This is a genomic window from Ancylobacter dichloromethanicus (assembly GCF_018390645.1).
In the GTDB taxonomy this organism is placed as follows: Bacteria; Pseudomonadota; Alphaproteobacteria; order Rhizobiales; family Xanthobacteraceae; genus Ancylobacter; species Ancylobacter dichloromethanicus.
Genome location: NZ_JAHBGC010000004.1, coordinates 185552 through 298758, shown reverse-complemented (window position 1 = coordinate 298758; position 113207 = coordinate 185552). Strand labels below are relative to the sequence as shown.

Genomic DNA, 113207 nt, shown 5'->3' with positions numbered 1-113207 from the left:
TCACCTCGGTCGCCACCGTGATGACCGTCTATGCGACGCTGCCCTTCATCACCGCCGCCTTGGGCTTCCTGCTGCTGGCGGAGCCGCTGAGCCGGCGCTTCGGCGCGGCGGCCGCGCTGGCGATGCTCGGCATCCTCATCACCTCCGGCGCCGCGATGTCGATGAGCGACGCCGCCGGCATCGCCGTCTCGCTGGTGATGACGCTGAGCTGGGCCGGGCTGCTGGTGCAGGCGAAGAAGCATCCCGCGCTCGACCTGACGCTGATCAGCCTGCTGTCGGCGCTTGGCGCGGCGTTCATCACCCTGCCGCTGCAGCCCGCCGGCCTGCCCGCGCTGAACGCGCTGTGGGTCTGCGCCCTGCTGGGGGTGCTGACCTCCGGCCTCGCCGATGTGCTCACCCTGATGGGCGGGCGCCACATCCGCTCGGGCGAGACCGGCCTGCTGATGTTGCTCGACGTGGTGCTGTCGCCGCTCTGGGTGTGGGTGGCCTTCGACGAGCGGGTCGGCCCCGCCACCCTGTTCGGCGGCGCGCTGGTGGTCATCGCCGTCGCCGGCTATCTCTTCGCCGACATCACGCCGCGCCGGGCGGTGCGCTGCCCGGCGCCGTGAACGCCGGGCAGATTGTTCACAGCATTTCCAGCGCGCGCTTGCGCGCGGGCGGCGGGAAGGCGGCGTCGAGCGCGGCGAAGTCGTCGGCATCGAGGACGATGTCGCGCGCGCCGGCGTTCTCGCGCATGTGCTCGGGGCGCGAGGCCTTGGGGATGACGATGTTGCCGGGCATGCGCAGCGCCCAGGCCAGCGCGATCTGATAGGGCCGCGCCGCGTGCTTGGCGGCGATGTCGGCGAGAACGCCGGTGCTCTTCAGCCGGCCGCGCTCGATCGGGCTGTAGGCCATGAGCGGGATCTCATGTTCCTGCAGCCACGGCAGCAGGTCCCATTCCGGCCCGCGCCGCGTGAGGTTGTAGAGCACCTGATTGGTGGCACAGCCGTCGCCGCCGGGGGTCTCGTACAGCTCGTTCATGTCGTCGGTGTCGAAATTCGACACGCCCCAGTCGCGGATCTTGCCCTGGGTCTTCAGGTGCTCGAAGCCGATGATGGTTTCCGCCAGCGGCACGCTGCCGCGCCAGTGCAGCAGATAGAGGTCGAGATGGTCGGTCTTCAGCCGCCTGAGGCTGCGCTCGCAGGCCGAGACCACGCCGGCGCGGCTGGCATTGTGCGGGTAGACCTTGGAGACCAGGAACACCTTGTCGCGCAGCCCGGCCAGCGCCTCGCCGAGGAAGCGCTCGCAGGCGCCCTCGCCATACATTTCCGCCGTGTCGACCAGCCTGAGGCCGAGTTCGACGCCGAGGCGCACCGATTCGGTCTCGGCCTGCCGCGCCTCCGGGCGCTCGCCCATCATCCAGGTGCCGATGCCGAGGGCGGGAACCTTGTGACCGCCGGGTATAACCACCTTGCCGCTCATCGCGCGCCTCCATTGATCCTTCGCCGGAGTGCCACTCCCGCGTGGCCGACGCAAGCGGCGACGCGGCGTCCATGCTATTCTTCGCGCCAGAACGCGCCGCCACCGCCCGGAACCCGATGCCGCCCACGCCGCCCCAACAGACCGTGACCGCCCCGGGTTCCCACATGCCGGAGCCGGCGCTGGCCATCGGCCTGTCGGCGGTCATCGTCGCGGTCACCGGCGACGATCCCAAGGTGCTGACGCTGCGCCATGGCGATGGCCGCGATTCGCTGCCCTCCGGCCCGCTGGAGCGCGGCCACCGCACGCTGGAAGTGGGCCTGCGGAGCTGGGTGGAGCGGCAGACGCTGCAGGAACTCGGCTATGTCGAGCAGCTCTACACCTTCGGCGACCGCGACCGCGGCGAGGACGGCACCCGCGCCCTCTCTCTGGCCTATCTCGCCCTGGTGCGCGAGGCCCGGCCGGCCGGCGACGCCGATGCCGCCTGGCAGAGCTGGTACCGCTACTTCCCCTGGGAGGACTGGCGCGAGGGGCGCCCCTGCGTGCTCGACAGCCTGGAACCCGGGCTGCGCGCCTGGGCGGCGGGCGCCGCCCATGGGCGCATCAGCGACATGCGGGCCGAGCGCATCGCCCTGTGCTTCGGCGGCGCCGGCGGCGGCGGCGAGTCCGGCTGGAACGAGGCGGGATGGAACGAAGAGCGGGTGCTGGAGCGCTACGAACTGCTCTATGAGGCCGGGCTGGTGGGCGAGGCGCTGCGCGAGCGCGGCTCGGACCGCGTCGCGCTCGTGCCCTCGGGCACCGAGATGCGCGAGGACCATCGCCGCATGCTGGCGCTCGCCATCGCCCGGCTGCGCGGCAAGATCAAATACCGCCCCGTGGTGTTCGAGCTGATGCCGCCCTCCTTCTCGCTCGGCCAGTTGCAGCAGGCAGTGGAGGCGCTCTCCGGCTCGCGGCTGCACAAGCAGAATTTCCGCCGGCTGGTGGAGCAGCAGCGCCTGGTCGAGGAAACCGGCGAGACCACCAGCGAGACCGGCGGCCGGCCCGCCCGGCTGGTGCGCTTCCGCCGCGAGGTGCTGCTGGAGCGCCCCGCCCCCGGCGTGCGGCTGACCGGCGGCTTCGGGCGGCGGTGAGGGCTATTCCCGCCCGTCGATCCATTTCGACATGACCACGCGCGGGGCGACCTCGAAGCCGAGCCTCTCATAGAAGGCGACGACGGCGGTGTTGGTTTCGCGCACCAATAGCTGCACCTTCGGCACGTCGCGCGCCTTGAGCCAGGTCTCCGCCGCGCTTACGATCTCCACGCCGACGCCCTGGCGCTGGAGCGTCGGGTCGACGGCGACATAGTAGATCCAGCCCCGGTGCCCATCATGGCCGACCATCGCGGAGGCGCAGACGCGGCCGCCCTCAACGCGGGCCACCAGCACGTCCGAATTCGCGCCACCGCACGCGAAGCGGAAATCCGTCGCCGGGTCGTTATAGGGAACCGTGAGCCCGCACGCCTGCCAGAGAGCGACCACCGCGCGCTCATCCGACGCGCGGGCGGGTCCGATATCGAGCGTCATGCATCACCTCACCGATGCGAAAGCCTTATCGCCCGATTTGTGACGAACTGTTGACACCGACTTATACTCAGTCCTAGCATAACGACCAATCGCCGGGCCGAGATGCCCGGTATTCTTTGGCCTGAGTTATACTCATAACGAGCATAATGGAGGATGCGATGCTGGACGCCCATCTAGCCGACCGCTTCGCCGCCCGCGCCGAACGCAGCAACGACGCCTTCGCGCCGCTCGCGCCGCCCGCCGCGCCGGCCATCGCCCCCGCGCTGCCGCATCTGTATGCCCGCGTGGCCAAGCACATCACCCCGGCGGAATGGCCGCTGATCGCCCGCGAGGTCGAGGCGATCGAGACGCTGAAGCGCGAACGCAACGCCGTGGTGCTCGGCCACAACTACCAGGCGCCGGAAATCTTCAACACGGTGGCCGACATCGTCGGGGATTCGCTCGCCCTCGCCCGCGAGGCGGTGACGGTGGATGCCGATGTCATCGTCATGGCCGGCGTCCATTTCATGGCCGAGACCGCCAAGCTGCTGAACCCTTCCAAGACCGTGCTGATGCCGGACATGGGCGCGGGCTGCTCGCTCGCCGACAGCATCACCGCCGCCGATATCCGCCTACTCAAGCAGCGCTACCCCGGCGTGCCCGTGGTCACCTATGTCAACACCTCGGCCGAGGTGAAGGCCGAGAGCGATTATTGCTGCACCTCCGGCAATGCGGTGAAGGTGGTGCGGGCGGTGGCGAAGGAATGGGGGGTGACCCGCATCCTCATGCTGCCCGACGAGTTTCTCGCGCAGAATGTGCAGAAGCAGGTGCCCGAGCTGGAGCTGATCGCCTGGAAGGGCCATTGCGAGGTGCATGAGCGCTTCACCCCGCAGGATATTCGCGACCTGCGCGAGAACCATCCCGGCGTGGTGGTGCTGGCGCATCCCGAATGCCCGCCCGAGGTGGTGGCGGAGGCCGATTACGCCGGCTCCACCGCCGGCATGGCCGACTATGTGCGCGACGAGAAGCCGGCGCGGGTGGTGCTGATCACCGAATGCTCGATGGCCGACAATGTGGCGGTGAACCACCCTGACATCGAGTTCGTGCGCCCGTGCAACCTCTGCCCGCATATGCGCCGCATCACCCTGCCGAACATCCGCCGGGCGCTGGAGACGATGACCACGCAGGTGGAGATCGACCCCGCCACCGCCGGCCGGGCGCGCCTCGCCGTCGAGCGCATGCTCGCGATCCGCTGAACGCGCACTGCAAGGGTCACCCTCGTGAACCATTCGCCTGAGACCGTCGTCGTGGTCGGCGGCGGGGTCGCCGGCCTCGCCACCGCGCTGCGGCTGGCCCCGCTCCCGGTGACGCTGGTGGTCGCCGCGCCGCTGGGCGTCGAAGCCGCCACCGGCTGGGCGCAGGGCGGCATCGCCGCCGCGCTCGGTGCCGACGACCGGCCGGACCTGCACGCCATCGACACGCTGACCGCCGGCGCCGGGCTCTCGCAGCCCTTGGTGGCGCGACGGGTGGCGGGGGCGGCGCCGGCCGCGATCGACTGGCTGGTCGGGCTCGGCACCCCTTTCGATCGCAACCCCAATGGCAGCCTCGCTTTGGGGCTGGAGGCGGCGCATGCGCGCCGGCGCATCGTCCATGCCGCCGGCGACGGCACCGGCCGGGTGGTGCTGGAGACGCTGACGCAGGCGGTGCGTGCCTGCCCCGCGATCCATGTAATGGAAGGCTGGCGGGCGGGCGAATTGCTGGCCGATGCGCACGGCCGCACCGCCGGCGTCGCCGTGCGCGACCGTGAGGGACGGGCGGTAACACTGGCCGCCCGCGCCGTGGTGGTCGCCACCGGCGGGCTCGGCGGGCTCTATGGCGCCACCACCAACCCGCTCGGCGCCGTCGGCTCCGGCCTTGCCCTCGCCGCGCGGGCGGGGGCGGTGCTGCGCGACCTGGAGTTCGTGCAGTTCCACCCCACCGCCATGGCGGTGGGCGGAGACCCCGAACGGGCCGCCTCTGGCGGCCCTGCGCCAATGCCGCTTGCCACCGAGGCGCTGCGCGGGGAAGGCGCCCGGCTGTTCAATGCCCGCGGCGAGCGCTTCATGGAGGACGTGCCGGGCCGCGAACTGGCGCCGCGCGACGTGGTCGCCCGCGCCATCTTCGCCGAGATCGCCGCCGGCCAGGATGTGGTGCTGGACGCGCGGATGAAGGATATCGAGACGCGCTTTCCCGGCGTCGTCGCGCTGTGCCGCGCCAACGGGCTGGACCCGGCGCGCGCGCCGATCCCGGTGCGGCCGGCGGCGCATTACCATATGGGTGGCATCAAAGTGGATGGCGCCGGGCGCTCCAGCGTGCCGGGGCTGTGGGCCTGCGGCGAGGTCGCCTCCACCGGGCTGCACGGCGCCAACCGGCTCGCCAGCAATTCGCTGCTGGAAGCGCTGGCCTATGCCGAATGGATTGCGGCCGACATTGCCGGCGAGGAGGCATCGCCGGGCGTGGCGCGCGCACCCTCACCCCCACGCCCGCGTTCGCCCGCCCGCGCGGAAATCCGCGCGCTGATGGACCGGCAGGTCGGCGTGGTGCGCGAGGCGGAAGGGCTGGAGGCCGCCGCGAAACGCCTCGGCGCGCTCGCCGACCGCGACGGCGACGATCTCTCGCTGGTGGCGCTTGCGATCACGGAAGCGGCGCTGCGGCGCGGTGAGAGCCGGGGCGGGCATTTCCGTGCCGACCATCCCGTGCCGGCGGCAATCGCCCGCCATTCCGAGACAAGGCTCGCCGACCCGCAGGCCGCCCAGGCGGTCGAGACCCGGCAGGTGGCGTGAAGACGACACACTTCCCCTCATCGCCCGAGCCACGTCATCCTGAGGCGCCCGGCAGCGCCGGGCCTCGAAGGATGGCACGCAGGAACCACCATCCTGTGGATCACCATCCTTCGAGGCTCGCTCCGCTCGCACCTCAGGATGACGCCGCCCCCAACCGAATGAGTTGACCATGACCCTCCCCCCCCTCCCCCGCCTGCTGGTCGAGCCGGTGATCCGCGCCGCGCTGCTGGAGGATCTCGGCCGCGCCGGCGACGTGACGACCGATTCCTGCATCCCCGCCGAGGCCCGCTTCGAGGCGGTGATCGCCTCGCGCCAGCACGGCGTGATCGCCGGCATCGACGCGGCGGTGATCGCCTTTGAGCTTATAGATCAAGGTCTTGAGGTCAGCATCGAGCGCGGCGATGGGAGCGCGGTGGCGCCCGGCGACGTGGCGCTGCGGCTTTCCGGCTCGGCCCGCGCCATCCTCACCGCCGAGCGGGTGGCGCTGAACGTCGCCTGCCGCATGTCCGGCATCGCCACTGCCACGTCCGGGCTGGTCGCCATCGCCCGCGAGCACGGCAAGGCGCGGATCGTGTGTACCCGCAAGACCACGCCGGGCCTGCGGGCACTGGAGAAGCACGCGGTGCGCGCCGGCGGCGGCTCCAACCACCGCTTCGGGCTCGACGACGCGGTGCTGATCAAGGACAACCACATCGCGGTGGCGGGGGGCGTGGTGGCGGCGATCCGTGCCGCGAAAACCCATGCCGGCCATATGGTCAAGATCGAGGTCGAGGTCGACACGCTGGCCCAGCTCGACGCCGCGATGGCGGAAGGGGTCGACGCCGTGCTGCTGGACAACATGACGCCGGCGATGCTGGCGGAAGCGGTGGCGCTGGTCGGCGGGCGGGCGCTCACGGAAGCCTCCGGCCGGGTCTCGCGCGAGACGGTGGGCCCGATCGCCGCCAGCGGGGTGGACCTGATCTCGGTCGGCTGGATCACCCATTCCGCGCCGATCCTCGACCTCGGGCTCGACGCGGCGGGGGCGTAGACCGCCACGCCGCCAACTGCCGGCGCTGCTGCCTCATCAAGCTGCTGATGCCAACTGCACGGCGCAGCGACCGGCGGCGGGCCGCCGCCCCCTCCCCCTCCCAAGGTCGCAGGCTCAACACCGCGCGAGCGGGCCTGGCTGCCCTTGAATGAGGCATGCTTTTGTGCGATGCATATAGCCGTCTGCTAATGGTCATGCGGGAGAGATCGACAGTCCTCCCGGACAGGTGTCGGCGCCGACGGAGCAACCCCCCAGGAAACTCTCAGGCACCACGGACCGCATGATCAGGACAATCTGGAGAGAGGCGTCGCGCCGGTCGTTTCCGGGGTAGGACGTCCACCGAAGGGGAAGCCCGGGATGGTTTGACGGCGCCGCCGTCTGTCTCGGGGCGAGCTCTCAGGTACCGCGACAGATTGGGGACAGTCGGCCGGACGCCAAGCGGGGCACCGCGCGTCAGGGCCATGTCGTCCTCAAGCGCGGGAGCCTCCCATGCGCCACATCGCCGTCATCGGCGCCGGTATCACCGGTGTTACCACCGCCTATGCCCTCAGCCAGAAGGGCTATGACGTCACCGTCATCGACCGCCAGCGCTACGCCGCGATGGAAACCTCCTTCGCCAATGGCGGGCAGCTTTCCGCCTCCAATGCCGAGGTGTGGAACTCCTGGGCGACCGTGCTCAAGGGCATCAAGTGGATGTTCACGCCGGACGCCCCGCTGCTGATGAACCCCAAGCCGTCCTGGCACAAATATTCGTGGATGGCCGAGTTCCTCGCCAACATCCCGAACTACGAGGCCAACACGGTCGAGACCACCCGTCTCGCCATCCAGGCCCGCAACCACATGTTCGAGATCGCCCGGCGCGAGGGCATCGACTTCAACCACGAGACCCGCGGCATCCTGCACGTCTACCGCGACAAGAAGGCCCAGGACGACGCGCGCAAGGTCTCCGGCCTTTATGCGCGCGGCGGGCTGGAGCGCCGCGAGGTGACCCCGGAGGAAATCCGGGCCATCGAGCCGGCCCTACGCGGGTCGTTCTATGGCGGCTTCTTCACCCCCTCCGATTCCACCGGCGACATCCACAAGTTCACTTATGGGCTGGCGGAAGTGTGCCGCCGCCACTGCGTGCGCTTCGTCAACGAGGCGAGCGTGGAGCGGGTGACCCATACCGGCACCGGCGAAGGCGGCACCGGGGTCGAGGTGAGCTTCACCGTCGCCCCCGACGCCGAGGACGCGCGCCCGCGCGCCGAGACGCTTTCCTTCGATGGCGCGGTGATCTGCGCCGGCATCGGCTCGCGCGCCATTGCCGCCGGCCTCGGCGACCGGGTGAACATCTACCCCGTCAAGGGCTACTCGATCACGGTGATGCTCGACGACGAGGAAAGCCAGAACGCGGCGCCGTGGGTGAGCCTGCTCGACGACAAGACCAAGATCGTCACCTCGCGCCTCGGCAAGGACCGCTTCCGCGTCGCCGGCACCGCCGAGTTCAACGGTGAGAACCGCGACATCCGCGCCGACCGCATCCGCCCGCTGGTTGACTGGACCCGCAAGCTGTTCCCCGGCGTGAACACCGCGCGGGTGGTGCCGTGGGCGGGCCTGCGGCCGATGATGCCCGACATGATGCCGCGCGTCGCCGCCGGCAGGCGGCCGGGCGTGTTCTACAACACCGGCCACGGGCATCTGGGCTGGACGCTTTCCTGCGCCACCGCCGAGATCATCGCCGCCAAGGTGGCGGACGCGATGCCGGTGGAGGCCCCCGCCCCGCTGCTGCGCATGGCGGCGGAGTGAGGCCCGCGCCGGGCCCTTGAACCCCGCCCCGGGCCGGCGTGCCGATCCGGGTCTTTCGGGAGCCGGCCGCTTCCGGCCCCCGCCCCGCCTCCGGACGAACGCCGGAGGCGGGGTTTTTTTAGTGCGACCGTTCAGAACACCAGCGAGCGGTGAAGCTGCATGCCGGCCCAGGCGCCATCGGCGACGGCGAGGGTGACCGAATGCGGCGCGCGGGCGGCGTCGCCGCAGGCATAGGCGCCGGGAACGCTGGTTTCCTTCATCTCGTCGGTGTGGACCTGCGTGCCGAAGGGGGATTCGGCCAGCGCGCAGCCAAGGTCCTGCGCGACCGGCGACGCCGGCCGGTTGCGCGGGGCCGTGAACAGGCCGGCGAAGTCGAGCCGGCGGCCATCGGCCAGCACCACCCGCGCCCGCCCCTCCAGCCGCGCCACCGGCGTTTCCTCCAGCGCGATGGCGTGGGCCGCGAGTTCGGCCCGGGTCGCACCGTCCGGCACGAAGGCGCCGTTGGCGAACAGGGTGACGGCGCCCCACTCATGCGCCATCCGCGCCTGATGCACCGACATCGGCCCGGTGGCGAGCACGCCGATGCGCCCGCGCTCCAGTTCGTAGCCATCGCAATAGGGGCAGTGGAACACGCTGCGCCCCCAGCGCTCGGCCAGCCCGGCGATGGCGGGGAGTTCGTCGCTGACGCCGAGCGCGAACAGCAGCCGACGGCCGTGATGGACACCGGACGCCGTGGCGACGGAGAACGCGTCCTTCGCGCCGGCCGCGCCCTGCGCCGTGCCCTCGACCCATTGCAGCGTCGGATAGGCCTCAAGCTGGCGGCGGGCGGTGCGGGCGATCTCGCCCGGGTCGACCCCGTCCTGCCCCAGAAAGCCGTGCGCCGCATGGGAAAAGCGGTTGCGGCGCTGCCCGGCATCGATGACCAGCACCCGGCGCCGGGCGCGCAGAAGCTGGAGCGCGGCGGCCATGCCGGCATAGCTGCCGCCGACGACGATGACATCGTGCATGTCAGGCATTCCTTTCCCGCCAGGCGGCGTGCCGGCGGCTGAAATCGGCGGCGAGGTCCGCCAGGGTGATCTGGCCGAAACGTGCGAGAAGCAGCGCCTCGGCCTCGGCGAAGGCGCCGTCGAGCGCGGCATTGACCGATTGCTCGACGAGGCAGGCCGGGGTCTCGTGCCGGTTGCCGACAGCGAAGATCGCCGGTTCGCCCAGCGTCTCATGCAACTGGCGCAGGGTGACTTTCGCGAGATCGGCGCTGATCCGCCATCCGCCCTGCGGGCCGCTGGCCGAGCGCACCAGCCCGGCCGCGCGCAGCATGCCCATGGTGCGCCGCATCACCACCGGATGGGTGCGCATGCAGGCGGCGAGTTCCCCGGAGGTCATCGGCCCCTCGCGCTCCGCCATGTGCAGCAGGGCGTGGAGGACGGAGGAGAGACGGCTGTCGCGCTTCATGTAACTTCATTTATTACGAATTGAGTGCAACGGCAAGGCCGCGACGCTGCGGGGATGGCGCGGACCCGTCCCCCTGGGCCCCGGATCGGCGCCGCACGGGCGCGGCTGGTCCGGGGAACGGGGTGGCGGTGCGGCTGGGCAGTGGCCGGGTCCCCGGGGTCAAGCCCGGGGTGAGGGCGCCGCTACAGCTTCACCGCCCTGAGCCGCAGCGCGTTGCTAATGACGCTGACCGAGGACAGCGCCATGGCCAGCGCCGCCACCATGGGCGAGAGCAGCAGGCCGAACACGGGGTAGAGCACGCCGGCCGCGATCGGCACCCCGGCGCCGTTGTACAGGAAGGCGAAGAACAGGTTCTGGCGGATGTTGCGCATGGTCGCCTGCGACAGATGGCGGGCGTGGACGATGCCGGAGAGATCGCCGCGCAGCAGCGTCAGCCCGGCGCTCTCGATGGCGACATCGGTGCCCGAGCCCATGGCGATGCCGACATCGGCGACGGCGAGCGCGGGCGCGTCGTTCACCCCGTCGCCGGCCATGGCGACGATGCGGCCTTCCGCCTTCAGCTTCTCGACCACCGCCGCCTTGTCCTGCGGCGCGACTTCCGCCTCGATTTCGGTGATGCCGAGCCGGCGGGCGACCGCCTCCGCCGTCACCCGGTTGTCGCCGGTGAGCATGACGACGCGGATGCCTTCCCGGGCAAGGTCCTTGAGCGCCTGCGGCGTGGTCTCCTTCACCGGATCTGAGATGGCGAGGGCGGCGACCGCCTTGCCGTTGACCGCGAGCAGAACGGCGCTGGCGCCCTCGCGGCGCAAATCGTCCGCGCGGGGCTGGAGCGAGGCGGTATCGACGCCCAGTTCCTTAAGGAACGCGGCGCTGCCGATGGCGACGCGCTTGCCCTCGACCAGCCCGTAGGCGCCCTTGCCGGCCGGGGAATCGAAGCCGCGCACCTTGGGAATGTCGAGCCCGCGCGCTTCCGCCGCCGTGACGATGGCGTGCGCCAGCGGGTGCTCGGACGGGCGCTCGACGGCGGCGGCCAGACGCAGCGCCTGCGCCTCCTCGACCCCCTCCATGGTGACGATGGCGGTGACGCCGGGCTTGCCTTCGGTGAGCGTGCCGGTCTTGTCGAGGACGATTGTATCGACCCGCTCCATCCGCTCCAGCGCCTCGGCGTTCTTCACCAGCACGCCCATCTGCGCCCCGCGCCCGACGCCGACCATGATCGACATCGGCGTGGCGAGGCCGAGCGCGCAGGGGCAGGCGATGATGAGCACCGCCACCGCCGCGATCAGCGCGTGGGAGAGCCGCGGCTCCGGCCCGAACAGCGCCCAGGCGGCGAAGGCGAGCCCCGCGCAGGCCACCACGAGCGGCACGAACCAGCCGGCCACCTGGTCGGCCAGGCGCTGGATCGGTGCGCGCGAGCGCTGCGCCTGCGCCACCATCTGCACGATGCGCGCCAGCATGGTGTCACGCCCGACCCTGGCGGCCGAGATGACGAGGCCGCCGGAACGGTTGAGCGTGCCGCCGATCACCGTATCGCCCTCGCTCTTGGTCACGGGCATGGACTCGCCGGTGACCAGCGATTCGTCGAGCGCCGAGCGGCCCTCCACCACCGTGCCGTCGACCGGCACCTTCTCGCCCGGGCGCACCCGCAGCCTGTCGCCGACCACCACCTGGTCGAGCGGCACCTCCGCCTCGCTGCCGTCCTCGTCGAGGCGGCGCGCGGTCTTCGGCGCAAGGTCGAGCAGCGCGCGGATGGCGCCCGAGGTCCGTTCGCGGGCGCGCAGTTCCAGCACCTGGCCGAGCAGCACCAGCACGGTGATGACGGCGGCGGATTCGAAATAGACCGGCACCGCCCCATCCGCCCCGCGGAAGGCCGGCGGGAACAGGCCGGGCGCCAGCACGGCGACGAGGCTGTAGAGAAAGGCGACGCCGGTGCCGATGGCGATCAGCGTGAACATGTTGAGGTTGCGCGTCACCAGCGACTGTCCGCCGCGCACGAAGAACGGCCATCCCGCCCACAGCACCACCGGGGTGGCGAGCGCGAGCTGCACCCAGTTCGACACGTGCGGCGGCACCAGATGGTGCAGCGCCGGCACCAGATGCGCGCCCATCTCCAGCGCGAACACCGGCACGGTGAGCGCGAGGCCGATCCAGAACCGGCGGGTCATGTCGATGAGTTCGTGGTTCGGCCCGTCGTCGAGGCTGACCAGCATCGGCTCCAGCGCCATGCCGCAGATCGGGCAGGTGCCGGGGCCGACCTGCACGATCTCGGGATGCATCGGGCAGGTATATTCCGTGCCCTCCGGCACCGGCTCGGCGGGGGCGGTATCGCCGAGATATTTCGGCGGGTCGGCGACGAATTTGGCACGGCAGCCCGCCGAGCAGAAATAATAGGTGATGCCGCCGTGGTCGGCCTTCAGCGTCGCGGTGTGCGGGTCGACATCCATGCCGCAGACCGGGTCCTTCGCCATGTGGGCGGCGTGCGCGTGCGCGTGCGGATGTCCGGGATCGTGCGGATGGGCGGGCGCGGGGGCGGCGTCATGATGATGACCGCCGCAGCAGGAGGCGCCCTTGCCGGGCGCGTGGGCCGGATGCCCCTGCCCCGCGTGGTGGTGATCCTCATTCGCCATGACGTCCTCCTTATACCCCCATGAGGTATCAGACACTTGCGATATATACCCCGTGTGGGTATATGGCAAGCATGCAGAACCCCACACGCACCTCCTGCCTGAAACGCCTGAGCCGCATCGAGGGTCAGGTGCGCGGGCTTTCACGAATGGTCGAGGACGACCGCTACTGCATCGACATCGTCACCCAGGTGGCGGCGGTGCGGGCGGCGCTGAAGAAGGTGGAGGAGGAAGTGCTGCGCGACCACCTCGCCCATTGCGTCGCCCATGCCATGGCGTCCGGCGACGCCGACGACCAACGCGCCAAGGTGTCGGAGCTGATCGAGGTGCTGGGCAAGCTGAGGTGAGGGATGGCCGTCGCGGGGACTTCGCCAGGGGTCTTGCGCTGGATCCCGGATCGCCTTCCGCCGACGCTGCGGGCGTCCGGGACACGGAGCGCCGAGAGGTCGTCTGACCCGCGCCGCGCGTCGATCAGGTTATTGGGCTTGCGCGGGACATCACGGACAGGAGGTTACGCCCGCCGCCACGGGAGCCTCGCCAGCCATGGCGAGGGTGGATACGGGAGCGGCGGCGCCGGGCGCAGCCGGGGCGACCTCAGGGCCGGCGGCGGCGAGGCGCGGGCAGGTCGCGGTGAGGCCGAGCGAGGCGACATAGCTGTCGCGGATGGTGGTGCGGGCGAAGCGGGCATTGTCGATGTACCGGCGCAGCGTCGCCGCCACGGCTTCGCGCGAAGGCTTTTCCATCGTGTCCCACTGGCTCTTCGGCACGCTGCCGAACAGGGCGATGGCGTCCCAGCCTTCCGGCCTGGTGATGGAGGCGACGGTGGAGGGCGTGTCGAGGTTCTTGTAGGTCCAGAAGCTCCAGCCGAGGCCGAAGCGCTCGTTCAGCGTGCGGAACTTCTCGTTCCAGTCGTCGTTCAGCTCGCCGGTCTCACCGATGAAGATCGGCACCTGCCAGCGATTGCCGAAATTGACGTATTTCTGGATCGAGCTGCGCTGCGGGCCGGCCCAGAACATATGGTAGGTGTAGCCGAGATTGTCGGCGAAGGGCGGGCCGAACACGTCGAAATTGGTGCTCCACTGCGCGCCCGCCAGCATGATCGGGTGGTTGGGATCGACTTCGCGGATCGCCTCCACCAGCTCGCGATAGAACGGCTCCAGCCGCGAATTGAGGAAATCCGTGTCGTGATAGGGGGTGATCGGCTCGTTGAGCAGGTCATAGCCCAGCACCGCCGTCTCGTTCCTGTAGCGCGCGGCGATGGCGCGCCACATCGTGATGGTGCGGCGCCTGTATTCCGGGACGTAGAAGGTGAGCGGGTAGCCCACCCCGTCATCATGGTTCACCCCGGTCTGCCCGCCGGGGGCGGCGTGGATGTCGAGGATCAGCTTGATGTCGTGCGCCCTCGCCCAGCCCACCAGCCGGTCGATCCGCGCCCAGCCCTCGCCGTCGGGGTCGACGCGGTCCGGGTTCGCCGGGTCGAGGAAGAACTTCCAGTGCAGCGGCACCCGCACGGTGGTGAAGCCGGAGGCGGCGAGGAAGGCGACGTCCTCTTCCTGGATATAGGCCTCGCGAAAATCGCGCCAGAAGCGGGCCGCCTCCTCCGGGCCGGCGAGATATTCGATCACGTCCTCGATATCCTGCGGCGAGCGCTGGACCGTGAACTTGAACATATAGCCTTCCGGCAGCAGCCAGTTGCCGAAGCTCATGCCCTTGATGTGGAAGGTCGAGCCATCAGGATTGACGAAGCGCGTGCCTTCCGCCCGGATGAAGCCGGACGCGGCGGCGGCCGTCGCGGCCACGGCCGGCGCGGCGGGCGGCTCGGTCAGCGCGACGGCGGGGGCGGCGGTGAAGCACAGCGCGGCGGCGAGGGGAATGAAGCGGATCATGGGCGGCAACCTAGTGAACCGGCAACCTAGTCAAGCCGGCGCGTGGCGGCAATGCGGAAGGGCGCCGGCGCGTCGCAGGCTCTGCCCGCCCGGCGCGACCGGATCAACCGCGCCGGTTGGTTCTCCGCCACGGTGACAGCGCGCGCGCGGCAGGCTAAGCGTGAGGCTCCCGCCTCCCGCCCCGGCAGACCCTTCCCCCATGTCCTATCTCGTCTACGCCGCCATCCTCCTCGTCGTCGTGGCCCTGTTCGCGCTGGTGACGGCGCGCGGGAGGGTGCACCCGTTCCTCGCGCTGGTGCTGGCCGCCTTCGCCTTCAACCAGGGCGTCGGCTGGTCGCTGAGCTTCGTGGTCAAGTCGTTCTCGGTCGGCTTCGGCCAGACGCTGGCGGCGCTGGGCGTCATCATGGTGGCGGGGGCGCTGCTGGCGGAGATCGCCGACGGCACCGGCGCCACCGCGCGGCTGCAGCAATGGGCGCGCGGCTGGCGCACCCGCTCGGGCCCGCTGGCGCTCGCCGGGCTGATCGGCGGCATGGCCTCCACCCCGGCGGCGGCGTTCGCGGTGCTGGACCCGCTGCGGCGCGGCATCGGCGGCGACAGCCCGCGCTCGGCGCTGACGCTGGGCCTCGCCCTCTCGGCCGGCCATGGCCTGCTGATCCCCGCCCCCACCGTGCTGGCGAGCCTGACGATCTTGCGCGCCGACTGGGGGCTGGCGGTGGCGGTCGGCCTGCCGCTGGCGCTCATCGCCGCCGCTTTCGGCGCGCTGTGGGCGAAGGGCGGTGCCAGCGGGGCGCCGAACCCGCTCGACACCGCCGCCGGTATCGGCGGCACCACGATGCACGCGCCCCGGCGCGGGGCGCTGGCGCTGCTCGCCGTCAGCCTCGTTCTGGTGGCGATGCTGATCGTGCAGGCGCTGGGCGACATCGCCTCCGAGCCGTTCGGCGGCGGCAATGACCGGCATTTCATCCTCGCCATCGGCAGCCCGGCGCTGCTGCTGGTGACGGGCGTCGGCCTGCTGCTGCTGCTGAGCTGGAGCTGGGAGAAGGGCGGGCTCTCCGAGGCCGGCTGGGCCGGGCGGGCGGTGGCGAAGGTGGCGCCGCTGCTGCTCATCCTCGGCGCCGCCGGCGGCCTCGCCAAGGTGGCGCAGGATGTCGGCATGGCGGAGATGACGGCGGAATATCTCATCCCCCTCGCCCCGGCGTCGGGCGCGCTGGTGCTGGTGCTGCCCTTCGCGCTGGCCGCCGTGATCAAGACGCTGCAAGGCTCCTCGCTGGTCGCCGCCATCACCAGCGCCGGCATGATGATGGAGCTCGCCGCGCCGCTCGGCCTTGGCGACCCGATGGGGCGCGTTCTTGCCGCGCTGGCGGTGAGCGCAGGCGCCATGACCGTGCCGCAGATCAATGACGGACTGTTCTGGCTGGTGGCGCGGGCCGGGCGCTTCACCCCGCCGGCGGCGCTGGCGCGATTCTCGGGCGGCGCGCTGTTGCAGGGAGGGGTGATCCTCGCCGGCCTGGTGGGCATCCGCCTCGTCACCGCCTGAGGATTCGTCTGTTCGAGGAACCGCCCGTTCGAGGAATCCGCGCCGATGCTGCGACGCCGTGACCTGCTGCTCTCCGCCCTCGCCGCCGCCAGCCTGCCGGCGCTGCCGCCTGCCGCCCGCGCGCAGACGCCCGCCACGCCGCTGCCGCCCGCCGGCACGCCGCGCCTGCCGCCGGATTTCCTGTGGGGCGCCTCCACCTCGGCCTACCAGATAGAGGGCGCGGTGAAGGAGGGCGGGCGCAAACCCTCGATCTGGGACGTGTTCTCCCACACGCCCGGCCGCATCGCCGACGGCACCAATGGCGACATCGCCTGCGACCACTACAACCGCTACGCCGACGACGTGGCGCTGATGGCCGGGCTCGGCCTGCAGGCCTACCGCTTCTCCATCGCCTGGCCGCGGGTGATGCCGGAGGGCACCGGGCCGGTGAACGCGGCGGGGCTCGATTTCTACGACCGGCTGGTCGACAGCCTGCTGGCGCGCGGCATCCAGCCCATGGCCTGCCTCTACCACTGGGACCTGCCGCAGGCGCTGCAGGCACGCGGCGGCTGGCACAACCGCGACATGGCCCAATGGTTCGCCGACTATGCGAGCGCCACGGTGGGCCGGCTCGGCGACCGGGTGAAGCCGTGGGCGATGCTCAACGAGCCGTCGGTGCATGCCATTTTCGGCCACGGTTTCGGCAATCACGCGCCGGGGCAGACCGGCTGGGACAGCTATGTGAAGGCGCAGCACCACCAGAACCTGGCGCAGGGCACCGGCATGGCGGCGGTGCGGGGGCTGCACCCGGACCTCAAGCTCGGCACCGTGCTGTCGCTGCAGCCGATCCACCCGGCCTCGCAAGACCCGGCGGACATCGCGGCGGCCGCGCGCTTCGACGCCTGCTGGAACACGATCAATCTCGACCCGCTGTTCCATGGCCGCTACCCCGCTCTGTTCGCCGACGACTTCGCGCCGCTGGTGCGGCCGGGCGACCTGGAGACGATCCGCGCCCCGCTCGACTTCCTCGGCGTGAACTATTACGGGCCGTCCTATATCAGGCACGACGCCAACGCCTTTCTCGGGCAGGCGGGCTGGGGCGCGCTGCCGGCGGATACGCCGCAGACGCTGCTCGGCTGGCCGATCAGCGCGCAGGGCATGGTGGATGTGCTGGCGCGGCTGCGCGACGACTACGGCAACCCGCCGGTGTTCATCACCGAGAACGGCGCCTGCTACGAGGACCCCGCCCCGGTGGACGGCGTGGTCAAGGACCCCGCGCGCACCGAATATCTCCGCGCCCATCTGGTGGCGGCGGGCGAGGCGATCGCCCAGGGCTGCGCGCTGAAGGGCTATTTCGTCTGGTCGCTGCTGGACAATTTCGAATGGGCGGAGGGCGAGCGCCGCCGCTTCGGCGTGGTGCGGGTCGATTTCGAAACCCAGCGGCGCACGCCCAAGCAATCCGGGCTCTACCTCGCGCGGCTGATCGAGGCGCACCGCGCCGGCGCGGCGCCCTGAGGTAGCGCTTCAAGGGGTGACATGCGCCGGACACATATGTCGGTCATTTGACGGCAGGTGCCCAAGGCGCCTTTCTATGTGATACCTAACGTCATTCGCGGCCTGACGGCCGGCGCACGAGACAGAGCAGAGACGCATGCAGACAGACGATCCCGCCGTCGCCGAAATCGTCGACTTCATCTCCGGCGAAGTCGGGGTCGATTCGAGCCTGCTCACCCCCGAGACCCCGGTGTCGGAACTCGGCATCTCCTCGCTCGACCTGATCGAGACGATCTTCAAGCTGGAGAGCCGCTTCGGCATCGAGATTCCCAATGACGGCCCGCTGAGCGGCACCGACGTCACCGTCGGCACGCTGGTGGACCATGTCGCCGAGCTGCTGGCGGCGCAGAAGGCCAAGACCGCCTGATGCCGGACAGACCGACGCAAGCCCGCCCGCGCGTCGCCGTCACCGGGCTTGGCTCGCTCTCGGCGCTGGGCAACGACGTGGCCGCCCATCTCAAAGGCCTGCGCGCCGGCACGGTGGGCATCGGCGAGACGCGCGGCGTCGACGTCTCCTCGATGAAGACCAAGATCTCCGCCGAGGTGCGGGATTTCGTGCCGGAAGCGCATTTCGAACCGCGCCAGCTCGGCCTGCTCGACCGCACCGCGCAATTCGCCGTGGTCGCCGCCCGGCAGGCGTTGGCCGATGCCGGCCCGGTGCTGGAAGGCGCGGCGCGCCACCGCGTCGGCGCCATCTTCGCCGCCTCGGTCGGCTCGCACGCGGTCGACGACAGCTACCGCAAGCTCTATGCCGAGGGGGCGCCGCGCCCGCACCCCTTCACCGTGCCGCGCGCCATGCCGAGCGGGCAGGTGAGCCACATCACCATGGATCTCGGCATTCACGGCCCCGCCTTTGCCATCGCCTCGGCCTGCTCCTCGGCGGCGCACGCCATCGGCACCGCCTTCCACATGGTGCGTTCCGGCATGCTGGACGTCGCCATCTCGGGCGGGGCGGAATCGCAGCTCACCTATGGCATGCTGAAGAGCTGGGAGGCGCTGCGGGTGCTCTCCCCGGATGGCTGCCGCCCGTTCTCCAGGGACCGCGCCGGCCTCGTCATCGGCGAGGGCGCCGGCGCCGTGGTGCTGGAGAACATGGACCGGGCGCTGGCCCGCGGCGCCACCATCCATGCCGAGCTGGTCGGCTTCGGCATGAGCGCCGACGGCATGGACATCACCGCCCCCGACATGGCGAGCGCGGCGGCGGCGATGCGTTTCGCGCTGGAGGATGCGGGGCTGGCGCCCGAGCAGGTCGACTATGTGAGCGCCCATGGCACCGCCACCACGCTGAACGACCGGACCGAGGCCGGCGCGCTGCGGCTGGTGTTCGGCGATCACCTCGCCCGGCTGCCGGTGTCCTCGTCGAAATCGCAATATGGCCACACCATGAACGCCTCCGGCGCGCTGGATTTCGTGACCACGGTGCTCGCCCTGCGCGAGGGTTTCCTGCCGCCGACCATGGGCTTTCGCGAGTTCGACCCCGATTGCGACCTCGACTGCGTGCCCAACGGCGCGCGGGACGCGGCGATCGAGGCGGCGATCTCATCAAGCTTCGCTTTTGGCGGGCTGAACGCGGTGCTGGCGGTCAAGCGCTACGGCTGAGCGGGCGGCATCCTTCGAGGCCCGGCTGACGCCGGGCACCTCAGGATGACGGCGCATGCCGACCTCCCATCGTCATGCCGAGGTGCCCGGGCAACGCTCGGGCCTCGAAGCACGCACAGCCTCACCCCTCCACGGTGAATTCCCCCGCCAGCGTCTCCCCCACCAGCGCGGCGAGCGTGCCCCGCTGGGCCGCCAGCCGCTGCCGGCAGAAGGCGGCGACCTCGCGCGGCAGGCGGCCGAGCTCCTGCCGGCGGGCGATCAGGGTGAGGTGACGGGTCAGCCCCGGCCCGGGCAGCGGGTGGCAGGCGAGGCCGTGGAGCGACACGCCGGCCTCCAGCAGGCAGAGCGGCGTGGTGACGGCGAAGCCCGCCCCTTCCGCCACCGCGGCGGTGACGCCATAGGGCGTGTCGAACTCCAGCGGGCGCGGCAAATCGAGCCGCAGCCGCCGCAGATGCCGCTCCACCTCGATGCCGGTCTTGGAGCGGGCGGAGAAGCGCACCAGCGGCGCCGCGCCGGCCAGCGCCTCCAGCGCGCCCGTGCTGGCGGGCGGCTCCAGCGCCGAAGGCAGCAGCAATACATAGGGCTCGGAGAGCAGCGGCCAGCGCTCCAGCCCCTCGATCTCGTCGAGATCGTCGGCGCCGACCAGCAGATCGAGCTGGCGGGTGAGCAGCGCCCCGGCATGCGAGGCGGTGAGGCCCGACTGCAGCGAGACCTGCTCGGCCTTCTCCCCCAGCGCCCGCGCCAGCGGCGCCATCAGCACGCGCGAGAGCGAATCCACCAGTCCGGCGCGCAGCAGCGGCAGCCTCGCATGCTCGGCCTCGCGCAGCAGCGGCGCGATCTGCCGGGCTTCGGAGAGCAGCGCGCTGGCCCGCTGGCGCAGCGCCCCGCCGGCGGCGGTGAGGCCGAGCGGGCGGGCGCCGCGGTCGAACAGGGTGATGCCGATGCGGCGCTCCAGATCGGCCACCGCCTGCGAGATCGCCGGCTGGGTCAGCCCGAGCCGCCGCGCCGCCTGCGCCATGGTGCCGGCGTCGCAGACGGCGAGGAAGATTTCCAGCGCGCGCAGGTCGAAGGGGAGCGTGTCGGGTGGGGACATGGTTGCTGTCTCTTTTCATCCCGCCCGCCGTCATCCCGGCCGGAGCGTAGCGCGGAGCCGGGATCGCTCCGACAAGGTGGACGCTCCCGGATCGACCTGCGGCCGTCCGGGATAACGATGGGAGGCGGTACGGGATGCTGCCCTGCGCTCGTCATCCCGAGGTGCCCGGCGGTAGCCGGGCCTCAAGGGATGTTCGGGGTGCGCCCGCAAGCCCATCCTTCGAGGCTCGTTTCACTCGCACCTCAGGATGACGGCGTCCTCGCGGTCCCGCCTATAATCAAAACTTATATTATCACGGCAACGAGGTTGATCTATAGCTTTTTGCCGTGTCCGGCAGCGAGCCTCCCGAGCGAGCCCCATGCGTTATTCCTTCCTCAGCCTTCTCGCCAACGGCCTCTCCGGCCAGTCGCGCTGGACCCCGGCCTGGCGCGACGCGGCGCCCAAGCCCGCCTATGACGTGATCGTCGTCGGCGGTGGCGGGCATGGGCTGGCGACCGCCTATTACCTCGCCAAGGTGCACGGCATCCGCAATGTCGCGGTGCTGGAGAAGGGCGTCATCGGCTCCGGCAATGCCGGGCGCAACACCACCATCATCCGCTCCAACTACGTGCTGCCCGGCAACGAGCCGTTCTACGAATGGTCGATGAAGCTGTGGGAAGGGCTGGAGCAGGAGCTGAACTACAACGCGATGGTGAGCCAGCGCGGCATTCTCAACCTGTTCCACTCTGACGCCCAGCGCGACGCCTATGCAAGGCGCGGCAACGCCATGCGGCTGGCCGGCGCGGATTCGCAGCTGCTGGACAGGAAGCAGGTGCGGGCGATGTACCCGTTCCTCGACTTCGACAATGCGCGCTTCCCCATCCAGGGCGGGCTGCTGCAGGCCCGCGGCGGCACCGCCCGGCATGACGCCGTGGTGTGGGGTTATGCGCGGGGCGCGGACAGGCTCGGCGTCGACATCGTGCAGAACTGCGAGGTGACGGGGTTTTTGCGCGAGGGCGACGCCATCGTCGGGGTCGAGACCACGCGCGGGGCGATCCGTGCCGGGAAAGTCGCGGTGGCGGTGGCGGGCAGTTCCTCGCGCGTCGCCGGCATGGCCGGGCTGCGGCTGCCGATCGAGAGCCATGTGCTGCAGGCCTTCGTCTCCGAAGGGCTGAAGCCGCTGGTCGACGGCGTCATCACCTTCGGCGCCGGGCATTTCTACATCAGCCAGTCCGACAAGGGCGGGCTGGTCTTCGGCGGCGATGTCGACGGCTATAATTCCTACGCCCAGCGCGGCAACCTGCCGATCATCGAGGATGTGTGCGAGAGCGGCATGGCGCTGATGCCGCGCATCGGCCGGCTGCGGCTGCTGCGCCACTGGGGCGGCATCATGGACATGTCGATGGACGGCTCGCCGATCATCGACCGCACGCCGGTGCCGGGGTTCTATCTCAATGCCGGCTGGTGCTATGGCGGCTTCAAGGCGACCCCGGCCTCGGGCTGGTGCTTCGCCCATCTGATCGCCCGCGACGCCCCGCACGAGGTCGCCGGGGCGTTCCGGCTCGACCGCTTCCGCACCGGCCATCTCATCGACGAAAAGGGAGTCGGCGCCCAGCCGAACCTGCACTGATGCGTATTCCCTGCCCCTATTGCGGCGAACGCGACGCCCATGAATTCGCCATTCTCGGCGACGCGACGCTGACCCGGCCGGACCCGGCGGCGCCGGACGCCGAGACGCGCTTCCACGACTATGTCTATCTGCGCGACAACCCGGCCGGGGCGCATGAGGAGTGGTGGTACCACGCCAATGGCTGCCGGCAGTGGCTGCGCGTCAAGCGCGACACCCGCACCCATGCGATCTCCGGCGCCGTCGCCGCCCGCGCGGACGCCACTTCCCCGCGAGACGCGGCATGAGCGCGCCCAACCGCAACCGGCTGGCGAGCGGCGGCCTGATCGACCGCTCGAAGCCGCTCGCCTTCTCCTTCGACGGCACCGATTATCACGGCTATCAAGGCGACACGCTGGCCTCGGCGCTGCTGGCCAATGGTGTGCGGCTGGTCGGCCGCTCGTTCAAATATCACCGCCCGCGCGGCATCTTCTCGGCCGGCGCGGAGGAGCCGAACGCGCTGGTCGAGCTGCGCGCCGGCGCGCGGCGCGAGCCCAACACCCGCGCCACCGTCACTGAGCTGTTTGACGGGCTGGAAGCGACCAGCCAGAACCGCTGGCCCTCGCTCGCCCTCGACGCGCTGAGCGTGAACCGCTTCCTGTCGCCGTTTCTGGGCGCCGGCTTCTACTACAAGACCTTCATGTGGCCGGCGAGCTTCTGGGAGAAGCTGTACGAGCCGGTGATCCGCCGCGCCGCCGGCCTCGGCCGCGCCGCCGTGGAGGAAGACCCCGACCATTACGAGAAGGCCACCACCTTCTGCGACGTGCTGGTGATCGGCGCCGGCCCGGCCGGGCTGATGGCGGCGCTGGCAGCCGGGCGCAGCGGCGCGCGAGTGATCCTCGCCGACGAGGACTTTTTGCCCGGTGGCGGGCTCAATGCCGAGGCCGGCGACGTGGACCGCCAGCCCGCGCCCGCCTATGCCGCGCAGGTGACGGCGGAACTCGCCAGCCTGCCCAATGTACGGGTGATGAGCCGCACCAGCGTGTTCGGCGCCTATGACAGCGGCACCTATGGCGCGCTGGAGCGGGTGAGCGACCACCTCGCCGTGCCCGCCCCATTCCAGCCGCGCCAGCGGCTCTGGCGCATCGTCGCGCGGCGCGCCGTGCTGGCGGCGGGCGCCACCGAGCGGCCGATCGTGTTCGGCGGCAACGACCGGCCGGGGGTGATGCTGGCCGGCGCGGTCGGCACCTATGTGCAGCGCCACGCCGCGCTGCCGGGGCAGGCCATGGCGCTGTTCGCCAATAATGACGGCGCCTGGCGCGGCATGCTGGCGGCAAGCGTGGCGGGCGCCCATGTCGAGACCATCGTCGATGTGCGCACCGACGTGGCGCCAGCGCTGGTCGCGGCGGCGCAGGCAAGGGGCATCCGCGTGCTCACCGGCGCGCAGGTGATCGCTACCCATGGCAAGACGCTGCGCCGCATCGAAGTGGCCACCGCAACGGGGCGCGAGCGGATCGCCGCCGACACGCTGGCGGTTTCCGGCGGCTGGTCGCCCTCGGTGCATCTCACCTGTCACCATGGCGGCAAGCCGGCGTGGAACGAGACCCTGGCCGCCTTCGTGCCGGGCACCTGCCCGCCGGGGCTGACCGTGGCGGGCGCCGCCAAGGGGCTCTTCGGCCTCGGCGCCTGCCTGCGCGACGGCGCGGCGATCGGGGCCGAGGCGGCGCAGGCGCTCGGCTTCGCCGTGCCCGCGCCCGACCTGCCCGACATGGCCGACGAGGCGTTCGCGCTCACGCCGTTCTGGCATGTGGCGGGCTCGAAAGGCGCCTCCTTCGTCGATCTGCAGAACGACGTCACCGCCAAGGATGTCGGCATCGCCCATAAGGAGGGCTTCCGCTCGGTGGAGCTGCTCAAGCGCTACACCACGCTCGGCATGGCGACCGACCAGGGCCGCACCTCCAACGTCACCGGCCTCGCCATCATGGCGAGCCTGACCGGCGCCTCGATCCCGGAGACGGGCACCACCATCTTCCGCCCGCCCTACACGCCGGTCTCGCTCGGCGCGCTGGCCGGCCACCATCGAGGCAAGGATTTCCGCCCGGTGCGCCTGACCCCGACCCATGAATGGGCGCGCGCGCAGGGCGCGGTGTTCGTCGAGACCGGGGCCTGGCTGCGGGCGCAGTATTTCCCCCGCCCGGGCGAAAAGGACTGGCTGGAGACGGTGTCGCGCGAGGTCACCGCGGTGCGCTCCTCGGTCGGGCTGATCGACGTCTCGACCTTCGGCAAGATCGACCTGCAGGGAAGCGATGTCGGCGCCTTCCTCGACCGCGTCTACATCAACGGCTTCGCCGCCCTCGCCGTCGGCAAGGCGCGCTACGGCGTGATGCTGCGCGAAGACGGGCTGGTGATGGATGACGGCACCACGGCGCGCCTCGCCCCCGAGCACTATGTGATGACCACCACCACGGCGAATGCCGCCAAGGTCTACCAGCACCTCGAATTCTGCCTGCAGGCGCTGTGGCCGGAGCTGGACGTGTCGCTCGCCTCGGTCTCCGAGCAATGGGCCCAGATCGCCCTTGCCGGCCCGCGCGCCCGCGACGTGCTGGCGCGTGTGGCCGATGGCGACGTCTCCAACGCGGCGCTGCCCTTCATGGGCGCGATCGAGGGCAGCGTCATGGGCGGGGTGAAGGCGCGGCTGTTCCGGCTCTCCTTCTCCGGCGAACTCGGCTTCGAGATCGCGGTGCCGGCCCGCCATGGCGCGGCGCTGGCGCAGGCGCTGATGCAGGCGGGCGCGGAATTCGGCATCACCCCCTACGGCACCGAGGCGCTGGGGGTGATGCGGATCGAGAAGGGGCACGTCTCGGGCAACGAATTGTCCGGCCAGACCACGGCGGGCGATCTCGGCTTCGGCCGCATGGCCTCGACCAAGAAGGACTATATCGGCCGCACCCTGGCCGCCCGGCCGGGCCTGACCGATCCCGACCGGCCGAGCTTCGTCGGCTTCAAGCCGGTGGACCGCGCGCGGCGGCTGCGGGCGGGGGCGCATTTCCTCAAGCTCGGCGCGCCGCCCGACATGGCCAATGACCAGGGCTACATGACCTCGGTCGCCTATTCCCCGCATCTGGGCCACTGGATCGGCCTCGGCCTCATCAAACGCGGCCCGGAGCGGCTCGGCGAGCATGTGCGCGCCTATGACCCGGTGCGCGGCGAGGAAATCGAGGTAGAAATCTGCGCGCCCGGCTTCATCGACCCGGAAGGAGTGCGTCTGCGTGGCTGACCATCCCTCTCACGACCCGCTTGCCGGCGTCCCCTTCGACCGCGTGCCGCCGGCCGGGGCCTATGGCGTCACCGGCGAACCCGGCATCGTCGCCTCCACCGCCGACGAGCCGTTCATCGCGCTGGTGATCGCCCGCAATGGCCATGCGGCAAGCGTCGCCGGGCGGCTGTCGCGCGCCTTCGGCAGCGAGGTCGCCGACCGGCCACGCGCGGCGATCACGGCCGCCAGCACGGTGATCGGCACGGCGCCGGGCCGCTTCCTGGTGCTGTCGAAGACCGAGACCGACCTTCCCGGCACGCTGCGCGCGCTGCTGGGGGCCGAGGCGGCGATCACCGAGCAGGGCGACGCCTATGTCGCCTTCGATCTCGCGGGCGACAAGGTGCCGGAACTGCTCGCCAAGGGCGCGCTGATCGACCTCGACCCGCGCGTGTTCCGGCCCGGCGATGCCGCCACCACCGTGCTCGCCCATGTCGGCGTGACGCTGTGGCGGGCGAGCGAGACCTCGTGGCGCGTGCTGGTGGCGCGCAGCCTGGAGGCCAGCTTCACGCGCTTTCTCATCGCCAGCGGCGCCGAATTCGGCCTGCGGCTGGACGGCCGGGCGCCGGGACGAGGTTGACGGCGGCGCGCCGCGCGCTTCCCCCCTCCCCTCATCTCCCGTAAAACCCGCCCGGCGCCCCTGTGCGGCGATCCGGACCCGCGACGAGACAGACCATGACCGACCGACCCGATGCCTGCGTCCTCACCCTCTCCTGCCCCGACCGGCCGGGCATCGTCGCCGCGGTGGCGACCTTCCTGTTCGAACAGGGCGGCAACATTCTGGAAGCGCAGCAGTTCGACGACACCGAAAGCGGGCGCTTCTTCATGCGGGTGATGTTCGACCGCGCCGCCGGCGCGGGCGCGCTGGAGGCGCTGAAGGCCGACTTCGAGGACGTGGCGGCGCAGTTCGCGCTCGACTGGCGCATCCGCCCGCGCAACCGCAAGCCCAGGGTGATGCTGCTGGTCTCCAAATTCGACCATTGCCTCGCCGATCTGCTCTATCGCTGGCGGATCGACGAGATTCCGATGGAGATCGTCGCCATCGCCGCCAACTACCCGCGCGAGACCTATGCCCATCTCGATTTCGCGGACATCCCGTTCCACTATCTGCCCGTCACCAAGGCGACAAAGATGGAGCAGGAGGCCCAGCTGTGGGAGCTGTTCCAGTCGAGCGGCGCGGAGGTGGCGGTGCTGGCGCGCTACATGCAGGTGCTCTCCGACGGGCTCTCGGCCAAGCTGTCCGGCCGCTGCATCAACATCCACCACTCCTTCCTGCCCGGCTTCAAGGGCGCCAGGCCCTATCACCAGGCGCATGCGCGCGGGGTGAAGCTGATCGGCGCCACCGCCCATTACGTCACCTCCGACCTCGACGAGGGCCCGATCATCGAGCAGGACGTGGAGCGCATCAGCCATCAGGATTCGGCCGAGGACCTGGTGCGCAAGGGCCGCGACATCGAGCGCCGCGTGCTCGCCCGCGCGCTGGCCTGGCACCTCGACGACCGCGTGCTGGTGAACGGGCACAAGACCGTCGTGTTCCGCGACTGAGAGCGGCGTGCGTGCTTCAAGACGCGGGGCACTGCCCCGCTCCTCAGCATGACGATCGCGGGTGACGGCGTCGCCATCATCCTGAGGCGCGAGCGAAGCGAGCCTCGAAGGACGCAGGACAGAGCCATTCAATCGCGCAGGAGACTCCCATGGTCGAAACCCGCCTGATCGACGGCAAGGCCTTTGCGCAGACGATGCGCGCCCGCCTGAAGGGCGAGGTGGCCGTGTTCACCGCCGAGACCGGGGTGACACCGGGCCTCGCTGTGGTGCTGGTGGGCGAGGACCCCGCCAGCGCGGTCTATGTGCGCAACAAGGGCCGCCAGACGGTGGAGGCCGGCATGGCCTCGTTCGAGCACAGGCTGCCGGCGAACACCGCGCAGGAAGACGTGCTGGCGCTGGTGAAGGCGCTGAACGCCGATGACGACGTGCACGGCATCCTCGTGCAGCTTCCCCTGCCCTCGCACATCGACACCCAGGCCGTGCTCGCCACCATCGACCCGGCCAAGGATGTCGACGGCTTCCATGTGGTGAACGCCGGCCGGCTCGCGGTGGGGCTGGACGCGCTGGTGCCCTGCACCCCGCTCGGCTGCGTGATGCTGCTCAAAGACACGCTGGGCTCGCTGGCCGGGCTGGAGGCGGTGGTGGTCGGGCGCTCCAACATCGTCGGCAAGCCGCTGGCGCAGCTGCTGCTGCGCGAGGACTGCACCGTCACCATCGCCCATTCGCGCACCCGCGACCTGCCCGGCGTGTGCCGGCGCGCCGATATCCTGATCGGCGCGGTGGGCCGGCCGGAGATGATCCGCGGCGACTGGATCAAGCCCGGCGCCACGGTGATCGATGTCGGCATCAACCGGGTGACCGGCGCGGACGGGAAGAACCGGCTGGTCGGCGACGTGGCGTTCGAGGAGGCGCAGGGCATCGCCGGCGCCATCACCCCGGTGCCGGGCGGCGTCGGCCCGATGACCATCGCCTGCCTGCTGGCGAACACGCTGACGGCGGCGCGGTGGCGGGTGGGGTGACGGTGAGCGAATCCGTTTGGGAAAGGCGCAGGTCAGCACTATATTTGCCCCATGAGCACGAACCGTCGCCTCCGATCTGAGACTGAAACGACGTTCACCGCTCCGCGTGAGAGCGGCAGTCAGGCTGCGCGCGTTCAGGCGGCGCTTGATGCGGGTGGACTTAAGGTGACGGCGGACGAGACGGGTGCATTCGATGCCCGCGCCTTTGCCGAAGCTGTCATGTCGCGGTGGCCCAAGGTGATGCAGAAGCTGGGCGAGTGAGCGAGCCGCGCTGGATTTCGGCGGATTTCGTTATCGAGCTTAATCGCCGATTGGTAGAGATATCCGGCGAGCCCTTTCTGTTGCGCGACGAGGGCCTTTTGGAATCCGCGCTCGCGGTACCACAGAACAGATGGCACTATGATCAGGTGCAGGACTTGCCTCTGCTGGGTCTTGGGCTTGCCATCGCCATTGGCAAAAACCATCCGTTCGGGCAGGGCAACAAGCGAACGGCATGGGCGGCGATGCTTGCCTTTTTTGCCGTCAACCGCCTTGCGCTGCTTGATGAGGACGCCGTCGCCCATGCCGACATGTTCATTGCCGTCGTCACAGGCGAACTGCCCGCCGAGAACTTACTCGCCGCAATGACCATCCGGGAAGAGTAATCCTCACACCCGCGTCATGCGGTTCCAGGCGTCGAGGCCGGCGATCTTGTAGGCTTCGGCCAGGGTGGGGTAGTTGAACGTGTTCTCGATGAAATAGTCGATCGTGCCCTTCAGGTTCAGCACCGCCTGGCCGATATGGATCAGCTCGGTGGCGCCCTCGCCGACGATGTGGACACCCAGCAGCCGGCGGGTCTTCACCGAGAAGATCATCTTCATCATCCCGTTGTTCAGCCCCATGATGTGGCCGCGCGATGTCTCGCGGAAGCGGGCGATGCCGCATTCATAGGGAATCTCGCGCTTGCGCACCTCCTCCTCGCTCATGCCCACGGTGGACATTTCCGGCACCGAATAGATGCCGTAGGGGAAGAATTCGGGCGGCGGCGGCGGCTCCAGCCCGAAGGCGTGGCAGGCGGCGACGCGGCCCTGTTCCATCGAGGTGGAGGCGAGGCTGGGGAAGCCGATGACGTCGCCCGCGGCGTAGATATGCGGCACGGCGGTCTGCAGCGTCTTCGGCTCCACGGCGATGCGGCCGCGATGATCGACCTTGAGCCCGGCGGCGTCGAGGTTCAGCCGGTCGGTCGCGCCCACCCGCCCGGCGGCGAACAGCAGCATGTCCGCCTGCACGGTGCGCCCGTCCGCCAGCTTGCACACCGGGCGCTCGCGCTCGTCGAGGGCGATCGAGGTGACGGCGGCGCCCAGCCGCAGGCCGACATTGCGGTCGCGCAGTTCGTGGGTGAATTCCTCGATCAGTTCCTTGTCGATGAAGTCGAGAAAGGTGGAGCGCGGCTCGATCAGCGTCACCGCGACGTCCAGCGCGCTGAAGATCGAGGCATATTCGACGCCGATGACGCCGGCGCCGATGACCGCGAGGCTGCGCGGCAGCTTCGGCAGGTCGACGATCTCGTCGCTGTCGAACACGCTCATGCCGTTGAATGGCACGTAGTCGGGTCGGAACGGGCGGGTGCCGACGGCGATCAGCATATGGGCGCCGGTGACGGTGTCGACCTCGCCGCCCTCGCCGGTGATCTCGATGGTGTGCGGGTCGAGAAAGCGGGCCTCGCCGCGCGCCGTCTTCACGCCGTTGCGGGCGAACTGGTGCTCCAGCACATCGACCTCGTGGTCGAGCGTCTTGTGCAGGCGCGCCATCAGATCGCCGGCGTCGATATCCTGCTTGACCCGGTAGGAGCGGCCGTAGAAGCCGCGCTCGCGCCAGCCGGAGAGGTTGAGCACGGTCTCGCGCAGGGTTTTCGAGGGGATGGTGCCGGTATGCACCGAGACGCCGCCGACCCGGCGCCCCTTTTCCACCACCAGCACCGACTTGCCGATCTTGGCGGACTGCACGGCGGCGCGGCGGCCGGAGGGGCCGCTGCCGATGACAATCATGTCGAAATCATACATTGAGACGCGGGACCGCTTTGCTGGCAGCATGAGACTGGCGTTCATCGATGCACGATGAATGCCAAGCTTCCATGACAGAGGCGCCGGCGCGGAACGGCCGGTCGGGAAGGAAACGAAGGGGACATGGATTGGTGAACGGTGGACGGCGCAAGGCGGGCGGGGCGGCGGAAGAGCCGGCCGACGATCTGACCACCGGCTCGGGCGCGCCGCTGGTGCGCGAGCGCACGCTGGAACAGGCGCTCGGCCACCATGTGCGCGCCATCCGCCACGATCTCGACCTCACCGTCTCCGATCTCGCCAGCGCCGCCGGCATTTCGGTCGGCATGCTGTCGAAGATCGAGAACGGGCTGATCTCGCCCTCGCTGAGCACGCTGCAGGCGATCGCCGGCGTGCTCAACGTGCCGATCTCCACCCTGTTCACCACCTTCGAGGAGAAGCGCGACTGCTCCTATGTGCCGGCCGGCGGCGGGGTGCGGATCGAGCGGCGCGGCACCAAGGTGGGGCACCTCTACGAGCTGCTCGGCCATGCGGTGGGCGGCGAGGTGGCGGTCGAGCCCTATCTGATCACGCTCAGCGAGGAGGCCGTGCCCTATACCGGCTTCCGCCATGCCGGGGTGGAGTTCATCCACATGCTCGCCGGCGAGGTGGTGTACCGCCATGGCGAGCGCACCTATCACCTGCGGCCGGGCGATTCGCTGCTGTTCGACAGCGCCGCCACCCACGGGCCGGAGGAATTGCTGGTGCGGCCGATGCGCTATCTCTCGATCATCATCTATCCGCGCGAGCCGGGGTGACGGGCTAGTTTCCTATCAGGAAAATTATATTCCCTCATATTGACGCCCGCGCGGGCGGCTCCTAAAAGGTTGGGCAAGGTCCATCGTCTGTCCTACCCCTCGCCTGCAGGAGTGTTTCCGCCATGTGCGGCATTGTCGGCCTGTTCCTGAAGCAGCCGAAGCTGGAGCCGGAACTCGGCGCCCTGCTTTCGCAGATGCTCGACATCATGTGCGATCGCGGGCCGGATTCGGCCGGCTTCGCCGTCTATGGCGCCGGGTCGCCGGGCTTCGTGAAGCTCACTTTGCGCGGCCCGGCCGGCACCGATTTCGCCGCGCTGGGCGCCGCGATCGGCCACCCCGTCACTGCGCGCGACACCCATGGCGTGCTGAGCGTGCCGGCCGCCGAGGAAGCGGCGGTGCGCGCGGCGCTGGCCCGGCTGGCGCCCGAGGTGCGGGTCGTCGGCGCCGGCGCCCGCATGGAACTCTACAAGGAGGTCGGCCTGCCCGCCGATGTCGCCCGGCGCTTCCATCTGGAGGCGATGAGCGGCACCCACGCCATCGGCCACACCCGCATGGCGACCGAGAGCGCCGTGACCACGGACGGCGCCCATCCCTTCTCCACCGGGCCGGACCAGTGCCTGGTGCATAACGGCTCGCTCTCCAACCATGCCGGCGTGCGCCGCCTGCTCGCCCGCGAGGGGCTGGAGGTGACGAGCGAGAACGACAGCGAGGTGGCCGCCGCCTACCTCACCTACCGCATGCGCGGCGGCGACACGCTGGGCCAGGCGCTGGAGCATTCGCTGGGCGACCTCGACGGCTTCTACACCTTCGTCGTCGGCACCGAGAGCGGCTTCGGCGTGCTGCGCGACCCGATCGCCTGCAAGCCCGCCGTCATGGCCGAGACCGACGACTATGTCGCCTTCGCCTCCGAATACCGGGCGCTGGCCGGGCTGCCGGGCATCGAGACCGCGCGGGTGTTCGAGCCGGAGCCGGCCAAGGTTTACTTCTGGGATCGCGCCGCATGAACCTGTCGCTGAAATCCGCCGGCTCGACCGGCGAGGAAACCTTCGTCGATCTCGCGCACACCCCGCTGCGCGAGCTGAACGGCGCGCTGCACAAGCTCGCGGCCGACACCAACCGGACGCTGTGGAAGATCGCCAACCCGGCCGGCCGCCACGCCATCGCGGCGGGGCTCGACGTGCCGGTCACCATCGAGATTGACGGGCCGGTCGGCTATTACTGCGCCGGCATGAACAAGCAGGCGCGAATCATCGTCCACGGCAATGCCGGGGTCGGCGTCGCCGAGAACATGATGAGCGGCCTTGTTGAAGTGAAGGGCGATGCCAGCCAGGCCGCCGGCGCCACCGCCCATGGCGGGCTGCTGGTCATCGACGGCAACGCCTCGGCCCGCTGCGGCATCTCGATGAAGGGCATCGACATCGTGGTGAAGGGCGGGGTCGGCCATATGAGCGCGTTCATGGCGCAGGCCGGCACCCTCACCGTGCTGGGCGATGCCGGCGAGGCGCTGGGCGACAGCCTGTACGAGGCGAAGCTGTTCGTGCGCGGCTCGGTCGCCTCGCTCGGCGCCGACTGCGTCGAGAAGGAGATGCGCGAGGAACACAAGGCGCTTCTGGCCGCGAAGCTGGAGGCCGCCGGCCTGCTCGGCGAGGTCGATATCTCCGAGTTCCGCCGCTACGGTTCGGCCCGCACGCTCTACCATTTCCACGTCGACAACGTGTCGAGCTATTGAGGGCGCGATGACCGACCACAGCAACACCCCGCGCGCGACGCCGCAGACCCTGCCCCGCGCCTCCGCCACCTTTGACGACTACACGCTCTCGGAAATCCGCCGCGCGGCGGCGACCGGCATCTACGACATCCGCGGCGGCGGCGCCAAGCGGCGGGTGCCGCATTTCGACGATTTGCTGTTCCTCGGCGCCTCGATGTCGCGCTACCCGCTGGAGGGCTATCGCGAGAAGTGCTCGACCGAGGTCGTGCTCGGCACCCGCTTCGCGAAGAAGCCGATCGAGCTGAAAATCCCGATCACCATCGCCGGCATGAGCTTCGGCTCGCTCTCGGCCAATGCCAAGGAAGCGCTGGGGCGCGGCGCCTCGGCCATGGGCACCTCGACCACGACAGGCGATGGCGGCATGACCAATGAGGAGCGCGGGCACTCGACCCAGCTCGTCTACCAGTACCTGCCCTCGCGCTACGGCATGAACCCGGACGACCTCAAGCGCGCCGACGCCATCGAGGTGGTGGTCGGACAGGGCGCCAAGCCGGGCGGCGGCGGCATGCTGCTCGGCCAGAAGATCACCGAGCGGGTGGCGGGCATGCGCACCCTGCCCGTCGGCATCGACCAGCGCTCGGCCTGCCGCCATCCGGACTGGACCGGGCCGGACGACCTCGAGATCAAGATCGAGGAACTGCGCGAGATCACCGACTGGGAGAAGCCGATCTATGTGAAGGTCGGCGCCGCCCGCCCCTATTACGACACGGCCCTCGCCGTGAAGTCGGGCGCCGATGTGGTGGTGGTCGACGGCATGCAGGGCGGCACCGCCGCGACGCAGGAAATCTTCATCGAGCATGTCGGCATCCCCACGCTCGCCGCCGTGCGGCAGGCGGTGAAGGCGCTGCAGGACCTCGGCATGCACCGCAAGGTGCAGCTCGTGGTCTCCGGCGGCATCCGCAACGGCGCCGACGTGGCCAAGGCGCTGGCGCTCGGCGCCGACGCGGTGGCGATCGGCACGGCGGCGCTGGTGGCGCTGGGCGACAACGACCCCCATTATGCCGCCGAATACGAGGCGCTCGGCTCCCGCGCCGGTGCCTATGACGACTGGCACGAGGGCCGCGACCCCGCCGGCATCACCACCCAGGACCCGGCGCTGATGGCCCGGCTCGACCCCATCGCCGCCGGGAGGCGGCTTGCCAACTACCTCGCCGTGCTGACGCTGGAGTGCCAGACCATCGCGCGGGCCTGCGGCAAGAGCCATGTGCACAATCTGGAGCCGGAAGATCTCGTCGCGCTGACCATCGAGGCCGCCGCCATGGCCAATGTGCCGCTGGCGGGAACGGACTGGATACCCGGGCGGAACGGGGGATTCTGAACGGCCTTGCCGACATCCTTCGAGGCTCGCTGCGCTCGCACCTCAGGATGACGTGGTTCTTCGACGCGACATCATCCTGAAGTGCCGCCGAAGGCGGCCTCGAAGGATGATCGCCGGCAGGCCCGGCGCGACATTTGCAGACGACAACGAGCCCCAACGGGCCGGGGAACAGCACGGAACCGGATTGCACCATGGCCAATGATCTCGCCCACGCCGACCTTCAACACGCGGCGAACGAACTCGGCATCAAGTATTTCCTGATCTCGTATGTGGACCTGTTCGGGGCGCTGCGGGCGAAGCTGGTGCCGGCCACCGCCATACGCGGCATGCAGAAGGCCGGCGCGGGCTTCGCCGGCTTCGCCACCTGGCTCGACATGAGCCCGGCCGATGCCGACCTGTTCGCGGTGCCGGACGCCGACAGCCTGATCCAGCTTCCCTGGAAGCCGGAAGTCGGCTGGCTCGCCTCCGACCTGGTGATGAACGACGAACTGGTGGCGCAGGCGCCGCGCAACGTGCTGAAATCCACCATGCTGGGCGCCGACAGCATCGGCTACCTCATGAAGACCGGCGTCGAGTGCGAGTTCTTCCTCACCACCCCCGACGGCTCGAAGATCTCCGACGGCGCCGACAACGCCACCAAGCCCTGCTACGACCAGTCCGCCCTGATGCGCCGCTACGACGTGATCCGGGAAATCTGCGATTGCATGCTCACGCTGGGCTGGGGCCCCTACCAGAACGACCATGAGGACGCCAACGGCCAGTTCGAGATGAACTGGGACTTCGCCGACGCGCTGATCACCGCCGACCGGCATGTGTTCTTCAAGTTCATGGCCCGTTCCATCGCCGAGAAGCACGGGCTGCGCGCCACCTTCATGCCCAAGCCGTTCATCGACCTCACCGGCTCGGGCTGCCACATGCACACCTCGCTGTGGGGGCCGGACGGCGCCAACCTGTTCGAGGACGAGGATGGCGAGCTGGGTCTGTCCGATCTCGGCTACCACTTCATCGGCGGGCTGATCCATTCGGCCGACGCGCTGTGCGCCTTCACCAACCCGACGGTGAACTCCTACAAGCGCATCAACGCCCCGCGCACCGTCTCCGGCGCCACCTGGGCGCCCAACACCGTGACCTATACCGGCAATAACCGCACCCACATGATCCGCATCCCCGATGCGGGGCGGCTGGAGCTGCGCCTGCCGGACGGCGCCGCCAACCCCTATCTCGCCCCCGCCGCCATGCTCGCCGCCGGCCTCGACGGCATCCAGAACCAGCGCGACCCGGGCAAGCGGCTCGACATCAACATGTACACCGACGGCCACAAGGTGCGCGGCGCCAAGAAGCTGCCGCTGAACCTGCTCGACGCCATCCGCGCGCTGGAGAAGAACAGCGTGCTGCGCAACGCGCTCGGCGCGCCGCTGGTGGAGGGCTACACCAGGCTGAAGACCGAGGAATGGAACGCCTATTCGCGCCACCTCACCCAATGGGAGCGCGACAACACGCTGGATATCTGAGGCGAGCTGGGTGCTTCGAGGCCGCCCGCCGGGCGGCACCTCAGCATGACGGACGTTGCGCCGGCAGGCCTGCGTCCGTCATACCGAGGCGCCCGGCGAAGTCGGGCCTCGAACGACGCAGGCGGGCAAGACCTGCCACGTCCTCGTCCTGCCACGTCCTCGTCCTGCCGTTCCCTCACTCGCGCACCGAAAACGGCACCACGTCGCGGCGGTCGGGGTCGACGACGATGGCGCGGTCGAGCGGGGGGAAGGCGCGCTCGGGGCAGGCGGCGCGCGGGCAGATGCGGCAATTGACGCCGAGCGGCGCCACGGCGGCCGCCTTCAGGTCCAGCCCGTCGGCATGGACCAGTTCGCCGGCATAAGAAATCTCGCAGCCAATGCCGAGCGCGAAACGCCGCTCGCGCTGGCCGTGGCGGTGGGCGGGCTTCGAGGTGCCGCGCGCCAGGCACAGATAGCGCGCCCCGTCCGGCATCTCGCCGACCTGCACCAGCAGGCGGGCGGGCTGCTCGAACGCCTCGTGCACGTTCCACACCGGGCAGGCGCCGCCATAGCGGGCGAACTGGAAGCGGGTGGCGCTGTGGCGCTTGATGACGTTGCCGGCGCGGTCGACTTTCAGGAAATAGAACGGCACCCCCTTCTCGCCGGGCCGCTGCAGGGTGGAGAGCCGGTGGCACACCTGCTCCAGGCTCGCCCCGGTCATCGCCGCCAGCCGGTCGAGGTCGTGCCTTGTCTCGCGCGCCAGCCCGGCGAAGCGGCGATAGGGCAGGACCAGCGCGCCGGCATAATAGTTCTGCAGCGACAGCCGGCACACCTCGCGGGCGACGGTGCTGCGGAAGCCGGCCTCGGCGACGTGGCGGTCGATCAGCTCGCTCTGCTCGAAGCGGGCGATGAGCGCGGCGAGGCGGAAGGCGCGGCTGGCGGGATCGAGCGTGCGCGCCAGCGCCGCCACCCGGCGGTGGCGGTCATAGGCCAGCAGCGGCGCGTCGAGGCCGGAGGAAGCTGCCATATCCGCCGGCGCCATCTCCACCGCGATGTCGTGGCGCTGGCGCAGATGGCCCACCAGCACCGCCACGCCATCGTCGCGGCCGAACAGGTCGAGCGCGGCGTTGCGCTCCTCGCCGGCGCGGTCGAGCCCGTCGACATAATTGTCGATGTAGTGGAAATGGTCGCGCACCTCCTCATAGGGCGCGAGGTGGCGCGCCTCGTCGGGGGCGGCGCCATCCACCTCGCGCGCCACCGAGACCACCGCGTCGTCCTGCGCGGCACGGCGCTCCTCCAGCCGGCGCAGGGCGCCGTGCAGACGCAGGAAGGCGTGGGCGAAGGCGGGGGCGTGGGTGGTGGCGTTCTTCAGGTCCTGCAGGCTCGGCTCGATGCCGCGAAACACCGGATCGGCCAGCGCCTCGCGCAGATCGGCGACGATGCGATCGAGGTCGTCGGCGCCGAAGCGGGTGATGTCGAGGTCGAAGACGCGGCTGATGGCGAGCAGCACGGCGGCGGTGACCGGGCGCTGGTTGCTCTCGATCTGGTTGATGTAGCTCGGCGACAGCGACAGCCGCCGGGCGAAGTCCATCTGCGTCAGCCCCAGCCGCTCGCGCACATGGCGCACCGCGTGGCCGGCGAAGACTTTCTTGGACATGGTGCGGTCTCCAGAAGCAGCAGACTCGGCGCCTTTCCTCTCCCGTCTGGGAGAGATGGCCCGCGAAGCGGATCGGTGAGGGGCGGCGACGCTGGACGCCCCCTCACCCCAACCCTCTCCCCGCCGGGGAGAGGGGGCAGCGCCTGCCAAGTCGATCTTGTGAAAATTTTACAACTTCACGATCCGCATTTTCACAGCTTATGTTTTGTCCGGCAAGCGCCTAGAAGGGTCTGAACGGCCCGCGTGCCGACGTCCGGAGGGAGCGCCATGAAGCCCATTCTCGACGAACTCGAACAGCGCCGCGCCGGGGCACGCGCCGGCGGCGGCGGGGCGCGCGTCGCGGCCCAGCACAGGCGCGGCAAGCTGACCGCGCGCGAGCGGCTCGACCTGCTGCTCGACATCGGCTCGTTCGAGGAGTTCGACACCTTCGTGCAGCACCGCTGCGCCGATTTCGGCATGGACAAGGCCGAGAAGATCCCCGGCGACGGCGTCGTCACCGGCTGGGGCACGGTGAACGGGCGCAAGGTGTTCGTGTTCGCCAAGGACTTCACCGTGTTCGGCGGCTCGCTCTCGGAAGCGCACGCCGCCAAGATCACCAAGATCCAGGACATGGCGCTGAAGACGCGGGCGCCGATCATCGGCCTGTTCGACGCCGGCGGGGCGCGCATCCAGGAAGGGGTGGCGGCGCTGGGCGGCTATGGCGAGGTGTTCCGCCGCAACGTGCTGGCCTCCGGCGTGATCCCGCAGATCTCGGTCATCATGGGCCCCTGCGCCGGCGGCGACGTCTATTCCCCCGCCATGACCGACTTCATCTTCATGGTGCGCGACAGTTCCTACATGTTCGTCACCGGGCCGGAAGTGGTGAAGACCGTCACCAATGAGAGCGTGACCGCCGAGGAACTGGGCGGCGCCAAGGTGCACACGACGAAGTCCTCGGTGGCCGACGGGTCGTATGAGAACGATGTCGAGTGCCTGTTGCAGATGCGCCGGCTGATCGACTTCCTGCCCGCCTGCAACACTTCCGGCGTGCCGGTGTGGCCGAGCTTCGACGATGGCGAGCGGCTCGACCCCTCGCTCGACACGCTGGTGCCGGACAACCCGAACAAGCCCTACGACATGAAGGAACTGATCGCGAAGGTCGCCGACGAGGGCGACTTCTTCGAGATCCAGCAAGGCTTCGCCAAGAACATCCTCACCGGCTTCGGCCGGATCGAGGGGCGCACGGTGGGCTTTGTCGCCAACCAGCCGATGGTGCTGGCCGGGGTGCTGGATGCCGACGCCTCGCGCAAGGCGGCGCGTTTCGTGCGCTTCTGCGACGCCTTCGAGATTCCGATCGTCACCTTCGTCGACGTGCCGGGATTTTTGCCGGGCACGGCGCAGGAATATGGCGGGCTGATCAAGCACGGCGCCAAGCTGCTGTTCGCCTATTCGCAGGCGACCGTGCCGCTGGTGACGCTGATCACCCGCAAGGCCTTTGGCGGCGCCTATGACGTGATGGCCTCCAAGCACATCGGCGGCGACGTGAACTATGCCTGGCCGACGGCGCAGATCGCCGTGATGGGTGCCAAGGGGGCGGTGGAGATCATCTTCCGCGCCGATATCGACGACCCCGAGAAGATCGCGGCGCGGACCAAGGAATATGAAGAGCGGTTCCTCTCGCCCTTCGTCGCGGCCGAGCGCGGCTATATCGACGAGGTGATCGCCCCGCGCGCGACCCGCAAGCGCATCGCGCGGGCGCTGGCGATGCTGGCCTCGAAGAAGGTCGAGGCGCCGGCGAAGAAGCACGATAATTTGCCGTTGTAGGCGCTTCCCGCCGGAGCGCCGTCATCCCGAGGTGCGAGCGCAAGCGAGCCTCGAAGGATGCCGAACGGAGCACGAGACGACCATCCTTCGAGGCCCGGCTGCGCCGGGCACCTCAGGATGACGACAGCAGAGAATCGAACGGTCAGGAACGCCCATGTTCTCCAAGATCCTCATCGCCAACCGTGGCGAGATCGCCTGCCGGGTCATCAGGACCGCCCGGCGCATGGGCATTGCCACCGTCGCGGTCTATTCCGACGCCGACAGGGACGCGCTGCATGTGGAGATGGCGGATGAAGCCGTGCATATCGGCCCCGCCCCCGCCGCGCAGTCCTATCTCGATGCGGAGAAGATCATCGCGGCGGCCAAGCAGACCGGCGCGCAGGCGGTGCATCCCGGCTATGGCTTCCTCTCCGAGCGGGCGAGCTTCGCCACCGCGCTGAAGGCGGCCGGCCTCGTCTTCATCGGCCCCAATCCGGGGGCGATCGAGGCGATGGGCGACAAGATCGAATCCAAGAAGGCGGCGGCGGCGGCGAATGTCTCCACCGTGCCGGGCCACCTCGGCGTGATCGAGGATGCCGGCCACGCCGCCCGCATCGCCGACGAGATCGGCTATCCCGTGATGATCAAGGCCAGTGCCGGCGGCGGCGGCAAGGGCATGCGCATCGCCCATTCCCGCGACGAAGTGCAGGAAGGGTTCGACCGCGCCCGCTCGGAAGCCAAGTCCTCCTTCGGCGACGACCGTGTGTTCGTCGAGAAGTTCATCGTCGAGCCGCGCCATATCGAGATCCAGGTGCTGGGCGACAAGCACGGCAACGTCATCCATCTCGGCGAGCGCGAATGCTCGATCCAGCGCCGCAACCAGAAGGTGGTGGAGGAAGCCCCCTCGCCGCTGCTGGACGAAGAGACGCGGGCCCTTATGGGCGCGCAGGCCGTGGCGCTGGCCAGGGCCGTGAACTACGACAGCGCCGGCACGGTGGAATTCGTCGCCGGGCAGGACAAGTCGTTCTATTTCCTGGAGATGAACACCCGGCTGCAGGTGGAGCATCCGGTCACCGAACTCGTCACCGGCATCGACCTGGTCGAGCAGATGATCCGCGTCGCGGCGGGCGAGCCCCTCGCCCTCACGCAGGCGGATGTGACGCTGAACGGCTGGGCGGTGGAGAGCCGCGTCTATGCCGAGGACCCTTATCGCGGCTTCCTGCCCTCCATCGGCCGGCTCACCCGCTACAAGCCCCCGGCGGAAGGGGTGAGCGAGGGCGTCACCGTGCGCAACGACACCGGCGTGCAGGAGGGCGGGGAAATCTCGCTGTTCTACGACCCGATGATCGCCAAGCTGATCACCCACGCGCCGACGCGGGAAGCGGCGATCGAGGCGCAGGCGGACGCGCTCGACGCCTTCGCCATTGACGGCATCCAGCACAACATCCCGTTCCTCTCGGCGCTGATGACGCATGAGCGCTGGCGGGCGGGCAGGCTTTCCACCGGCTTCATCGCCGAGGAATATCCCGACGGCTTCCATGCCACCGCGCCGAGCGCGGCGCTGGCGCGCACGCTGGCGGGCGTGGCGGCGGTGATCGACAATGTCGGCAATGCGAGGAAGCGCCGGATTTCCGGCCAGCTCGCCGGCCGCCCGGTGGTGTTCGAGCATCAGCGAGTGGTGCGGCTCGGCGATCTCACGCTCGCCTGCGAGGTCGACCGCGCGGCGGGCGGCTTCATCGTCAGCTTCCTCGACGCCGAGGGCCGTCCGCTCTCCACCCACGAACTGCGCTCGGGCTGGCACCCGGGCGAACCGGTATGGAGCGGCGTGTTCGACGAGGAGGCGCTTGCCGTGCAGGTGCGCCCGCGCCTCAATGGCGTGGCGCTGGCGCATCGCGGCATCGCGGTCGAGGCGCTGGTCTACACCAGGCGCGAGGCCGAGCTTGCCGCGCTGATGCCGGTGAAGCAACAGGCCGGCAGCTTCAAGCACCTGCTCTGCCCGATGCCGGGCCTCGTCGTCTCCATCGCGGTCAGCGAGGGGCAGGAGGTGAAGGCCGGCGAGACGCTTGCCGTGGTCGAGGCGATGAAGATGGAGAACGTGCTGCGCGCCGAGCGCGACGCCACCATCGCGCGGGTGCACGCCAGGGCCGGCGACAGCCTCGCCGTCGACGCCGTGATCCTCGACTTCGCCTGAGGAGCGCACCATGCACCCGCCGCTCGATCTCGACCTCGCCGGCTTCCCGCCCGCCACCCGCGCGGACTGGCTGGCGCTGGTCGAGGGCGTGCTGAAGGGCGCGCCCTATGACCGGCGCATGGTGACGCGCACGGCCGACGGCTATGGCCTCGACGCGCTGCCGGAACGCCGTCCCAATGCGGCGCCGATCGCCGGGCGGCCGGCCGGGGCGCCGTGGAAGGTGATCGCCCGCATCGACCATGACGCCCCCGCCACCGCCAATGCGCAGATGCTGGAAGACCTCACCGGCGGGGCCGACGGCGTCTCGCTGGTGTTCGCCTCCGCGCCCTCGGCCGGCGGCTTCGGCCTGCCGGCGCGGCATGAGGAACTGGTGGCGACGCTGGACGGGCTGATGGCCGACATGGCGACGCTGCGGGTCGAGGTCGGCGGCTTCCAGGGCCGCGACATCGCTCTCGCCCTCGCCCGGTTGTTCGAGAAGGCCGACCCCGCCGAGCTCGACCTGCGTTTCGGGCTCGATCCCATCGGCGATTTCGCCGCGCTGGGCGCCGCGCCGATCGAATGGGAGGCGCTTTCCGCCCGGCTCGGCCAGACGGTGACGGCGCTTTACAGGCGCGGGCTGAACGCGCCGATGGTGCGGGCGGACGGGCGGCTGCACCATGGCGCCGGCGCCACTGACGCGCAGGAACTCGCCGCCGTGCTGGCCACCGCCCTCGCCTATCTCAAGGCGCTGGAGGCGGCCGGCCTGCCGCTGGACGAGGCGGCACGGCTGATCGAGGTGACGCTGACCGCCGATGTCGACCAGTTCGGCACCCAGGCCAAGCCGCGCGCCTTCCGCCTGCTGTGGCAGACGGTACTGGAGGGCTGCGGCCTCGCGTCCTCGCCGGTCGCGCTTCACATGGAAACCGCGTGGCGCTCCCTGACCCGGCACGACGCCCATGTGAACCTGCTGCGCGGCACCCTCGCCGCCTTCGCCGCCGGGGTCGGCGGGGCGGACAGCGTGAGCGTGCTGCCGTTCACCCAGGCGCTCGGCCTGGCCGACGCGGAGGCGCGGCGGCTCGCCCGCAACACCCAGATCATTCTGATCGAGGAATCCAACCTCCACCGCGTCGCCGACCCCGGCGCGGGGGCCGGCGCCATCGAGGAGCGCACCGAGAAGCTGGCGGCCACCGCCTGGGAGCTGTTCCGCCAGATCGAGCGCGAGGGCGGCATGGTGGAGGCGCTGGCCTCCGGCGCCTGGCAGGCGCGGTTGAAGGCGGCGCGCATGACGCGGGCGAAGGACGTCGCCACCCGCCGGCAACCGCTGACGGGCACCTCGGAATTCCCGCTGCTGGGCGAGACGGCGCCATCCGTGCTCGCCCCCGCCCGCCGCCGCGCCGCGCCCACCCCTGCCGAGGGCGCGCTGCTGTGCGAGCCGCTGGTCGGCGAACGCCTCGCCGAACCGTTCGAGCGGTTGCGCGAGGCGGCGGCGGCCGCGCGGCCTTGCGTGTTTCTGGCCAATCTCGGCACGCCGGCCGACTTCACCCCCCGTGCCAGCTTCACCCGCGCCGCCTTCGAGGCCGGCGGCATCACCGCGCCGGGAAATGACGGCTTCACCGACATGGCGGCGCTGGCCGACGCCTTCCGGGCCTCGGGCGCGCGGATCGCCTGCCTGTGCGGGTCCGACGCGGCCTATGCCGCCGCCGCCGTGGAGACGGCGAGCGCGCTGAAGGCGGCGGGGGCGGTGGGCGTGTATCTCGCCGGCACGCCGGGCGAGGACGCGCCGGCCCATCGCGCGGCGGGAATCGACGGCTATCTCACCGCCGGCATGGATCTGGTCGCCTTTCTCGACGACGCGCAGGCCCGCCTCGGCATTGCCCGGAGAGTGGAACCATGAGGGTCGCCATCCGTTTCCCCAAGGGCGGCTTTCATGCCGCCGGAAACTTAGGGACAGGCCATGAAGACGCTGACTCACGGGTGGACGTTTGCCACCTGCGGCGCGGCGCTTTGGGGGGCGCTGCTGATACCGCCGGCAACGGCACAGGAACTGACCGAACTGAGCCTGCACGACGGCATCTGGGAAGTGGCGACCGAACCGCTCTCGGGACCGTGCGACAAGCGGCTGGAGTTCAAGCTGTCGGTCGAGGAAGGCCGGATCAGCTATGCCGGCATGTGGTCGGTCGAAGCGAGCGGCTCGGTGAGCCCGCTCGGGCGGATCGACATTCGCGTGGTGCGCGGCGACGAGACGGTTTCCGCCCGGGGCGTGGTGCGCGGCGATGTGGCGATCGGCAAATGGGAATCGCCGGTGAAGAACTGTTCGGGCTCGTTCGTGGCGCGCAAGGCCTAGCCCAGGCCCGCACGTGGGAGGGTGCGCGATGAGCCGCATCCCCGACTTCGCGGCGAGGGACTGGCGGGCGCCGCAGCCTGCCGCGCCGCGCGCCGGTGCCGGCGATTGGACGACGCCGGAAGGCATCGCGGTGAAGCCGCTCTACGGCCCGGCCGACCTCGCCGGGCTGTCGGTCGTCGACAGCTATCCCGGCATCGCGCCGTTCCTGCGCGGGCCCTACCCCACCATGTATGCCACCCAGCCCTGGACCATCCGGCAATATGCCGGCTTCTCCACGGCGGAGGATTCCAACGCCTTCTACCGCCGCAACCTCGCGGGCGGGCAGAAGGGGCTGTCCGTCGCCTTCGATCTCGCCACCCATCGCGGCTATGACAGCGACCATCCGCGCGTCGCCGGCGATGTCGGCATGGCCGGGGTGGCGATCGATTCGATCTACGACATGCGTACCCTGTTCTCAGGGATCCCGCTCGACCAGATGAGCGTGTCGATGACCATGAACGGGGCGGTGCTGCCGATCCTCGCGCTGTTCGTCGTCGCGGCGGAGGAGCAGGGGGTGGGCCCGGCCCAGCTTTCCGGCACCATCCAGAACGACATCCTCAAGGAGTTCATGGTCCGCAACACCTATATCTACCCGCCCACGCCCTCGATGCGGATCATCTCCGACATCTTCGCCTTTACCGCCAGGGAGATGCCGCGCTTCAACTCGATCTCGATCTCCGGCTACCATATGCAGGAAGCCGGGGCGACGCAGGACCTGGAGCTGGCCTACACGCTGGCCGACGGTGTCGACTATGTGCGCGCCGGCGTGGCGGCGGGGCTGCCGGTCGACACCTTCGCGCCGCGGCTGTCGTTCTTCTGGGCGATCGGCATGAACTTCTTCATGGAAGTCGCCAAGCTGCGCGCCGCACGGGTGATCTGGGCGAAGCTGATGCAGGACCTGGGCGCGCGGAACCCGAAGTCGCTGCCGCTGCGCACCCATTGCCAGACCTCGGGCTGGAGCCTGACGGCGCAGGACGTGTTCAACAATGTGATGCGCACCATGGTGGAGGCGATGGCGGCGACGCAGGGCCACACCCAGTCGCTGCACACCAACGCGCTGGACGAGGCGCTGGCGCTGCCGACCGACTTCTCCGCCCGCATCGCCCGCAACACCCAGCTCCTGCTGCAGCAGGAGAGCGGCACCACCCGCGCCATCGACCCGTGGGGTGGCTCGTTCTACGTCGAGCGGCTGACCGCCGACCTCGCCGCCAAGGCGCTCTCCCATATCGCCGAGGTGGAGGAACTGGGCGGCATGGCCAAGGCGATCGAGGCCGGCATTCCCAAGCTGCGCATCGAGGAAGCCGCCGCCACCACGCAGGCGCGGATCGATTCCGGGGCGCAGACCGTGGTCGGCGTCAACAAGTACCGGCCCGAGCGCGAGACGCCGATCGACGTACTGCGGGTCGACAATTCGGCCGTGCGCGCCGCCCAACTCGCCAAGCTGGCGCGGCTGAAGGCCGAGCGCGACACGCCGGCGGTGGCCGGCGCGCTGGCGGCGCTGGAGAATGGGGCGCGCGGCAATGGCAACCTGCTGGCGCTGGCCATCGACGCGGCCCGCGCCAAGGCCACGGTGGGCGAGATTTCCGACGCGCTGGAGCGCGTCTTCGGTCGGCACCGGGCGGAAATCCGCGCGGTGTCGGGGGTCTACCGGCGGGAGGCGGGAGCGATGGCCGACAAGGTGGCGCAGGTGCGGACGCGGGTCGAGGCGTTCGAGCAGGAAGAGGGCCGGCGCCCGCGCCTCTTGGTCGCCAAGGTCGGGCAGGACGGGCACGACCGGGGGCAGAAAGTGATCGCCTCCGCCTTCGCCGATCTCGGCTTCGACGTCGATATCGGCCCGCTCTTCGCGACGCCGGAGGAAGCCGCCCGGCAGGCGGTGGAGAACGACGTGCACGTCATCGGCATCTCCTCGCTCGCCGCCGGGCACCTGACGCTGGTGCCGCAGGTGAAGATGGCGCTGGCGGCGCAGGGCCGGCCCGACATCATGGTGGTGGTCGGCGGCGTGGTGCCGCCGCAGGATTACGACGCGGTGCGCGCGGCAGGCGCCGACGCCATCTACCCCCCCGGCACGGTGATCGCCGAAGCCGCCGGGGCGCTGGTCGACACCCTCGCCGAACGGCTCGGCCATGCCAGGCACGCGGCGGAGTAGGCGGCCGGCGCCTCGTCGCCGTCCGGTCCCTCACACCCGTCGGGCGGTCAGGCCAGGGCCTGAAGGCTGTTCTGCAGCGCCGCGCGGGAGATGTTGCGGGTGATGAAGACGATGCGCGTGGTGTGGTCCGCGCTCGGCCAGGCCTGAAGCCGTACCGCCGGGTGCACGATGTTCTGCACCGCGTGCACCACCATCGGGCCGGGCACGCCGCGCACATTGACGATGCCCTTCATGCGCAGCAGGTCCTTGCCGCGCAGCGACAGCACCGCGTTCAGCCAGCGGTTGAGCGCCTCGCGCTCGATGGGCTGGTCCAGCGTCACCGCGAAGGATTTGATCGCCTCGTCATGGTGGCTGTGACCATCACCATCATGATGGTGATGGTGATGGTGATGGTGATGGTCGTGATCGTGGCCGTGGGGATGGTCGAAGGCCTCCGGCTTCAGCCATTGCGCCAGCCCCTCGCCGCTCGCCGTCGGGGTTTGCGGCGCGCGCTCGAACAGTTGCTCCGGCGAAAGCCGGCCGTCTACGGCAGGAACGACCTCGGCGCCGGGGTTGATGCGGGCGAGCCGCGCGCGCAGTGCCGCGACGGTGTCGTTGTCGGCAAGATCGGTCTTGGTGAGGATGACGACGTCGGCCATGGCCACCTGCCGCGCCGCCTCCTCGAACTGGTCGAGCTGGCCGGCGGCGTTCACCGCGTCGACCGTGGTCACCACCGCGCGCAGCCGGAACTGCGAGGAGACGAGTTCCTCGGTGGTGAACATCCCCACGATGGAGGTGGGGTCGGCGAGGCCGGTGGTCTCGATGGCGATGCGCGAGAAGGGCGGGATCTCGCCGCGCGTCTGCTTGGCCTTGAGGTCGGCCAGCGTGTCCACCAGATCGCCGCGCACCGTGCAGCAGATGCAGCCGCTCTGCAGCACCACCGCGTTCTCGATGGCGCTTTCGACCAGCAGGTGGTCGATCGCGACATCGCCGAACTCGTTGATGATCACCGCGGTATCGGCCATGCCGGGATCGCGCAGCAGATGATTGAGCAGCGTGGTCTTGCCGCTGCCGAGGAAGCCGGTGATGAGCGTGACCGGAAGTGCCGACATGACCGCCTCGCTCAGATGTCGAGTTCCAGGATGTAGAGCCCGCCGGAATGCCGGTCGACGGTGTAGACGATGGCGTTCTCGTCGACATAGACGTCGTTGATCTGTGCCGCCGGCACCCGGGAATGGGCCGGCGCCGGCGGCACGAAGGCGGCGACCTCGTTGGGCCGGAGCGGGTCGGAGGTGTCGTAGACCCGCAGCCCGCCATTGAACAGGGTGGCGAAGATCAGCGTGTCGGACTGGAAGGCGGTGTCGCGCGGCGGGTTTTCATGGACGTTGTGGGCGCCGTAGCGCCCGCCCTTGCGGCCATATTCCTCCACCGGAGGCATCGGCAGCACGCTCAGCGGGACCAGATTGTCCTCCTTGCGGGCGTCGATGATCCAGTTGAGCTTGGGCCAGTCGAGCCCGTCATCGTAAACGCACTCATGGGTCGCGATGATCAGCTCGCGGCTGAACAGCGGCATCATGGTGTGGGTGAAGCCGGGAAAGGGCGGGTTCGGGTTGAACCGCGAGATCACCTTGGGGCGCGCCTTGTCGGCGATGTCGAGGATGTAGCCGCCGCCGTCGATGTAGCCGACATAGCAGCGGTCGGGACGCTGCGGGTAGGCATTGGTGTTGTGGCAGCGAAAGCCGGTGTCCAGCTTCAGCCGCTCGGGCGGCGGGGCCTCGTCACCCTCGGCGGTGCCGGGCATCCACCAGCGACCGACCTCGACCGGCCGGGTCGGGTCGCGCACGTCGATGATGCGGTAGGCTTGGTCGTCGAGCTGGTTGCGCGGGGTGAAATCGGCGGCGCCGGCGGCACAATGGATATATTCGCCATCCACGAACCAGACCTGATGGACACCGCGCGAGTGCGGGCCGGAACAGTCGAAAAAGCTGACCGGGCGCGGGCTCTCCGGCACGGAGACGTCGAACAGCTCGATGCCGGCGGGGGTCATGCCCGGCTCGACGGTCTGGTAGGCGACGGCCATGAGGTTGCCGTGAACCTCCAGCGAGTTGGAGCGCACGCGATTGTGCGGCAGGTCGGTCTGCACGACGACGCGCGGCTTGCGCGGATCGGTGACGTCGACGCCGGTGAAGTTCTTCGGCGGCCCCTCATGCGCCAGCCACAGAATGCGGCGGCCATCGGGGGCGGCCTGTAGCGAATTGCCTTCGCCGATGGCGCCATAGCCGGCGAGAAGGTCATGGCCGATGAGGCGCATTCCGCGAATCAGATCAGGCGTCACGTCGGCTCTCCCACACTTTTTGATTGTTCGTCGGCCGCTGCGCACGCAGCGTGCCCGCCTGTTCGACAGGAACCGACCGGTCCCTCAAGCGGATTATTGTCGTTAATCTGGAGAATGTTCGAACATCGCCGCCAAGTCAATTGCGACTGGCTGGAACAGGCCGGCTGAAACGGGGGAACCGAAACAGGGAGCCGAAACAGGGAACCGAAACAGGGAACCGAAACAGGGAACCGAAACAGGCTTGGCAGCGGCAGGCTACGCGCCGGCGGCCTGCGCGCCGGTGGCGATGCGGCGGGCAATGGCCTGGTAGTTCTTCGCCACCACCTCGACGCTGCCCTGGAAGTGGCGGGCCAGGATGTCGGTGGCGAGGTCGGCGTCGCGCGCGATGGCGGCTTCCGCCACCTTGCGGTGCTGCTCGCGCACCCGCTTCAACAGATCCGCCGACCCGCCGACCTCGACGATGACGGCCCGGCGGTAGCGCTGGAAATGGTCGGACAGCGCACCGCAGAAATGCAGCAGCCACGGCGAATTGCAGCTCGATATCAGGCTGAAATGAAAGCGGTCGTGGCGGCGCTCCCACTCGTCGATGGAGTCGCGGTCGGAAGCGGAATTCGGCACCGGGCCACGTTCGAGCCGGTGCAGGGCTGCGAGGATCTCGCCCTCCCACTCATCGTCGCCGAGCGCGATCGACTGGCGCAGCGCCTTGCAGCTGAGTTCGGTGCGCAGCGCGCACAGATCGTGCAGATCCTCCAGCGAGAGCGGCGCGACGGTGTAGCCGCGATGGCCTTCGAAATGCACCAGATGCTCGGAGACCAGCCGCGACAGCGCCTCGCGCAGCGGGCCGATGCCGACCCCGTAATGGGCGCTGAGCTGACGAAAGCGCAGCCGCTCGCCGGGCTGGAGATGGCCGGCGATCAGGTCGCGGCGCAGATGGGAATATACCTCGACGCCAAGCGTGTTGGCGTCCTCTCGTGCCGGAGCGGCCGGACGAAGCTGGATCGACACTGAATGCTCCCGACATGGCTTTATTCGCCGGCATCATGCCCCGTGGCGCGTGTTCGATCAATTGTCCGATATTCGAAACTCGCCGCCGGCGCTCGCGCCTCCCGCCGGCTGTTCGCTGGCGATGCGCTCCATCACGCTGGAGACGCCATCGAGGAAGGTGTCGATGGCATTGCGCAGCATGGTCTCGCGGTCGACCTGCATCTCCAGCCCGTACACGATCTGGCGCACGCCGTAGTAGAAGATACCGCCCTGGAGGGTCCAGAACAGTTCCACCTCTTCCGGTCGGAGCGGGTCGCTGTCGGGACGCCCGAAAGCCTTGCGGGTCGCCCGCGCGATCGGCTTCAGGATCTCGGTCTCGACGGTCGTGGTGTAGAGCCGGGTGATGTCGACGCCGCGCAGGCCGGAGAACAGATAGATGCGCAGCCATTCCGGGGTGAAGATCGTGCGGGTGTAGTCGTCATAGAAGGACAGGATGCGCTGGCGGATCGGCACCGCCTCGTCGAGCAGCCCCTCGCGCCATTCCGGCTTCCAGCGATTGACGTAGATCTCGCGATACACGGCCGCGATCAGATCGTCCTTGCTGGGGAAATAGCGGTAGAGCAGCGGCTGGGTGACGCCGAGGCGTTGCGCCAGCTCGCGGGTGCCGGCCCCAAAGCCGACCTCGGAGAACAGGCTGACCGCCTTGCGAACGAATTCACGGTGACGTTCCTCCGGCTTGATCCGGGACCGGCGCTGCTTCGGAGGGGCTTCGGTGGTGTCGATGTCGTGCGTGAGGGCCATCGGGCTTTCTGTTCAGACGATCGGATTGTCGCTCTCCAGCCCCAGGGCCACGCGCCCGAAGGCGGCGTTGGCCATGTCGGCACTGAAGGCGATATGGGCATTTATAGCATGGGCGTCGCGAAAACGACGCTGCTGGGAACTGGCGAGATACAGCGCCTGCGCGCCGCTGGCGGCGTTGATGTCGTCGACCGCCGCGGTGGTGAGCCCGGTGGAATAGGCGAGATCGCGGCGATAGGCCTGTTTGGTGACGATATCGGGCACGATGCCGCGTTCGGCGTCCCGGCTTGCCTCTTCGCAGATGCCGATCATCACCCGCCGCGCATGGGAAAGCCTGGACGCCGCCAGGCCGATGCGTATCTGCGTGCTCTGCAAATCCGCCAGCCGGGCGCCGGTGTAGCTGGCGGCCCGGGTCCCGGCGCTTTCGACATAGGCGTTCAGCGCGCCCTCGCCATTGCCGAGGCCGATGCCCGAGAGGATGGCGGGAAACAGCGCGAACACCGGAATGCGGTAGAGCGGCGCGGGATGGCGCTCGCTGCCCGGTGTCGCCGTGCCCTTGAGGTCGGCGGCGGAGACCGTCATCTCCTCCGGCACGAACAGTTCGTTGCAGACCACGTCCTTCGAGCCGGTGCCCTTGAGCCCGGTGACGTGCCAGGTGTCGAGAATCTCATAGTCGCGGCGATGGACCAGGAAGATGCGGTGATCCGGGGCCTCGCCGTCCTCGCGCACCACACCGGCCAGCATGTTCCAGTCGCACACATCGACGCCGGAGGAGAACGGCCATCTGCCGGAGATGACATAGCCGCCCGGCACCTTGCCGACCTTGGCGGCCGGAAACACGAAGGACGAGGCGATCAGCGCGTCCGGGTTCTCGCCCCAGACGCGGTCCTGCGCCTGCGGGGGAAACATCGCCAGCATCCAGTGATGGCTGGCGAGGTTGGTGAGGTTCCAGCCGGTGGAGGCGCAGCCGGCGGCGACCGCCGCGCCGATGGTGATCAGGCAGCCGTAATCCAGCTCCGAGCCGCCGACCGCGCGCGGTTGCAGCATGCGGTAGAGCCCGGCCGCGTGGAGGTCGCGCTCGTTCTCCGGCGCCAGCCGGCGAAGCTCTTCCGTGCGCGGCGCGCGTTCGGCGAAGGTGGCGGCGAGATCGACGGCGGCGGCCAGCAATTCGTCGTGCCGGCGGGCCTTGTCGGAACAGGACCGGGTGATGTTGGCGGCGAGGAGGTCGGCGGCGAGGAGGTCGGGCATGGCGTGCTCCCTTGGTGGTTCACGCCCGGCCGCGTTTGCGGCCGAGATAGAGCGTGGCGTCGAGGTTCTCGCCGACCTGCTCGAAACGGTCGGCAAGGCGCTTCAGCTCGGGCAGGCGCGCGGTGTCGAGCGTCGCCACTTCCGGCCAGTCGACCTCGACGAGGTTGCCGCCGGGGTCGCGCAGATAGAGCTGCACGGTGCCGTCGGGCATCTCGTTGACGCCGTTGCCGAAAGTCTTGTGGTCGATGAGGTCGCGCTCCTTCGCGCGCTCATACACCGCCATGAAGTCGTCGACGTCGAGGGCGAAGTGCTGGTAGGCCGGTATCGCGTCCGGCAGCGCGAAGATGTGCACCTGCTGGTCGCCGCAGCGCAGATACTGGGTGCGGAAGCCGAAATTGTAGGTCGGGATGATCTCCATGCCGAACATCTCGACATAGAAGCGAACCGATGCGTCGACATCGCTGGCGCCGATCGACAGATGGTTGAGGCCGGTGGCTTTCATTGGCGTCGCTCCTTTTTAATTATCGAACGATAATTATTCTTGTTGACGGCACCTGGCAAGCCGGCGGCGGCGGCCGCGCCGCTCTTGACAGGATGACCGCTTAAGTTTTCACTCGATAAATAATAGAGCGCTGCGCCACATTCAACAGCGCTCGACAAGGCCGATCCGGAAGCGAGGGCGCCCGATCCTCGCAGCGGTCGCGCCGGGAGGAGATGTGATGGCCCGTCACTTGAAGACGGCACGCTCGGCCAGCGAGCGCGCCAGCGACGACGCGAAGGTTCGCGCCACTGTCGAGCAGATCCTGCAGGAGATCGAGGCCGATGGCGATGCCGCCGTCCGCCGCTATTCCGAGCGCTTCGATACCTGGTCGCCGGAGTGCTTCCGGCTCTCCGAACAGGACATCGAGGCGGCGCTCTCCAAGGTGTCGAAGGCCGATCTCGACGACATCCGGTTCGCCCAGGCGCAGGTGCGCAATTTCGCGGAAAAGCAGCGCGCCTGCCTGGTCGACCTCGAGGTCGAGACGCTTCCGGGCGTGGTTCTGGGCCACAGGAACGTGCCGGTCGACCGCGTCGGCTGCTATGTGCCCGGCGGCAAATATCCCATGGTCGCCTCCGCGCATATGAGCGTGGTGACCGCCAAGGTCGCCGGCGTGCGCAGCGTGGTGGCGGCGGCACCTCCCTTCCGGAACGGCCCGCACCCGGCCATCGTGGCCGCGATGCATCTGGCCGGCGCCGACGAGATACTGGTGCTGGGCGGCGTGCAGGCGGTGGCGGCGATGGCGCTGGGGACCGAGACCATCGCCCCTGTCGACATGCTGGTCGGGCCGGGCAACGCCTTCGTGGCGGAAGCCAAGCGCCAGCTCTACGGCCGGGTCGGCATCGACCTGTTCGCCGGCCCCACCGAGACGCTGGTGATCGCCGATGACAGCGTCGACGCCGAGATCTGCGCGACCGACCTGCTGGGTCAGGCCGAGCACGGCCCGACCTCGCCGGCCGTGCTGCTGACGACCTCGGAGAAGCTGGCCCGCGCCACCCTGGCGGAGATCGACCGCCTGCTGACGATCCTGCCGACTGCCGAGATCGCCCGCGCCGCGTGGCGTGATTTCGGCGAGGTGATCGTCTGCGACGGCCTGGAGGAGATGGTGCGCGAGGCCGACCGCATCGCCTCCGAGCATGTGCAGGTGATGACCGCGGACCCGGACTATTTCCTCGCCAATATGCGCAATTACGGCGCGCTGTTCCTGGGGCCGCGCACCAATGTGGCCTATGGCGACAAGGTGATCGGCACCAACCACACGCTGCCGACCCGGAAAGCGGCGCGCTATACGGGCGGGCTGTGGGTCGGCAAGTTCATCAAGACCTGCACCTACCAGAAGGTCACCAGCGACGCGGCGAGCGCGATGATGGGCGAATACTGCTCGCGGCTCTGCGTGCTGGAAGGTTTTCTCGGCCATGCCGAGCAGGCCAATGTGCGGGTGCGCCGCTATGGCGGGCGCAATGTCGCCTACGCCACCGCGGCCGCCAAGGTCGGCTGACGCCAAACTCGGCGGACGCTAGGCCGGCGTCGTCCGCGGTGGCCTCGCGCGTGCCTTCGGCCCGCCTCCGGTGGGAGCGTGCTTCCGCCGGATGTGAGGCCGCTTTGATTGAGTGGAAGACAGTCCCGATGATAGGATGACGAAAATAAAACGCAGGGAGAACGCCAATGTCTGCGGAGAAAGTCGTCGCTACGTTCAAATGCTACCTGAGGAAATGCGCCATTATCCTTGGATCTGGGTACATTATACATAATACCGAATGCGATCCGCAGAAATGACCAGCGCGCCTCGCGCGCGACACGGGCCTGCATGAGGATCGGCGAAGCCGTCTGCTTCGTCGTATCTCCCCTTTCGTTGAGTGGAAACCGGAAATGGCTGTACTGAGCGACCGCGCGCCCTATCAGGCGTTCGTGGATCGACCCCGGCTGCATCTGCCGAACGAGGCGCGGGTTGCGGTGTGGGTCATCGTCAATGTCGAGGAATGGTCGATCGAGCGCACCCTGCCGCGCACGGTGCTGCCGGCGCCGATGGGCCAGCCGCTGATGCCCGACCTGCCGAACTGGGCGTGGCACGAATATGGCATGCGGGTGGGCTTCTGGCGCCTGCTGGCGGCGCTGGAAAAGCGTGGAATCCGTGCGACCTTCGCGGTCAACGGCAATGTCTGCCATTCCTATGAGCGGGTGGCGCGCGGCGCCCGCGACGCCGGCTGGGAGTTCATGGGCCATGGCTTCACCCAGCGGCCGATGCATCATCTGGAAGACCAGCGGAAGGCGATCGCCGACACGGTGGAGGCGATCCGCGCCTATACCGGCAAGCCGCCGGCGGGCTGGGAAAGCCCGGGCCTGACCGAGAACGAGGACACGCTCGACCTGCTGGCGCAGGCCGGCATCGGCTATGTCGCGAACTGGGTGATCGACGACCTGCCGCTGGAGCTTTCCACCCGGCACGGCCCCATCCTCTCGGTGCCCTACTCGGTGGAGACCAACGACATCGTGGTCCACGCGGTGCAGCATCTGCCGTCCGATGCCTTCATGCGCCGCTGCATCGACCAGTTCGACCGCCTGTGGCTGGAGGGCGAACAGAACGCCCGGGTGATGGCGATCAGCACCCACCCCTACCTCACCGGCGTGCCACACCGCATCGGCTATTTCGAGCAACTGCTCGACCATGTGCTGGCGCGCGCGCAGACCGCGATCATGACCGGCGAGGAGATCGCCGCCTGGTACCGCACCGCCGCCTGACATCCGGGCGACGGTTCAGAGCGCTCCGCCGGAGGTGCCGGGCGCGCAGGGCAGCGTCTCGCCTTCCCAGAAGGCGCTCAGCTCGGGCCCGAGAAGCCGGTGGAACAGGCCGAACTGCGGGTCCGCGAGGTCCGCCGGGCCGTAGGTCACAACCGCGATGGCGGCGGCTGCAAGGCGCTCCTTGCGCCGCCGGGTGGCGGCCGGCGGCAGTGTCGACTGCGCCGGCAGCACCGCGCGCATCGCGTCGCCCAGCCAGAACGCGAAATCGACCTGGACCAGATCGTCCGCCGCCCCGCCCCGCGCCCCCGGCGTCGGCTCCGGGGCGTACAGGAAGGCGCGCGGCAGCGGCACCGGGGCGGAATAGAGGAAGTCCTCGGCCCGAAACAACCCGTCGAACGGCGCCAGCCGCGCCTCCAGCTGGCCGCGATGGGTCGCGATCCGGTGGGCCAGGAAGTCGAAATAGCGCTGGACGAAACGCGCGCCCATCAGGTTCCACTGGCCGCTCAGCCGGGCAAGATGCGCGGCCAGCCGCCCGGCCAGCGGGGCCTCGGCCTCGAAGGCGCCGGCGGCGGGCAGATCGAGCCCGCAATTGTTCAGCCGCAGCGGGCCGCCCGACCGATCGACGAGGGCGAACGGAAAGTCCGCCGCGATCTCGACGCCGTCCTCGTTCCAGCGGGAAAGCGTGATGCGGTCCGGCGACCAGTTGTCGACGCCATAGGGGATCAGCGTCGCAGGCACGTTTCTGCGCATGTCCTCACTCTCAGCGGCGGGTCTCGGGATGCCAGATGAGCAGGCGGGCGCGCAGATATTCAAGGCTTTTGACGACGACGAAGCCGAGAATGATCACCTCGACGATGCCGGCGAACACCCCGACCGAATCGGCGAAGCGTCCGGCGGTGATCATCGCGCCGCCGATGCCGCGCCCGCCCATCAGCATCTCGGTGACCACGGTGGTGATCATGCCGACGGGCAGCGCCACCTGCAGCCCGGTGAGAATCTGCGGCAGCGCCATCGGCAGGTGCACCTCCCACAGGATCTCGTGTTCCCTGGCGCCGAACGAGCGTGCCGACCAGATCGGCCATTTGTCCAGCGCCGTGGTGCCGGCATAGGTCGCCGCCACGATGGGGAAGAAGCAGGAGAACGCCACCATGATGATCTTCGAGGTGTCGTAGATATCGAACCACAGGATGAAGATCGGCAGGAAGGCGATCTTCGGCATCGGGAAGCCGACCGAAATCAGCGGGTCGAAGAACCAGCGCACCGCCTTCGAGCGCGACATCACAATGCCGAGCGGGATGCCGATGAGCGCGGCGATGAGGAAGCCGCTGAGGGCGCGATAGAGCGTCAGCCCCAGATCGACCAGCACGACGCCCGACAGGAGGTCGGTCCACAACCGCACCAGAACGGTGCTGAGCGGCGGCAGAAGGAACGGGTTGAGCGCGCCGAAGCGGGCCCCGAACTCCCAGAACGCCGCCAGCGCGACGATCACCGACACCTGCACCAGCGTGTCCACCGTGCGGGGGGCGATGTGACGGCGCGGTGCCGGCGCGGGAGCAGCGCCCTTGGTGGCGGGTCCGACATGGGACATGGTCATCACGCCTCCCTCCAGCGCAGCAGCCGACGCACCAGCGCCGCATAGAGGCGGTCGGCGGCGAAGCCGATGGCGGCAACGAAGAAGATGGCGGCGAACATGGCGGGATACAGCCCGCCATCGCCGAGCGAGGAGATCATGTAGCCGACGCCGTCGGTGGCGATGACGAATTCCGACGAGACCATCAGGATGAACGAGAAGGCCAGCGCGGTGCGGCAGCCATTGAGGATGTCCGGCATCGCCGCCGGCAGCACCACCTCGCGCATCACCTGCGCCCGCGAAGCGCCCAGGCTCGCGGCCGACCACAGCAGGAAGGGGTTCACGCCCTTGGCGCCATTATAGGTACCGACGACGACGGGGAGCAGGCAGCCGAGGAAGATCAGCAGGATCTTGGAACTGTCGCCGAGGCCGAGCCAGATCATCACCACCGGGATCAGCGCCGATTTCGGCATCGGGTAGAACAGTTGCACGATCGGGTTGACGATCAGGCGCACGGGACGGAACGAGGCCATCAGCAGGCCGGCGCCGATGCCGATCACCACGGCAAGGCCCAGCCCGGTCGCCGCGCGGCTGATCGAGCGGGCGGAGTTGTAGAGCAGGTCGCCACTGAGCAGCATGGTGGTGAAGGCGCTGAAGATGTCGGCCAGGTCGGGCAGCATCTGCCGCGAGATCAGCCCGGTGCGCCCGAGCAGGTCCCAGACGATGAACAGCACCGCTACCGGCGCATAGCGCAGCAGCGTGCCGGCGAGATGGTAGAGGCGCGGGGAGCCGGCGGACGGCATCGGCGCGGGAGCGGTTGCCGCCATCAGTGCGCCCCCCGCGTCGCGGCGATGGCCTGTTCGCGCACCAGCCGCCATATCTGCTCGCTGAGCTGGATGAACTGGCTGTCCTCCAGGATTTCCTCGCCGCGATCCTTGGGCAGGTCAACGTCGATGATGTGCTCGATGCGGCCGGGACGGGCGCTCATGATCGAGATCCGGTCGGCGAGGAACACCGCCTCCTGCACGTCATGGGTGACGAACACCACGGTCTTGCGGCTGCGCCGCCAGATCGCCCGCAACTCTTCCTGCATCACCCGCCGCGTCTGCGCGTCGAGCGCGCCGAACGGCTCGTCCATCAGCAGGATGCGCGGATCGACCGCCAGCGTGCGGGCGATGGCGGCGCGCTGCTGCATGCCGCCGGAAAGCTGCGAGGGATAGGAATCCTCGAAGCCGGTGAGATGCACCAGATCGATGTATTCCTGCGCCCGGCGGGCCCGCTCGTCGGCGGCGAAACCCGCCTTCTTGAGCCCGTACAGCACGTTGTCGCGCACCGTCTTCCACGGGAACAGGGCGAAGTTCTGGAACACGATGCTGCGGTCCGGCCCCGGCCCGGTCACCACCCCCTTGGGGGTGACGATCTGCCCGCTTTGCACCGGGATGAAGCCGCCGAGCAGATAGAGCAGCGTGCTCTTGCCGCAGCCGGATGGCCCGAGCAGGCAGTGGAACTCGCAATCGCCGATGTCGAGGCTGATGCGGTCCAGCGCCAGGACCCCATGCCCCGCCGGGCCGTAGCTGTGCGAGACATTCCGGATGGCGATGCCGGTCGCGGCATCCTCCATCCTCTGCGCGCTCGCGGCCCTCATTGCGCGCCGGCCTCGATGCGGCGCTTGGCCTCCTCGACGAAGCTCAGATCGACGTAGTTGGGATCGACGGTGATGCCGGTGGGCGACAGGCCCAGTTCCACCGCGATGTCGATGCTTTCCTGGATCGCCTTGACGTTGGGGATCATGAACGGGTCGCGGAAATAGTCTTCCTTGGTGAAGAGGTGGGTCAGCGTGTCGGGCGATTGCTGCATGAAGTCGGCGATGATCTTCACCGCCTCGGTGCGGTTCTTCGGGTCGGTGAACCAGCGCACCGCCCGCACATGATCCTCGAAGAAGTCCATCAGCGCGGTGCGGTTGGCCTCGAGGAACTTGCCATTGGCGGTGAGGAAGACCAGTTGCGAGGGGCCCATCGCGTCCTTGGAGGTGAACAGCACCTTGTACTTGCCGCTGGCGATCAACTGTTTCGACATCGGCTGGAGCACGGTGCCGAGGTCGAGCTTGCCCTCGTCGATCATCGGCGGGATGTTCGGGAAGGCGACTTCCACCATGGTGAAGTCGCGCTTGTCCCTCATGCCCTTGGCGCGGAACATGGCGCGGATGGCGGTGTCGGAGGCGGAGCCGATGGCGTTGGTGCCGATCCGCTTGCCCTTCATGTCCTCGATCTTGTCGATGCCGGAATCGGCGCGGACCAGAAAGGTCTCGGAGTGGTAGCCGTCGACGCCGTCCTGGATGATGTCGGCCACCACCTTGACGTCGAGGCGGGCATTGTTGACCGCCAGCGCCAGAACCAGCGGCCCGAACGCCGCCATGTCGATCTCGTTGGCCGCCATGGCGGTGATCTGCGGGGAGCTGCCGCGGAAGCGGATCGGCTCGACGGTGTAGCTCTTGCCGTAATGCTTGAGGATGTCGGGCTTGCTGTAGAGCACCGGGATGAGGTGGCCCGGCATGGTCGACCAGCCGATGCGGATATTGACCGGGTCGGCGCTGGCGGTGTGCGGCGAGGCGACGGTGAGAAGCGCGGCGGCAAGCGCGGTCGCGAGCGCCAGGGCGCCCTTTCTGATAGCCATGGTCGTATTCTCCCTTGCTCGCGGTCGATGCCACGATGCTTTTGTTGGGTACGTCCGATATCTCGCCCTGGTCGCCTGTCACAGACGCTCAGGAGGGTCTGTCGGTCGTCTGGCGTTCCGGTTTTGCGCTCTTTGGAGCTGCGGTTCCGGTCCCTTATTTATCGGTAGATAATTCTCTAGATTTTCGATCATGTCAACGAAGTTGGATGATCGGATAGGCTTTCGCGTTGTTGCGGGTCGCGGATCCGGTGGTCTGCCAGTGTATTTGCGCCAGGACCCGCCGGATCACTTCCGCGTCAGCGCCCGCCGCCAACCGGGACGATGGCGGCGGTGATATAGGCGGCGGCCGGCGAGGCCAGCCACATCACCGCCGCCGCCACTTCAGAGGCTTTTCCGGCCCGGCCCAGCGGCACGCCCGGCCCCAGCCGGGAAAGCCGATCCGGGGCGCCGGCGGCGGCGTGCAGCCCGGTCTCGATCAGCCCGGGCGCGACCGCGACGACGCGGATGCCCTCGGCCCCGACCTCGCGGGCCAGCCCGATGGTAAGGCTGTCGATAGCGCCCTTGGTAGCGGCGTAGTGCACCCATTCGCCGGCACCGCCGAGGGTGGCGGCGAGGGACGACAGGTTGACGATCACCCCGCCGCGCCCGCCCGATCGGGTCGACATGCGCCGCACCGCTTCGCGGCAGCACAGGAAAGTGCCGGTGACGTTGATCGCCAGCAATTCGGCCAGCATGGCGGCCTCGATCGCCTCGACCCGGCCGAGACGGCCGACGCCGCCGGCATTGTTCACCAGCACATCGGGAGCGCCGAAGGCGGAATCCACGGCCTGGAACAGCGCCACGATATCGGCCTCGACGGCGACATCGGCCTTGACCACCAGCGCCTTTCCGCCGGCGCGCTCGATGTCCCGCCCGACCGCCTCGGCGCCCTCCGCGTCATGTTTGTAAGTGAGGGCGACCCGGTAGCCGGCCGCGCCGGCTGCCCGGGAGATGGCGGCGCCGATGCCCTTGGAGCCGCCGGTGACGATCATGACGGGGTTTCGCGTGGTTTCGCTCATGGGTTCAACCTCGGTTCACCGTGACGAAACGATCCAGCCCCGCCGCTTCGACGATGGCTTCCAGCACGGCGACGCCATGGATCATCTGGTCGTGGGGGATGGGAAAGGGCATGCCGCCTTCCGCCGCCTGCGCGAACGATTCGAGCTCGGCACGGACGGTGTCGGCGTTCTCGACCTCCTGCGTCACGGGCGGCCGCGCTGCCGCGTTGGGCGCATCGGGCGCGGGATGGAAGGCGAAATGCGCCAGCGAGGGCGAGGTGATCTCGGCCCACCCTTTGGAACCATGGACGGCGAAGCGATAGGCCGGCGCCGTGGCGGTCATGGCGAGCAGCGAGCCGGTCCCGCCTTGCGCGAAGCGCAGTAGCACGGAGGTGGTGTCGGACAGGCGGGAGGGCGCGGCGCGGTGGACGCTCTGGCAGGCCACCGCCTCGATCTCGCCGAACAGGTCGATCATGCTATCGACGATGTGGACGCCCAGCCCGGTCATGCCGCCGGCCGGCGACTGCTCGGGATCGGTGCGCCAGACGCCCTTGGGAAGGAACAGCCCGCTGGGCGCGCTCATCAGGCCATCGCAATGCAGCACGGTGCCGAGTTCGCCCCGCCGCACCATGTCGCGCAGCCGCGCCATGTTGGGGTGGAAGCGCCGGTTGTGGCCGAGGCCGAGCGTGATGCCGGCGTCGCGCGCCGCCGCGACCGCCGCGACCGCGCTGGCCCGGCTCATGGTGAACGGCTTCTCGACGAAGACATGCTTGCCGGCCTGCGCCGCCATCGCGACCTGCCTTGCATGGTCGAGATGGGGCGTCGCCAGCACCACGGCGTCGATCGAGCGGTCGGCCAGCACCGCCTCATAGCTGTCCCTGAGGTCGATGCCGAGCCCGGACGCATAGTCGGCCGCCGCCGCGCGGGTGCGGGTGGCGCCGGCGGTGAAGGTGATGGTGTCGCTCTTGCCCTGCACCGAGCCGACCAGGGTCCTGCCCCAACGGCCCATGCCTATGATTGCGGCCCTGATCATCGCGTTTGTCCTTGAAATCGCGGCCTTCAGAAAGCGACCTTGTCGGCACCTTTGAGGTGCAGGATCTCGCGCGCTTCGTCCGGGGTCGCCAGTTCCAGCCCCATGCCTTCCAGTATCTGGCGCGCCTTGCGCACCTGGTCGGCGCTCGACGTGGCGAGCTGGCCGGGGCCGAGCCAGAGCGAATCCTCCAGTCCCACGCGCACATTGGCGCCCATCGAGGCCGCCATGGCAGCGATCCGCATCTGCGAGGCGCCGGCGCCGAGCACCGACCAGCGATACTGGTCGCCGAACAGCCGGTCGGCCGTGCGCTTCATGTGGATGATGTCTTCCGGGTGGGTGCCGATGCCGCCGAGAATGCCGAACACCGACTGCACGAACAGCGGCGGCTTCACCAGGCCACGGTCGAGGAAGTGCTTGAGATTGTAGAGATGGGCGATGTCGTAGCACTCGAACTCGAAGCGCGTGCCATTGTCGTAGCAAGTCTCGAGTATGTACTCGATGTCCTTGAACGAGTTGCGGAACACCAGGTCGCGGGTGGCTTCCAGATGCTGGCGCTCCCAGTCGAACCTGAACTCCTTGTAGCGGTCGAGCAGGTGGTAGAGGCCGAAATTGATCGAGCCCATATTGAGCGAGGCGACTTCCGGCTTGAAGTGGGCGGCCGGCAGCACGCGCTCCTCCACCTTCATATAGGGGCTGCCGCCGGTGGTGATGTTGATGGCGGCATCGGTCTGTTGCTTGAGCTGCGGCAGGAACCGCCCGAACGCTTCCGGCGTCTGGTCCGGCTTGCCGGTGTCCGGGTTGCGGGCGTGCAGGTGCAGGATGGCGGCGCCCGCCTCGGCGGCGCCGAGCGCATCGGCGATGATCTCGTCCGGCGTCACCGGCAGATGCGGCGACATGGACGGGGTGTGGATCGCGCCCGTGCAGGCGCAGGTGACGATGACCTTGCGTGCGGCAGCCATGGTTTTTCTCCGCGGCGATGGACAGGAAGGATGGCGGCGCGAGGCCGCCATATCGAGCTTCGGAGTTACTTGATCGCCTGCGGATTGATCGGCGAGCCGGTGCCGCCGGTGATGATCAGCGGCGGGCCGCAGAAGAAGAACTCGTAGACGCCGTCCCGCGCGCAGTCCTCGGCGAGTTCCTTGACGTAGAAGATCTCGCCCATGCACAGGCCCATGGCGGGGATGACGACCCAGTGCCAGGGCTGGTTGGCCTCGGTGGTCTCGTTCGGCCGCACCTCGACGCCCCAGGTGTCGGAGCAGATCGCGGCGATCTCCTTCTCCTGGCACCAGTAGCAGTTCTCGAACTTCACGCCCGGCGCGTCGCCGCCGGCATAGCCGCCCCAGGCGCCTTCCTTCAGGCAGCGTTCCATCTGGCCGGTGCGGATGATGACGAAATCGGCGCGGCGGATCTCCACGCCCTGCGCCCTGGCGCAGGCGTCGAGCTCGTCATTGGAGATGGCCTCGCCGTCCTGCAGCCAGTCGACGCCGCGATGCCGGGCGATGTCGAGCAGCACGCCGCGCCCGTTCATCTTCGACTTGGAATGCTCGATGCCGAGCACGCTGAGCCCGCGCGAGTCGATCAGCTTGGCGTCGTGGCCATTATAGGCCGAGTCCTCGTAGAAGATGTGGCCGAGCGCGTCCCAGTGCGTGGCGCCCTGGACGCAGAGATTGAGCGTGTCGTCGGCGTAGCGGATATTGTTCCAGTCCTGCTGGCCGGCGACGGCGTCGGTGCCGGTGGCGAGCATCTGGTGGATCGGGTTGAAGCGGCCGCCGAACAGGCCGTTCTGCGGGCCGTCGCGGTCGAGCGGGATGCCGAGCGCGAACACCCTGCCGGTCTTGATGAGCGCGGCCGCCTCGACGATGTGCTGCGGCGTGACGTGATTGAGGGTGCCGCTATGGTCGTCCTTGCCCCAGCGTCCCCAATTGGACAGCGCCTTGGAGGCTTCGGCGATGGCAGCTTTTCCGACCTTGATATCCATGGGCTCTTTCCGCGTTTTCGATTGACAGCCGCGCCACATCGCCGGCGCCGATGCCGGGGCGGGATGCGGTGAGGAACGGTGGGAAGAGCCGCGCGGCCGGTGCCGGATCGGGCCGATCGTTGGACGGCCCGATCCGCCGGCGGGGCCGCTTTCGCGTCCGGCACGGCCGATCCGGATCGCGCAAGGGCGAACGGAGCGGTGTTCACTGGCGTCTCTCCCATGGCAGCCTTTTCCGGCCGCCGCCCCGTCTTGAACGACGAGTTGTTTATCAGTTGATAAATATTTACGAGGTTTTGCGGCTTGTCAATCGGATCACCGGCGGACCGACCAAATCAGCGCCATCGGACCGGTCAGGGCCGGCCCTTCGCTGATAAAATGACGTTAAATCAAACCATTACAGCGACGCCTCGCGCGCCTGCGACCGGGTCGGGCATTGCCGCGCTACAGCCGACGCTCAGCGGGCGCCATCATCTTTCATGATGGCAAAGATTAGTTTTTATCGTTTCGTTTGATTTTGGCGCGTGGCTAGCGTTTCGCCGCGAATGGTTCCGTTCGCGACGTGCCGGCGACGAAGATCCGCCCCTCCGATGTCCCGGGCGACACGCGAGGGCGCGCTCTTCATCGCCGCAACAGCAGCCAGGCGGGAGACATGCAGATCACGGTCACTTCCGGCGACGCCGAACTCAATGTGCATGTCGACGGGGCGGAGACCCTCCCCTGGATCGTCCTGTCCAATTCGCTCGCCGCCGATCTCACCATGTGGGACGACCAGATGGCGACGCTCACCCGCACCCACCGCGTGCTGCGCTACGACACGCGTGGCCATGGCGGAAGCAGCGCGCCGCCCGGCGCCTACAGCTTCGACATGCTGGTCGGCGACATGGTGGCGGTGATGGACCATCTCGGCGTCGAGCGGGCCGACATTCTCGGCCTGTCGCTCGGCGGCATGACCGCGCTCGGCCTCGGGCTGGAGCATCCGGCGCGCGTCGGCCGGCTGATCTGCGCCGATGCCCGCGCCGATGCGCCGCCGCCCTTCGTCGAGGGCTGGAACCAGCGCATCGCCGCCGTCACCGCCGACGGCATGCAGGCCGTGCTCGGCGGCACCATGGAGCGCTGGTTCACCGCCGCCAGCCGCGCGCGCCGGCCCGACCTGGCCGAGCGCGCCGCGCGCATGGTGCTCGGCACCTCGGCGGCGGGCTATGTCGGCTGCGCGCACGCGCTCAAGGGCCTCGATTATCTGCGCCGCCTGCCGGCGATGAAGATCGACACGCTCTACATCGTCGGGGCGGAGGACACGGGCGCGCCGCCCGACGCGATGCGCGCCATGGCCGCCGCGACTCCCGGCGCGCGGCTCGAAATGCTGCCGGGCGTCGCGCACATCGCCAATATGGAGGATGCTGCCGGCTTCAACGCCGCGATCGCCGGTTTCCTCACCCACACACCCAATCAGGAGCGAGCACGATGACGGACAAGGATGCGAGCGCGGGGTCGGCCGTCGGCATCATCGGGCTCGGCATTATGGGTTCGGCCTACGCGCAAAACCTGATCGACGCCGGCTTCACGGTCGTGGGCACCGATGTCGCCCAGGGCGCGCTCGACGACCTCGCGGCGGCGGGCGGCACCGTCGCCGCGACGCCGGAAGAGGTGGCGCGGGCAGCCGACATCGTTCTGCTGGCGCTGCCTTCGGTGAAGGCGCTGCAGGCTGTGACCGGCGCGCTGGTCGAGAGCGCCCGGCCCGGCTCGGTGGTGTGCGAAATGGGCACCCTGCCGCTGGAGGCGAAGGAAGCCTGCCGCACTGCGCTCGCCGCCGTCGACGTCAAGGTGCTGGACTGCCCGGTCAGCGGCACCGGCGCGCAGGCCGCCGCGCGCGATCTCGCCGTCTATGCCAGCGGCGACGAGGCGGCCTTCCGCAAGGTCGAACGGGCCTTCGCCGGCTTTGCCCGCGACACCCGCTATGTCGGCGCGTTCGGCACCGGCATGAAGCTCAAATACATCGCCAACCTGCTGGTCACGATCCACAACCTGTCCACCGCCGAGGCGCTGCTGCTGGCCGAGCGCGCGGGGCTGGACCTCGACATGGTGTTCGACGCCATCCGCTCGGGCGCCGGCAATTCGCGCATGTTCGAGGTGCGCGCCCCGCTGATGATCGAAGGCCGTTACGAGCCGGCGACGATGAAGCACGATATCTATGTCAAGGATCTCGAACTCATCATCGACTTCGCCCGCGACATGCGCAGCCCGACGCCGCTGATGGCGGCCTCGCTGCCGTTCTATTTCGCCGCGCTGGCGGAAGGGCGGGGCAAGCAGGACACGGCCTCGCTGTTCGCCGTGCTGCGGGGCATGACGACGCCGAAGGAGGTGTGAGCCAATGACCGACCTGACACTGGCGCAGGCCAGCACCATCGCGACCGTCACGCTCGAGACGGCACGCGGCTCCGGCGCCCAGCCGCTGACCGTCGTCGTGCTCGATGCCGGCGGCCACATCAAGGCGGCGCTGCGCGAGGACGGCAGCGGCATCGCCCGCTTCGAGATCGCCTTCGGCAAGGCCTGGGGCGCGCTCGGCATGGGCATCTCCAGCCGCGGGCTGGCGGCGCGGGCGGCCAAGTTCGGCGGGTTCTTCACCGCCCTCGCCGCCGCCACGGACGGGCGGATGGTACCGGTGCCGGGCGGCGTGCTGGTCAAGGACGATCATGGGCGCATCATCGGCGCGGTCGGGGTCAGCGGCGACACCTCGGATGTCGACGAGACCTGCGCCGTCGCCGGCGTGGCGGCCGCCGGGCTCGCCGCCGATGTCGAGGAGCGCTGATGGCCCTTCCGCTTGACGGCCAGATCGCACTGGTGACCGGCGCCGGGCGCGGCATCGGCCGCGCCGCGGCCCGCGCGCTGGGCGAGGCGGGCGCCGAGGTCGTCGCCGTGGCACGGACGCGGGACGATCTGGAAAGCCTTGCCGCCGAGGCGCAGGGCCGGGTGACGCCGCTGGTCGCCGATGTGCGCGACCCGGCGTTTCACCGGCAGATCGAGGCGATGCCCCGGCTCGACATTCTGGTCAACAATGCCGGCGGCAATCGCCCGAAGATGATGGTCGATGTCGACGACGACACCCTCGACTGGATGATCGACCTGAATATCCGCTCGGTCTACCAGGTGGCCCGCGCGGCGACCCGCGCCATGCGCGCGGGCGGCGTCATCATCAACATGTCGTCGCAGATGGGTCATGTCGGCTCGCCCCGGCGGACGGTCTACTGCATGACCAAGCACGCGGTGGAGGGGCTGACCCGGGCCATGGCGGTGGAGCTTGCACCTTCCGGCATAAGGGTGGTCTCGGTCGCGCCGACCTTCGTCGTCACGCCCATGACGGAGGGCATGTTCGCCGATCCCGCGTTCAGGGACTTCGTCTACGGCATGGTGCCGATGAAGGCCCTGCCGGAGCCCTGCGATATCGCCCACGCCATCGTCTTCCTGGCGTCGCCGGCTGCCCGTTTCATCACCGGCGACAGCCTGCGCGTCGATGGCGGCTGGACGGCCCAGTAGGAGCGGGGGGTGGGCAGGGACCGGTGTTTGCGTGCAGCGGCAGGCCGGGGGGTATCGGGCGGGCACGCGGCGTGGGGGCCGGCTGCCGCTAAGGGAGCCGTGGGACAACCATATTGTCCAGACAAATATGTCCGACATCCGGCTATCCGCATTGACATCGCCACGAATGTTCGAACATTCTTGGAATTGAGATACATCGGGTCCGAGAATGGCGACGCGCCCGTTCACCGGGCGTGCGGTCCTCCGCAGGGGCGCCGATTCCGCGTGCTGGACAAAAGCGAATGCCCGCCGGCCACGGGCCAGATGTCCGGAAATTCAACAAATGCCTGCCAGGGAGAAAAGCCGATGTCGACGCAGACCGAGAACAAGCCGGCCGCCACCAGGAATGCCGGCGCCGTCAAGGCCGGCGACGGGGAATACATTTTCCAGCTGGCCGAACTCGCCGGTCTGGACGCCGGCACCGGCTACTCCACCGCCTTCGGGCCGGTGGTGGAAGGCGAGCGCATGCAGATCGGCCTGATGAACAAGGCGCGGGGCACCGGCGCGCGGCCGCACTCGCACCCCAACGAGCAGTGGAACTATGTGATCAAGGGCAAGCTGCGCGTCTATATCGAGGGACAGGAGGAGCGCATCGTCGGTCCCGGCACCCTTCTCTATTTTCCCGCCAACAAGATCCACGCCACGGTGGCGCTGCCGGACGAGGACGTGGTGTTCTTCGTCGCCAAGGACCTGTCGCACGGCATCGTCGGCAAGGCGGCGGACGGCACCATGTCCGGCCCGCATTACGACGAGGGTTTCGCCCCGAAGAACGAGGACTGAGCTTCATCGAACCCGCCGACGTTCACGCGCACAAGCGCGGAACGGATCGGTGAGCGCCCCAAGAAACGGCGCCGCCGACAACGCTTAGGAGGAACGCCAGATGATGAAACTTGCCGCCGGCCTTTTTGCCGCCGCCGTATCGCTCGGGATGCTGCCTTCCGCGCAGGCGGAGACCGCCTACCCGACCAAGCCGATCGAACTCGTCTGTTCCACCTCGCCCGGTTCCACGGCGGCGCAGTGGTGCCAGCTCATGGCGCAGGTGCTGGCGAAGCCCGACATATTGGGCAAGCCGGTGAACGTGAACTACAAGGGCGGCGGCTCGGGCAACGAGGCCGCCGTCTATGTCCAGCAACGGCCCGCCGATGGCTACACGCTGCTCCATGCCAATGCGAGCTGGAGCGGCTACATGAACCTGCCGACCTTCACCGCCAAGCCGGACGATTTCGAGTTCCTGGTGAAGGTGGAGAAATTCGTCTACGCGCTGGCCACCCAGTCGGACAGCCCGTTCAAGACCTTCCAGGATGTCGTCACCGCCGCCAAGCTGAAGCCCGGCACCATCGCGGTGGCCGGCAACAAGATCGGCTCGATCCACCACAAGCACGTCATCTCGGCGTTCAAGGCGGCCGGGGCGGAGGTCGTCCACATTCCCTATGAAGGCTCCGGCGACGCCATTCGCGACCTGCTGGGCCACCACGTGCCGGTCGCCCTCGGTTCGATCGGCCAGATCCAGCCGCATGTGCAGTCCGGCAAGCTGCGGGCGCTGGTGATCCTCAGCGAGGACCGCTCGCCCGCCTTCCCCGACGTGCCCACGATCACCGAACTGGGCTACGTCTACCCGATCTCCCACCAGTGGCAGGGGATCTTCGTCAAGAAGGGCACGCCGCCGGAGGTGAAGGCCAAGCTGCGCGAGGCGTTCGCCAAGGTCGTCAACGGTCCCGAATATGCCGAGTATCTGAAGAACAGCCCGCATGTCGAAAAGGCCTTCGAGGCGGACGAGGCCAAGCTGAAGAAGTCGTTCGACGCGGAGTTGAAGGACTATCGCGCCTTCATGCAGGCGAACGGCATCCTCTGATCTCTCCCCATTCCCCTGCGGCCCGCGCCGGACACGCATGTCCCGCGGGGGCCGCAGGCCGCTGAAGACGGGTGCCGGAGGAAGGGCATTTGGCATGATCGAGATTCGCAGACGCACGGCAGAAATCGTCACGGCGCTGGCGCTGCTCGCCGCCATCGTCTTCCTTTACGTCCACACCTACACTTTCGCCCCCTCGCCGATGCGCGGCTATCCCGGCGCCGCTTTCATGCCGCGGCTGATCCTGATCTATTCCGGCGTCTTCACCGCGATCTGGCTGGGCGGGCTGCTGTTCCGGAACCCGGCGCCGAACCACGATCTCGACCCGCTGGCCGCCGACCCCGGGCGTTTCGAGTTCGAGTACCGCGATTGCCTCGTGACCGCCGCCGCGATCCTGGCCCTCGTCTACGGCATCGACCTGGTCGGCTTCGAGCTGACCTGCTTTCTTATTTTTGTGGTCTTGTTGTATCCCCGGCTGCCGAACCTCCCATGGGTGTTCGGCGTGGCCGCCCTTACCACCATTTTCTGCTATGTTGTCTTCGTTCTGCTTTTGAACGTCTCCCTGCCGCTCGCTTTTCTTCCTGCTTACCTTAATTTCTGAGAGAACGGTAATGGGTGTTCTGTTCGATAACTTTATTCCGGCGCTGCATCTGATCCTGACACCGGAGAACCTGCTGATCATGCTGGTTGGCATTGTGGTCGGCACCATACTGGGCGCCCTGCCCGGCTTCGGTGCCGCGCAGGCGCTGGCGCTCATGTTTCCCTTTACCTTCTCCATGACGCCCGAGGCGGGCACGCTGTTCTTCATCGCCATCTACGCGGCGGCGGAATATGGCGGCTCGATACCGGCGATACTGATCCGGACGCCCGGCACCACGGCGGCGGCGATCACCGTGCTCGACGGCTATCCCATGGCGCAGCAGGGCAAGGCCGGCCGGGCGCTCAAGATCTCGCTCTATACCGGTGTCGTCGGCAGCATCGCCAGCAGCTTCATCTTCCTGTTCGCGGCGTCGAGCCTGGCCTGGATCGGGCTTCAGTTCGGCCCCAGCGAGATGTTCGCCGTCGGTGTGTTCGGCCTGTCCATCATCGGCAGCTTCTTCGGCGAGAACCCGGTGAAAGGCTTCATCGCCACCGGCGTCGGCCTGTTCCTGGCCACCGTCGGCAGTTCCGGCTTCAGCGGGCTGCGCTTCACCTTCGGCCAGGCGGCCCTGCTCGATGGCGTGCCGCTGCTGGTGGTGATCATCGGCGTGATGGCGATGCCCGAGGCGTTCGACCTGATGCTGGCCCGCAAGGGGGCGGACCCCGAACTGGCGAAGCTCAGCGGCGGCGAGAAGGAAGCCAATCATGTCGGCTGGAAGGTCATGCGGCGACTGACCCCGACGATGATCCGCAGCACGCTGATCGGCACCGCGGTCGGCGCCATTCCCGGCCCCGGCGCCACGGTGTCGTCGCTGCTCGCCTATAGCGAGGAGAAGCGCCACTCGAAGCACCCGGAAAAGTTCGGCACCGGCATCGACGAGGGCGTCGCCGCGCCGGAAACCGCCAACAACGCCGTGGTCGCCGGCTCGCTCATCCCCTCGCTCGCGCTCGGCGTCCCGGGGTCCGGTGCCATCGCCATCCTGCTCGGGCTGCTGATCAGCAAGGGCGTGGTGCCCGGCCCGCTGCTGTTCACCCAGGACAGCCCGCTGGTGATGGCGGTGTTTCTCGGGCTCATCGCTTCGGCGCTGCTGATGCTGGTGGTGGGTGCCGCCGGCGTCCGGGTCTTCGCGCAGATCGCCCGCATTCCCCGTTATATCCTGGCGCCCTTCGTGCTGATGCTGCTGATCATCGGCACCTATTCCTACCAGAACTACTCGGCCCATGTGGTCATGGCCCTGCTGCTCGGCGCGCTGGCCTACTGGTTCGAGAAGATCCGCATCCCGGTCATACCGATCGTGCTCGCCTTCGTGATGGAGCCGATCATCGAGGCCAACCTCAACCGCGCCATGGTCATCCATGGCGGCGATCTCAGCTTCATCCTCACCCGGCCAATCACGATCGGCCTGCTCGTGCTTGCCGCCGCGACGATCATTCTCGGGTTCCGGCGCTCGCTGGCCAGCCGGTGACCGTGGCCGCGCCGGCGACGGCTCGACCATGCTTCAGCGGCGCTCGAACTCGATGTTGAGCGTGAAGCGGTTCTCGGGATGCACCGAATAGGTCACCAGGAAGATCGCCCCGTCCGGCCCCCGGTAGCGCCGGATGATGATCAGCGCCGGGTCGTTCTCCTGCGCCACCAGCGGGCCGGCGAGCTCGGCGCTGACATGGCCGACGAAGATCTCGATCTGCGCGTGGGCGGCACGGAAGCCCAGGCTCTCCTCGATCTGCCGCACCACGGGAGCCGCCCCCGGGTTCGGCAGGTCCAGCACGCGGGCGAAAGCCGGCGCAATATAGATGTCGAGCCAGGCGATCGGTGCGCTTGACGTGCGGGTCAGCCGCAGCGCCTTCAGCCGGACCCATTCCTGGCCGGCCTTGCATTTGAGCATCACCGCCAGTTCCGGCGAGGCGCGGATCGGCTCGACCGCGACCTGCTGGCGATAGGTCTCGGCGGGATATTGAAGCAGTTCCTCCATCGAACTGAGCGTCTGGACGAAGGCGTCGCGCCGGTTGCTGGCGATCACGATGGTCCCGACGCCGGGCCGGGCATGGATCAGGCCCTTTTCGCGCAGGCCCGTCAGCGCCTGGCGGACGGTGAAGCGCGAGACGGCGAAGCGCGCACACAATGCGTGCTCGGTCGGCAGATGGGAGCCGAGCGTGTAGACGCCGCTCTCGATCTCCCGTTGCAGTTCCGCCTCGATCTCCAGATAGCGCGCGCCCTGACCGGCGTATGCGCGCGCCGATCTCCCCTCGCCCGGCTTTGCTTGCGTCATCGGCCCCTCGCTAGGCGGACAATCCCTATGCGGCCCATCGTGCCTAGGCGGCCGGTTCCAGCGCGTCAATCGCGCCCGGCAGCCGTTCGGCGCCGCTTCAGCCCGCCAGCGCCGCGGCGCCCTTGAGATCGTTGATGGTCGCAATCGAGCGGTTGGAGAGCGGCAGTTCCACCGGCTCGTTGATTTCCGCCGAAAGGTCGGCCGCGGTATAGGCCTGCATCACCATCCGGGCATGCTCGGGCGCCACCATCACCGCCCCCCGGCGCAGCACGGCTTCGAGGAAGTGGAGGGTCTCGGGGCCCATCTGGCCGGCGAAGACATGATCGACCTGCTCGCCCGGCATGGTGGACATCGGGAAATGGGTGCCTTCGCGCACCGTGCTGAGCCAGTTGTCGCGGTGGGTGTCGTCGAGGATCAGCGCGCCCTCGGTGCCGGTGATCTCGATCCAGGTGCCGCAATAATTGGGGTAGGCGGGCGGCAGGTTCCAACTGCCGCCGATCACCACCAGCATGCCATTGTCCATGGTCACGGTGGTCCACATGCAGTCATAGGAGCCGTTGACCTCCTGCATGTAGCCATAGGCGCCCTGCGAATAGACCCGTGCCGGCCGGGCCGGCTCCAGCAGCCAGAACACGAAATCGAGGTCGTGGGTGGATTCCATCACCGCCGGCGAGAGCTTGACCCGGGAGGCGATCTTCTTCCCGAGGCTGCGCGACAGATGCCGGCTGACCATGACGCTGACCACGCGGCCGAGCGTGCCGTCGGCGATCTTCTTCTTGGCGAAGGCGATCTTCGGGTTGAAGCGCTGGGAATAGCCGATGGTGAACTTCACCTCGTTGCGCCGCGCAAGCTCGATGAGTTCGTCGGCCTCCCACAGTTCCAGCGCGATCGGCTTCTCCAGCAGCACATGCTTGCCGGCGGCAAGGCAATCGCGGGCGATGGGGAAATGGGTCTGTTCGGGCGTGGTCGAGATGTAGACCACCTCGATCGCCTCGTTGGCGACGATGTCCCGGTAGTCGAGCGTGGCGCTGGCGGGGCTGGTGAGCGCGCGGACCTCCTCCAGCCGCTCCGGCCGGATGTCGCAGATGTGCAGCTTGTCGACCAGCGCCGAGCGCGAAAGGGTCTCGGCGCGGATGCCGCCACACCAGCCGGTTCCGATCACCGCCACTTCGACCTGCCGCATTGCCTCACCCTTCAGATACAGCGTCCGATTTGCGCCAAATGTCCGGACATTAAGGCGATTAGATTTGCACCGTCTTTTTCTGTCAAGCCTTGGCTGACGAATGGTCAACTTAATTGTCCATATGATGCCAGGCGAGACGGACATGCAGTCCCGCGTTGGCTCCGCGCCAGGCAGGGTCCCTGCCCGATCGACCTGGGAGGCCGCCGGCACGCGGGTCTTCGCGTGAGATCGGCGCGCAGGTGGGGGCGCCGGCGGATGGCTGAAAGCCCGCGGATCGCCGCGCCGCGTCCGGCCGCAAGCCATACCGGCACAGTATGCCCCGATGGTGAAACAGCATTTGCGCGCCCTTATCCCGCATGGTCCGCTCGGTTCCAACAATCAGGCAAAAGCGGGAAGAAGCTCAGATGAGGCGCATCGCTATCGCAGGGGTCGGCGCGGGTGCCGGCGAGAGGGGAAAACGGTGATGCGCCGGTCTCCCAAAGGCATCGGCCTTGCCATCATCGGCGCCGGCCGGGTCGGCCTGTTCCGTGGCGCGGTAGCCGCCCGCCATCCGGCGGTCGAATGGATCGGTCTCGCCGAAATCAATCCCGAGCGTGGCCAGCGCATCGGCGCCGAGATCGGGGCCGACTTCATCACCGCCGACTACCGCGAACTGCTCAAGCGGCCGGAGGTCACCGCAGTGATCGTCGCCACCGACGAGCATCTGCATGTCGGCCCGATCCTGGCGGCGCTGGAGCGGCAGGTGCCGCTGATGATCGAGAAGCCGCTGGCGACCCATCTCGGCGATTCCGCGCGTGTGCTGCGTGAAATCGAAACGGCCGGCGTCGACGCCGTGGTCGGCTACACCCAGCGTTTCCGCCGCCGCTGGCTCGCCGCCAAGGAAAAGGTGCGCACCGGCGCGCTCGGCGACGTGACCATGGTCACCTCCCGCGCGTTCATGAACCGGCTGGTGGCGATCGACAATTATCGCCGCTCAGACGCCCCGGAGACCATCTCGCCGATGGTGATCTCCGGTACCCACGCGCTCGATATCGTCATGTGGTACCTGGAGGCCAAGACCCCGGTCGAGGTCTATGCCCGCTCGGTCGACAAGGTGCTCGGCCCGGATTATGGCGGCATCGACGGCACCGCCGGCATGATCATGATGAGCGACAGCTCGATCTACCACCTCAACATCTCGTGGGCGCTGCCGGTCACCTGGCCGGGCGCGGTCTACAGCCTGGAGGTCGGCATTGTCGGCACCACCGGCGTGCTCACCATCGACGACACCCACCGCGACATGGTGCTCGCCGTCTCCGCCCCGCAGGGCGAGGGCTATCTGCCGGACCAGAGCCGGCTGGTGGATTTTCTCGGCTCCTACCCGCCCGGCGACATGGCGCTGGGCGAATTGCGCGGGCCGATGCGCACCGAGACCGAATCCTGGCTCAACCGTCTCGCAATGGGCGTGCCGACCCAGCATGCCACCGCCGCCGAGGCGCATAACCGGCTGATGCTGACCAAGGCGCTCGATCTTTCCGCCAAGCTCAAACGTCCCGTCTCCCTGCCGCTCGACGTGGAAGAGGAGCGGGACATGATGCGCGAGGCGGCCATGGCCTGAGTGCATGCCAACGCAAAAGAACGGCGCCAGCACCAAAAACGAGGCGGCGCCGGCTTCCTGGGAGGGAACGATGATCGCCACTCGACTTGCGGCCCGCCGCTTCGCCGGAGCCGTCGCCTTGCTTGCCGCCGGAATCCTGGCCGCATCGTCCGCGCGAGCACAGTCCGACTACCCGAACCAGCCGATCACCATCATCGTGCCGTTCGCGCCCGGCGGTGCCTCCGACTTCGCCGCCCGGCTGCTGCAGCCCAGACTCTCGGAACTGCTGGGCCAGCAGATCGTCATCGAGAACCGCGACGGCGCGGCCGGCAATGTCGGCATGGACCTCGCCGCCCGTGCCAAGCCGGATGGCTACACGCTGTTCCTCGGCAATGTCGGCACGGTCTCGATCAACCCGTACATCTTCGCCAGCCTGCGGGTGAAGCCGCTGCAGGACTTCGTCCCGGTGTCCATCGTCGCCGACACCCCCGGCCTGCTGATCGCCAACCCGGCCTTCCCGCCGAACAATGTGAAAGAGCTGGTCGAGTATGTGAAGGCGCGGCCCGGCGAAGTGAACTTCGCCTCGCCCGGCACCGGCAGCGTCAACCGGCTGGAGATGGAATCCTTCCGCCGCGAGGCCGGCCTCGACATGGTGCATGTACCCTACAAGGGCGGCGCCGGCCCGGCCACCGCCGACGTGATGGGCGGCCATGTCAGCCTGATGTTCGTCACCATCTCGTCCGGCATCAACCATGTGAAGGGCGGCCGGCTGAAGGCGCTCGGCGTCTCCACCAAGGAGCGCGTCGCGCAACTGCCCGACGTGCCGACCATGACCGAGCAGGGCTACCCCAAGAGCGTCTCCTCGTCGTGGCAGGGCATCCTCGTGCCCGCCGGCACGCCGCAGCCGATCATCGACAAGCTGCACAAGGCGATCGTCGAGACCATGAAGGACGAGAAGATCCGCGCCCGCATGGCGGAGTCCGGCGTCATCGCGGTGTCGAGCGCCTCGCCGGCGGAATTCAAGGCCTATATCGAGGCCGACGCCGCCAAGTGGAGCGGCGTGATCACCGAGATCGGCGTCAAGGCCGACTGAGGGCTGGGACGACCCGACATCCCGGCCGCGGCCCGAAGGGCGTAGCGCCGGAACCGCTCTCCCCATCTACGCGATCCCGGACCGGCCTGTCGGCGGTCCGGGATGACGATGCAAGGAGCTGCCATGAAGATCAGCCTCTCCACCGATTTTCTCACCGGCCTGATATTCTGCGGGCTCGGGGCCACCGCCATCATCATCGGCTCGAAATACCCGATCGGCACTGCGGCCCGCATGGGGGCCGGCTATTTCCCGCTGCTGGTCAGCGTCGGCCTCATCATCCTCGGCGTGGTGCTGCTGGCCCGCTCGTTTCTCGGCGAGACCGAAGAGGTCGGCGAGGTCGACCCGAGGCCGCTTCTCGTCATGCTGGTCAGCGTGCTTCTGTTCGGATTGCTGATCGAGGATTGGGGCTTCCCGCTCGCCGGCGCGGTGGTGGTGGTCGGCGCCAGCCTGGCCGGGCGCGCCTTCAAGCCGATCGAGACCGGCCTTCTCGCCGTCGGGCTGGTGGTGTTCTGCACCCTGCTGTTTTCCTACGGGCTGGGGCTGAACCTGCCCCACACACGGTTCTGGTGAGGCGCCGACCATGGAGCTCTTCAATGACCTTCTGCTCGGCTTCTCCATCGCGCTGACGCCGGCGAACCTCGCCTATGGCTTCCTCGGCGTGCTGCTCGGTACCATCATCGGCGTGCTGCCGGGGCTGGGGCCGGTCGCGACCATCTCGATCCTGCTGCCGGTGACCTTCGCGCTGCCGGCTTCCGCCGCCCTCATCATGCTCGCCGGCATCTATTACGGCGCGCAATATGGCGGCTCGACCACCGCCATTCTGGTCAACCTGCCGGGCGAAAGCTCGTCGGTCGTCACTGCCATCGACGGCTACCAGATGGCCCGCAAGGGCCGGGCGGGGCTGGCGCTGGCCACCGCGGCGCTGTCCTCCTTCTTCGCCGGCACCATCGCCACCGTGATCATCGCGGTCGCCGCGCCTGCGCTGGCGGAGGTGGCGCTGGATTTCGGGCCGGCGGACTATTTCTCGCTGATGCTATTCGGCCTGATCGCGGCGGTGATCCTCGCCCATGGCTCGGTGGTCAAGGCGGTCGGCATGATCCTGGTCGGCATCCTGCTCGGCACCATGGGCATCGACGCCAATACCGGACTGGAACGCTTCACCTTCGGCATTCCCGCCTTTGGCGACGGCATCGACTTCGCGGTCATCGCCATGGGGATGTTCGGCATTGGCGAGACCATCTCCAATCTCGAACGCGGCGGGGAGAGCCGTACCTTCCTGCGGGGCGTGCGCGGGCTGTGGCCGTCCTGGACGGACATCAAGTCGATCATCCGGCCGGCGATCCGCGGCACGGCGCTGGGCTCGTGCCTCGGCCTGCTGCCGGGCGGCGGGCCGGTGCTGGCCTCGTTCTCGACCTACGCGCTGGAGAAGAAGCTGGCCAAGGACCCGACCCGCTTCGGCAAGGGCGCCATCGAGGGCGTCGCCGGGCCGGAAGCCGCCAACAATGCCGCCGCGCAGACCGCCTTCATCCCGATGCTGACGCTCGGCCTGCCGTCGAGCGCGGTGATGGCGCTGATGATCGGCGCGCTGATGATGCAGGGGCTGTCGCCGGGCCCGCAACTGATGACCCAGCGCCCGGACCTGTTCTGGGGACTGATCGCCAGCATGTGGCTGGGCAACCTGATGCTGGTGGTGCTGAACCTGCCGCTGATCGGCATCTGGGTGAAGCTGCTCTCGGTGCCGTACCGGATGCTCTATCCCGCCATCATGCTGTTCTGCTGCATCGGCGTGTACTCCATCCACAACAACGCGCTGGACGTGACCATGGCGGCGCTGTTCGGCGGATTCGGCTTCATCTGCCACCGGCTGCGCTGCGAGCCGGCGCCGCTGCTGCTCGGCTTCATCCTCGGCCCGATGATCGAGGAGACGCTGCGCCGCGCGCTGCTGATCTCGCATGGCGACCCGATGGTGTTCGTGCAGCGGCCGATCAGCCTGTCTTTCCTCATCCTCGCCTTCTGCCTGCTCGTCGTGCTGGTGGCACCGATGATCCGGGTGACCCGGCAGAAGGCATTCGAGGAAGGCGCCGAGTGAGGTTCCCGCCGCGTGCGGACCAAAGAGGCCGGGCGGGTGCCCGGCCTTGTCATGCCCGGGACGCGAACGGTCTCAGGCCGCGCCCAGGGTGCGCTCCTGCGGCTGCGGCCAGTGGGCGGCGTTGTCCGACAGCGCGCTGAAGATGCCGCGCTGCGCCAGCGCGTCGATCTCGGCCCGCAGCAGCCCCATCACCGCCTGCCCGGCGGCGCTGAGCTGGTCGCCGATATGGGCGAGCATGATGGTGCGGCTGAGATTGACCCCGCCGACCGCGAGGCCGGTGAGCAGCCCGTCATTGATCTCCTTGCGGAAGGCGGAAATCGGCATGATCGACACGCCACGCCCGCGCAGCAGCATGCGCCGGATCGCCTCCACCGCGTCGATCTCGACATCGACCTCCAGACAGACGCCGTGAGAGGCGAGCTGTTCGTCGACCAGCGCGCGGATGCCGCGCGTCACCAGCATCGGCGTGGAGGCCAGTTCGTCCAGTGTGACCACCGGCGACACCCCGCGCGACTGGCGCGGCATCACCACCACGATCGGCTCGGCCAGCACGGCGGTGAAGCGCAGGGCGCGGTTCGGCGGCGGGTTGGTGAGCAAAGCGAGGTCGACCTGGCCGTTGAGCACGTCGACCTGCAGCCGCCGGGTGAACTCGTCGACGATGGTGAGCTTGATGCCGGGGAAGCTCGCCGCGCTGCGCTCCATCAGGCCGGGCGCCAGCAGCGGGCTGAGCGTCGGCGAAATGCCGACCACCACCTTGCCGGCGGGGCCGTCGCCGCCCAGATGCAGCTCTTCGGTGGCGCGGGCGACTTCCTGCAGGATGCGCCGGCTGTGCTGGAGGAAGCGCCGTCCGGCGAAGGTGAGCTGCACGCCGCGCGGCAGGCGCACCAGCAGCGGGGTTCCGATCTCGCTCTCGATGCGCTGTATATGCCGGCTGAGCGCCGGCTGGACGATACCGAGGTCCCGCGAGGCCCTGGTTATGCTGCCGAGTTCGGCAACGCGCACGAAGGCTTCGATGCTGCGTAGTTCCATGGCGGCTTCCTCCGGCCGGGAGCGCTTCTGGATCGTGTGCGCACCCGTTGTTTTAAGCGGGTCCTCTCACGCCGGCGCGGGAACGCGGTAGATGCGCAGCGCGATGGCCAGCATCGAGTAGTAGCCAAGCAGCCCGACCAGTTCGACCACCGTGCGCTTGCCAAAACGGGCATTGGCGGCCTCGAACAAGGCGTCGGGGACGTCGCGGTCGCTGTAGAAGGCGGCTGAAAAGTCATGCACGAGCGCGGCGTCGGCATCGGCGAAGTCCGGCCGCTCGCCTCTTTTCAGCGCGGCGATCTCGCTCTCCGGCACGCCGGCCTTGCGGGCCTCGCGCGCATGGACACCGAATTCATATTCCGCGCCCCAATAGGCGGCAGTGGTCAGGATGGCGATCTCGGAGAGGCGCGGCGGCAGGCCGGTGCGGTAGCGGCAGAACGCCCCGACATCCTGCGTCAGCGCAGCCAGTTCCGGGCTCTCCACATAGATGTGGAACGGTGCCGGCACCGCGCCGGCGCGCGGGCGGCCGATCTCGTCGAAGATGCGGCGCTGGTCGGCGCCGAGTTCCTCGCGCACCCGCTCGCGGTAACGTGGATGGGTCGTCGTCATGTCGTGCTTCGTGTCCATCAGGCGCTCGCGCGCTCGGCCGCCGCGGAGCCCTCGACCGCCACCGGCATGTTGGTTGCCACCGAGCGGCAGATCGCCTCAAGCACCGCGATGTTGCCGATCTTCTGCCCGTCGGTGAAAATGTAGGGCGCATCCTGCTCTATCGAGCGGGCGAAAGCCTCCAGATTGGCGCGCACCGTGTCGGTCCACTCATAGTCGTGCACGGTACGGCGGCCGTCCTTGTACTGGACCGTCAACGTGGTGGGGCCGGGCGTGTCGGGATGGGTGTGGTTGCGCGCCTCGACCCAGGCCTGCGAGCCGAACACGGTGATGCCGATATAGAGCGGTGTCACCAGAATGGCGTTGAGATAGCCGGTGGCGCCGGAGGCGAAGCGCGTCTGCACCGAGACCACGTCGCCATTGGCCCGGTTCGACGCGCGCTGCGCCGTGGTGGCGTAGACCTCGGTAATCGGCCCGAACATTTCGAGGAAGCCGTCGGTGAGGTGGATGCCCATCGCCGTCATGCCGGCGGCAGGCGCGTCGACCGGCGAGGCACGCCAGTCGGTGGTGGGCACCTCGGCCAGCTTGTCATGGCTGAAATTGGCCTCGACATGCATGATCGTGCCGAGCGCGCCTTCCGCCAGCAGCCGCTTGATCTCCAGCATGGCGAGCTCGTAGCGCCGCTCATGGCCGATGCCGAGCTTGACCCCCGCCGCGCGGCAGGCGAGCACGGAGCGTTCGGCGTCGGCGCGGTTCAGCGCCAGCGGCTTCTCGCAGAACACATGCTTGCCGGCCTTGGCGATGGCCAGCACCTGCGCGGTGTGCAGCGAGTGCGGCGTGCACAGGATCACGGCGTCGATGGCGGGATCGCCCAGCACGTCGTCCCAGCGCGTGGTCAGCGCGAGCCCGTGCTCGGCGGCAAAGGCCGCCTGCGCCTCGGAGGTGTCGATGGCGGCGACGATGCGAAGCTGGTCGGAATCCGCCATGCGGCGGACCATGTGCTTGCCCCACCAGCCGAGGCCGGCGATTGCGGCGCGGATCATGCCGAGGTCCTTTTCTTGTCGTGAGGCATGTTCTTGTGAAGCATGGGTTCAGCCTTTCGCGGCGACGGGCGAAGGATCGGCCTCGGGCAGCAGGGCCGGCACCCAGAACGCGCCTGTGCTGAAGATCAGCGGCTCGCCGTCGCGGTGCATGGCGCGCTCGACGCGACCGAGGAAGATCAGATGGTCGCCGCCCTCGATCACGCTCTCGGTGCGGCACTCGAACCGCGCCAGGCTGTCGTCCAGCAGCGGACAGCCATTGGCGCCGAGTTGGTGCGCCACATCGGCGAACTTGTCGTCGCGCGGTGTCGCGAACTGCCGGCAGAGCTTCTTCTGATGGGTGCCGAGCACGTTCACCGCGAACCGTCCGGCCTCGACGAAGCTGGCGAGCGAGGGCGCGCGGCGCTGGATGCTCCACAGCACCAGGGGCGGGTCCAGCGAGACCGACGAGAAGGAGTTGACCGTCAGGCCTTCGAGCTTGCCAGCGGGTGTGCGGGTGGTGACCACGGTAACCCCGGTGGCGAAGCGGCCAAGCGCCCGGCGAAAATGGCCGTGATCCTCGGCACTCCTGAATTCGATGACATGATCGTTCATGAAGGTGAGGTTAGAGCCGGTTTCCTCGCTGTAGAAATGATATGATCTGCTCAGCCTCATCAGGAAACATGATGCCGCCATGAGCGATACCCTGCGTGACATCCGGCTCTTCGTCGCCGCCTATGAAGAACGCTCCTTCACCGCCGCGGCGGAACGCGAGAACGCCACCCAGTCCGGCGTGTCGCAGCATATCCGCAAGATCGAGGACCGGTTCGGGGTGCGGCTGTTCGCGCGCGGCAGCGGCATGGTGCAGCCGACCCCGGCCGGCGACAGCTATTACCGCCACTGCATCGAACTGCTGCGACTGAACGAGATCGCCAACCGCTCGGTGGTCAGCTATGGCGCGGGGCTGGATGGCGAGATGGTGGTCGGGCTGATGCCGACCATGACGCGCAGCGTGCTGGCGCCGGCGCTGGCGCGCTTCATGGAGGTGCACCCGAACGTGGTGGTGCGCATCCTTGAGGCTTTTTCGGCCAATCTCACCCAGCGGGTGCGCAGCGGCGAGTTGGCCTTCGCCATCGTGCCGGCCTCCTCAGGCATCGTCGGGGTCAAGAGCTCGCGCTTCGCCTATACGCCGGAAGTGCTGGTGTCGGGCCTGGCGGCGGGCCGCGCGCACATGGCGCCGGTGCGCCTGGCCGATCTCGGCCCGCTGAAGATCGTGGTGCCGAGCGGGCAGAACATCAGGCGGGTCAATCTCGAGACCTATTTCACCTCGACCGGCGTGCAGATCGAGCGCCTGCTGGAGCTCGACGCGATGATGGGGACGCTGGATTTCGTCGCCAGCACCGATTGGGTGGCGATCCTGCCGGGGCTGATGATGGCGGACGACGCGGCCAGCGCCAGCCCCCGCCGCCTCACCGTCAACCCCCTCGCCCATCCGCCGATCGGCATCGACCTGGTGCTGATCGAGCCGGCCAGGCGCCCGCTCTCCTCGGCCGCCACCGCCTTCCTCGACATGCTGGCGGAGGAGACCCGCAAGCTCAGCGCCGTCTGGGGCGACGAGGCCGGGCTGTATGCCGGCGGCCCCGCCGGGGCCTGAGCGCGCGGAGGCGGTTCAGGCGGTTCAGCGCGCGCCCAGCGGGGCGATGCCGAGCCCGGCGGCGAGTTCGTCCAGCTGGCGCTCCAGCGGCGCGGGAATCGGCACGCCATTCTCCCCCCGCTCGGCCCGGCGCACCGCGCGCTGGTCGCCCGGCAGGCGGATGTCTCCCGTACCGGGCAGCGGGGTGTCGCTGCGCAGATCGTCGAGCTGCGCCTTCAGCAGGGCGCCGAAGGTCGCCGCCGGCATGAAGCGCTCGACGTCGAGGGCGAGGATGAAGTGGCCGGTATTGGTCTCGGTCGAGGAATCCGCGTTGAAGTCGACCACGTCGCGCCCGAAGGCGGCGCCGTTCAGCGTGCCGGCGAGTATGCCCAGGATCAGCGCCAGCCCGCTGCCCTTGTGGCCGCCTATGGGGAGCAGCAGCCCCTCGCCAGTGCGCCGCGGGTCGGTCACCGGCGCGCCATCGGCCCTGCTGACCAGCCAGCCTTCCGGCAGTGCCTTGTCCTGCATGACGTATTTCTTCACCGTGCCGTAGGAGACCACCGTGGTGGCGATATCCAGCACCACCGGCGGGGCGTCGCCGCAGGGAATGCCGACCGCCAGCGGGTTGGTGCCGAGCAGGGAGGAGGTGCCGCCCCACACCGCCATGTGGTTGGAACTCGCCACCACCGAATAGAGGCCGACCATGCCGTGGCACACCGGCATCTCGGCATAGAGCGCGGCGGGGCCGGCATGGTTGGAGCGGCGCACACCGACCCAGGCGACGCCGGTGTCGCGCGCCATCTCGATGGCGGTCTCGGCGGCCCTGGCCATCACGACATGCCCCATGCCGTTGTCACCATCGATCATCGCCACCGCCGGCGCACGCCGCTCGACGACGAGGGCGGGCGTCGGGTTGACGCCGCCGGCCTTCAACCGGCGGACATATTGCGGCAGCCGGAAGATGCCGTGCGCGTCGGCCCCGGTCAGGTCGGCCTCGGTCATCAGTTCGGCGACCTTGGCGGCACCCTCGGCCGGCAGGCCGCAACGGCGCATGGCGTCCGCGATCAGGCCGTGCAGGGCGGGCGCGGCGAAGCGGCCGGGCGGGAGGCCGGGCACCGCCGCCTCGTTCGTGACGGGCGCGCTCATGCGTGCGCGTGCCTGGCCGAGGGAGCGCGCCCGCCGACGCCGAAGAAGCCGGCCGCCGTGCCGCCGAGAATGGCGTCGCGCTCCACATCCGGCAGGCCGGCCGCGCGCACCTGCCGCACGCATTCGAGCGTGCCCATGTCGAACGGGTAGTCGCTGCCGAGCAGGACGCGGTCATGGCCGAACGTGTCGGTGAGGTAGCGCAGCGCCGGGCCGTAATGGGTCAGCGTGTCGAAATACAGCCGGCGGATCGAGACCTCCGGGCTCTCCTTCAGATGCAGCCGGCATTCCGGCCGCTCCTTCCAGCCATGGATCATGCGCCCGGTCTGGTACGGCAGGAAGCCGCCGCCGTGGACGAAGCAGATGCGCAGGTCCGGGTAGCGCTCCAGCACGCCGGCGAACACCAGCGAGGTCGCCGCGATGGTGGTCTCCAGCGGGTTGCCGATCAGGTTCTTGAGATAGAACGCCCCGGTGCGGTTGCCCGCCGCCGCCTTTTGCGGGTGCACCAGGATGAAGGCGTCGAGTTCGGCCGCCGTGGCCCAGAGCGGCTCCAGCGCCGGATCGTCGAGGTTCTTGCCCTCGACATGCGAGCCGATCTGGATGCCGCCGAGGCCGAGTTCCAGCACCGCCCGGCGCAGTTCGTCGGCGGCCCGCCGGGGGTCCTGCAGGGCGACGGTGCCGATGCCGAGGAAACGCTTCGGCCTGTGCCGCACAAGGCCGGCGATCGCCTCGTTCTGGATCGCCGCCAGCGCCCCCGTGAGCGCGGCGTCGCGGTCATACAGGAAGGTCTGCGGGCAGACCGAGAGCACCTGCATGTCGATGCCGGCGAAGTCGAGGTCGGCGATGCGCCGGTCAAGATCCCAGCCGCCGCGCGGGAACGGGCGCTGCACGATCTCGCCGACCTTGAGCACGCCGCCCTCGGCATCGACCTCGCTGAGGGTCGGCCCGATATCCGGGGCTTCGTTGCGCATCAGCCGCATCATCTCTTCGGTGAGAACATGCGCATGGACGTCGATCACGAGAGGGGCACTCATCGTCGCTCCTGAAAGGTACGGGCTTAGTCGGTAATGCCGGAGGCGAGCCGGGCGCGGCGTGCCGCCCGCCGGCTCATCACCACGGTGAAGGCGGGCAGCGCCAGCGAGGCGACGATCAGCAGCGCCAGCAGGGCGGAGAGCGGGCGCTGCACGAAGATGGACAGGCTCCCCTCCGACAGCATCAGCGACTGCCGCAGCGAGGTTTCCATCAGCTGCGCCAGCACCACGGCAAGCACGAGCGGCGCACGTGGAATGTCGGCGCGGATCATCAGGTAGCCGACCATGCCGAACAGCAGGGTGAGACCGACATTGAACATGGAGAGGCTGGTGGCGTAGGCGCCGACCAGCGAGATCAGCAGGATGCCGGGCACCAGATAATCGTAGGGAATGCGCAGGATCGAGGCGAACAGCGGCGCCAGCGGCAGGTTCATGATCAGCAGCATGAAATTGCCGACGAACATGCTGGCGATCAGCCCCCAGACCAGGTCCGACTGGTCGGTCAGCAATTGCGGGCCGGGGCGGATGCCGAGCAGCACCAGGGCGGCCAGCAGCACCGCGGTGCTGGCGGAGCCGGGAATGCCGAGCGCCAGCATCGGCACCAGCGCGCCATGGGCGGCGGAGTTGTTGGCCGCTTCCGCCGCCGCCACGCCGTCCAGCGCGCCGCGCCCGAATTTTTCCGGGTGTTTGCTGGCTTTCTTCTCGACCACATAGCTCAGCAGCGAGGCGACGGTGGGGCCCGCGCCCGGCATCAGCCCGATGACGAAGCCGATGCTGCCGCCGCGCAGGATCGCCATGCGGCAGTCCTTCCAGTCCTTGGCGGTGAGCCACATTTCGCGCAGCCTTGTCCTGATCGGCTCGACATGCTGCGACTGTTCCATCGAGACCAGTATTTCGGCGATGCCGAAAATACCGATGGCGACCGGCAGAAAGTCGATCCCCTCCAGGAGTTCGAGCGAACCGAAGGTGAGGCGCGAGGTGCCCTGGATCGGATCGGTGCCGACCAGCGCCACCATCAGGCCGAGCATGGCGGCGATCATCGCCTTGACCGGCGAGCCGGTGCCCAGGCTGGCCGTGGCGGTGATGCCGAGCAGCGCCAGCAGGAAATATTCCGGCGCCGAGAAGCTGAGGGCGAACGCGCTGAGCGCCGGGGTGAGGAACACCAGCGCGGTCACCGCCGCGATGCCCGCCAGGAACGAGCCGATGGCGGACACCGACAGCGCGGCGCCGGCCCGGCCCTGTTTGGCGAGCTGGTGTCCGTCGACGGCGGTCATCACGCTGGCCGCCTCGCCCGGCACGTTCACCAGCACCGAGGTGAGCGTGCCGCCATACATGCCGCCATACATGATGCCCGACAGCATGACGAGCGCGGTGACCGGCTCGAGGCCGAAGGTGACCGGCAGCAGCAGCGCCATGCCGGCCGAGGGGCCGATGCCCGGCAAGGCGCCGATGATCTGGCCCAGCGTGACGCCGATGAACACGAACAGCAGATTTGTCGGCGTCAGCGCGACCTCGAAGCCCTGTGCCAGTGAAGCGAGAGCGTCCATACGCGGTTCCTGATGCGGGCACGGCAGTCAGATGCCGAGCAGACCTTGCGGAAGTGAGATGCCGAGCCAGGCGACGAACACGCCATAGACGATGCCGACGGCGACCGCCGTGGTGGCGAGGCTCGGGACGAGGGGCCGCCTTTCGATCAGCAGCAGCAGGACGAGGCAGAAGGCGGTGCCGGCCGCGATGAAGCCGACGAACGGCACCGCCACCACCATCAGCCACAGCCCGGCGGCGACGCCGAGGACACGGCAGAAGCCAAGCCGGTCGGGGAAGCCGTTCGGTTCGTGCGCCTCGCGCCGCAGCGTGGCGACGAGCAGCAGCAGCCCAAGCACCACCCCCGCGGCGCCCACCCAGAACGGCGCGAACGCCGATCCGGGGGCGAACTCGCTCCAGTATGCGAGATGCCGCGTGCCCAGCATGACGAAAGAGGACAGCGCGATCACGATCAGCGCCGTGACGATATCGACCGTCTTCATGCTGGGCTCCCGCCTTCCGAATCCGCCGGCCGAACGGCCGGTGCGCGTCACTGGACCGGCGTCGCCTTGGCGAGGCCGAGGTCGCGCAGCACGGCGAGGTGCTCCTGATGCAGCTTGGCGAGATGAGCCTTGGCCTCGGCGGCCGGCACCACCTCGCTGCGCAGGAAGTTGTCCTTGATGCTCGCCTGCCATTCCGGCGTGGCGACCAGCTTGGCGATGGCGTCGTCCCAGAACGCCACCGTGCCGGCATCGAGGTCCGGCGGCCCGGCGAGGCCCCAGGACTGGCCCCACACCACGTCGTAGCCCTGCTCGCGGGCGGTCGGGATGTCCTTGAGCGCGGGCTCGGTGCGGCGGGTGTCGGACAGGATGGCGATGATCCTGGCCTTGTCGCTTTCGACCAGCGGCAGCGCCTCGCTGGGCGTCAGCGTCATCAGTTCGACATTGCCGCCGAGGAACGCCGCCTGCGCCGCGCCGCCGCCGTCGAACGGCACGTAGTTGAGCTTGATATTGCCGGCCTTCTCCAGCAGGCCGGCGACCATGTGGTCGGTCGAGCCGCTCTGCGCCCCCGCCACCTTGACGCCGCGCTCGCGCTGGGCGGCCAGCGCGACCAGCTCCTTCAGGTTCTTCACCGGCGACGACGGCTGCACCACGAGCACCAGGTCGCCCTGGATGAACATGCTGATCGGGGTCAGCTGGTCATAGACCGTGGGCAGTCCCTGGGTGATCGGCGTGGTCAGGATCGGCTGGGCGATGCACAGCACGACGTTCTTGTCGCCCTTCTTCGACAGCACGAAATTGGCCGCGACCATCCACGAGCCGCCGGTGCGGTTCTGCACCAGCAGCGGGTTGGTGATGATCTTCTGTTCGTTGAGGATCTTGGCGGCCCGGCGCATCAGCACGTCGGGCGTGCCGCCGGGGCTGGTGCCGGTGGTGATCTCGATCGGCCCGGTCGGCGCGGTCTGTGCGCGCAGGGCGCCGGGGACGGCGGCGAGGGCAAGGGTGGCGCCGAGCGCGAACAGCGCCGTGCGCCTCAGGCACGAATATGTCTCTGCACGGGTGGCAGTCATTGGCGTTCCTCCTTGGAGCCTTGCGGCGCGGCGTCTTTTGACGTCTTGACGCAAAGCTAAGGACGCAGCTCGATGACTGTCAAGTTAACGATCTCAATCGACTAGATTTTCTCCCATGCCGAAAAAGCATGTATCTAGTACATGTCGGCATATCAACCGAACAAACAAAATATAACGTACCGACGCTGACGATATGTTGCCTGTTTGATTTTACACCTCGCCTTCAAGGAGGGGGATCGTCGGTGCAAATACGAGGCGGCTGGCCGAGTGCGCCAGCCGAGAGCAGCGCCCGAGGCGCACCGGCCATTAAGTATCCTGATCGGCCCGATCAGTTCTTATCGTTTCTTTTGATGCCGGTGCGTCGCTAGCGTCCCGTCGTGAGTGCGAAAACTCGCGGAGACAACGCTATGCAACTCGGCTTCTTCACCATGCCCATCCATCCTCTGGGACGCGATTGGCGCGAGACCCTGCGCGAGGATCAGGAGGCGTTTCTGCTCGCCGACGAACTCGGCTTCTCCGAGGGCTATGTCGGCGAACATGTCACCGATCTCGCCGAGAACATCACCAGTTGCATGGTGTTCCTCGCCAGCCTCGCCGGGCGCATCAGGCAGATGCGGCTCGGCACCGGCACGGTAAACCTGCCCAACACCCATCCGGCGGCGGTGGCGGCGCAGATTTCGATGCTCGACCATCTTTTGGACGGCAAGCTCAATTTCGGCATCAGCCCCGGCGGCCTGCTCTCCGACGCCGAAGTGTTCGGCAATCTCGACGCCGACCGCAACGCGATGTTCCTTGAGGGCATCGACGCGGTGCTGAAGATCTGGACCACCGAGGCGCCCTACAATATCGAGGGCAAGTACTGGACGATCTCCACCGCGCGCACGCTGCTGGCCGATATCGGCCAGGGCATCATCGGCCGCCCGCTGCAGCGCCCGCACCCTCCGGTCGTCATCACCGCCGTCGCGCCCTATTCCAAGGGCGTCTCGGCCGCCGCCGCGCGCGGCTGGGAGCCGATCTCGGCCAATTTCCTGATGCCGAAATGGGTCGGCACCCACAAGGCCGCCTATGAGGAGGGGTGCCGGCAGGGCGGCCGCGCGGTGGATTTCGCCAATTGGCGGGTCGCCAAGAGCGTGTTCGTGGCGGACGATGCCCGTACCGCCCGCGACTATGCCCGGGGCGAAGGCAGCCCCTATGTGCATTACTTCCGCTCGCTGTTCACCAAGCTGGTAAAAAACGGCCGTTCCAACCTGTTCAAGGAGGACCCCGACATGGCCGATGCCGATCTGACGCTCGAGCACGTGCTCGACCGGCTGATCATCGCCGGCACGCCGGACGAGGTGGCGGACAAGCTGCTGGCGTTCCGTGCCGAGGTGGGGCCCTTCGGCACGCTGCTCTATGCCGGCCATGACTGGCGCGATCCCGCACTCGCCAGGCGCTCGATGCGGCTGATGGCCGAACAGGTGATGCCGGCCATCAATGCCGCCCTCGGCCCCGCCGAATCGCAGGCCGCCGAATGACGACGCCGCAGCCCACCATTCTCCGCCCCGCCGCTATTCCCGCGCGCGAGCGCGGCGGCGGGGCCAGGACCATTCCGCTGGTGACCCGCAAGGTCGGCGCGACCGGCTTCATCAACGGCATCACCCTGTTCGAGCCCGGCGCCGCGATCCCGCTGCACAGCCATAATTGCGAGGAAAGCGTCATGCTGCTGGAGGGCCGCGCCTTCGCCGAGATCGACGGGGTGCAGTATGAGCTTGAGGCTGGCGACATGTCCTACATCCCGGCCAACCTGCCGCACCGCTTCATCAACCGCTCCTCGGTCGAGGGCATGAAGATCCTGTGGATCTATGGCTCGGTGGAAGCGACGCGCACGATCATCGCGACCGGCGACACCCGCTCCATCGACGATGAGCACAAGGCCCCGATCGCCTGAAGGCATGCCATGGGCGCCAGCCATGAAGGCCCCGCGGCGCCCCCCGCCCGGCAGAGGCGGCAGCGCCGCGGCACGTGAAACCGGGCCGCCCGTTGCCGTGCGCGCCCGGGAAGCTCCCGCCCGCCGCCCCGATGCCCCGATGCCGGCGCCATGCGAGGGCCGGATTGCACGCGACGGCGCCACCCCTGCTGATTGCGTGTGCAACGAGGCGGCGGTGATGGGCTCCGGTTAGTCGCGCCGGTCCACCCGTTCCCGCGAGCGCCGGGGCCCCCGCCGGCGCGACCGAAGCCGGCACGCCCTCGGGCTTTGCCCGTCGCACGCCGGCGCGGGTAATCCTCCGCTCCGGCAAGGAAGCGGAGGGCGGGGCCACGCGCCCGGAGGCACCGCGCGCCCTGTGGCACGCCGATTGCTTACAGCCTTGTATACAAGTTTGTGAGCAAGCGTGCGGGCCCAGCCTGATGAACCCAGCCACCGCCAATATCGAGGAAGCGATCCTTTCCGCCATCCTCGCCGGCCGCATCGATCCGGGCACCCGGCTCGGCGAGCAGAAGCTCGCCGACCTGTTCGGCGTCTCCCGCACCCGGGTGCGCGAGGCGATGATGCGGCTGGAGACGCGCGGCGTGGTGCAGGTGAGCGCCCGGCGCGGCTGGTATGTGGTCGAGCCCTCGGCGGAGGAGGCGCGCGAGGCGTTCCAGACCCGCCGCGTGATCGAGACCGGGTTGCTGCATTCGCTGCGCGAGGTGCCGGCCGAAGTGCTCAAAAGCCTGAAGGAGCACGTCGCGATGGAGCGCGACGCCATCGGCGCCGGCGACGTGCACTCGCGGGCCTGCCTGCTCGGCGACTTCCACATCCACCTCGCCGACGCGCTCGGCAACCGGCTGCTGACCGAGATCATCCGCGACCTCACCGCCCGCACCACGCTGATCTCGATGCTCTACCAGCCGACCGAGAAGGCGGAGGAATCGAGCCACGACCATGAGGACATCGTCGCCGCCATGGAGGATGGCGACCTCGCGCGTGCCGCCCGGCTGATGGACGAGCATATCGGCAAGGTCGAGGCCGGGCTCGACCTCACCGCCAAGCCCGACCCGCTGGCCGGGCTGCGGGCGCTGCTCTCACCGGCGGCGTTCGCCGGCAACGCCCCTTCCGTCCCGCCTATCCACGCCCAACCGCCTCACGACCAACCCCACATCCACGGCCATCCGGCCACAAAGGAGGATTGACCGCATGAACCGCCGCAGCCTTATCGTTTTCGCCGCCGGCGCCCTGCTGGCCGCCACCCAGATGCCGCTGCCGGCGTCCGCCGATGCGCTCGCCACCGTCGAGGCGAACAAGGTGATCCGCATCGCCGTGCCGCAGGACTTTCCGCCCTTCGGCACGGTGGGCGCCGACATGGAGCCCAAGGGCTACGATGTCGACATGGCGAGGCTGATCGCCGACAAGCTCGGCGTGAAGCTGGAGCTGGTGCCGGTCACCAGCGCCAACCGCATTCCCTATCTCCAGACCAACAAGGTCGACCTCGTCATCTCCTCGCTGGGCAAGAATGCCGAGCGCGAGAAGGTGATCGACTTCACCACCGCCTATGCGCCCTTCTTCAACGGCGTGTTCGGCCCGGCCGACGTGGCGGTGACCGATGCCGCCGGCCTCGCCGGCAAGACGGTAGGCGTCACCCGCGGCGCGGTGGAGGACCTGGAACTGACCAAGATCGCCCCGGCCGACACCACCATCAAGCGCTACGAGGACAATAACGGCACCATCTCCGCCTTCCTCTCCGGCCAGGTCGAACTGATCGCCACCGGCAATGTGGTCGCCGCCGCCATCCTCGAACGGAACCCGCCGAAGAAGCCGGAGATCAAGTTCCTGATCAAGAACTCGCCCTGCTACATCGGCCTCAACAAGAACGAGCCGGCGCTGCGCGCCAAGGTGGACGAGATCATCGCCGGGGCGAAGAAGGACGGCGCACTCGACGCCATCGCGCAGAAATGGCTCGGCGCCAAGCTGCCGGCCGATATCTGAGGAGCGGGGCCCGGGTGGCGCAGGCGGAAACGGTCTGCGTCCTTCGAGGCCCGGCTGACGCCGGGCACCTCAGGATGACGATGTACGGACACGGTTCGGACGGCCGTCATGCTGAGGAGTGGGGCCCGGGTGGCGCGGGCGGAAACGGTCTGCGTCCTTCGAGGTCCGGCTGACGCCGGGCATCTCAGGATGACGATGCACGGACACGGTTCGGACGGCCGTCATGCTGAGGAGCGGGGCTCGCCCCGCGTCTCGAAGCACGCAGGCCCCCGCATCCCGCCTTGCCTCTGAAGCCTTCTTCCCCCTTCCCCTCACCGGCGGGAGTTCACCGGCATGAACTACGCGTTCGATTATGGCTGGCTGCTGGTCTACTGGCCGGTCCTCGTGAAAGGCATCGCCATCACGCTCGAACTCACGCTGGTCGGCGGGGCGCTCGGCGTCGCGCTGGGCATTGCCTGCGCCTGGGCGCGGGCGCTGGGGCCGGGCTGGCTGCGGCCGTTCGTGGCCGCCTATGTCGAATTGATCCGCAACACGCCGTTCCTGATCCAGCTGTTCTTCATCTTCTTCGGCCTGCCGGCACTGGGCGTGCGGATGGGCGAACTGGAGGCGGCCAACCTCGCCATGGTGATCAATCTCGGCGCCTATGGCTGCGAGATCATCCGCGCCGGCATACAGGCGACGCCCAACGGGCAGTTCGAGGCCGGCGCCTCGCTCGGCATGAGCCGGCTGCAGACCTTCTGGCACGTGGTGCTGATCCCGGCGCTGCAGCGCATCTGGCCGGCGCTGTCGTCGCAGATCGTCATCGTCATGCTGGGTTCGGCGGCGGTGTCGCAGATCGCGGCGGAGGACCTGACCTTCGCGGCCAACTTCATCCAGTCGCGCACCTTCCGCGCCTTCGAGAGCTATTTCGTCGCGACGCTGATCTATCTCGTCCTCGCCATCGCCCTGCGGCAGGCGCTGCGCGGCCTCGGCTGGACGCTGTTTCCAAAACGCACGGCGCGGTGAAGGAGGCGACCATGAACGAATTCACCACCTGGGACATATTGCGCAACCTGCTGCTGGCGGCGCGCTGGACCGTGCTGCTCTCGCTCGTCTCCTTCATCGGCGGCGGTCTGGTCGGCGCGGCGCTGCTGTTCGCCCGCATCGGCAAGGGCCGGATCGGGCCGACCTTCGTGAAAGCCTATGTCGAGCTGTTTCAGGGCACCCCGCTGCTGATGCAGCTGTTCCTCGCCTTTTTCGGCCTCGGCCTGTTCGGCGTCGACGTGCCGGCCTGGCTGGCGGCGGGGGTGGCGCTGATCCTGTGGTCGGCGGCGTTCCTCACCGAAATCTGGCGCGGCTGCGTCGAATCCATCGCCCGCGGGCAGTGGGAGGCCTCCTCCAGCCTCGGCATGGGCTATCTCCAGCAGATGCGCCACGTCATCCTGCCGCAGGCGCTGCGCATCGCCGTGCCGCCCACGGTCGGCTTCTCGGTGCAGGTGGTGAAGGGCACGGCGCTGACCTCGATCATCGGCTTCGTCGAGCTTTCCAAGGCCGGCACCATCGTCACCAACGCCACCTTCGAGCCGTTCACGGTCTACGGCCTCGTCGCCCTGATCTATTTCTGCCTGTGCTGGCCGCTGTCCAGGTCCTCCCAGATCCTCGAGAGGAAGCTCAATGTCGCTCATCGAAATCACTGAGGTGAAGAAGCGCTTCGGCGACAACGAAGTGCTGAAGGGCATAAATATCGACGTCGCGCCCGGCGAGGTGGTCGCCATCATCGGCCGCTCGGGCTCGGGCAAGTCCACCCTGCTGCGCTGCATCAACGGGCTGGAGGCCATCGACGAGGGCTCGATCTCGGTCGCCGGCGCCCAGTTGCTGCCGGACGAACTGCACCTCAAGGCGCTGCGGCTGAAGGTCGGCATGATCTTCCAGCAGTTCAACCTGTTTCCCCACCTCACCGCAGGACGCAATGTCATGCTCTCGCAGATGGTGGTGAAGAAGACGCCGAAGGCGCAGGCCGAGGCGATGGCGAAGACGATGCTGGAGCGGGTCGGGCTGGGCCACAAGTTCGACGCCTATCCGGACCAGCTCTCGGGCGGCCAGCAGCAGCGCGTCGCCATCGCCCGCGCGCTCGCCATGCAGCCGATCGCGCTGCTCTGCGACGAGATCACCTCGGCGCTCGACCCGGAGCTGGTGAGCGAAGTGCTGGCGGTGGTGAAGGAACTCGCCGGCGAGGGCATGACGCTCATGATGGTGACGCACGAGATGCGCTTCGCCCGCGACGTGTGCTCGCGCGTGGTGTTCATGCATCAGGGCCGGGTGCACGAGATCGGCCCGCCGGAAGAGGTGTTCGCCAACCCGAAGACGCCGGAGCTGCAGCAGTTCCTCGGCGTCACCCACTGAGCCGCGCGCCTCAGCCGGCCGGCCGCGCCGGCAGCAGCAGCGAGGGGGCGGCGTGGCGGTAGGCGCCGCCGGAGCCGAACAGTTCGGCGATCCAGTCGACGAAGACCCGCAGCCGGCTGCTCAGATGCCGGTTCGGCGCGTAGACGATGTGCAGCACGATCGGCGCGCTGTTCCACTCGGGCAGTACCCGCACCAGCAGGCCCGCCGCGAGGAGCGGGCGCACGATCGGCTCCAGCGACTGGGTGACGCCGAGCCCGGCGAGACCGGCGGCGAGATAGGCGGTCGAATCGTTCACCGCCACGTCATAAGGCAGGTCGAGTTCATAGCTTTCCTCGCCCCGCTCCATGTCGAAGGCGACGCGCCGCCCGGTGCGAGCGCTGAAATAGCCGATGACCCGGTGCCCCTGCTGAAGATCGCGCGGGTGACCGGGCACGCCGTGGCGCTGGAGATAGCCGGGAGCGGCGCAGAGCATCAGCCGCACCTCGCCGATGCGGCGGGCGATCAGCGTCGGGTCGATCAGGTCGCCGCCGCGAATGGCGCAGTCGACATTTTCCGCCAGCAGATCGACCGGCCGGTCGGTGACGCCGAGGTCGAGCCGGATCTCGGGGTAGCGGGCGAAGAAGTCCGGCAGCGCCGGAATCAGCGCGTAGAGCGCCAGCGACGAGGGCACGTCGACCCGCAGCCGACCGGACGGGCTGGCCTGCGAGCGGGCCATCGAGCCGTCCAACTCGTCGAGATCGGACAACAGCGCCAGCGCCCGCTCGTAATAGGCGGCGCCGTCCGGCGTCACCGCCACGCGGCGGGTGGAGCGGTTGAGCAGCTTGGTGCGCAGATGCGCCTCCAACTGCTGTATGAGCTTGGTGACGGTGGGCTTGGGCATGTCGAGAAGGTCGGCGGCGCGGCTGAACGTGCCGGCCTCGACCACACGGGCAAAGGCCCGCATCGCCGCAATCTGATCCATAGTTACCGCGTCATTATTTCCATATGTGAATAATGTTATCACAAAATGGCTATTTGTTGGATGGATCGTCGGTATTAGGTTTCGCCGCACTGCAACAGAACAGGGTGAAATCGGGTGGCGGTCAAGGCCGACATCGCGATGGTGGGCGCTATGGCGGCATTGTGGACCGAGGACAGGCTGGAGGTGGACGGGGCGGCGCTGCCGGCGCGCGTCTATCGTGCCGGCGTGCCGCGGCGGCCCACCCCGCTGGTGCTGCACCTGCATGGCGGCTGCTTCACCGATGGCGACCTCGACTGCAGCGCCAAGCTCTGCCAGATCCTGGGCGAGGCCGGCGCGGTGGTGGTGTCGATCGACTATCCGCTGGCGCCCGAGCATCCGTTTCCCGCTGCGCTCAACCTCGCCTTCGCCGTGCTTGGCCGGCTCCATGCCGAGCGTGCGCGCTGGGCGGGGCGCGGCGCCCGGCTGTTCGTCGCCGGCGAGGAGGCCGGGGCCAACCTCGCCACGGCGCTGACGCTGATGGCCCGCGACCAGCAGACCCCCCCCGTCGCCGGCCAGATCCTGATCTCGCCGATGGTCGATCCCTGCCTGAGCACGGGTTCGATCCATGCCGCCTATGCCGGCGCGGCGGGCTGCAAATGGGCCGATGGCTGGCACCTCTATCTCGGCAGCGCCGACCGCGCCGCCCATCCCTATGCGGCACCGCTCGGCTCGCGCCGGCTCGGTGGCATCCCCCCCGCCCTCATCGTCACCGCGGACGACTGCCCGATGCGGGACGAGAGCTTCGCCTATGCCCGCCGCCTCGCCGAATGCGGTGTCGCGGTGGAAAGCCATCTGCTCGAAGGCACCGAATGCTCGGCCGCGAGCATGGACGCCGCCATCGAGACGGCCCCGGCCTGGGAAGCGGTCCTGCGGGACCTGTTCCGAAAATTCCTGGTGGAGAATTCCGCCACACCTGTTCGCACCGTTCGGGCCTGAGGGCCGGGAGATCCGTCATGAGTGACAAGACATTCGGCAACGAAGCCGGCTCAGCAAACATCGGGCACGCCATCGTCGCCCGCGACACAGCAGGGCCCGCGGCGCCCGGCACGAAGCCGGCGCGCCGTTGGCGCGAGGTCGGGCTGGTGCTCACCCTGGCGGCGCTGGCCACCGGCACGGCGGTGTTCCTCGCCTGGCCCAGCAGCACGGCGCTGGCCACTGATCCGGCGACGGCGGAAGCCGCCGCACCGCCGGCCATGCCGGTCGAGGTGGCGGTGCTGAAGGCCCGCGACACCATGACCTGGGATGAGTTCTCCGGCCGGCTGCGCGCGGTCGAAGTGGTGGAGCTGCGCTCGCGCGTCGCCGGCGCGGTGGAGAAGATCCACTTCCGCGAGGGCGCGCTGGTCAAGCAGGGCGACCTGCTGGTGACCATCGACCCTGCCCCGTTCGAGGCGGCGCTGAGCCGTGCCGTCTCGCTGCAGGAAGCGGCCGCCGCCCGGGTCGAACTGACCCGCAGCGAGCTGGAGCGCGGCAAGCAACTGGTCGACAACCGCGTCGTCTCGGTGCGCGACCTCGACCAGCGCACCAATAATTTCCGCGAGGCGGAAGCCAATCTGCGCGCGGCGGACGCCGCCGTGCAGACCGCCAAGCTCGACCTCGGCTATACCGAGGTGCGCGCCCCGGTCGACGGGCGCGTCGGGCGCATCGAGGTGACGGTCGGCAATCTGGTCGCCGCCGGTGCCTCCTCGCCGGTGCTCACCAGCCTGGTCTCGGTCGACCCGATCTATGTCAGCTTCGACGCCGACGAGAACGCCGTCGCCGAGGCGCTGGCCTCGGTGGGCGAGCACGACCTCGCGCTGACCGAGATCGACCAGATCCCGGTGGAGATCACCACCGCCACGACCGGCGGGCGCACGGTGCGCGGCCATCTCCAGCTGGTCGACAACCAGGTCGACACCGCCACCGGCACCTTCCGGCTGCGCGCCGTGTTCGACAACAAGGACCGGCGCCTCGTTCCGGGCCAGTTCGCCCGGGTGAAGATGGGCCGCGCCAAGTCCGAGCCGGCGCTGGCGGTGAACGAGCGCGCCATCGGCACCGACCAGGACAAGAAGTTCGTGTTCGTCATCGATGACGCCAACAAGGCCGTCTGGCGGCAGGTCACGCTCGGCCCGCCGGCCGACGGGCTGCGCGTCATCACCGACGGGCTGAAGGAAGGCGAGCGCATCGTCGTCAACGGCCTGCAGCGCGTGCGCCCCGGCGCCGTGGTGGCGCCCGAGATCGTGCCCATGGAAACCGCATCCGCCGCGACCGCGACGGACCCGACCACCTCCGTCGCCGCGCGCTGATCGTAGCCCCGACGCTCTGCCTCCTTGGGGGAGGACGCAATGAATCTGTCCAAATTCTTCATCGACCGGCCGATTTTCGCCGGCGTCCTCTCCGTGCTGATCTTCCTCGCGGGGCTGCTCGCCCTGCGGGTGATGCCGATCTCGGAATATCCGGAAGTCGTGCCGCCGCAGGTGATCGTGCGCGCCACCTATCCGGGCGCCAGCCCGAAGGTGATCGCCGCCACCGTCGCCACGCCGATCGAGGAATCGATCAATGGCGTCGAGGACATGCTCTACATGTCCAGCCAGGCGACGACCGACGGCGTGATGACGCTGACCGTCACCTTCAAGCTCGGCACCGACCCCGACAAGGCGACGCAGCTGGTGCAGAATCGCGTCGGCCAGGCGGAACCGCGCCTGCCGGAAGAGGTGCGCGCGCTCGGCATCACCACGGCGAAGAGTTCGCCGACCTTCCTCATGGTCGTGCATCTGCTTTCGCCCAATGACCGCTACGACATCACCTATCTGCGCAACTACGCGGTGCTGAACGTGAAGGACCGGCTCGCCCGCATCGGCGGCGTCGGCCAGATCGACATCTTCGGCGGCGGCGACTACTCGATGCGCGTCTGGCTGGACCCGCAGAAGATCGCCGAGCACGGGCTTTCCGCCGGCGACGTGGTCAACGAGATCCGCGCCCAGAACGTGCAGGCCGCCGCCGGCATCGTCGGTGCCTCGCCGGCGCAGGGCGATGTCGACCTGCAGCTCACCATCAACGCCCGCGGCCGGCTGGAGACCGAGGAGGAGTTCGGCGACATCGTCGTGAAGACCGGCGCCAACGGTCAGGTCGTGCGCCTGCGCGACGTCGCCCGCATCGAACTCGGCGCCGCCGACTACGCGCTGCGCTCGCTGCTCGACAACAAGTCGGCGGTCGGTCTCGGCGTGTTCCAGGCGCCCGGCTCCAACGCGCTGGAGATCGCCGAGAACGTCCGCGCGACGATGGAGGAAGTGAAGAAGACGATGCCGGAAGGCGTCGACTACGCCATCGTCTACGACACCACGCGCTTCGTCGACGCCTCCATCGACGCCGTGGTGCACACGCTGTTCGAGGCTGTGCTGCTGGTCGTCATCGTCGTCGTGGTGTTCCTGCAGACCTGGCGCGCCTCGATCATCCCGCTGCTCGCGGTCCCGGTGTCGATCGTCGGCACCTTCGCGGTGATGTATCTGTTCGGCTTCTCGATCAACGCGCTGAGCCTGTTCGGGCTGGTGCTCGCCATCGGCATCGTGGTCGACGACGCCATCGTCGTGGTGGAGAATGTCGAGCGCAACATCGAGAACGGCCTGACCCCGCGCGCCGCCGCCTATCAGGCGATGAGCGAGGTGTCCGGGCCGATCATCGCCATCGCCCTGGTGCTGGTGGCGGTGTTCGTGCCGCTGGCCTTCATCACCGGCCTGTCGGGCCAGTTCTACCGCCAGTTCGCCCTCACCATCGCCATCTCCACCGTCATCTCGGCGATCAACTCGCTCACCCTGTCGCCGGCACTGGCGGCGCTGCTGCTGCGCGGGCACGACACCCCGCCGGACGCGCTCCAGCGGGTCATCAACTTCCTGTTCGGCTGGTTCTTCCGCGGCTTCAACTGGGTGTTCACGCGCGGCTCGCGCGGCTATGGCGGCGGCGTGCGCGGCACGCTGAAGGTGAAGAGCCTGGTCATGGTGTTCTACGCCGTGATGCTGGGGGCCACCTGGTGGCTGTTCCAGGCGGTGCCGCCGGGCTTCGTGCCGGCGCAGGACAAGCAGTATCTGGTCGGCTTCGCCCAGCTGCCGGACGGCGCCACCCTCGACCGCACCGAGGAAGTGATCCGCCGCATGACCGAGATCACGCTGGCCCAGCCCGGCGTCGCCAGCGCGGTGGCCTTCCCCGGCCTGTCGATCGCCGGCTTCTCCAACTCCTCGAACGCCGGCATCGTGTTCTCGGTGCTCGATCCGTTCGAGGAGCGCCAGAGCCCGGAGCTTTCCGCGACGGCCATCGCCGGCGCCCTGAACCAGAAATACGGGGCGATCAAGGACGCCTTCATCGCCATGTTCCCGCCCCCGCCGGTGCAGGGGCTCGGCGTCGTCGGCGGCTTCAAGATGCAGCTGGAAGACCGCGCCGGACGCGGCTACGAGGCGCTGAACGAGGTGACCAACGCTTTCATGGCCAAGGCCATGGCAGCGCCCGAGCTCACCGGCCAGTTCACCACCTACCAGATCAACGTGCCGCAGCTCTTCACCGATCTGGACCGTACCAAGGCCCGCCAGCTCGGCGTGCCGGTGCAGTCGGTGTTCGAGACGCTGCAGGTCTATCTCGGTTCGCTCTATGTCAACGACTTCAACAAGTTCGGCCGCACCTACTCGGTGCGGGCGCAGGCCGACGCGCCGTTCCGCGCCCGGCCGGAGGATATCGGCAAGCTCAAGGTGCGCTCCAATAGCGGCGAGATGATCCCGCTCTCGGCGCTGCTCAGGGTTGAGACCACGGCGGGGCCGGAGCGCGCGCAGCGCTATAACGGCTTCCTCACCGCCGACTTCAACGCCTCGCCGGCGCCGGGCTATTCCTCGGGGCAGGCGCAGGACGCGGCGGCGCGCATCGCGGCCGAAGTGCTGCCGCCGGGCTTCGACTATGAATGGACCGACCTCACCTATCAGGAGATCCTGGCCGGCGATTCCTCCTATCTCGTCTTCCCGCTCGCCCTGCTGCTCGTCTTCCTGGTGCTGGCCGCCCAGTATGAAAGCCTGACGCTGCCGATCGCGATCATCCTGATCGTGCCCATGGGCCTGGGGGCGGCGCTGTATGGCGTCTGGCTGGGCGGAGGTGACAACAACATCTTCACCCAGATCGGCCTTGTCGTGCTGGTCGGCCTGTCGGCGAAGAACGCGATCCTCATCGTCGAGTTCGCCCGCGAGCTGGAATTCCTCGGCCGGAACCCGGTCGAGGCGGCGATCGAGGCCAGCCGGCTGCGCCTGCGGCCGATCCTGATGACGTCCTTCGCCTTCATCATGGGCGTGCTGCCGCTGGTGCTCTCCACCGGCGCCGGCGCCGAGATGCGCCATGCGATGGGCATCGCCGTGTTCGCCGGCATGATCGGCGTCACCTTCTTCGGGCTGTTCCTCACGCCCGTCTTCTACGTGCTGCTGCGGCGCCTGGCGGGCAACCGTCCGCTGCGGCAGCACGGCGAGGCCCATGTCGCGCCGCTTGCGGCCGAGTGAGCCCCGCTGCCCGGCCGGGAGGCCAATTTCCTGTGCGTCGGTTGCCCCCTCGACGCGCCTGAGCCCAGCCTCCCGGCCGGTATAGTTCGACAAGTCCCCGCGGCGATGCCACATGCAGCCCGGCCGGCGCGCGACGCCGGCAACGGTGTCAGGGGTCGCCAGCACATGAAGCCGATCAGATCCGACTGGACGGACGTGGTGCTGGTGTGCCGCAAATGCGCGAAGAAGCTGGAGGGCGGCTTCGGCCCCGGCGGGGATCAGCCCTTGCCCAAGGCACTGCGCGCCGCCATTGCCCGGCACGAGGGCGGCAAGCCGATGAAGAAGCCGCGCCGCAAGGGCGCCCATGTCGCGGTCATCGAGGTGCCCTGCCTCGACATCTGCCCGAAGAACGCCGTGGTCGTCATCCCGGCCGGGGAGCCGGGGCGCTGGCGCAGCGTGCCGCGCGGGGCCGATCTCGACGCCCTGCTCGGCGCACTCGCCCCCGGCGCGGCGGGCGTCACCCCCTCCCCGCCCCGCGACGAGGACTGATCAGGCCGGCTTTTCCGTCGTCCGGGGCGGGTTCAGCGCCCAGACCAGCACCGTCATGATGCTCACCCCGATGACGATACCGATGAGCCGGTCCAGCGGCGGGAAGAGCGAACTCGGCGGCCCCGGATCGACAAGCGTGATGATGTAGGCGATCGCCGACTGGGTGCCGATATAGGCATTGGGCGTCTTGGCCAGATGCACCCGCGCGAAGGAGAAGATGCCGAGAAAGAGCATCGTCGCCCACCAGATCTGGTCGGTAGCGTCGAGACCGATCACCACCAGCCCCGCCGCGCCTCCGGCACCGCAGCCGACAATGCGCTGCCAGCCCTTGTGGCGCGTGGCGTTGGGGTCCGTGTCGACGACGATGAGGCTGGAGATCAGCACCTGCGGCAATTGCGGCAGGTCGAACCGGGACCAGATGATGACGATGACGATCGCCCCGAAGCCGGCGATCAGCGCCTGGCGCAGGGCGTTCTCCGGCGTCACCGCGACGACCTGTGCCTTGAGCCGCGCATGCAGTTCGCCGGCATTCGGCCCCAGCGCCCAGCTCGCCAGCGTGCCGCACACCACGCCGATGACGATCTCGTAGCAGCGATAATGGGCGAAGCTGTAGAGGTCCTGCGGCTGGACCATCGAGAACAGCATGACCAGCATGAAGGTCAGGCCGCCATAGAACCAGGCATAGCTGTAGGCGCTGCGCTGCTTGCCATAGGTTCCGACCGCCGCGGAGGCCCCCACCAGGAAAGCCTGCTGGATCGGCAGTCCCTCCATCCATTGCGCGACGACAAAGCCGATGCTGACCCCGACCAGCGTGCTCAGGACGCGCAATATGCCCTTCGTCACCAGCGCGTCGCGGTCCGTATTGGCGATCATCATCACGCTGAGCGCCGCCCAGTAGGGCTCGTCCAGCCCCATCGACAGCGCGATATAGACCGCGGCCAGCACCCCGGTTGCGGTGGCGAAGGCCTGCCGGTCGACGTCGCTGATCCAGCCATCGGGGCGAGCGGCCTCCGCCATCGCTCAGAACCAGATCAGGACGCGGGCGTCGGCGCCGTTGAACAGGCCGAGCCCCTCCGGCCAGTTGTCCAGCGTCACCTCGACCGGAAAGCGCCGGGGCAGCCGCACCCAGTCGGTGGTCGGCTCGACATAGGGCATGACCCGCGGGTTGTCGGGTGAGCGGGCGACGCCGGCGGCAATGCCGCTCACATGGCCGTAGTGCAGCACCCACGGTTCCGAACCCAGCGTCAGCAGCACACGCTGGCCGACGCGGATACGGGCGAGATGGCGCTCGCTCACATTCGCCACCACCCGCCGCCGCCGCTCGGTGACGAGGGCGAGCACCTCGGAGCCGGGGCGCAGATAATCCCCCACCCGGGTGACGAACGGCACCACCCGTCCGGCCTCGGGCGCCGTCATCACGGTCTTGGAGAGGTCGTACTGCGCCTTCGCCACGGCGGCTTCAGCCGACGCGATGGCGGCCTGTGCCACCGCCACCCGGCGCGCCGTCACCGCGAGCTGTGCCTCGGAGGACGTTACGTTGGCTCCTGCGGTGGCGACGTCGCGGGTGGCGACATCGAGCGTCGCCTCGGGCGAATAGCCCTCCGTCTCCAGCGCCTTCACGCGGCCGAGCTGGTCCTGCGCATTGGTCTGCACCGCCTGCGCGGCGGTGACGCTGGCCTTGGCGGCGTTCACCTCGTCCCGCGCCAGTTCAAGGTCGGCGCGGGCGGTGGCGAGCGCGGCCTGCGTCTCCTGCACCTTCAGCGCATAGGGCGTGCGCTCGATCTCGAACAGCAGCTGGCCGGCGGCGACCGCCTCGTTGTTCTGCACCGCCAGCTTCGAGACCGGTCCCTCAATCTCCGACGACACCACCACGATGTCGCTCATCACATAGGCGTCGCCGGTATAGGCGAAGAAGCGCACGCAGGTCTCATAGAGCAGGAACAGCCCCAGGATCACGCCAATGATCAATGTCACCGGATGGCGAAGCAGGCGGCTGAGCATGAAACAACGCAACTCCAGGAGACCGGCATCGACCCGGCAGGGAGCCGGCGCACACGCCATCATCGTGACTTTGCCGGCCCCGCTCAATCCCCCCATGATACCATCGCGGACGCGCGGCGAGGGGCTCCCGCGCGCGGCGGCTGTCGGCAGACGCGGCGTGCCGCGTCATCCCGGACGCACCAAGGCCACGTCCGGGATCGCGATGGCCCCAGGCGCGATCCCGGCTCGAAGCCTCAGGCGGCGGCCGGGATGACGCTCTTCCCTTTCAGACCGGCCTCTCAGTGCCGCTGCTCCTCGATGCTGGGCAGCATCGGCTCCTCGTCGTCCTCGCTGCGCTCGCGCGCGCCGGGATGCTCCTCGATCATCGGGCCCGGGGTGCGGGCGGCACGCGCCGCCTCGGTGCGGCGCGTGCGGGTCGGCACCGACAGTTCCTCGGCGCTCTGGTTCACCACCCGCAGCGGCGGGGCCATGCCCTTCTTGTCGGTGCCGAGATAGACCGTCTGGTGCGGGTACGGCATCTCGATGCCGCGCGCCTCGAACGCCGCCTTGATGCGGCGGTAGAATTCGCGCCGCACGTTCCACTGGCCGAGCGGCCGGGTCTTGAAGCGGCCGCGCAGCTGGATGTGCGACGGGTCGAGCGCCTCGACCCCGACCACCTCGAACGGGGCGGTGATGGTTTCCGCCAGCGGCCCCTTCGCCACCATGTCGGCGGCCACCTCGGCCATCAGCGCCAGCGCCTCGTCGATGCTCTCGCGATAGGCGATGCGCACATCGACCACCGCATAAGCGAAGTCCTTCGACATGTTCTTGACCGTCTGCACCTCGCCGAACGGGATGGAATGCACATTGCCGTCGAAATCGCGCATGTGCACGGTGCGGATGGTGATCTTCTCCACCAGCCCGGCATGGGCGCCGACCTCCACCACGTCGCCGACCGAGATCGTGTCCTCCATCAGGATGAACACGCCGGTGATGACATCCTTGACCAGTGTCTGCGCGCCGAAGCCGATGGCGAGGCCGAGCACGCCGGCACCGGCGAGAAGCGGCGCGATGTTGATGCCGATCTCGGAGAGCAGGATGAGGCTGCCAATGGTGAGCAGCACCACGCGGAAGGCGTTCTGCAGGAAGGGCAGCAGCGTCTTCAGCCGGGTCGAGTTGGGATTGCCGGCCCGCAGACGGTCGGCGAAGGCGGTCGAAATCTCCCAGGCGACGAGGCCGATCAGCACCACCACGCCGATGGAGATGAGCCGGCCCACCGCCACCTGCCCGCCATCGGAGGCGAGCCGCTCGAACGGCTGCGCGCCCCAGATTTCCAGCAGCACGAGAGCGGCCAGGAGCAGCACCAGCCCCTGCACGGAACTGCGCAGCGCCGGCAGATAGCGGTTGGCCCGTGCCTCCAGCAGCGGGTAGCGTTCACGCATTTCGCCGTTGAGCTTGAAGACCCTTTCGAAGAGCCGCAGCATCACCATGATCACCAGAGCCGCGAGGCCGAGCGTGAGCACGGACAGCAGGGTGGCGCGGGCGAGGAACGCGAAGCCGCCATCGACATCGAGGCTCCAGACAAGAAACCCCGCGACGACATAGGCGATGACGAGGATGTGCCAGAAGTCGGCCACCGCGTCGCGCATTCGCGCCGTCCGCCCCTCGCGCGCGCCGATGCGCCGCAGTCGCCGGGCCACCCCGCCGCGAATCTGCAGGATGAAGACGATGCACATGCCGGTGACAAACAGCGCGAGCGCATTGCTGAGGGAGCGATAGCTCGTCAGAGCGAGCCCCAGCACCCAGGCCGCCCGCAGCAGGAAATGGCCGTAGACGATGGTGTAGGTGAAGCGCCGGACCCAGAGATAGCCATAGGCCGCGCTTTCATGGTCGAACGGAAACAGCCGCATCTGCGGCGCGTCGGGCGTCAGCACCGCGCGGGCGCCGGCGAGGATCAGCCGCGCCAGCACATTGGCGTTGATGACGGTGACGACGGCGAGCCGAACGACGAAATTCAGCTCGACCAGCGCCAGCACCCCGAAGGCGGCGGCGGCGAAGGCGGCGATCGGCACGATGTCGACCAGGGTGCGCAGCGCCAGCAACAGCGCCCGCACGAAGACGCCGCGCGCCGGCCGCGCCTCGATCGCCCGCCGCAGCCGCGCCAGCAGCCGCTTGGCGATGTATTCGGCCAGCAGGGCGGCGGCCAGCACGGCGATGACCATCGTCACCGCCCAGCCCACACGCTCCAGCACCAGCGGATCGGAAAGGTCGGCGAAGAGTTGCTCGACCTGCGCGGGCAATTGCTCGATCTCGCCGACCAGCGCCAGCACCGAACCGGAGAACGCGCCAAGCGACTGGGTGGCGCCGGCCAGCCAGTCCTCGCGTCCTTCCGCCGGGCTGGCGGCCACGGCGGCGGGCGCGCCCGCCTCGCTCTCGACCAGCGCCCGCAAGCGCGACAGGAACCGCGCGCGGGAGGCGTCGTCGCTGAGCGTCTCCAGCAGCGCGCGCAGGTCGCCCTGGCCGGCCTCCTGCGGCGGCGCGGCGGGCGCGGTCGCCGCCTGGGCGGGCGCCACCGGCAGGTGCGGCATCTGGGCGAAGGCGGCATTGCCGAGGATCGGCGTGGTGAGAAGACAGAAAGCGAGGAGAAGCAGGCTCGACAGCGCGCGCAGCGGCATGAAGCATTCCGTCGTTCGCGGGCCCTCGGCCGTGGAACCACGGGCGCGCAGATTGGGGGAGCCGGAATGGCGGGTGCGGCTATTCTAACGCGCGGCTCCGCGAAAGGTTCCCCGCCCAGTGAACATTTTTTCATCTTTCGCGACGACGATGGTCCCGCCGACCCGACGTCGCCGTGTCGGCGCGCCTTGCTCCTGTCACGTTCGTCGCCGCATCTGGGCGCGGTTTTTCCGACCGGGAGAGGACATGGAAGCTTTATCCGCCGATGTGGTCGCGTTTCTGCACAGCCATGAATACCTCATCCCCCTGTTCATCGGCCTCATCGCTTTTGGCGAATCGCTGGTGATTGTCGGCCTCATCATCCCGGCCACCGCGCTGATGCTCGCCATTGGCGGGCTGGTCGGCACCGGCATCGTGTCGCCGGTGCCGGTGATCGGCGGCGCCATTGTCGGCGCCGTTCTCGGCGACATCGTCTCCTACTGGCTCGGCCGCTGGCTCGGCCCGCGCGTGGTGCACCGCCCGCCGCTGCTGCGCTATCGCGAGCAGGTGGCGCAGGCGCGCCTGTTCTTCCGCCGCTTCGGCTTCGCCTCGATCTTCGTCGGCCGGTTCTTCGGGCCGGTGCGCGCCACCATGCCGCTGGTCGCCGGCATGATGCGCATGGACCAGCGCCGCTTCCAGTTCGCCAATGTCTCCTCGGCCATCGTCTGGGCGCCGGTGATGCTGGCCCCGGGCTGGCTGGCCGGCAAGGGCGCCGACGAGCTGGGCGCCCACGGCCAGGGCGCATGGCTGGTGCTGATGGTCGGCATCACCCTGGTCATGCTGATCCTGACCGTGGTGGCGCTGAGGATGATCAAGGCCCGCATCGCCAAGCGGCCGCGCACGCGCCGCCGCCCGGCCGGCGCGCCGACCGCCTGAGCCGCCCCGCCCCCCGGGTGCCGCCGGGCCGGCATCCGGTCCCGTCTTAACCATTTCGTAAGGAATACCGCGCCGCCCGGCTGCATTCCGTTAAGATGGCCTTTCGAAAAAGGCTGTCGGCGGACAGCGCGGCGTGCCCGGCGAATGGCGGACGGGAAGAAGACATGATCGACAAGCTTGAGCCTTCCATGCAGCCACCGAAGGCGCGGCCGGGCGAAGAGGGCGGCGGGGCGGCGGCCGCCCCCCGCCCGCCGGTCTCCGCCTCGCCGGCGCCCGCTGCCGCCCGCGCCAAGGGCCCGCCGCAGGACCCGGTGGCGTTCCAGCGCTGGCTCGGGATCGAACAGCTCAAGGTCGACATGCGGCGGCTGGAGCTTGAGGGCAAGCGCGCCGAGGCGGCGCCCGCCCGCACCGGTCACCCCGCCCTCACCGTGCTGTACGGCGTCGTGCTGGTCGCGCTTCTGGCGCTGGCCGCCTTCCTCGCCGCGCAGATGCTGAGCCTGCGCGGGGACCTCGCCGCGCTGCGCGAGGCGCAGAGCCGGATCGTCGAGCGCCTCGACGCGGTCGAAACGCCCGCTCCCGCGCCGCAGGCCGCCGCGCCCGGCAACGCTCAGGTGCTGGCGCAGGCCCAGCCGCCGGCCGCCGCCGCGCCGGCGTCGGCCGCGCCGGCTCCCGCCCCCTCCGCCAACGACCCGCTGGTTCCGCTGGCCGGCACCGCGCCGGCCGCCGAATCCGAACCCGCCGCCCCGGAACCCGCCGCGCCGGCGCTGCCCGGCGCCGGCTATACGGTGCGCATCTTCGCGCCGATCAACACCGTGGCGAAGGCGAAGGTCGACAGCTTCACCAATACGCTGAAGAAGGACGGATTCGACGTCGTGGTCTCCGACACCGGCGTCGTGCAGACCACCAGCAACACGCTGTCCTTCCACGGTGCCAGCGCGGACATGGCCAACGAGGTCGCCGAGATCATCCAGAAGCGGCATCCGTCGCTCGGCATCGAGCTGCGCGCCTCGCCCTCGATCCCCGACAATGCCCGCCAGGTGCTGATCCTCAACCTGACCGAGGACGCCTTCAACTGACCTGTGGCCGGTCGACCGGCCACGCTCAGGCGGCGGCGCGCCCGCGCCGGGCGCCACGCCCCGCCTCGCGAATGGCGGAGATGTTGGCGGCGTAGGCCTCGCGCCCGCCCCTGAATACCGCCGAGCCCGCCACCAGCACATTGGCCCCGGCGGCGGCGCACAGCGCGGCGGTCTCCGGCGTCACCCCGCCATCGACCTCCAGATGGATCGGCCGCTCGCCGATCATCGCCCTGAGGCGATAGATCTTCGGCAGTACGTCGGCGATGAAGGCCTGGCCGCCGAAGCCGGGATTGACCGTCATCGGCAGGATCAGGTCGACCTTGTCCAGCACATAGGCCAGCGCGCTCTCATGGGTCGCCGGGTTCAGCGCCACGCCGGCCTTCTTGCCGAGCGAGCGGATGAGCTGGAGGCAGCGGTCGAGATGGTGGGTCGCCTCGGCCTGCACGGTGATGATGTCCGCCCCGGCCCTGGCGAAGGCTTCGATGAACGGCTCCACCGGCTCGATCATCAGATGCACGTCGAACAGCTTGTCGGTGTGCGGGCGCATCGCCTTGATGACATCCGGCCCGAAGGTGATGTTGGGCACGAAATGCCCGTCCATCACGTCGAGATGGATCCAGTCGGCGCCGGCGCTCGCGACATCGCGCACCTCCTCGCCGAAGCGCGAGAAGTCGGAGGCGAGCATGGAGGGGGCGATGAGAACCATGGGTTTGTCTCCTGGCATGTGTCTGCCGCCATGCGGCTGGCGCGTCACTTTTACATCCGGCAATCGCGTCGCCCCTCACCGACCCGCTACGCGGGCCACCTCTCCCCGAGGGGGAGAGGGAAGGCGAACGCATGCGGAGCGTTCAACTGGCGGGGCGCAGCGGCGGGTAGCTGTCGATGCCGCCGGAGAAGACGCGGCTGGCGAGGATGTCCGCCGCCTCCAGCGTCACCAGGTCGTCCGCCGTCACCGGCCGCTCGGCATGGAACAGCCGGTTGGCCTGGCGCAGGCGGGCGCGGTCGAGCGCGTTGCGGATCGAGCGGCCATTGGAGAAGTGCGGCTGCAGCATGCGCAGGTCGATATAGCGCCGGAACGCCGCCTCGGCCTCGCGGCTCATGCGGTAGTTCATGGTGTCGAGGATGCGCGCGCCGATGGCGTCGAGTTCCACCGCCGAGTAATCGGGGAAGTCGACATGATGGGCGACGCGGGAGCGGAAGCCAGGATTGGCGGTGAAGAACCGCTCCATCCGGTCGGCATAGCCGGCGAGGATGACGACGAGGTCGTCGCGCTGGTTCTCCATCACCTGCAGCAGGATCTCGATCGCCTCCTGACCGTAGTCGCGCTCGTTCTCCGGGCGGTAGAGGTAGTAGGCCTCGTCGATGAACAGGACGCCGCCCATCGCCTTCTTGAGGATCTCCTTCGTCTTCGGCGCGGTGTGGCCGATGTACTGGCCGACCAGGTCGTCGCGCGTCACGGTGACGAGGTGGCCCTTGCGGACATAGCCGAGCTTGTGGAGGATTTCCGCCATCCGCAGCGCCACCGTGGTCTTGCCGGTGCCGGGATTGCCGGTGAAGCTCATATGCAGCGTCGGGCTGGTGGCCTCCAGGCCGAAGCGCCGGCGGGCGGTATCGACCAGCAGCAGCGCGCCGATCTCGCGCAGCCGCCGCTTCACCGGCCCCAGCCCCACCAGCTCGCGGTCGAGCTGGTCGAACACCTCGGCCAGCCCGCTGGTGGCGAACTCGGCCCGGAGGTCGATGGAGTCCGGCACTTTCGGCGTGCCCTCGGTGGTGAGCGTGGGGTCGTCGATCACGGCGTCCATGGTGCATCGCTCCTGGCGGCATCCTTCGAGGCTCGCGTCGCTCGCACCCCGGGATGACGTGGCTCAGTGAGAATTCGGAACGACGTCATCCTGAGATGCCCGGCGCAGCCGGGCCTCGAAGGATGCTCGTCGAGCAAGAAAAAGGGGGACCGGTTCCGGGCGCGGCATTCCGGAACCGGTCCCTCGCGGCCGGGGAGGAAACCGGTCGGCCGCGATTTCCGTCGGGGGAGTAGAGGGAGCCGACGGATCAGTAGCGCGCGCCCTCCGGGCGGTTGGCCGCATAGGCGCGCGTCGTGTAGCGGATCGACCGGCCGTCGATCTCCTGGCGCTCCAGCACGAAGCCGGGCTCGTCAGTGGGGCGGTCGGTGATGAAGGAGAGGCGCAGCGATTCCCACGTATGGGTGGCGTCGAAGGCGCTGAGGCGGATGTAGTGCCGGCCCTTATAGGCCTTGCGGCACTCGTTCAATTCGAACATCACGCCGGCGGCGTCCGGCACGTCGAACATCGGATGGCCCCACAACTCCCAATAGGTGTTGCGCGGGTGCGGGTCGTCGGTGAACTCGATGTTCACCGCCCAGCCCTTGTCGATGCAGTACTGGACCTGCTTGGCGATCTGCTCGTCCGTGAGGTCGGGCAGGAAGGAGAAGGCTCCCTGGGTCAGGCGCATGATGGTGTCCTCATCTCTGTCTCGTTCCCCGGACAAGCGGCGCGCAGCGCCGTGCCGATCCGGGGTCCAGGAGAAAATTCGCGAAGCGGCAAGGGCTTGCGGCGAAGGCTGACGGCAGAAAGCTGTTGTGCCTTCGGCCCGTTCTTTTGCGGGGTCCCGGCGCGCCTTCCGCGCGCGCTTCCGGCGTCCGGGACACGGATCGTTCACTCCGCCGCGGTGGCCTGCGGCACGAAATCGGGCGTGTCGGTGGAGCTGTAGTTGAAGGTCACGTCCTTCCACGTCTCCAGCGCCTGCTTCAGCGGCGTGCAGTGGCGGGCAGCTTCCTTCAGGATGTCCGGCCCCTCATTGACGATGTCGCGGCCCTCGTTGCGGGCGAGGATCATCGCCTCCAGCGCCACCCGGTTGGCGGTCGCGCCGGCCTGGATGCCCATCGGGTGGCCGATGGTGCCGCCGCCGAACTGCAGCACCACATCCTCGCCGAGCAGGTCGATGAGCTGGTGCATCTGGCCGGCATGGATGCCGCCCGAGGCGACCGGCATCAGCTTGCGGGTCGAGGCCCAGTCCTGGTCGAAGAAGATGCCGTGGGCAAGGTTCTGCGGCACGAAATCCTCGCGGCAGAGGTCGTAATAGCCCTTGGTGGTGTGGGGGTCGCCCTCCAGCTTGCCCACCACCGTGCCGGCATGGATGTGGTCGACGCCGGCAAGGCGCATCCACTTGGTGATGACGCGGAACGACACGCCATGCGACTTCTGCCGGGTATAGGTGGAGTGGCCGGCGCGGTGCAGGTGCAGGATCATGTCGTTGCGCCGCGCCCATTTGGCCATGGACTGGATCGCGGTGTAGCCGATGATCAGGTCGATCATGACGATCGAGGAGCCGAGCTGCTTGGCGAACTCGGCGCGCTCATACATGTCTTCCATGGTGGCGGCGGTGACGTTGAGATACGTGCCCTTGATCTCGCCGGTGCCGGCCTGCGCCTTGTTCACCGCCTCCATGCAGTAGAGGAAGCGGTCGCGCCAGTGCATGAAGGGCTGCGAGTTGATGTTCTCGTCGTCCTTGGTGAAGTCGAGTCCGCCCTTCAGCGCCTCATAGACCACGCGGCCGTAATTGCGGCCGGACAGGCCGAGCTTGGGCTTCACCGTGGCGCCGAGCAGCGGGCGGCCGAACTTGTCGAGCCGCTCGCGCTCCACCACGATGCCGGTGGCCGGGCCGTCGAAGGTCTTCACATAGGCGACCGGCAGGCGCATGTCCTCAAGGCGCAGCGCCTTCAGCGGCTTGAAGCCGAACACGTTGCCGATGATCGAGGCCGAGAGGTTGGCGATCGAGCCGGGCTCGAACAGGTCGAGGTCGTAGGCGATATAGGCGAACCACGAGCCCGGCGCGTTCGGCACCGGGTCGACCCGGTAGCACTTGGCACGGTACTTGTCGCAGGCGGTCAGGCGGTCGGTCCACACCACGGTCCAGGTGGCGGTGGAGCTTTCGCCGGCCACCGCCGCCGAGGCCTCGATCTCGTCGACGCCGTCCTGCGGGGTGATGCGGAACACGGCGATGACGTCGGTGTCCTTCGGCTCGTAGTCGGGCTGCCAGTAGCCCATCTTGCGGTATTCCATCACGCCGGCGCTGTAGCGGCTGCGCTTCTCCTCGGTGGGCTTGGTCTTGTCGATCGCGTTCATCGATCTTCTCCCTGTGCGTTCCGTCGACGCGGCGTTGCAGCGCGCGCCTGAAAATCTCGTTGGCAGGCTCCCCGTGGAGAGCTTTGGCTATTCCGCCGCCACCCGGGCGCCGCCGATCACCGGATCGAGGCTGCCGGAGGCGTAGCGCTTGGCCATGGCGGCCAGCGGCAGAACCTTGATCTGCGCCGCGTGCCCCGCCGTGCCGAACTGCTCGAACCGCTCGCGGCAGAGGTCGCGCATCGCGTCCATCGCGGGTTTCAGGAATTTGCGCGGGTCGAACTCGGCCTTGTTGCCCTCCCCGACCTTGCGGAACTGCGCGGTCATGGCGAGGCGGCAATCGGTGTCGATGTTGACCTTGCGCACGCCGTGGCGGATGCCGCGCACGATCTCCTCCACCGGCACGCCCCAGGTCTGCGGCATCTGCCCGCCCGAAGCGTTGAACAGATCCTGCAGCGCCTGCGGCACCGAGGAGGAGCCGTGCATCACCAGATGCACGTTGGGCAGCCGGCGGTGGATTTCCTCGATCACGTGCATGGCGAGGATGTCGCCATCGGGCTGGCGCGAGAACTTGTAGGCGCCGTGCGAGGTGCCCATGGCGATGGCGAGCGCGTCGACCTTGGTGCGGGCGACGAAGTCCTCCGCCTGGTCGGGGTCGGTGAGCAACTGGTCGTGGCTCAGCACGCCCTCGGCGCCGTGCCCGTCCTCCTGTTCGCCGGCGCCGCTCTCCAGCGAGCCGAGCACGCCCAGTTCGCCCTCCACCGAGGCGCCGACCCAGTGGGCGGCATCGACCACCCGGCGGGTGATGGCGACATTGTACTCGTAGTCCGCCGGGGTCTTGGCGTCCTCGCGCAGCGAGCCGTCCATCATCACCGAGGTGAAGCCGTGCTGGATCGCCGAGAGGCAGGTCGCCTCGTTGTTCCCATGGTCCTGGTGCATGCAGATCGGAATGGCGGGGTACATCTCGGTCAGCGCGTCGATCATGCGCGAGAGCATGATGTCGCCGGCATAGGAGCGGGCGCCGCGGCTGGCCTGCATGATGACCGGCGCGTCGACGGCCTGCGCCGCCTCCATGATCGCGATGCCCTGCTCCATATTGTTGATGTTGAAGGCCGGCACGCCGTAGCCATGCTCGGCGGCGTGGTCGAGAAGCTGTCGAAGGGTGATGCGGGCCATTGGCTCTTCCTCTGGCTCAGGCGCAGGTCAGGAGGTCGCAGGTCGCGTCGACCACCGCCTCCGGCGTGATGTTGAAATGCCGGTAGAGATCGCCCGCCGGGCCGGAGGCGCCGAAGCCCTCCATGCCGACGAAGCGTCCGCGGTCGCCGATCCAGCGGTCCCAGCCGAGCCGGGCGGCGGCCTCGACGGCGACGCGCGGGGCGGTGCCCAGCACGGCACGGCGATATTCGTGGCTCTGGCGCTCGAAAAGTTCCCAGCACGGCATGGAGACGACGGCGGCATCGACCCCGCGCTCGGCCAGCAGGTCCGCGCCCTTGAAGGCGATCTCGACCTCCGAGCCGGTGGCCAGCAGCGTGACGTCGCGCCGGCGCTTCGGCTTGCGGGCGACATAGGCGCCATAGCCGACGAGGTTTTCTTCCGAATGCTCGATGCGGAAGGTCGGCAGGTTCTGTCGCGACAGTGCGAGCACCGAGGGCGTGCCCTCCGCGTGCAAGGCGAGCTGCCAGGCTTCCAGCGTCTCCACCGCGTCGGCGGGCCGGAACACATAGAGGTTCGGCGTCGCCCGCAGCATGGCGAGATGCTCGACCGGCTGGTGCGTCGGCCCGTCCTCGCCGAGGCCGATGGAGTCATGGGTCAGCACATAGACGACACGCTGGCCCATCAGCGCCGAGAGCCGCATGGCGCCCCTCGCATAGTCGGAGAACACCATGAAGGTGCCGCCATAGGGGATCGAGCCGCGGTGCAAAGCGAGACCGTTCATGACCGCCGCCATGGCGTGCTCGCGGATGCCGTAATGCAGATAACGGCCGGCATAGTTGCCGGGGGTCACCGAAACCATGCCCTTGGTAAGGGTAAGGTTGGAATGGGTGAGGTCGGCCGAGCCGCCGACGGTGAGGTCGGTCGCGCGGTTGATGACCCCCAGCGCCATCTCCGAGGCCTTGCGCGTCGCCACTTTCGGCGCGGTCTGCGAGAGTTCGCGCTTGTAGGCGGCTAGCTTCTCGTCGAAATCGGCCGGCAGGTCGCCCTCCATCGCCGCTTCGAAATCGGCGCGGCGGCCGGAGGCGGAAAGCCGCTTTTCCCAGGCCTCGCGGGCCTCGCGGCCGCGCTGGGCAACAGCCGCGAAGGCCGCGCGCACGCTTTCCGGCACCTCGAAGGGCGGATGGCTCCAGCCGAGCGCCGCCCGCGCGCCCTCGATCTCGGTGGCGCCGAGCGGGGCGCCGTGCACGGCTTCCGTGCCGGCCTTGGTCGGGGCGCCGAAGCCGATGGTGGTGCGGCAGGCGATCAGCACCGGCCGGTCGCTGGCGCGGGCTTCAGCGAGGGCATCGGTCAGGGCGTGATGGGCGTGGCCGTCGACCCGCATCACCTTCCAGCCCGAAGCCGCGAAGCGGGCGAGCTGGTCGGTCGACGTGGAAAGCGAGGTGCGCCCGTCGATCGAGATGCCGTTATCGTCCCACAGCACCACCAGCTTGGAGAGCTTCAGGTGCCCGGCGAGGTCGATGGCCTCGTGGCTGATGCCTTCCATCAGGCAGCCATCGCCAGCGATGACATAGGTGTGGTGATCGACCAGTTCGTCGCCGAAGCGGGCGTTGAGCATGCGCTCGGCCAGTGCCATGCCGACCGCCGTGGTCAGCCCCTGCCCCAGCGGGCCGGTCGTCGTCTCGACCCCGAGCGTGTGACCGTGCTCGGGATGGCCGGCGGTGACGGCACCGAGCTGGCGGAAGCTCTTCAACTGGTCGGTGCCCATGTCGGCATAGCCGAGCAGGTGGTTGAGGGCATAGAGCAGCATCGAGCC

Annotated in this window: 102 protein-coding genes and 2 riboswitches (2 of these 104 running past the window's edge); of the genes, 57 read left to right on the top strand and 45 right to left on the bottom strand. The window is 68.8% G+C overall.

The features are described 5' to 3' along the window. Window positions 1–608 carry the 3' portion of a DMT family transporter gene (locus KHC23_RS01575; protein ID WP_213368676.1) on the top strand. 292 nt of this gene lie to the left of the window's left edge, so only the last 608 of its 900 coding nucleotides appear in the window; the start codon falls outside the window, past its left edge; its stop codon occupies window positions 606–608. 16 nt (window positions 609–624) lie between these two features. Here KHC23_RS01575 and KHC23_RS01570 read toward each other — a convergent pair whose 3' ends face one another. Then, on the bottom strand, window positions 625–1461 hold the full coding sequence (locus KHC23_RS01570) for an aldo/keto reductase (RefSeq protein ID WP_213368675.1): 837 nt from the start codon (window positions 1459–1461) through the stop codon (window positions 625–627). A gap of 116 nt (window positions 1462–1577) precedes the next feature. On the opposite strand from KHC23_RS01570, the gene KHC23_RS01565 reads away from it, so the two are divergent. Further along, on the top strand, window positions 1578–2588 hold the full coding sequence (locus KHC23_RS01565; protein WP_373878539.1) for an NUDIX hydrolase: 1011 nt from the start codon (window positions 1578–1580) through the stop codon (window positions 2586–2588). A gap of 3 nt (window positions 2589–2591) precedes the next feature. On the opposite strand, the gene KHC23_RS01560 is transcribed toward KHC23_RS01565, so the two are convergent. Continuing rightward, on the bottom strand, window positions 2592–3020 hold the full coding sequence (locus KHC23_RS01560; protein WP_213368673.1) for a GNAT family acetyltransferase: 429 nt from the start codon (window positions 3018–3020) through the stop codon (window positions 2592–2594). Between the two features lie 158 nt (window positions 3021–3178). Between KHC23_RS01560 and nadA the strand changes: the two genes are divergently transcribed. From nadA to KHC23_RS01540, 4 genes are all read left to right on the top strand, one after another. Then, window positions 3179–4255, top strand: coding sequence for a quinolinate synthase NadA (nadA, locus tag KHC23_RS01555; RefSeq protein ID WP_246543965.1), 1077 nt, complete (start codon window positions 3179–3181; stop codon window positions 4253–4255). Window positions 4256–4279: 24 nt separating this feature from the next. Next, entirely contained in the window at window positions 4280–5821 is a 1542-nt protein-coding gene (locus tag KHC23_RS01550; protein WP_213368671.1) for an L-aspartate oxidase, read from the top strand. Between the two features lie 169 nt (window positions 5822–5990). Further along, window positions 5991–6848, top strand: a complete 858-nt coding sequence (nadC, locus tag KHC23_RS01545) for a carboxylating nicotinate-nucleotide diphosphorylase (protein ID WP_213368669.1) — start codon at window positions 5991–5993, stop codon at window positions 6846–6848. A gap of 187 nt (window positions 6849–7035) precedes the next feature. Then, window positions 7036–7137, top strand: a riboswitch (glycine riboswitch). Window position 7138: 1 nt separating this feature from the next. Beyond that, window positions 7139–7264, top strand: a riboswitch (glycine riboswitch). Between the two features lie 73 nt (window positions 7265–7337). Continuing rightward, window positions 7338–8633 carry a D-amino acid dehydrogenase gene (locus KHC23_RS01540; protein WP_213368667.1) on the top strand — a complete coding sequence of 432 codons (1296 nt, stop codon included), beginning with the start codon at window positions 7338–7340 and terminating at the stop codon, window positions 8631–8633. Window positions 8634–8764: 131 nt separating this feature from the next. Here the strand turns inward: KHC23_RS01540 and KHC23_RS01535 are convergent, their stop codons facing one another. The 3 genes from KHC23_RS01535 to KHC23_RS01525 form a co-directional block, all read right to left on the bottom strand. Then, window positions 8765–9640 (bottom strand): NAD(P)/FAD-dependent oxidoreductase, encoded by an 876-nt coding sequence (locus KHC23_RS01535; RefSeq protein ID WP_213368665.1) that lies wholly within the window; start codon window positions 9638–9640, stop codon window positions 8765–8767. A 1-nt stretch (window position 9641) separates the two neighbouring features. Beyond that, window positions 9642–10085: an Rrf2 family transcriptional regulator gene (locus tag KHC23_RS01530; RefSeq protein ID WP_213368663.1), complete on the bottom strand. Its 444-nt coding sequence runs from the start codon at window positions 10083–10085 to the stop codon at window positions 9642–9644. Between the two features lie 182 nt (window positions 10086–10267). Continuing rightward, entirely contained in the window at window positions 10268–12712 is a 2445-nt protein-coding gene (locus tag KHC23_RS01525; protein ID WP_213368661.1) for a heavy metal translocating P-type ATPase, read from the bottom strand. 71 nt (window positions 12713–12783) lie between these two features. Between KHC23_RS01525 and KHC23_RS01520 the strand changes: the two genes are divergently transcribed. Further along, the gene (locus KHC23_RS01520; protein WP_213368659.1) at window positions 12784–13056 is read left to right on the top strand and encodes a metal-sensitive transcriptional regulator; all 273 of its coding nucleotides are present in this window, start codon (window positions 12784–12786) and stop codon (window positions 13054–13056) included. A 150-nt stretch (window positions 13057–13206) separates the two neighbouring features. Here the strand turns inward: KHC23_RS01520 and KHC23_RS01515 are convergent, their stop codons facing one another. After that, on the bottom strand, window positions 13207–14595 hold the full coding sequence (locus tag KHC23_RS01515) for a glycoside hydrolase family 5 protein (RefSeq protein WP_213368657.1): 1389 nt from the start codon (window positions 14593–14595) through the stop codon (window positions 13207–13209). Window positions 14596–14794: 199 nt separating this feature from the next. On the opposite strand from KHC23_RS01515, the gene KHC23_RS01510 reads away from it, so the two are divergent. The 4 genes from KHC23_RS01510 (at window position 14795) to KHC23_RS01495 (ending at window position 19264) form a co-directional block, all read left to right on the top strand. Beyond that, window positions 14795–16132 carry a GntP family permease gene (locus KHC23_RS01510; protein WP_213368655.1) on the top strand — a complete coding sequence of 446 codons (1338 nt, stop codon included), beginning with the start codon at window positions 14795–14797 and terminating at the stop codon, window positions 16130–16132. 45 nt (window positions 16133–16177) lie between these two features. Continuing rightward, complete coding sequence (locus tag KHC23_RS01505; protein WP_213368653.1) at window positions 16178–17626, top strand: GH1 family beta-glucosidase; 1449 nt, start codon at window positions 16178–16180, stop codon at window positions 17624–17626. Between the two features lie 136 nt (window positions 17627–17762). Continuing rightward, window positions 17763–18032, top strand: coding sequence for an acyl carrier protein (locus tag KHC23_RS01500; RefSeq protein WP_213368651.1), 270 nt, complete (start codon window positions 17763–17765; stop codon window positions 18030–18032). After that, window positions 18032–19264, top strand: coding sequence for a beta-ketoacyl-[acyl-carrier-protein] synthase family protein (locus KHC23_RS01495; RefSeq protein ID WP_213368649.1), 1233 nt, complete (start codon window positions 18032–18034; stop codon window positions 19262–19264). The genes KHC23_RS01500 and KHC23_RS01495 overlap by 1 nt, the downstream gene beginning before the upstream one ends. A gap of 121 nt (window positions 19265–19385) precedes the next feature. On the opposite strand, the gene KHC23_RS01490 is transcribed toward KHC23_RS01495, so the two are convergent. Continuing rightward, the gene (locus KHC23_RS01490; protein WP_213368647.1) at window positions 19386–20357 is read right to left on the bottom strand and encodes a LysR family transcriptional regulator; all 972 of its coding nucleotides are present in this window, start codon (window positions 20355–20357) and stop codon (window positions 19386–19388) included. 358 nt (window positions 20358–20715) lie between these two features. Between KHC23_RS01490 and KHC23_RS01485 the strand changes: the two genes are divergently transcribed. The 8 genes from KHC23_RS01485 to KHC23_RS01450 all read left to right on the top strand — a co-directional run bounded on the left by KHC23_RS01485 (window position 20716) and on the right by KHC23_RS01450 (window position 28463). Continuing rightward, window positions 20716–21966, top strand: coding sequence for a sarcosine oxidase subunit beta family protein (locus KHC23_RS01485; RefSeq protein WP_213368646.1), 1251 nt, complete (start codon window positions 20716–20718; stop codon window positions 21964–21966). Continuing rightward, window positions 21966–22250, top strand: coding sequence for a sarcosine oxidase subunit delta (locus KHC23_RS01480; RefSeq protein WP_213368644.1), 285 nt, complete (start codon window positions 21966–21968; stop codon window positions 22248–22250). The genes KHC23_RS01485 and KHC23_RS01480 overlap by 1 nt, the downstream gene beginning before the upstream one ends. Further along, window positions 22247–25219 carry a sarcosine oxidase subunit alpha family protein gene (locus tag KHC23_RS01475; protein ID WP_213368642.1) on the top strand — a complete coding sequence of 991 codons (2973 nt, stop codon included), beginning with the start codon at window positions 22247–22249 and terminating at the stop codon, window positions 25217–25219. Before KHC23_RS01480 ends, KHC23_RS01475 begins: the two co-directional genes overlap by 4 nt. Beyond that, on the top strand, window positions 25212–25835 hold the full coding sequence (locus tag KHC23_RS24750; protein WP_213368640.1) for a sarcosine oxidase subunit gamma: 624 nt from the start codon (window positions 25212–25214) through the stop codon (window positions 25833–25835). The genes KHC23_RS01475 and KHC23_RS24750 overlap by 8 nt, the downstream gene beginning before the upstream one ends. Window positions 25836–25930: 95 nt before the next feature. Further along, on the top strand, window positions 25931–26800 hold the full coding sequence (purU, locus tag KHC23_RS01465; protein WP_213368638.1) for a formyltetrahydrofolate deformylase: 870 nt from the start codon (window positions 25931–25933) through the stop codon (window positions 26798–26800). A gap of 149 nt (window positions 26801–26949) precedes the next feature. Next, entirely contained in the window at window positions 26950–27819 is an 870-nt protein-coding gene (gene folD / locus KHC23_RS01460) for a bifunctional methylenetetrahydrofolate dehydrogenase/methenyltetrahydrofolate cyclohydrolase FolD (protein WP_213368636.1), read from the top strand. A gap of 51 nt (window positions 27820–27870) precedes the next feature. After that, complete coding sequence (locus tag KHC23_RS01455) at window positions 27871–28080, top strand: hypothetical protein (protein WP_213368634.1); 210 nt, start codon at window positions 27871–27873, stop codon at window positions 28078–28080. Next, a complete protein-coding gene (locus KHC23_RS01450; RefSeq protein ID WP_213368632.1) occupies window positions 28077–28463 on the top strand; it encodes a type II toxin-antitoxin system death-on-curing family toxin in 387 nt (128 codons plus the stop codon). Before KHC23_RS01455 ends, KHC23_RS01450 begins: the two co-directional genes overlap by 4 nt. A 3-nt stretch (window positions 28464–28466) precedes the next feature. On the opposite strand, the gene sthA is transcribed toward KHC23_RS01450, so the two are convergent. After that, on the bottom strand, window positions 28467–29861 hold the full coding sequence (gene sthA / locus KHC23_RS01445) for a Si-specific NAD(P)(+) transhydrogenase (protein WP_213369090.1): 1395 nt from the start codon (window positions 29859–29861) through the stop codon (window positions 28467–28469). A 128-nt stretch (window positions 29862–29989) separates the two neighbouring features. Here sthA and KHC23_RS01440 point away from each other — a divergent pair, with 128 nt between their 5' ends. From KHC23_RS01440 to glnT, 5 genes are all read left to right on the top strand, one after another. Next, window positions 29990–30655, top strand: coding sequence for a helix-turn-helix domain-containing protein (locus KHC23_RS01440; RefSeq protein ID WP_213368625.1), 666 nt, complete (start codon window positions 29990–29992; stop codon window positions 30653–30655). 122 nt (window positions 30656–30777) lie between these two features. Next, window positions 30778–31659 carry a class II glutamine amidotransferase gene (locus KHC23_RS01435; RefSeq protein ID WP_213368623.1) on the top strand — a complete coding sequence of 294 codons (882 nt, stop codon included), beginning with the start codon at window positions 30778–30780 and terminating at the stop codon, window positions 31657–31659. Then, window positions 31656–32384: a GltB/FmdC/FwdC-like GXGXG domain-containing protein gene (locus KHC23_RS01430; protein WP_246543964.1), complete on the top strand. Its 729-nt coding sequence runs from the start codon at window positions 31656–31658 to the stop codon at window positions 32382–32384. Before KHC23_RS01435 ends, KHC23_RS01430 begins: the two co-directional genes overlap by 4 nt. Window positions 32385–32391: 7 nt before the next feature. Beyond that, window positions 32392–33741, top strand: a complete 1350-nt coding sequence (locus KHC23_RS01425) for an FMN-binding glutamate synthase family protein (RefSeq protein ID WP_213368621.1) — start codon at window positions 32392–32394, stop codon at window positions 33739–33741. Window positions 33742–33932: 191 nt separating this feature from the next. Further along, entirely contained in the window at window positions 33933–35252 is a 1320-nt protein-coding gene (gene glnT / locus KHC23_RS01420) for a type III glutamate--ammonia ligase (protein ID WP_213368619.1), read from the top strand. Between the two features lie 175 nt (window positions 35253–35427). On the opposite strand, the gene KHC23_RS01415 is transcribed toward glnT, so the two are convergent. Continuing rightward, entirely contained in the window at window positions 35428–36888 is a 1461-nt protein-coding gene (locus tag KHC23_RS01415; protein WP_213368618.1) for a helix-turn-helix domain-containing protein, read from the bottom strand. Window positions 36889–37155: 267 nt separating this feature from the next. On the opposite strand from KHC23_RS01415, the gene KHC23_RS01410 reads away from it, so the two are divergent. The 5 genes from KHC23_RS01410 (at window position 37156) to scpA (ending at window position 45369) form a co-directional block, all read left to right on the top strand. Further along, on the top strand, window positions 37156–38691 hold the full coding sequence (locus KHC23_RS01410) for an acyl-CoA carboxylase subunit beta (RefSeq protein WP_213368616.1): 1536 nt from the start codon (window positions 37156–37158) through the stop codon (window positions 38689–38691). Window positions 38692–38845: 154 nt separating this feature from the next. Then, complete coding sequence (locus KHC23_RS01405; RefSeq protein WP_213368614.1) at window positions 38846–40861, top strand: acetyl-CoA carboxylase biotin carboxylase subunit; 2016 nt, start codon at window positions 38846–38848, stop codon at window positions 40859–40861. A 10-nt stretch (window positions 40862–40871) separates the two neighbouring features. Further along, a complete protein-coding gene (locus tag KHC23_RS01400) occupies window positions 40872–42734 on the top strand; it encodes a methylmalonyl-CoA mutase family protein (RefSeq protein ID WP_213368612.1) in 1863 nt (620 codons plus the stop codon). A gap of 60 nt (window positions 42735–42794) precedes the next feature. Beyond that, window positions 42795–43184, top strand: a complete 390-nt coding sequence (locus tag KHC23_RS01395) for a hypothetical protein (protein WP_213368610.1) — start codon at window positions 42795–42797, stop codon at window positions 43182–43184. A gap of 28 nt (window positions 43185–43212) precedes the next feature. Beyond that, window positions 43213–45369, top strand: a complete 2157-nt coding sequence (scpA, locus tag KHC23_RS01390) for a methylmalonyl-CoA mutase (protein WP_213368608.1) — start codon at window positions 43213–43215, stop codon at window positions 45367–45369. Window positions 45370–45416: 47 nt separating this feature from the next. Here the strand turns inward: scpA and KHC23_RS01385 are convergent, their stop codons facing one another. The 6 genes from KHC23_RS01385 to KHC23_RS01360 all read right to left on the bottom strand — a co-directional run bounded on the left by KHC23_RS01385 (window position 45417) and on the right by KHC23_RS01360 (window position 51215). Next, window positions 45417–46460, bottom strand: coding sequence for a CobW family GTP-binding protein (locus tag KHC23_RS01385; protein ID WP_213368606.1), 1044 nt, complete (start codon window positions 46458–46460; stop codon window positions 45417–45419). An 11-nt stretch (window positions 46461–46471) separates the two neighbouring features. Next, a complete protein-coding gene (locus KHC23_RS01380; protein WP_271188723.1) occupies window positions 46472–47683 on the bottom strand; it encodes an LVIVD repeat-containing protein in 1212 nt (403 codons plus the stop codon). Between the two features lie 255 nt (window positions 47684–47938). Then, window positions 47939–48688 (bottom strand): FCD domain-containing protein, encoded by a 750-nt coding sequence (locus KHC23_RS24745; RefSeq protein ID WP_213368604.1) that lies wholly within the window; start codon window positions 48686–48688, stop codon window positions 47939–47941. Window positions 48689–48745: 57 nt separating this feature from the next. Beyond that, complete coding sequence (locus KHC23_RS01370; RefSeq protein ID WP_213368602.1) at window positions 48746–49468, bottom strand: TetR/AcrR family transcriptional regulator; 723 nt, start codon at window positions 49466–49468, stop codon at window positions 48746–48748. Window positions 49469–49480: 12 nt separating this feature from the next. Next, complete coding sequence (locus KHC23_RS01365; RefSeq protein WP_213368600.1) at window positions 49481–50713, bottom strand: acyl-CoA dehydrogenase family protein; 1233 nt, start codon at window positions 50711–50713, stop codon at window positions 49481–49483. Window positions 50714–50732: 19 nt separating this feature from the next. Then, window positions 50733–51215, bottom strand: coding sequence for a VOC family protein (locus tag KHC23_RS01360; RefSeq protein ID WP_213368598.1), 483 nt, complete (start codon window positions 51213–51215; stop codon window positions 50733–50735). A 217-nt stretch (window positions 51216–51432) separates the two neighbouring features. On the opposite strand from KHC23_RS01360, the gene hisD reads away from it, so the two are divergent. Both hisD and KHC23_RS01350 read left to right on the top strand, forming a co-directional pair. Next, window positions 51433–52749 carry a histidinol dehydrogenase gene (hisD, locus tag KHC23_RS01355; RefSeq protein ID WP_213368591.1) on the top strand — a complete coding sequence of 439 codons (1317 nt, stop codon included), beginning with the start codon at window positions 51433–51435 and terminating at the stop codon, window positions 52747–52749. A 371-nt stretch (window positions 52750–53120) separates the two neighbouring features. Continuing rightward, entirely contained in the window at window positions 53121–53990 is an 870-nt protein-coding gene (locus tag KHC23_RS01350; protein ID WP_213368589.1) for a polysaccharide deacetylase family protein, read from the top strand. 15 nt (window positions 53991–54005) lie between these two features. Here the strand turns inward: KHC23_RS01350 and KHC23_RS01345 are convergent, their stop codons facing one another. From KHC23_RS01345 to KHC23_RS01305, 9 genes are all read right to left on the bottom strand, one after another. Next, window positions 54006–54740, bottom strand: coding sequence for a hypothetical protein (locus KHC23_RS01345; RefSeq protein ID WP_213368587.1), 735 nt, complete (start codon window positions 54738–54740; stop codon window positions 54006–54008). Between the two features lie 10 nt (window positions 54741–54750). Beyond that, window positions 54751–55584 (bottom strand): ABC transporter permease, encoded by an 834-nt coding sequence (locus tag KHC23_RS01340; protein ID WP_246544033.1) that lies wholly within the window; start codon window positions 55582–55584, stop codon window positions 54751–54753. Continuing rightward, window positions 55584–56387, bottom strand: coding sequence for an ABC transporter permease (locus KHC23_RS01335; RefSeq protein WP_213368583.1), 804 nt, complete (start codon window positions 56385–56387; stop codon window positions 55584–55586). Before KHC23_RS01335 ends, KHC23_RS01340 begins: the two co-directional genes overlap by 1 nt. Beyond that, a complete protein-coding gene (locus tag KHC23_RS01330; protein ID WP_213368581.1) occupies window positions 56387–57181 on the bottom strand; it encodes an ABC transporter ATP-binding protein in 795 nt (264 codons plus the stop codon). The genes KHC23_RS01335 and KHC23_RS01330 overlap by 1 nt, the downstream gene beginning before the upstream one ends. A gap of 20 nt (window positions 57182–57201) precedes the next feature. Continuing rightward, window positions 57202–58233 carry an ABC transporter substrate-binding protein gene (locus tag KHC23_RS01325; RefSeq protein ID WP_213368579.1) on the bottom strand — a complete coding sequence of 344 codons (1032 nt, stop codon included), beginning with the start codon at window positions 58231–58233 and terminating at the stop codon, window positions 57202–57204. Window positions 58234–58529: 296 nt separating this feature from the next. Continuing rightward, a complete protein-coding gene (locus KHC23_RS01320; protein ID WP_213368577.1) occupies window positions 58530–59291 on the bottom strand; it encodes an SDR family oxidoreductase in 762 nt (253 codons plus the stop codon). 4 nt (window positions 59292–59295) lie between these two features. Beyond that, complete coding sequence (locus tag KHC23_RS01315) at window positions 59296–60303, bottom strand: Gfo/Idh/MocA family protein (RefSeq protein WP_213368575.1); 1008 nt, start codon at window positions 60301–60303, stop codon at window positions 59296–59298. Between the two features lie 26 nt (window positions 60304–60329). Continuing rightward, entirely contained in the window at window positions 60330–61262 is a 933-nt protein-coding gene (gene kce / locus KHC23_RS01310) for a 3,5-dioxohexanoate:acetyl-CoA acetone transferase (protein WP_213368573.1), read from the bottom strand. Between the two features lie 65 nt (window positions 61263–61327). Further along, window positions 61328–62281 carry a cyclase family protein gene (locus KHC23_RS01305; RefSeq protein ID WP_246543963.1) on the bottom strand — a complete coding sequence of 318 codons (954 nt, stop codon included), beginning with the start codon at window positions 62279–62281 and terminating at the stop codon, window positions 61328–61330. A 649-nt stretch (window positions 62282–62930) separates the two neighbouring features. Between KHC23_RS01305 and KHC23_RS01300 the strand changes: the two genes are divergently transcribed. The 8 genes from KHC23_RS01300 (at window position 62931) to KHC23_RS01265 (ending at window position 69805) form a co-directional block, all read left to right on the top strand. Beyond that, window positions 62931–63746, top strand: a complete 816-nt coding sequence (locus KHC23_RS01300) for an alpha/beta fold hydrolase (RefSeq protein WP_213368571.1) — start codon at window positions 62931–62933, stop codon at window positions 63744–63746. Next, entirely contained in the window at window positions 63743–64645 is a 903-nt protein-coding gene (locus KHC23_RS01295) for an NAD(P)-dependent oxidoreductase (protein WP_213368564.1), read from the top strand. Before KHC23_RS01300 ends, KHC23_RS01295 begins: the two co-directional genes overlap by 4 nt. A 4-nt stretch (window positions 64646–64649) precedes the next feature. Continuing rightward, window positions 64650–65087, top strand: a complete 438-nt coding sequence (locus tag KHC23_RS01290) for a GlcG/HbpS family heme-binding protein (RefSeq protein WP_213368562.1) — start codon at window positions 64650–64652, stop codon at window positions 65085–65087. Continuing rightward, window positions 65087–65812: an SDR family NAD(P)-dependent oxidoreductase gene (locus KHC23_RS01285; protein ID WP_213368554.1), complete on the top strand. Its 726-nt coding sequence runs from the start codon at window positions 65087–65089 to the stop codon at window positions 65810–65812. Before KHC23_RS01290 ends, KHC23_RS01285 begins: the two co-directional genes overlap by 1 nt. Before the next feature lie 345 nt (window positions 65813–66157). Then, a complete protein-coding gene (locus KHC23_RS01280) occupies window positions 66158–66631 on the top strand; it encodes a cupin domain-containing protein (RefSeq protein WP_213368553.1) in 474 nt (157 codons plus the stop codon). 100 nt (window positions 66632–66731) lie between these two features. Next, window positions 66732–67703, top strand: a complete 972-nt coding sequence (locus KHC23_RS01275; RefSeq protein WP_213368545.1) for a Bug family tripartite tricarboxylate transporter substrate binding protein — start codon at window positions 66732–66734, stop codon at window positions 67701–67703. A 94-nt stretch (window positions 67704–67797) separates the two neighbouring features. Next, entirely contained in the window at window positions 67798–68301 is a 504-nt protein-coding gene (locus KHC23_RS01270) for a tripartite tricarboxylate transporter TctB family protein (RefSeq protein ID WP_213368544.1), read from the top strand. Between the two features lie 10 nt (window positions 68302–68311). Continuing rightward, window positions 68312–69805: a tripartite tricarboxylate transporter permease gene (locus KHC23_RS01265; protein WP_213368542.1), complete on the top strand. Its 1494-nt coding sequence runs from the start codon at window positions 68312–68314 to the stop codon at window positions 69803–69805. Between the two features lie 33 nt (window positions 69806–69838). Here the strand turns inward: KHC23_RS01265 and KHC23_RS01260 are convergent, their stop codons facing one another. Further along, window positions 69839–70606, bottom strand: coding sequence for a GntR family transcriptional regulator (locus KHC23_RS01260; RefSeq protein WP_213368533.1), 768 nt, complete (start codon window positions 70604–70606; stop codon window positions 69839–69841). 97 nt (window positions 70607–70703) lie between these two features. Then, on the bottom strand, window positions 70704–71789 hold the full coding sequence (locus KHC23_RS01255) for a Gfo/Idh/MocA family protein (RefSeq protein ID WP_213368531.1): 1086 nt from the start codon (window positions 71787–71789) through the stop codon (window positions 70704–70706). 463 nt (window positions 71790–72252) lie between these two features. Between KHC23_RS01255 and KHC23_RS01250 the strand changes: the two genes are divergently transcribed. The 4 genes from KHC23_RS01250 to KHC23_RS01235 all read left to right on the top strand — a co-directional run bounded on the left by KHC23_RS01250 (window position 72253) and on the right by KHC23_RS01235 (window position 76547). Continuing rightward, window positions 72253–73386: a Gfo/Idh/MocA family protein gene (locus KHC23_RS01250; RefSeq protein ID WP_246543961.1), complete on the top strand. Its 1134-nt coding sequence runs from the start codon at window positions 72253–72255 to the stop codon at window positions 73384–73386. A gap of 70 nt (window positions 73387–73456) precedes the next feature. Then, on the top strand, window positions 73457–74458 hold the full coding sequence (locus KHC23_RS01245; RefSeq protein ID WP_213368527.1) for a Bug family tripartite tricarboxylate transporter substrate binding protein: 1002 nt from the start codon (window positions 73457–73459) through the stop codon (window positions 74456–74458). Between the two features lie 123 nt (window positions 74459–74581). Then, window positions 74582–75028, top strand: coding sequence for a tripartite tricarboxylate transporter TctB family protein (locus KHC23_RS01240; protein ID WP_213368525.1), 447 nt, complete (start codon window positions 74582–74584; stop codon window positions 75026–75028). A 10-nt stretch (window positions 75029–75038) separates the two neighbouring features. After that, window positions 75039–76547 (top strand): tripartite tricarboxylate transporter permease, encoded by a 1509-nt coding sequence (locus KHC23_RS01235; RefSeq protein ID WP_213368523.1) that lies wholly within the window; start codon window positions 75039–75041, stop codon window positions 76545–76547. A gap of 72 nt (window positions 76548–76619) precedes the next feature. Here KHC23_RS01235 and KHC23_RS01230 read toward each other — a convergent pair whose 3' ends face one another. From KHC23_RS01230 to KHC23_RS01215, 4 genes are all read right to left on the bottom strand, one after another. Further along, on the bottom strand, window positions 76620–77576 hold the full coding sequence (locus KHC23_RS01230) for a LysR family transcriptional regulator (RefSeq protein ID WP_213368521.1): 957 nt from the start codon (window positions 77574–77576) through the stop codon (window positions 76620–76622). A 66-nt stretch (window positions 77577–77642) separates the two neighbouring features. Continuing rightward, window positions 77643–78200, bottom strand: a complete 558-nt coding sequence (locus KHC23_RS01225) for a carboxymuconolactone decarboxylase family protein (RefSeq protein ID WP_246543959.1) — start codon at window positions 78198–78200, stop codon at window positions 77643–77645. After that, a complete protein-coding gene (locus tag KHC23_RS01220) occupies window positions 78200–79222 on the bottom strand; it encodes a Gfo/Idh/MocA family protein (RefSeq protein WP_213368519.1) in 1023 nt (340 codons plus the stop codon). Before KHC23_RS01220 ends, KHC23_RS01225 begins: the two co-directional genes overlap by 1 nt. Window positions 79223–79270: 48 nt before the next feature. Then, window positions 79271–79813 carry a flavin reductase family protein gene (locus KHC23_RS01215; RefSeq protein WP_213368517.1) on the bottom strand — a complete coding sequence of 181 codons (543 nt, stop codon included), beginning with the start codon at window positions 79811–79813 and terminating at the stop codon, window positions 79271–79273. A 79-nt stretch (window positions 79814–79892) separates the two neighbouring features. Between KHC23_RS01215 and KHC23_RS01210 the strand changes: the two genes are divergently transcribed. Further along, window positions 79893–80852 carry a LysR family transcriptional regulator gene (locus KHC23_RS01210; protein WP_213368515.1) on the top strand — a complete coding sequence of 320 codons (960 nt, stop codon included), beginning with the start codon at window positions 79893–79895 and terminating at the stop codon, window positions 80850–80852. 24 nt (window positions 80853–80876) lie between these two features. On the opposite strand, the gene KHC23_RS01205 is transcribed toward KHC23_RS01210, so the two are convergent. Genes KHC23_RS01205 through KHC23_RS01185 form a run of 5 tightly spaced genes read right to left on the bottom strand, consistent with a single transcriptional unit; the run spans window position 80877 to window position 86099 of the window. After that, a complete protein-coding gene (locus KHC23_RS01205; protein WP_213368513.1) occupies window positions 80877–81977 on the bottom strand; it encodes an Ldh family oxidoreductase in 1101 nt (366 codons plus the stop codon). Next, complete coding sequence (locus KHC23_RS01200; RefSeq protein WP_213368511.1) at window positions 81974–83008, bottom strand: amidohydrolase family protein; 1035 nt, start codon at window positions 83006–83008, stop codon at window positions 81974–81976. Before KHC23_RS01200 ends, KHC23_RS01205 begins: the two co-directional genes overlap by 4 nt. Window positions 83009–83031: 23 nt before the next feature. Then, on the bottom strand, window positions 83032–84552 hold the full coding sequence (locus KHC23_RS01195; RefSeq protein ID WP_213368509.1) for a tripartite tricarboxylate transporter permease: 1521 nt from the start codon (window positions 84550–84552) through the stop codon (window positions 83032–83034). A 27-nt stretch (window positions 84553–84579) separates the two neighbouring features. After that, window positions 84580–85032 carry a tripartite tricarboxylate transporter TctB family protein gene (locus tag KHC23_RS01190; protein WP_213368503.1) on the bottom strand — a complete coding sequence of 151 codons (453 nt, stop codon included), beginning with the start codon at window positions 85030–85032 and terminating at the stop codon, window positions 84580–84582. Window positions 85033–85079: 47 nt separating this feature from the next. After that, window positions 85080–86099, bottom strand: coding sequence for a Bug family tripartite tricarboxylate transporter substrate binding protein (locus KHC23_RS01185; RefSeq protein ID WP_213368501.1), 1020 nt, complete (start codon window positions 86097–86099; stop codon window positions 85080–85082). A gap of 407 nt (window positions 86100–86506) precedes the next feature. Here KHC23_RS01185 and KHC23_RS01180 point away from each other — a divergent pair, with 407 nt between their 5' ends. The 7 genes from KHC23_RS01180 to KHC23_RS01150 all read left to right on the top strand — a co-directional run bounded on the left by KHC23_RS01180 (window position 86507) and on the right by KHC23_RS01150 (window position 92427). Beyond that, a complete protein-coding gene (locus KHC23_RS01180; RefSeq protein ID WP_213368499.1) occupies window positions 86507–87616 on the top strand; it encodes an LLM class flavin-dependent oxidoreductase in 1110 nt (369 codons plus the stop codon). Further along, complete coding sequence (locus KHC23_RS01175) at window positions 87613–88029, top strand: cupin domain-containing protein (protein WP_213368498.1); 417 nt, start codon at window positions 87613–87615, stop codon at window positions 88027–88029. Before KHC23_RS01180 ends, KHC23_RS01175 begins: the two co-directional genes overlap by 4 nt. A 458-nt stretch (window positions 88030–88487) precedes the next feature. Next, complete coding sequence (locus tag KHC23_RS01170; protein WP_213368496.1) at window positions 88488–89252, top strand: GntR family transcriptional regulator; 765 nt, start codon at window positions 88488–88490, stop codon at window positions 89250–89252. 4 nt (window positions 89253–89256) lie between these two features. After that, entirely contained in the window at window positions 89257–90045 is a 789-nt protein-coding gene (locus tag KHC23_RS01165; protein ID WP_213368494.1) for a transporter substrate-binding domain-containing protein, read from the top strand. Window positions 90046–90378: 333 nt separating this feature from the next. Then, window positions 90379–91050 carry an amino acid ABC transporter permease gene (locus KHC23_RS01160; protein WP_213368492.1) on the top strand — a complete coding sequence of 224 codons (672 nt, stop codon included), beginning with the start codon at window positions 90379–90381 and terminating at the stop codon, window positions 91048–91050. A gap of 11 nt (window positions 91051–91061) precedes the next feature. Beyond that, the gene (locus KHC23_RS01155) at window positions 91062–91721 is read left to right on the top strand and encodes an amino acid ABC transporter permease (RefSeq protein WP_213368490.1); all 660 of its coding nucleotides are present in this window, start codon (window positions 91062–91064) and stop codon (window positions 91719–91721) included. Further along, window positions 91699–92427 carry an amino acid ABC transporter ATP-binding protein gene (locus tag KHC23_RS01150; protein ID WP_213368488.1) on the top strand — a complete coding sequence of 243 codons (729 nt, stop codon included), beginning with the start codon at window positions 91699–91701 and terminating at the stop codon, window positions 92425–92427. The genes KHC23_RS01155 and KHC23_RS01150 overlap by 23 nt, the downstream gene beginning before the upstream one ends. A gap of 10 nt (window positions 92428–92437) precedes the next feature. Here the strand turns inward: KHC23_RS01150 and KHC23_RS01145 are convergent, their stop codons facing one another. Continuing rightward, window positions 92438–93388, bottom strand: coding sequence for a LysR family transcriptional regulator (locus KHC23_RS01145; protein ID WP_213368486.1), 951 nt, complete (start codon window positions 93386–93388; stop codon window positions 92438–92440). Window positions 93389–93502: 114 nt separating this feature from the next. Here KHC23_RS01145 and KHC23_RS01140 point away from each other — a divergent pair, with 114 nt between their 5' ends. The 4 genes from KHC23_RS01140 (at window position 93503) to KHC23_RS01125 (ending at window position 99456) form a co-directional block, all read left to right on the top strand. Next, window positions 93503–94363 carry an alpha/beta hydrolase gene (locus tag KHC23_RS01140; protein ID WP_271188722.1) on the top strand — a complete coding sequence of 287 codons (861 nt, stop codon included), beginning with the start codon at window positions 93503–93505 and terminating at the stop codon, window positions 94361–94363. 17 nt (window positions 94364–94380) lie between these two features. After that, a complete protein-coding gene (locus KHC23_RS01135; RefSeq protein ID WP_213368484.1) occupies window positions 94381–95709 on the top strand; it encodes an efflux RND transporter periplasmic adaptor subunit in 1329 nt (442 codons plus the stop codon). A gap of 39 nt (window positions 95710–95748) precedes the next feature. After that, a complete protein-coding gene (locus KHC23_RS01130) occupies window positions 95749–98928 on the top strand; it encodes an efflux RND transporter permease subunit (RefSeq protein WP_213368482.1) in 3180 nt (1059 codons plus the stop codon). A 165-nt stretch (window positions 98929–99093) separates the two neighbouring features. Further along, complete coding sequence (locus tag KHC23_RS01125) at window positions 99094–99456, top strand: (2Fe-2S) ferredoxin domain-containing protein (protein ID WP_213368480.1); 363 nt, start codon at window positions 99094–99096, stop codon at window positions 99454–99456. Here the strand turns inward: KHC23_RS01125 and KHC23_RS01120 are convergent, their stop codons facing one another. The 3 genes from KHC23_RS01120 to KHC23_RS01110 form a co-directional block, all read right to left on the bottom strand. Then, window positions 99457–100473: an FUSC family protein gene (locus KHC23_RS01120; RefSeq protein ID WP_213368478.1), complete on the bottom strand. Its 1017-nt coding sequence runs from the start codon at window positions 100471–100473 to the stop codon at window positions 99457–99459. 3 nt (window positions 100474–100476) lie between these two features. After that, the gene (locus KHC23_RS01115) at window positions 100477–101457 is read right to left on the bottom strand and encodes an HlyD family secretion protein (RefSeq protein WP_213368476.1); all 981 of its coding nucleotides are present in this window, start codon (window positions 101455–101457) and stop codon (window positions 100477–100479) included. A 278-nt stretch (window positions 101458–101735) separates the two neighbouring features. Next, on the bottom strand, window positions 101736–104111 hold the full coding sequence (locus KHC23_RS01110) for a mechanosensitive ion channel family protein (RefSeq protein WP_213368474.1): 2376 nt from the start codon (window positions 104109–104111) through the stop codon (window positions 101736–101738). Window positions 104112–104355: 244 nt separating this feature from the next. On the opposite strand from KHC23_RS01110, the gene KHC23_RS01105 reads away from it, so the two are divergent. Together KHC23_RS01105 and KHC23_RS01100 are read left to right on the top strand one after the other, a co-directional pair. Continuing rightward, the gene (locus KHC23_RS01105) at window positions 104356–105024 is read left to right on the top strand and encodes a DedA family protein (RefSeq protein ID WP_213368472.1); all 669 of its coding nucleotides are present in this window, start codon (window positions 104356–104358) and stop codon (window positions 105022–105024) included. Between the two features lie 164 nt (window positions 105025–105188). Then, the gene (locus tag KHC23_RS01100) at window positions 105189–106100 is read left to right on the top strand and encodes a hypothetical protein (protein ID WP_213368470.1); all 912 of its coding nucleotides are present in this window, start codon (window positions 105189–105191) and stop codon (window positions 106098–106100) included. 25 nt (window positions 106101–106125) lie between these two features. On the opposite strand, the gene rpe is transcribed toward KHC23_RS01100, so the two are convergent. The 6 genes from rpe to tkt all read right to left on the bottom strand — a co-directional run. Beyond that, complete coding sequence (gene rpe, locus KHC23_RS01095; RefSeq protein ID WP_213368468.1) at window positions 106126–106806, bottom strand: ribulose-phosphate 3-epimerase; 681 nt, start codon at window positions 106804–106806, stop codon at window positions 106126–106128. A gap of 142 nt (window positions 106807–106948) precedes the next feature. After that, the gene (gene cbbX, locus KHC23_RS01090; protein WP_213368467.1) at window positions 106949–107902 is read right to left on the bottom strand and encodes a CbbX protein; all 954 of its coding nucleotides are present in this window, start codon (window positions 107900–107902) and stop codon (window positions 106949–106951) included. Window positions 107903–108149: 247 nt separating this feature from the next. Continuing rightward, window positions 108150–108569: a ribulose bisphosphate carboxylase small subunit gene (locus tag KHC23_RS01085; protein WP_213368465.1), complete on the bottom strand. Its 420-nt coding sequence runs from the start codon at window positions 108567–108569 to the stop codon at window positions 108150–108152. Window positions 108570–108772: 203 nt separating this feature from the next. Further along, on the bottom strand, window positions 108773–110242 hold the full coding sequence (locus tag KHC23_RS01080) for a form I ribulose bisphosphate carboxylase large subunit (protein ID WP_213368464.1): 1470 nt from the start codon (window positions 110240–110242) through the stop codon (window positions 108773–108775). A gap of 87 nt (window positions 110243–110329) precedes the next feature. Further along, a complete protein-coding gene (fba, locus tag KHC23_RS01075) occupies window positions 110330–111415 on the bottom strand; it encodes a class II fructose-bisphosphate aldolase (protein ID WP_213368462.1) in 1086 nt (361 codons plus the stop codon). 16 nt (window positions 111416–111431) lie between these two features. After that, window positions 111432–113207, bottom strand: partial view of a transketolase gene (gene tkt / locus KHC23_RS01070; RefSeq protein WP_213368459.1) — the 3' portion only. 246 nt of this gene lie beyond the right edge of the window; only the last 1776 of its 2022 coding nucleotides appear in the window; the start codon falls outside the window, past its right edge; it ends in the stop codon at window positions 111432–111434.

Coding starts and splice junctions, on each gene's coding strand:
- KHC23_RS01570 (WP_213368675.1), bottom strand. CDS start 1,461: ATGAGCGGCAAGGTGGTTATACCCGGCGGTCACAAGGTTCCCGCCCTC.
- KHC23_RS01565 (WP_373878539.1), top strand. CDS start 1,578: ATGCCGCCCACGCCGCCCCAACAGACCGTGACCGCCCCGGGTTCCCAC.
- KHC23_RS01560 (WP_213368673.1), bottom strand. CDS start 3,020: ATGACGCTCGATATCGGACCCGCCCGCGCGTCGGATGAGCGCGCGGTG.
- nadA (WP_246543965.1), top strand. CDS start 3,179: ATGCTGGACGCCCATCTAGCCGACCGCTTCGCCGCCCGCGCCGAACGC.
- nadC (WP_213368669.1), top strand. CDS start 5,991: ATGACCCTCCCCCCCCTCCCCCGCCTGCTGGTCGAGCCGGTGATCCGC.
- KHC23_RS01540 (WP_213368667.1), top strand. CDS start 7,338: ATGCGCCACATCGCCGTCATCGGCGCCGGTATCACCGGTGTTACCACC.
- KHC23_RS01535 (WP_213368665.1), bottom strand. CDS start 9,640: ATGCACGATGTCATCGTCGTCGGCGGCAGCTATGCCGGCATGGCCGCC.
- KHC23_RS01530 (WP_213368663.1), bottom strand. CDS start 10,085: ATGAAGCGCGACAGCCGTCTCTCCTCCGTCCTCCACGCCCTGCTGCAC.
- KHC23_RS01525 (WP_213368661.1), bottom strand. CDS start 12,712: ATGGCGAATGAGGATCACCACCACGCGGGGCAGGGGCATCCGGCCCAC.
- KHC23_RS01520 (WP_213368659.1), top strand. CDS start 12,784: ATGCAGAACCCCACACGCACCTCCTGCCTGAAACGCCTGAGCCGCATC.
- KHC23_RS01515 (WP_213368657.1), bottom strand. CDS start 14,595: ATGATCCGCTTCATTCCCCTCGCCGCCGCGCTGTGCTTCACCGCCGCC.
- KHC23_RS01510 (WP_213368655.1), top strand. CDS start 14,795: ATGTCCTATCTCGTCTACGCCGCCATCCTCCTCGTCGTCGTGGCCCTG.
- KHC23_RS01505 (WP_213368653.1), top strand. CDS start 16,178: ATGCTGCGACGCCGTGACCTGCTGCTCTCCGCCCTCGCCGCCGCCAGC.
- KHC23_RS01500 (WP_213368651.1), top strand. CDS start 17,763: ATGCAGACAGACGATCCCGCCGTCGCCGAAATCGTCGACTTCATCTCC.
- KHC23_RS01495 (WP_213368649.1), top strand. CDS start 18,032: ATGCCGGACAGACCGACGCAAGCCCGCCCGCGCGTCGCCGTCACCGGG.
- KHC23_RS01490 (WP_213368647.1), bottom strand. CDS start 20,357: ATGTCCCCACCCGACACGCTCCCCTTCGACCTGCGCGCGCTGGAAATC.
- KHC23_RS01485 (WP_213368646.1), top strand. CDS start 20,716: ATGCGTTATTCCTTCCTCAGCCTTCTCGCCAACGGCCTCTCCGGCCAG.
- KHC23_RS01480 (WP_213368644.1), top strand. CDS start 21,966: ATGCGTATTCCCTGCCCCTATTGCGGCGAACGCGACGCCCATGAATTC.
- KHC23_RS01475 (WP_213368642.1), top strand. CDS start 22,247: ATGAGCGCGCCCAACCGCAACCGGCTGGCGAGCGGCGGCCTGATCGAC.
- purU (WP_213368638.1), top strand. CDS start 25,931: ATGACCGACCGACCCGATGCCTGCGTCCTCACCCTCTCCTGCCCCGAC.
- folD (WP_213368636.1), top strand. CDS start 26,950: ATGGTCGAAACCCGCCTGATCGACGGCAAGGCCTTTGCGCAGACGATG.
- KHC23_RS01455 (WP_213368634.1), top strand. CDS start 27,871: ATGAGCACGAACCGTCGCCTCCGATCTGAGACTGAAACGACGTTCACC.
- sthA (WP_213369090.1), bottom strand. CDS start 29,861: ATGTATGATTTCGACATGATTGTCATCGGCAGCGGCCCCTCCGGCCGC.
- KHC23_RS01435 (WP_213368623.1), top strand. CDS start 30,778: ATGTGCGGCATTGTCGGCCTGTTCCTGAAGCAGCCGAAGCTGGAGCCG.
- KHC23_RS01430 (WP_246543964.1), top strand. CDS start 31,656: ATGAACCTGTCGCTGAAATCCGCCGGCTCGACCGGCGAGGAAACCTTC.
- KHC23_RS01425 (WP_213368621.1), top strand. CDS start 32,392: ATGACCGACCACAGCAACACCCCGCGCGCGACGCCGCAGACCCTGCCC.
- glnT (WP_213368619.1), top strand. CDS start 33,933: ATGGCCAATGATCTCGCCCACGCCGACCTTCAACACGCGGCGAACGAA.
- KHC23_RS01415 (WP_213368618.1), bottom strand. CDS start 36,888: ATGTCCAAGAAAGTCTTCGCCGGCCACGCGGTGCGCCATGTGCGCGAG.
- KHC23_RS01410 (WP_213368616.1), top strand. CDS start 37,156: ATGAAGCCCATTCTCGACGAACTCGAACAGCGCCGCGCCGGGGCACGC.
- KHC23_RS01405 (WP_213368614.1), top strand. CDS start 38,846: ATGTTCTCCAAGATCCTCATCGCCAACCGTGGCGAGATCGCCTGCCGG.
- KHC23_RS01400 (WP_213368612.1), top strand. CDS start 40,872: ATGCACCCGCCGCTCGATCTCGACCTCGCCGGCTTCCCGCCCGCCACC.
- KHC23_RS01395 (WP_213368610.1), top strand. CDS start 42,795: ATGAAGACGCTGACTCACGGGTGGACGTTTGCCACCTGCGGCGCGGCG.
- scpA (WP_213368608.1), top strand. CDS start 43,213: ATGAGCCGCATCCCCGACTTCGCGGCGAGGGACTGGCGGGCGCCGCAG.
- KHC23_RS01385 (WP_213368606.1), bottom strand. CDS start 46,460: ATGTCGGCACTTCCGGTCACGCTCATCACCGGCTTCCTCGGCAGCGGC.
- KHC23_RS01370 (WP_213368602.1), bottom strand. CDS start 49,468: ATGGCCCTCACGCACGACATCGACACCACCGAAGCCCCTCCGAAGCAG.
- KHC23_RS01365 (WP_213368600.1), bottom strand. CDS start 50,713: ATGCCCGACCTCCTCGCCGCCGACCTCCTCGCCGCCAACATCACCCGG.
- KHC23_RS01360 (WP_213368598.1), bottom strand. CDS start 51,215: ATGAAAGCCACCGGCCTCAACCATCTGTCGATCGGCGCCAGCGATGTC.
- hisD (WP_213368591.1), top strand. CDS start 51,433: ATGGCCCGTCACTTGAAGACGGCACGCTCGGCCAGCGAGCGCGCCAGC.
- KHC23_RS01350 (WP_213368589.1), top strand. CDS start 53,121: ATGGCTGTACTGAGCGACCGCGCGCCCTATCAGGCGTTCGTGGATCGA.
- KHC23_RS01345 (WP_213368587.1), bottom strand. CDS start 54,740: ATGCGCAGAAACGTGCCTGCGACGCTGATCCCCTATGGCGTCGACAAC.
- KHC23_RS01340 (WP_246544033.1), bottom strand. CDS start 55,584: ATGACCATGTCCCATGTCGGACCCGCCACCAAGGGCGCTGCTCCCGCG.
- KHC23_RS01335 (WP_213368583.1), bottom strand. CDS start 56,387: ATGGCGGCAACCGCTCCCGCGCCGATGCCGTCCGCCGGCTCCCCGCGC.
- KHC23_RS01330 (WP_213368581.1), bottom strand. CDS start 57,181: ATGGAGGATGCCGCGACCGGCATCGCCATCCGGAATGTCTCGCACAGC.
- KHC23_RS01325 (WP_213368579.1), bottom strand. CDS start 58,233: ATGGCTATCAGAAAGGGCGCCCTGGCGCTCGCGACCGCGCTTGCCGCC.
- KHC23_RS01320 (WP_213368577.1), bottom strand. CDS start 59,291: ATGAGCGAAACCACGCGAAACCCCGTCATGATCGTCACCGGCGGCTCC.
- KHC23_RS01315 (WP_213368575.1), bottom strand. CDS start 60,303: ATGATCAGGGCCGCAATCATAGGCATGGGCCGTTGGGGCAGGACCCTG.
- kce (WP_213368573.1), bottom strand. CDS start 61,262: ATGGCTGCCGCACGCAAGGTCATCGTCACCTGCGCCTGCACGGGCGCG.
- KHC23_RS01305 (WP_246543963.1), bottom strand. CDS start 62,281: ATGGATATCAAGGTCGGAAAAGCTGCCATCGCCGAAGCCTCCAAGGCG.
- KHC23_RS01300 (WP_213368571.1), top strand. CDS start 62,931: ATGCAGATCACGGTCACTTCCGGCGACGCCGAACTCAATGTGCATGTC.
- KHC23_RS01295 (WP_213368564.1), top strand. CDS start 63,743: ATGACGGACAAGGATGCGAGCGCGGGGTCGGCCGTCGGCATCATCGGG.
- KHC23_RS01290 (WP_213368562.1), top strand. CDS start 64,650: ATGACCGACCTGACACTGGCGCAGGCCAGCACCATCGCGACCGTCACG.
- KHC23_RS01285 (WP_213368554.1), top strand. CDS start 65,087: ATGGCCCTTCCGCTTGACGGCCAGATCGCACTGGTGACCGGCGCCGGG.
- KHC23_RS01280 (WP_213368553.1), top strand. CDS start 66,158: ATGTCGACGCAGACCGAGAACAAGCCGGCCGCCACCAGGAATGCCGGC.
- KHC23_RS01275 (WP_213368545.1), top strand. CDS start 66,732: ATGATGAAACTTGCCGCCGGCCTTTTTGCCGCCGCCGTATCGCTCGGG.
- KHC23_RS01270 (WP_213368544.1), top strand. CDS start 67,798: ATGATCGAGATTCGCAGACGCACGGCAGAAATCGTCACGGCGCTGGCG.
- KHC23_RS01265 (WP_213368542.1), top strand. CDS start 68,312: ATGGGTGTTCTGTTCGATAACTTTATTCCGGCGCTGCATCTGATCCTG.
- KHC23_RS01260 (WP_213368533.1), bottom strand. CDS start 70,606: ATGACGCAAGCAAAGCCGGGCGAGGGGAGATCGGCGCGCGCATACGCC.
- KHC23_RS01255 (WP_213368531.1), bottom strand. CDS start 71,789: ATGCGGCAGGTCGAAGTGGCGGTGATCGGAACCGGCTGGTGTGGCGGC.
- KHC23_RS01250 (WP_246543961.1), top strand. CDS start 72,253: ATGCGCCGGTCTCCCAAAGGCATCGGCCTTGCCATCATCGGCGCCGGC.
- KHC23_RS01245 (WP_213368527.1), top strand. CDS start 73,457: ATGATCGCCACTCGACTTGCGGCCCGCCGCTTCGCCGGAGCCGTCGCC.
- KHC23_RS01240 (WP_213368525.1), top strand. CDS start 74,582: ATGAAGATCAGCCTCTCCACCGATTTTCTCACCGGCCTGATATTCTGC.
- KHC23_RS01235 (WP_213368523.1), top strand. CDS start 75,039: ATGGAGCTCTTCAATGACCTTCTGCTCGGCTTCTCCATCGCGCTGACG.
- KHC23_RS01230 (WP_213368521.1), bottom strand. CDS start 77,576: ATGGAACTACGCAGCATCGAAGCCTTCGTGCGCGTTGCCGAACTCGGC.
- KHC23_RS01225 (WP_246543959.1), bottom strand. CDS start 78,200: ATGGACACGAAGCACGACATGACGACGACCCATCCACGTTACCGCGAG.
- KHC23_RS01220 (WP_213368519.1), bottom strand. CDS start 79,222: ATGATCCGCGCCGCAATCGCCGGCCTCGGCTGGTGGGGCAAGCACATG.
- KHC23_RS01215 (WP_213368517.1), bottom strand. CDS start 79,813: ATGAACGATCATGTCATCGAATTCAGGAGTGCCGAGGATCACGGCCAT.
- KHC23_RS01210 (WP_213368515.1), top strand. CDS start 79,893: ATGAGCGATACCCTGCGTGACATCCGGCTCTTCGTCGCCGCCTATGAA.
- KHC23_RS01205 (WP_213368513.1), bottom strand. CDS start 81,977: ATGAGCGCGCCCGTCACGAACGAGGCGGCGGTGCCCGGCCTCCCGCCC.
- KHC23_RS01200 (WP_213368511.1), bottom strand. CDS start 83,008: ATGAGTGCCCCTCTCGTGATCGACGTCCATGCGCATGTTCTCACCGAA.
- KHC23_RS01195 (WP_213368509.1), bottom strand. CDS start 84,552: ATGGACGCTCTCGCTTCACTGGCACAGGGCTTCGAGGTCGCGCTGACG.
- KHC23_RS01190 (WP_213368503.1), bottom strand. CDS start 85,032: ATGAAGACGGTCGATATCGTCACGGCGCTGATCGTGATCGCGCTGTCC.
- KHC23_RS01185 (WP_213368501.1), bottom strand. CDS start 86,099: ATGACTGCCACCCGTGCAGAGACATATTCGTGCCTGAGGCGCACGGCG.
- KHC23_RS01180 (WP_213368499.1), top strand. CDS start 86,507: ATGCAACTCGGCTTCTTCACCATGCCCATCCATCCTCTGGGACGCGAT.
- KHC23_RS01175 (WP_213368498.1), top strand. CDS start 87,613: ATGACGACGCCGCAGCCCACCATTCTCCGCCCCGCCGCTATTCCCGCG.
- KHC23_RS01170 (WP_213368496.1), top strand. CDS start 88,488: ATGAACCCAGCCACCGCCAATATCGAGGAAGCGATCCTTTCCGCCATC.
- KHC23_RS01165 (WP_213368494.1), top strand. CDS start 89,257: ATGAACCGCCGCAGCCTTATCGTTTTCGCCGCCGGCGCCCTGCTGGCC.
- KHC23_RS01160 (WP_213368492.1), top strand. CDS start 90,379: ATGAACTACGCGTTCGATTATGGCTGGCTGCTGGTCTACTGGCCGGTC.
- KHC23_RS01155 (WP_213368490.1), top strand. CDS start 91,062: ATGAACGAATTCACCACCTGGGACATATTGCGCAACCTGCTGCTGGCG.
- KHC23_RS01150 (WP_213368488.1), top strand. CDS start 91,699: ATGTCGCTCATCGAAATCACTGAGGTGAAGAAGCGCTTCGGCGACAAC.
- KHC23_RS01145 (WP_213368486.1), bottom strand. CDS start 93,388: ATGGATCAGATTGCGGCGATGCGGGCCTTTGCCCGTGTGGTCGAGGCC.
- KHC23_RS01135 (WP_213368484.1), top strand. CDS start 94,381: ATGAGTGACAAGACATTCGGCAACGAAGCCGGCTCAGCAAACATCGGG.
- KHC23_RS01130 (WP_213368482.1), top strand. CDS start 95,749: ATGAATCTGTCCAAATTCTTCATCGACCGGCCGATTTTCGCCGGCGTC.
- KHC23_RS01125 (WP_213368480.1), top strand. CDS start 99,094: ATGAAGCCGATCAGATCCGACTGGACGGACGTGGTGCTGGTGTGCCGC.
- KHC23_RS01120 (WP_213368478.1), bottom strand. CDS start 100,473: ATGGCGGAGGCCGCTCGCCCCGATGGCTGGATCAGCGACGTCGACCGG.
- KHC23_RS01115 (WP_213368476.1), bottom strand. CDS start 101,457: ATGCTCAGCCGCCTGCTTCGCCATCCGGTGACATTGATCATTGGCGTG.
- KHC23_RS01110 (WP_213368474.1), bottom strand. CDS start 104,111: ATGCCGCTGCGCGCGCTGTCGAGCCTGCTTCTCCTCGCTTTCTGTCTT.
- KHC23_RS01105 (WP_213368472.1), top strand. CDS start 104,356: ATGGAAGCTTTATCCGCCGATGTGGTCGCGTTTCTGCACAGCCATGAA.
- KHC23_RS01100 (WP_213368470.1), top strand. CDS start 105,189: ATGATCGACAAGCTTGAGCCTTCCATGCAGCCACCGAAGGCGCGGCCG.
- rpe (WP_213368468.1), bottom strand. CDS start 106,806: ATGGTTCTCATCGCCCCCTCCATGCTCGCCTCCGACTTCTCGCGCTTC.
- cbbX (WP_213368467.1), bottom strand. CDS start 107,902: ATGGACGCCGTGATCGACGACCCCACGCTCACCACCGAGGGCACGCCG.
- KHC23_RS01085 (WP_213368465.1), bottom strand. CDS start 108,569: ATGCGCCTGACCCAGGGAGCCTTCTCCTTCCTGCCCGACCTCACGGAC.
- KHC23_RS01080 (WP_213368464.1), bottom strand. CDS start 110,242: ATGAACGCGATCGACAAGACCAAGCCCACCGAGGAGAAGCGCAGCCGC.
- fba (WP_213368462.1), bottom strand. CDS start 111,415: ATGGCCCGCATCACCCTTCGACAGCTTCTCGACCACGCCGCCGAGCAT.